The organism is Wujia chipingensis (assembly GCF_014337155.1).
Classification (GTDB): Bacteria; Bacillota; Clostridia; order Lachnospirales; family Lachnospiraceae; genus Coprococcus_C; species Coprococcus_C hominis.
In genome coordinates this window covers 2778163-2893505 of sequence record NZ_CP060632.1, presented here as the reverse complement: position 1 = coordinate 2893505, position 115343 = coordinate 2778163, and the positions used below count along the sequence as shown (strand labels likewise).

The window sequence follows — 115343 nt, the reverse complement described above, 5'->3', positions numbered from 1 at the left end:
GAAAGTTGTTAATAAAGTTAAAAAAGGGGGCAAAAAACTAAGCCTCCTTTCATCAGTATATATACTCAGAAATAGGAGTTTTTGTATTCTATTAATAATTGTAGCAACAGTTGATTTTTTTTCATTTTCCATATAATATAGTTGTATTATGTGAATGCAGTATAGCTATGAAGTGGTTCAAGAAAGAGGAAGGAGTGAGCACAGTGTGTACTTTAGTTGAAAACTACGCCAAGGAATATGCTGAGGAATATGCCAAGGAATATGCCAAGGCTCAGATGGTTAATGCAGCCAAGCTTTTAATCAAAAAGGATTTCTCGGACGAAGAGATTTCAACAATCACTCAACTTTCGATAGAGGAAATTAAAGCTTTGCATAATAGTTGATTCGATTGTTATTAAAATACATTTCATTTAAGGCAGGGACGTTATAAAACGTTCCTTTTTTAATGGCCTGACAGAATCAGATTGACAATATTGGCAAAAAGATTTATTATATAGACAAAATGACAATGGCGATAAGTATATTAAACTATGAAACGAGGAGTTATGGGGTTTAAATGGAGGAAATAGAGATGGAAAAAAATATCACACTGGAAGATGCAGTAAAAAGAATTAAGAAGCTGGAAAAAGAGAATGCAGAGCTTAAGGAAGAACTGGAATATTATAAAAATCGGAAAATGAGTGGCCGGCAGAAACATAATGCAAAATGGATGGCAATATACAATGATTTTGTTGTTGGATATGAGAATGGTATGACAATGGTGGAGATTGCAAAACGAAATCACGTCAGTGAACGGACGATTTACAGGTATAAAGCGTATTATGAAAAAATGAGGGAAGAGAAGAAAGACGAAGAATAAAACAAGTGACAAATTCCGCCGAAGAGGTTATAATAAAACGAGCTGGCGTCCTACGCCAAATAGATTACGGAGGAAAGAAAAATGACAAATTGGAAAAATCTTGATACTTTGGATTCTTACAAGGCACTCAAAGCTTGTAAGGGCAGTGTAGATCTCACAACTGTTATGGCTGGTGAGAGCGGTGCAGACCGTGCGAAGAATTACAGCGTACCGATGGCAGAGAAGCTTACTTATAACTTCGCTGCAAAGGAAGTGGATGACACAGTTTTGGAGAAGCTTGCAGCCCTTGCCAAGGAAGCTGAACTTGTTGACAAGTTCCAGGAGCTTTACAATGGTGCCGTTATCAATACAGGAGAGAACCGTCTGGTTCTTCATCAGATGACACGCGGTCAGCTTGGCGAGCCAGTCAAGGCAGATGGCGTGGATAAGAGAACATTTTACGTAGAGCAGCAGAACCGTATTGCAGAGTTTGCAAATAAGGTACACAATGGCGAGATCACAAATGCAGCTGGCGAGAAGTTCACAACGGTTGTACAGATCGGTATCGGTGGTAGTGACCTTGGTCCTCGTGCAATGTATCTTGCACTTGAGAACTGGGCAAAGAAGAACGGCACATTCAAGATGGATGCGAAGTTCATCAGCAACGTAGATCCGGATGATGCGGCAGCAGTTCTTGCATCTACCGATGTAGCACATGCAATCTTCGTACTTGTATCAAAGTCTGGTACAACATTGGAGACGCTTACAAATGAGTCCTTCGTGAAGGACGCGCTTGCAAAGGCAGGTCTGGATGCTTCTAAGCATATGATTGCAGTTACAAGTGAGACATCTCCACTTGCAAAGAGCGATGATTACCTTGCAGCTTTCTTTATGGATGATTATATCGGTGGTCGTTATTCTTCTACATCAGCCGTTGGTGGTGCTGTACTTTCACTGGCATTTGGCCCGGATGTATTTGCACGTTTCTTAAATGGTGCAGCCGCAGAAGATGAGACAGCAAAGAATACAGATATCAGGAAGAACCCGGCTATGCTTGATGCGTTGATTGGCGTTTACGAGCGTAACGTACTTGGTTACCCTGCAACAACTGTTCTTCCATATTCACAGGCATTGAGCCGTTTCCCTGCACACCTGCAGCAGCTTGATATGGAGTCCAATGGTAAGTCTGTGAACCGTTTTGGTGAGCCGGTTGATTACCCAACAGGTCCAGTTCTCTTCGGTGAGCCGGGAACAAACGGACAGCATTCCTTCTATCAGTTATTGCATCAGGGAACTGACATTGTTCCATTGCAGTTTATCGCATTCAAGAACAGCCAGATTGGCACGGATGTAGAGATTCAGGGAAGCACAAGCCAGAAGAAGCTCTGCGCAAATGTTGCTGCACAGATCGTAGCATTTGCATGTGGTAAGAAGGATGAGAACAGCAACAAGAACTTCAAGGGTGGTCGTCCATCTTCTATCATTATCGGTGAGCAGCTTGATCCAGAGACACTTGGTGCACTGCTTGCACATTTCGAGAACAAGGTTATGTTCCAGGGATTCCTGTGGAACATCAACAGCTTCGATCAGGAAGGTGTTCAGCTTGGTAAGGTACTTGCAAAGAAGGTACTTGCACACGAGACAGATGGTGCGTTGAAGGTATTCAGTGATCTGCTTAACATCTAATCGATAATAGATTATAAAGGACATGAGACTTTTATTGTATTCCTACAATAAAAGTCTCTTTTGTCTACCTAAATCAAATTAAAGAAACACAGGGGAATAAGAATGGAAGTGAAAGAGAAAAATCCAAATAGAATAATCAAATTATGCGTTATTATAGGACTCCTATTGATTACCTTGGTAATGGGTGTGTATATGATAAATGTGGCATATCACAAAATCGACAATCAAAACGGTGTGGATGCGTATTTTATATTACATTGTATTGCATATGGATTGTTGTTTGTATTGTTGGCGTTTGTCAGCATTCAGGCGATGTTTGGCACAAAGTGGAAGACTTCTTTTGAGAAACTTTTTCTGCCAATGATTATTGTACTTGGATTTTTGTATTTGCTTATTATTCCGATTATGGTAGTTCCAGATGAGTATGTACACATATATACAGCATATGACATGTCGGATGTTATGATGGGAACGCACGATGCGGAAACTGTCATGATGCGGCAGGCGGATAACGAACATATGTATAATGCACGTGGTATTACGAAGGAAGATTACAATAGTCAATATGAGGGGCTGTTTCAGCGACCGGAAAAAACGAATCTGATAAAGACAGCACATGTTTCGACGCAGTCTCCGCGTTATCTGTATATTTTATCCGGACTTGGAATTACAATTGGACGGTTGTTAGGGGCGAGCACAACTATGTTGTATTTGCTTGGACGATTGATGAATCTGCTTGCTTTTATAGCGGCAGCTTATTATGCGATAAAGCGGATTCCGTTTGGTAAAGGAATCGTTATGGTATGGGCGCTTTTGCCAATTACATTGCAACAGGTATGTTCTTTTTCCTATGATTCGCAGTTGTTTGCTTTATGTATTCTTGTAATAGCGACAACAATGTCAGCAGTTTACGGACAGGAAACAAATCGGAGATCGAAGCTTGTAAATAATATTGTTATGGTATTGAGCAGCTTATTATTGCTACCATGTAAAGGCTTTTCTCTGTTGCCATTGGTTGTATTGCCGTTGATGTTGATCCCTCGAATTCTGCAACAGCACAAAGATAAGGTGGATGCGGTCAAACAGAAAATTAAACCTTGGATGAAGGTGCTTATGATTGTCATTGCAGGTATATTTGTAGTGGCTTGTGTGATGGTTCTGGTTCTCGTGGTTCGGCGCTGGCTACAACCAGAAAATATTAACAGTACTTATATTGCATGGTCCGATTCCAAAGGGTATACAATGGGGTATTTCTTAAAAAATCCGATCCAATTTTTTGAAATATTACTCAATACGCTTTGGTATGAATCAGGAAAGCATATCCAGCAGATGTTGGGAAACTATCTTGGATGGCTTGATATTGAAGTTCCACTGGTGTTTGTAATAGGATTTTTATTGTTGCTGTTATATGTTTCTATACGGAAAGAAAACGAAGAACAGTTGATAACAGTGGGAGACCGGATTTGGATGCTTTTGGTGTTTGTCGGCGTCAGTGGGCTGGCAGTTGCAGCGATGCTTTTATATTGGACGCCATATCAATTTGTTGTGGTAGCAGGTGTACAGGGAAGATATTTCCTTCCGGCACTTGTGGTTGGTTTGCTTGCAGTTCGGACAAAACGGACATGTGTATCAAGAAATGCAGATCAATATGCTGCAATGTGGACGGTGTTTTTACAGATGTATGTGATAACAGCAATATTCCGGGCAGTGAACAACGTATAGTTCAATCTATGAGAGAAGAAGTAGGAGTATAAAAATATGGGTCAGATAAAAAGAGTTCTTTCTTTTTCAAAAAGAATGATGCGCTGTCTGGGTAAAGAAGGATGGCATGTATTTTGTTATAAGTTAAATCATCGTCTACACAAGAAAAATGAATATGACATGTGGATGCTGCAAAATGAACAGCAATATAAAGAGCCGGAACAGGAGTTGGAATATAAACCGCTCATCTCGGTTGTTGTGCCAGTATATAATGTGGAACCACAGATGTTAACGGCATGCATTCAATCTGTGCAGAATCAGACATATGATAATTGGGAGTTGTGCCTTGTAGATGATTGTTCAACCGATGCGCGTGTCAGAGAGACTTTGCGGCAATTTGAAGGAGTGGAGCGCATTAAAATAAAATACCGCAGTGAGAATGGACATATATCCAGAACCACAAACGATGGAATTGCAATGGCAGAGGGCGAATTTGTTGCGCTTTTGGATTGTGATGATCTGTATGCAGAAAATGCACTGTATGAAATTGCGAAAAAGCTAAATGAAGATCATACACTGGATTTTATTTACAGCGATGAGGACAAATTATCTGAGGATGGGACAAAAAGAAGGAATCCGTTTTTTAAGCCGGATTGGTCTCCAGATACATTTATGTCTTTGATGTATACCTGCCATTTGGCGGTGTATCGAAAATCCTTGCTGGACGAAATGGGCGGTTTGCGTGTAGGCTTGGAAGGTTCGCAGGACTATGATCTTGTTTTGCGGGTGATGGAGAAGACGAATCGTATAGGGCATGTGCCAAAAATCCTTTATCATTGGCGGGAACGTGAAGAGTCTACGGCAAATGATATATCGGCAAAGCCATATATTATTGAAACGACAAAGAAGGCGAAGCTCGAAGCCCTGGAGCGAAGAGGCGTTAAAGGGCATCTGGAATATATCAAAGATATAGTGATGTTCCGCGTGGTTTATGAAGTTGTGGGAAATCCGAAAGTAAGCATTATTATTCCGTCTAAGGATAATTATGACATTTTAAAGCAATGTCTGACGTCCATCCGAAAGGAAACGAAATATCAAAATTATGAAATCATTGTTGTGGACAATGGCAGTGCAGAAGAAACACATGCGAAATATACACAAATGTGTAAAGAATTGGATTGCAAATATCATTACGCGCCAATGGAGTTTAATTTTTCAAAGATGTGCAACATTGGGGCACATCTGGCAGATGGACAGTTCCTTCTGTTTTTAAATGACGATATTCGTGTTGAGGGAGCGGAATGGCTGGAACGGATGCTGGGACATGCACAGCAGCCACATACAGGTGCGGTTGGATGTAAATTAATTTACCCAAATACGAATTTGATACAGCATGTAGGTGTTGTCAGTTTTATGGTTGGACCAGGACATGCATTTCAACGGATTAACGACGATTTGAATTGTTATTGGGGACGAAATAAGCTGGAATATAATTACAGTGCGGTGACCGGTGCGTGTCTTATGATTGACCGGAATAAATATGATCAGGTGGGTGGTTTTTCGGAACAGTTACCGGTGGCATATAACGATATTGACTTATGTTTTAATTTAGTAGAAGCAGGATATTATAATGTTGTCCGAACAGATGTCCGTTTATACCATTATGAATCTGTCAGCCGTGGCTATGACGCTGTATCCCCAGAAAAAGCCGCCAGACAGCAACGGGAAATGAAAAAATTGTATGATCGTCATCCGGAATTTAAGGGGTATGATCCGTGTTATAACCCAAATCTGATTGGAAACAGTGATAACTTCTCGTTACGGCTGTTGAAAGTAAAGGAAATCGAAACGCCTGAGGAAACGCAACAGGTGCTTGTTGAAAAAGGAAGTCTGCAATACAAGGTGGAAGAGTTTACAGATGAAGCAGTCGTAAAAATCAGTGGTTGGGCCTTGAATCGAAAAACATTGCGTGCGGGAACGCTCAATATTGTTTTAACTGGACAGGACAAGCAACAGTACATTGTAAAATCAGAGCGACTGTACAGACCAGATGTCCGGGATGCGTTTGGTAAGCGAAGGTTAGCATTTGCTGGTTTTGAGGCTGCATTTATAAAGCAGAATCTACCTAAACAGCATTATGAGGTATCTCTTGTGCTGGATGGAGATGCCCGTATGGTTGGGAGTATTGTAGTTGCATAAAAGTTATGGAAAATACACTTGCATTTTAAACCGGGTTAGTATATACTAACTTATAGTTAGGTCTGGCTAACCTAGCACGTGTAAATCATTTCGGAACTCCTGCTTCTGAACGAGGAGAGACCGTCAGAAGCAAGAGACTCCGTTAAAATGCAAATTGAAAGGAGTACATAACAATGGATTATTTAGAAATTGAAAAGGTTATTGGCCGTGAGATCTTGGATTCCAGAGGAAATCCAACGGTAGAGGCAGAGGTTTATCTGGCAGATGGAACCATCGGAAGAGGTACTGCACCAAGTGGTGCATCCACTGGAGAGTTCGAGGCACTGGAGCTTCGTGATGGCGATAAGAGCCGTTACCTTGGCAAGGGTGTCACAAAGGCAGTTGAAAATATCAATACAATTATCAATGATGCAATCGAGGGTATGGATGCATCAGATATCTATGCAGTGGATCAGGCTATGATTCAGGCAGATGGAACAAAGGACAAGTCTAAGCTTGGTGCGAATGCGATTCTTGCAGTATCTATCGCATGCTGCCGTGCAGCAGCAACATCCCTTGATATTCCACTGTATCGTTTCCTTGGTGGCGTATCTGGAAATCGTATGCCAGTTCCAATGATGAACATCGTAAACGGTGGATGTCATGCACTTTCTTCTGGACTTGATGTACAGGAGTTCATGATCATGCCGGTTGGCGCTCCATCGTTCAAAGAGTGTCTGCGTTGGTGTGCAGAAGTTTTCCATGCATTGGCTGCAATTTTGAAAGAGCGTGGACTTGCAACATCCGTTGGTGATGAGGGTGGATTTGCCCCTGCTTTGAAGTCTGATGAGGAAGCAATCGAGACAATTCTCGAAGCTGTAAAGAGAGCAGGTTATGAGCCGGGCAAGGATTTCAAGATTGCTATGGATGCAGCTTCTTCTGAGTGGAAGAGCGAAAAAGGAAAGGGCTACTACAAGCTTCCGAAGGCGGGTACAGAGTATACAGCTGAGCAGTTGATCGAGCACTGGGAAGCACTTTGCGAGAAATATCCAATCATCTCAATCGAGGATGGTCTGGATGAAGAGGACTGGGAAGGCTGGCAGAAGCTGACTGCAAGACTTGGTGGCAAGGTTCAGCTTGTTGGCGATGACCTGTTCGTAACAAATACAGAGAGACTGGCAAAGGGAATTGAGCTTGGCGCAGGAAATGCAATCCTGATCAAGTTGAATCAGATTGGATCTGTTTCTGAGACATTGGAAGCAATCAAGATGGCGCACAAGGCTGGATACACAGCAATCAGCTCACACAGATCTGGTGAGACGGCTGATACAACGATTGCAGACCTTGCAGTTGCACTTAATACATGCCAGATCAAGACAGGTGCACCTTCTCGTTCTGAGCGTGTTGCAAAGTACAACCAGCTGCTCCGTATTGAGGAAGAGCTTGGCGCAAGCGCTGTATATCCAGGAATGAAAGCATTTAATGTAAAGCAATAATAGAAATCTGCCGATATATAGAATAGAAGAAAGAAAAAAAGTCGTCGGACTGGGACCTGGATTCCCGGCTCGGCGGCTTTTCCGTTTTAAGAATTAAGATAATTAAAATACAACAACTAACAGCATCTTGAACTGTTCTGCACCATAGACGGCATGTGGATGCTTGGCTGGCATTACGATGGATTCACCTTCGTGCAGGATATATTCAACACCATCGATTGTGATTCTGCCGACACCATCTAAGCAGGTAACAAATGCATCGCCGCCGGACTCGTGTGTGCTGATCGCCTCGTCCTTGTCAAAGGCAAATAATGTGATAGATACGGCGTCATTCTGGGCGAGTGTCTTGCTGACAACCTGTCCCTCCTGATAAGTAACCTGATCCTTCAATACATGTACTTCTGATTTGGAAATATTCTTAATAAGATTCATAAAAATGTATTCCTTTCTTTTTTAAAATCCATATTTGGACATATAAAGTATATCATAAACTCTATTATACCCCGTATATTTAATATGAAAACAGTAAAAAACTTTATAAATTGAGGGAAAAATGTTGTCAAAAGCTGGAAAACTGTGTAATATAGAGAACATGTTGTTAAAATAAAATAAAGGAGAGTAGGAAACATGTGGGAAGCAATTAATAGCTTTTTGACAAAAGTAGATGATTTCGTCTGGGGTCCGCCGCTTATGATTTTGATCATTGCAGGTGGAATCCTTCTTACCATCCGTATGGGTGTGCTGCAGGTCCGTAAACTGCCGCTTGCCCTGAAATGGATGGTGAAAAATGAGGAAGAGGGTGAAGGAGAAGTAACTTCGTTCGGTGCACTCTGTACGGCACTTTCAGCGACGATCGGAACCGGAAATATCGTCGGCGTAGCAACAGCGATCGGAGCCGGTGGTCCGGGTGCTCTGTTCTGGATGGTGCTTGCTGCATTCTTCGGAATGGCAACCAAGTATGCAGAAGGACTCCTTGCAGTTAAGTATCGTGTGGTAGATGAAGATAATCATGCCCTTGGTGGACCGTTTTACTATATCGAAAAAGGTATGGGTACAAAGTGGAAATGGCTTGCGAAGATCTTTGCATTCTTCGGTATCTGTGTAGGATTGTTCGGTATCGGAACATTCTCACAGGTGAATGGTATTGCATCGGCTGTCGAGGGATTCTTCGATCCGAATGAATCATGGAGCGTAGAGATTCCTGGAATCGGTACATATTCGTGGACGGTAGTTATTGCATCTTTGATCCTGAGTGTCTGCGTGGCACTTGTGTTGATCGGTGGTATCAAGCGTATTGCAAATGTATCCCAGATCGTCGTCCCATTTATGGCAGTGCTTTATGTTCTGCTTTGTCTGGTGCTTCTCATCTGCAATATCAAAGAGATTCCGGATGCGTTTGTAACAATCGTAAAGGGCGCATTCAATCCAAAGGCAGTGACCGGTGGTGTGGTTGGTACGATGATCGTTGCAATGCAGAAGGGTGTTGCAAGAGGTATCTTCTCAAATGAATCCGGTCTTGGTTCTGCACCAATCGCTGCAGCCGCAGCAAAGACAAAGGAGCCGGTACGTCAGGGTCTGGTTTCCATGACGGGTACATTTATTGATACAATCATCATCTGTACGATGACAGGACTTTCTATCGTATTGACAGGTGCTTGGCAGCAGGAAGGCTTAGAGGGTGTACAGGTAACAACCTACGCATTCCAGGAGGGACTTCCGATTTCCGAGCAGGTAGCTGCGTTCCTGTTGATGCTTTGTCTGGTATTCTTCGCATTTACAACGATCCTCGGATGGGATTACTATTCGGAGCGCTGTCTGGAATACCTGTCAGGCAAGAACAAGAAAGCAATCCTTGTATATCGCTGGTTGTATATCTTGGCAGTATTCATCGGACCATACATGACAGTAAAGGCAGTATGGACGATTGCCGATATCTTCAACGGATTGATGGCGATTCCAAACATGATCGCAATCTTCGCTTTGAGTGGTGTGGTTGTGAAGGAGACAAAGGACTTCTTCAAACGCCATGCAGAGCAGAATCAGTTTAAGTAAATAACATGATTTTGAAACAGGTGTGCTGTATTGTTGCGGCATACCTGTTTTTTGTATAATCAAGACTTCACACTTTTTTCACAATTTTTATTAGCACTCGCTATTGACGAGTGCTAATAAGTATGTTATAGTACACCTAGAACATGAGGGAAGACCTAGAGAAGGGAACCCGAGTGGGAAGGAAAGTTGATATTGTAATTGCAATTAAATAGTGAATGGATGCCGTCAAGAAACATAGATTGCAATTACTGAGTGAAGTATAAAAGGAGGTATGGCTTATGTTAATGCCAAGTTTATTTACAAATAGTTTTATGGATGATTTCTTTGATGCACCAAGTTTTGGTGTCTATAAGTATGATGCACCGGCACAGAATCTGATGAGTACTGATGTGTTTGAGAAAGAAGACGGTTACGAGATTGATATGAACCTTCCAGGATTTAAGAAGGAAGATGTAACCGGTGAAGTGAAGGATGGTTACCTGATCATCAAGGCTTCTACAAAGAACTCTAAGGATGAGAAGGATGCCAAGGGCAAATATATCCGTAAGGAACGTTATGAAGGTTCCTGCAACAGATCCTTCTATGTGGGCGATGCGATCACACAGGATGATATCAAGGCAAAATTCGAAGATGGTGTCTTGAAGATCTCTGTTCCAAAGAAGGAAGCAAAGCCACAGGTGGAAGAGAAGAAATTCATTGCCATCGAAGGATAATTTAAAATAGCTAGCCAGACGATTTTTCGTTTCCCCTCTCTTACTGGGCGGTCACAGGATGTGGCCGCCCTTTTAGCGTTCATAAATGTTAATTGTGCATGTGACCGCTAGGCGGATTGGCAGATCCTAGCTGCGGTGGGAGTCCTCCGTTCAGACAGGCATTGCCGTGCGACATTCATATCATTAAATGGAATCCGCTTATCCCGGCAAACAATAAATTCTTCGTGCCCTTTTCCAAGGATCAGAAGAATGTCGTCCGTATCTAACAGGGAGATTCCCTTTCGAATAGCGTCCTTCCGGTCATGTACGATTTCGTAGTTATCGTAAGAAAGCCCGGATGTCATATCATGGTAGATCTGTGCCTGATCTTCATAATGAGGATCGTCGTGCGTCATTATAACGTAATCAGCATGCTTGCAGGCAATCGCGGACATCTTCGCACGTTTATCCCGGTCTCTTTCACCAGTGCATCCAAACACGACATAGATGCTGCCGGAGGTAAGTGCACGTGCGGCAGTCAGAACCTTGCTCATGGCGTCTGGCGTATGTGCGTAGTCTACCATGATCAGATTATTTCCTGTGTGGATACATTCGGTTCTGCCCTTTGGAAGTGTAAGTGCTGCGGCTGCCTGTGCGATGGTGGCACTGTCAAACTGCTCCAGTGTCAGAATCACAACGGAAGCCATCAGATTATAGATATTGTAAGTGCCGATCAGATTGGTCGAGAAGTTCTGGGTAAATGCAGGGCACTGTACCGAGAATTCTGTATGTTCCTTGTCTGCGGCATCCAAAGCTACATTGAAATCTCCGCCGGTAAAGCCGAAGGTTACATTCTCATTTTCTTCAAGCAGAAAATAGTGCTTGTAGGAATCGTCATAGTTGATGATCGCTTTGCCGGATGGCTTTAACATGCGGAATAATTCCTGCTTTGCAAGGGCATAGCGTTCCATCGTCTTGTGGAAATCCAGATGATCCTGTGTCAGGTTTGTGAAGACCGCATAGTCAAACTGCAACGTCTCGACACGGTGATTTGCAAGTCCCTGACTGCTTACTTCCATGACAACATACTCACAGCCGAGCGACAGGCATTGCAGCAGAATCGCGTACAGATCATAGATATCGGGGGTCGTGTTCGCGAGACTGCGGATCTTCTCGCCGACGTAGAAGCCGATTGTGCCAATATAGCCACATTTTCTGCCAAGCTTATTCAACATCTGGTGAAGCAGAAATGCTGATGTAGTTTTTCCGTTTGTACCGGTGATGCCGATCAGCTTGAGTTTGCTGATTTTGTCGTAGTAAGTATCTTTCAGATAATTGACCAGATATGCTCTGGTATCCTCGACGATACAGGTTTCCACCTCGTAGCTTCCTTCCTCGCAGATGATCTTCGCTGCGCCGTTTTCAATTGCCTGTCGGATATAGGCATGTCCGTCGTGGTCGATGCCGCGCAGTGCCACAAAAGTGTCGCCCTTTTCGATTTTTCTTGAGTCTATTTTTACGTTCATTTATCTCCCTGTCTTTCCTGAAAATATGTGTCCGGATTTCCTAAAATCCCCTGTTAACATAACATACCAAATAATTGCATCAAAGTTGCATCAAAAGTGTAACGAAGTTGCAAAATAAATATTTATAGTTTGTATAATTTTGTAAATGATTATATAAATAACGTACGAATCCGCTGGTTTTATGATGCTGTTTGAAATATTTATTATTTACAAAACATATGTTCTATACTAAAATAAAAACAGTATGTGAAATAAGACACGGATTTATCTATGTGGAGTGACGGTATGCGGCAGTATATAGCAATTGATCTGAAATCATTTTATGCGTCGGTGGAGTGCGTGGAGCGGGGATTGAACCCGCTCACAACGAACCTCGTCGTAGCAGATGAGAGCCGGACAGAGAAGACAATCTGTCTGGCTGTTTCGCCATCCCTGAAATCCTATGGCATATCGGGGCGGGCGCGCTTGTTCGAAGTTGTGCAGCGGGTAAAAGAGATCAACCGTCAGCGGCTGGCATTTGCACCGGGGCGGGAATTTAACGGATCGTCGTATGAAAATCTGAAGGTGAAAGCGGATCCAAGGCTGGCGCTGGACTATATTGCGGCGAAGCCGCGGATGGCGCATTACATGGAATACAGTACGCGCATTTACGATATCTACCTGAAATATGTCGCGCCGGAGGATATGCATGTCTATTCGGTGGATGAGGTGTTCATTGATGCGACGACATACCTGAATACCTATCAGATGACAGCAAGACAGCTTGCAGAGACAATGATACGGGATGTCTATGAAACGACAGGAATCACGGCGACGGCGGGGATTGGAACGAATCTGTATCTGGCAAAGATTGCGATGGATATCGAGGCGAAGCATATGCAGCCGGATGAACGTGGCGCGCGGATCGCGGAGCTTGATGAGATGAGCTATCGCAGACTGTTGTGGAACCATGAACCGCTGACGGATTTCTGGCGTGTGGGGGCGGGTTACCAGAAGAAGCTGCATGCACAGGATCTGTATACGATGGGAGATATTGCCCGGTGTTCACTGGGCGGAGAAGATGATTACTATAACGAAGATCTGCTGTATAAGCTTTTCGGGGTGAATGCAGAGCTGCTGATCGACCATGCATGGGGCTATGAACCGTGTACGATCGCAGAGATTAAGGCGTACCGCCCGGAGAGTAATAGCATTAGTTCGGGGCAGGTGTTGCAATGCCCGTATACATGTGAGAAAGCACGTGTGGTTGTACAGGAAATGACAGAGGGACTGGTGCTGGAACTGGTTGAAAAGGGGCTTGTCACAAATCAGATGGTACTTACAGTTGGCTATGATATCGAGAATCTGTCTGGGGGAGCAAATGGATATCACGGTGAGGTGACGCGTGACCGCTATGGGCGGAAGGTGCCGAAGCACGCACACGGGACAGAGAATCTGGACAGTTATACATCGTCAACAAGCAGGATTGAGGCGGCGGTGCTTCGCTTATATGACCGGATTGTGGATGAGAATCTGCTTGTGCGGCGGATGTATGTGGTAGCCAATCATGTGATCCGGAAGGAAGATGTGAAGGAAGAGACTTCTGGATTTGAACAGATGGATTTATTTACCGATTATGCGGCGTTGGAAAAGGAGAAGGAAGCAGAGAAAGAAAAGGAAGCAAAAGAAGCGCAGATTCAGCAGGCATTGCTTGCAATCAAACATAAATACGGTAAAAATGCAGTTCTACGTGGAATGAATTTCCGCGAGGGCGCAACGGCGCGTGACAGGAATAATCAGATCGGAGGACATAAGGCGTGAGACGGGATTACAGTGATATCATCGACCGGGAACGCCCGGTGTCGAAGAAGCATCCGCCGATGGATCGGATGATGCGTGCGGCGCAGTTTGCCCCATTTGCAGCGCTTACGGGACATGATGAAGCGGTGCGGGAGACGGCACGGCTGACAGAGGAAGAGATTGAACTTGATGAGTATGAGGTTGCGGAACTAAACCGGAAGCTGCAGTGGTTAGCGGAGCACAAGGATACGGAAGTAGCGGTCGTACATTTTGTGAAGGATGCGAAAAAAGAGGGCGGTGCCTACGTGAAGGACACCGGAATTCTGAAGAAAATAGATGAACATACGCATACACTTGTGTTAGTATGTGAACAGGAAGAAGTGCAGATAGATATATGGAAAATAATAGAAATTTTAATCTGATTTTAATCTTTCCTACCTTATAGATTAATTTTGGTGCCGTAAGATAAGGACACAATCAAGAACAGCAAAGAACAAATCACAAAACCGCTGTTACAGAAAATGGAGGATATCAGATATGGATCAGTTAGAAAAGGTAGAAAAAATCAGAGAGAAGACAGGTGTCAGCTATGAGGATGCCAAGAGTGCACTCGAAGCATGTAATTATGATCTGCTCGATGCGATCGTGTATTTAGAGAAGCTTGGAAAGATCAAGGCACCGGAGGTTGGCACTTATACGACGACTCCGCAGGAGACATCGAACGAGCTGGCACAGGCACAGGCTGCCTACGAGCAGTCTTGCAAGAAGAAAACATTCGGTGAGCGTATGGATGAGTTCTTCGCGTGGGTAGGCGATATCATCAAGAAGGGCTGCGAGAAGAACTTCATCATTGAGCGTAAGGGTGAGCGTTTTATGCGGATGCCGATCATCATATTCATACTGCTTTTGATCTTCGCATTCTGGATCTGTGTACCACTTTTGATCATCGGACTCTTCTGCGACTGCAGGTACCATTTCGAGGGTGACGCGAAAACAGTTCAGGACATCAACAACGCCTGCGACAAGGCATCCGATGCCTGCACAAATGTAAAGGACGATATCAAGAAGTAAAATCATAGGAGACGATATGAGCAGGATTTTGATTATTGAAGATGAAGCGGGCATCGCCCGTTTCGTCGAACTGGAATTAAAACATGAAGGAAATGAAGTCGAGAAGGCGGCAGACGGCAGAGAGGGCTTGGACAAAGCCCTCTCCGGTTCGTTTGACCTGATCTTACTTGATGTGATGCTGCCGGGATTAAATGGCATGGAAGTGCTGCGCAGACTCCGGCAGGAGAAGGACACGCCGGTCATTATGCTCACGGCACGCGACGCTGTGATGGATAAGGTAGCAGGGCTGGACGCTGGTGCGGATGATTATATCACGAAGCCATTTGCCATCGAGGAGCTGCTGGCGCGTATCCGCGTCGCGCTAAAGAAGCATGCGCGTACAGAGGATGCACCGACACATAAGCTGGAGGTGCTGGGTGTCTGCTTAGACGAAGACCGCCACGAGGTGACTGTGCAGGGCGAAAATGTGGAGCTTACGAACCGTGAATTCGAGTTGCTGCACACGTTGATGCGGAACAAGAATATTGTACTTACCCGGGAGAAGCTTCTAAATGAGGTCTGTGGGTATGATTATGTCGGCGAGACGAATATCATTGATGTGTATGTGCGGTATCTGCGGACGAAGATTGACGATCATTTTGGAATTAAGCTGATCCAGACAGTTCGCGGAGTCGGATATTGCATCAAGGAGTCATAGGAGTGATTGGATGAGAGAAGAACGGACAAATCGGAAGACAACCTCTATTGCCCGGAAGATTCATGTCGGATACTGGTTCCGGCGCTTTTTTGCGTTGCTGGGACTTGATATTGTGATACTCGGAATGTTGTTCGTGGCGGTGCTGGTATGGCGGCTTGATACGACAGATGCAGACTGGATGTCCGGGGCGAAGCCGGTGCATATTACATGGTCGGGTGATTCATATGCCACATGGGCGATGACCACACAGGTCGGTAAGAACACGGACAATTTTCTGGTGCATGAGGTTCTGGATTATGCGGCTATACCGCTCATTGTGGTTGGCGCGGTGGAACTTATGATGCTCATTTCTGCGTGCTTTGGTATACGGAATATCAGACGGAAGCTGCGTCCGTTGAATGATCTTGCTGTGCGTGCGGAAGCACTCTCAAATATGAGCGGTGATGAGGTAAATCTGGAGCATCTGGAACAGGCAATCTCGAATGTCTCCGTTGATGCGAATGATATACGGATATCGACCGGGGATAAGGATTTGCAGAGCATTGAGGTGGCACTGAATAATCTGCTCGCTCGGATGCAGGAGAGTAAGCTGCAGCAGGCGCGGTTCGTGTCGGATGCATCGCATGAGCTGCGGACGCCGATCTCCGTGATTCAGGGCTATGTAAACATGCTCGACCGCTGGGGCAAAGAAGATGAAGCAGTGCTAAATGAGTCGATTGAAGCGCTCAAGAACGAATCTGACCATATGAAGGATCTGATTGAACAGCTTCTATTCTTAGCGCGCGGAGATAGTGGGCGGAATACATTGAAGCCGGTCGAAGTGGACTTAAATGACCTTGTGCAGGAGGTGTACGAGGAATCCATGATGATTGATGAGACGCATCCGTACGAATTTTCAGCCTGCCCAGGCTGTATGGTGCGTGGCGATGTTGCCATGCTGAAACAGTCTATTCGTATTTTCGTACAGAATGCGGCAAAGTATTCGGAAGGGGGCGATACGATTCATTTTACAGTCGGGCGGTCAGAGCAAGGCGTCTATTATCAGGTGCAGGATGAAGGTATCGGCATGCAGGCATCCGAGGTCGTGCATATCTTTGAGCGGTTTTATCGTTCCGATGAGGCACGCAACAGTGAGACGGGCGGATCAGGTCTTGGATTATCCATTGCAAAATGGATCGTAGATGCACATGATGGACAGATTGACGTGTTGACCAGACCGGATTTTGGAACGCGGTTCCGCGTGACATTCCCTTGTAGTAACACTGTGAATATGGTACAATAAAGTTTCAATTTTATTGTTAATAAGGAATTGCGAATATACGGGGAGTGTAAGAATTAAGGATATGAGATCTTCAAAGAAAACGCAGAAAAAAGAACGGGGTTTAAACATTATTATCGTTGGATGCGGAAAAGTTGGAAGTACGCTGGTGGAGAAGCTCAGCAAGGAATCCCATGATATTACCGTCATTGATCAGAAGAATGAGGTGATTCAGCGGATTACGGAAGACTACGATGTTATGGGCTTTACCGGAAATGGTGCGAGCTACAGCATCCAGATTGAGGCGGGTATTCAGGATGCGGATGTTCTGATTGCCGTGACGGAAAGTGATGAGTTAAATCTGCTCAGCTGTACGATCGCGAAAAAGGTCGGTGACTGTGCTACCATCGCACGTGTCCGGAACCCGGATTACAGTATGGAGCTTTCGTATCTTCGAAATCAGCTTGGACTTTCGCTGATCATTAATCCGGAGTTGGAGACTGCACGCGAGATTGCACGTCTGCTGCGTCTGCCGTCGGCCCTTGAGATCAACTCCTTTGCGCGTGGACATGCGGAGCTTGTGAAGTTCAAGATTCCGAAGGGAAATCTGCTGCACGATAAGCCGATTTCGGCGATGCATGAGTTAAACTGTGATATGCTTGTCTGTGGTGTCGAGCGGGATGGGAACCTGATTATCCCGGATGGTTCTTTCATCATGCGTGGCGGTGATGCCGTGACATTTCTTGCGACACCGACAAACAGTATGGATTTCTTCAAGAAGATCGGTGTCGATACACATAAGGTCAAAAACTGCATGATCATTGGAGGAGGAAAAACCTCGTATTATCTTGGAAAACAGCTGATTTCATCCGGTGTGGAGGTCAAGATTCTGGAGTTGGATGAGAAACGGTGTGAGGAGCTGAGCGTATTACTTCCGAAGGCACTGATCTTGCATGGCGATGGCTCGGACGAAGACCTGCTCCGTGAGGAGGGCATCGAGAGTACGGAATCGTTTGTTCCGCTGACCGGACTTGACGAGGAGAATATCCTGCTTACGTTATTTGCGAGAAAATGCTCTGACACAAAGGTGATCACGAAGATCAATCGGAGCACATTCAGTGATGTGCTTGATAGTCTGGACATCGGAAGTATCGTATATCCACGTTATATTACAGCAGAGAAGATTCTGGCGTATATCCGTGCGATGCAGAATTCGGTCGGAAGTAATATTGAGACACTGTATCATATCTTTGATAACCGGGCGGAGGCACTGGAGTTTAAGGTTGAGAAGGATTCTCCGGTAATCGGGAAACCGATCATGGAGTTGAAATTGAAGGATAACCTTCTGCTTGCCTGTCTGAACCGGAATGGTAAGGTCATTATTCCGCGTGGTCAGGATGTCATCTGCGAGGGAGATTACGTGGTCGTTGTTACAACGCACACGGGCTTTACCGATGTCAGCGATATTTTGAAATGGCAGTAAGGGAGATTTTTTTGGAGACAGATTATGAACTACTCAGTTGTTATTTATATATTAGGCTGGATCATGGAAATCGAAGCAGCATTTCTGGCTCTCCCTGGGATCGTGTCTGCGATCTATGGTGAGAAGGGCGGCTTTGCTTTTTTGTGGGTGGCACTTGGCAGTGCGGTTGCAGGTTCAGCAATTATTTTGCGGAAACCGAAGAACATGCGGTTTTATCTGCGGGAAGGTTTCGTGACGGTAGCACTTTCGTGGATTCTGATGTCTGTGATTGGATGTCTGCCGTTTGTGATCAATGGTGATATTCCGCATTTTGCAGATGCGCTTTTTGAGATGATATCAGGATTTACAACAACGGGTGCGACGGTTGTATCGGATGTGGAAGGCCTGACTAAGGGCAGCTTATTCTGGCGAAGCTTCAGCCATTGGATCGGAGGCATGGGCGTTCTTGTATTTCTGCTTGCCATCGTGCCGATGGCGGGAGGCAGCCACATGAACCTGATGAAGGCGGAAAGCCCGGGACCTTCGGTTGGAAAGCTGGTTCCGAAGGTGCGTCAGACAGCCAAATATCTGTATATTATTTATTTTGCCCTGACCATGATAGAGGTGATTTTTCTACTCTTTGGAGGAATGAATCTGTTTGAAGCTCTGACAACGTCGTTTGGAACAGCCGGAACCGGAGGTTTTGCAATCTGGAATGACGGATTCGTCAGTGTCAGCCCGTATAATCAGTGGGTCGTTACGATTTTCATGCTGCTGTTCGGTGTGAATTTCGGATTTTATTTCCTGATTCTCACAGGAAAGCTGCGGGATGCGCTGAAGTTTGAAGAGGTGCGGATTTATTTTATCATCGTGATTGCAGCGGCAGTGTTTATCTTTATTAATCTGCGGCATTTTGCATTGTATGCGCCGGCGGAAGGCATCCGGCAAGCGTTCTTCCAGGTAGCAAGTATTATCACGACAACGGGATTTGCAAGTGCGGATTTCAATCTATGGCCGGAGACTTCGAGGACAATCCTTGTGCTTTTGATGTTTATCGGTGCCTGCGCCGGAAGTACGGGCGGCGGTATCAAAGTCTCGCGGTTTATTATTGCATGCAAGTCATTTATAAAAGAAATTATTTCTTATCTGCATCCGCGTTCCGTGAAGAAGATCAAAATCGAGGGAAAACCACTCGAGCATGAGACGCTGCGGGCGACAAATGTCTATTTTATGACATATATGGTTATTTTCGCGGTATCCGTACTGCTTGTGTCGATTGAGAACAAAGATCTGGTCACGAACTTCGCGGCAGTAGCAGCGACGTTTAACAATATCGGTCCGGGGCTTTCTCTGGTTGGACCGATGGCGAATTTCGGACATTTTACGGATTTTACGAAATATATTCTGATGTTCGATATGCTGGCAGGCAGACTGGAGATTTTCCCGATGATGCTGTTGTTCTGCCCGGCTGTCTGGAAACGGAGAAGAGCCTAGTAATATAAAGATAAAGGCTGATTCAGGAGAAGATGAATCAGAGCCTTGATATTGGATATACAAAAAAGAGGAACCGGTGATGCTGGTTCCTCTTCGTGCGTTATAAGGTATATGGTTAATTACTGAAAGATTGATATAAGAATGGTATTCGTAATGGTAAACCTTATAACGTGTCTATTATACACGAATATAATAGAAAATAACAACTAAATCTTGATATTTTCGTGAGATTTTTTTGTATGTATGATATACTGAGACAACAGATGATATAGAAAACAGCAGGAGAATCAGATATGGGACGTATATATATAAATGCAATCCGTGTAATCAACAATATAAAGACATTCGGATGGCGTAATACATGTGCAAAATTAAAAAAGTACCTGCATCTTGGTTCCAACTATGTGGATTATAATAAATGGATGCATAGTCATCGGCTGACAGATAGTGAAAGACAGGAACAATGTGGACGGCATTTTGAATATCATCCGAAGTTTAGCATTTTGGTGCCATTATATGAGAGCAATTGTGACTTTCTGCGTGCGTTAATTGAGTCGGTGCAGGCACAAACCTATGGAAACTGGGAGTTATGCTTCTCGGATGGAGGAAGAAAAGAAAAATGTTTATACGATTTTTTGCAGGTATATATGCAAAAGGATCAGAGAATTCATTATATAGCTTCACAAGATGGAACGCTTGGAATAGCCGAAAATACGAATCAGGCATATACGCTTGCAATGGGAGATTATATTGTGTTTGGTGATCACGACGATTTGTTTGAGCCGGATGCACTTTATGCCTGCGTTGAGTCGCTAAATGCGAAGCGGGTGCAGGTAATTTATACCGATGAAGATAAGGTGGATGAAACAGGAGATTATTTCTTTGCACCGAATTTTAAACCGGATTTTAATATTGATTTGCTACGTTGTAATAATTATATTTGTCATATGTTTGTAGCAGAGAAGAACTTAGTGGATCAGGTGGGGTTGTTAAATCCAGCGTTTGATGGTGCGCAGGATTATGATTTTATATTCCGTTGCACGGAGCAGGCAGATGGCATTTGTCATATTCCGAAGATTCTGTATCATTGGCGGGCACATGCGGCATCAACAGCGGAAGATCCGACAGCAAAACGTTATGCGTTTGAGGCTGGAAAACGAGCGATAGAAGCGCATTTGGCGCGACAGGGGCTGGCTGCGGAGGTTGTGGATGGAGCAGCTCCGGGGTATTATCAGGTGAGTTATCTGGTTCGGGGAGAACCGCTTGTGTCAATCGTGATTCCAAACAAGGATCATGTGGATGATTTGAAAAAATGTATTGATGCGATTGAACAACGGTCGACTTATCGGAATTATGAGATTATCATAGTAGAAAATAACAGTGTGCAACAAGAGACATTTGCATACTATGAATCACTTGTGGAAAATCCGCATATTCAGGTGTTGTATTGGCAGGAGGAATTTAATTATTCCAAAATCAATAATTTTGGTGTTGCACATACAAAGGGTAAGTATATTTTGTTGTTAAACAATGATACCGAACTGATTTCACCGGATTTTATTACTCAGATGCTTGGGTATTGTCAACGCAAAGATGTAGGAATTGTTGGTGCACGGTTGTATTTTGAGGATGGCACGATTCAACATGCAGGCGTAATTGTTGGGATTGGCGGAATTGCCGGACATGCATTTTCTGCAATGGATGAGCAGGCGGGTATCTATCAGCTTCGGACTTCTGTTGCGTGTGATTATAGTGCGGTTACAGCAGCCTGTCTGATGATTTCCAGAGAGACCTTCGATGCGGTTGGAGGACTGGATCCAGAATTTCAGGTGGCTTTTAATGATGTGGATTTTTGTTTGAAAGTAAGAAAGCTTGGCAAATTGGTTGTGTATGTTCCACAGGCAAAGCTGTATCATTATGAATCAAAATCCAGAGGTAAAGAAGATACTGTGAAAAAACAGAAGCGATTCCACAGCGAGATGCAGTTGTTTCAGTCAAGATGGGTGGATATTCTGGCAACCGGAGATCCGTACTACAACATGAATCTGGTGTTAGATGCGTTTGATTTCTCTGTGCGGAAATAAGAAAAAGGGGAGGCAGTAGCGATGAAGTTTCGACTTTCAGACTTGAATGCGGATACAATTAAAAAAGGCTTCGAGCATATTCGTTCGACTGCAATCCCGGAGGCGCTTTCCAAGGCACGTTCGATGGTGACGGGGCTGGATCTGGCGTATGATCGTTTTTTTAAAGAAAATATAGAGGCAGATGAGGAAGCACTTGCAACACAGCGGGAGCGGGTGTTTTCATACTGCCCTTGTATCAGTATTGTAGTTCCGGTGTATATGACACCGGAGCTTTCTTTACGTGCAATGCTGGAATCGGTGCTGCATCAGACCTATGGGAACTGGGAACTGTGTCTGGTCGATGGCAGTCAGGCGAAGGGAGAACCGCCGGTTCTTGATGCGCGCGTATCAGAGGACGGCGAATTGTCGGTGCTGGAGAAGGTGTATAGTTTGGAGACGGAGCGCATTATCTGGCAATATATGGAGAATGAACCGCGAATCCAGTACATAAAAATGGAAGAAAATCTTGGAATTTCCGGGAACAGTAACCGGGCATTGCAGGCGGCAAAAGGAGCGTATGTTGCATTGCTGGATCATGACGATGTCCTGACGGAGGATGCCCTGTACTGGGTGGTGGATGCTTTGCAGAGAGAACGCTATGATGTGGTTTATTCCGATGAAGACCGGATGGCAGAAAATGGAAGTCATTATCTGGAACCGCGATTCAAACCGGAATTCGATATCGACCTGCTGCGAGCATATAATTATATTTCCCATTTGTTTGTGGCACGGAGAGAGCTTATGCTGGCGGACGGAGGCTTTCATAGTCAGTATGATGGTGCGCAGGGCTACGATATGATCTTGCGTTGCTGTGAAGACCGCCGGGAGATCTGTCATATTCCGCGTGTGTTGTATCACAAACGCATTCATGATGGAACTTCTTCGGAGCGGGAGGCAAAGCATGCACAGGAGAATCTGGCGGGCAAAGAGGCATTGGAGGCACATGTGTCGCGGGAGCATTTGCTGGCGCGTGTCATGATGACTGATCAGCGAAGCGTATATGCGGTAAAATATGATACGCCGGGCAATCCGCTCGTGTCGATGATCATAACCGGGCATACGAATCGTTCGTTGATGGAACAGATGCTGGAGCCATTTTACGAGAAAACACGGTACAGTAATTTTGAGATTATCATTGTAGATGAAGACCGAACAGATGAGGAATTGCAGAAATATTACCAGCAGATGCAGAGCCGCAGACGAAATATTGCTGTGGTGGAGGCAGAGCCTGGGAAAAGCAGCACGGAATGCCGAAATCTTGGAACCTTGTATGCGAATGGCAGTTTCCTTTTATTTTTGGATGCGAATATGGAGATTGGCGATACGATAGCACTCGGTGAAATGCTAGGTATCGCTATGCGTGAAGACGTCGGAATTGTAGCCGGGACGGTCTATGATGACCGGGATCGGCTGTATTGCGCGGGCTTGGAATTCGCAGGGGCATATGAGTCTCCGGTTCAGAAATGGCAGGCGGAAACAGAACGTGCGATTGATCTGAAGGAAATAAAAAATTTATACCGCTATCCGTATCGCGGATTACCACAATTTGATGCATGGAAAGAATGGCGGAAGATCCGGCAGGATGAGACCGGTGCGATGCGGTACTATGGAATGAACCGCGAATATGTGATTGTGCCGGCACATTGTATGCTTGTGAAAAGATCAGTGTTTGTACAGTTGGGTGGATTCTCGGATAAATTCCGGACAGAGCTTTCCGCACTTGACTTCTGTCTGCGTGTACGCGAGCATGGATATCGGATTGTAAATGCTGCTCATGCAAAATGGCAGCTTCACGATCTGCCTGATTCTGTCAGACAGGTGCGCGAGGCTGCCATCGTAGATGCGCAGATGGAACGTACAGAGCGGGATTTGTTTGAAATCCTGTGGTCACAGGTATTATCCCTCCGTTAAATCCCCCTTGGTTAATGTCTTTAATTGTTTGTCGCTGACAGAGTCAAGCTCGACGATACGGCTTGCCTGTCTGGCGATGGAACGCTCCAGATAGTTTCGTACTTCTCTTGCATTTGCAAAGTTTTCATCGTGGGATTTTGCCCAGATATTCAGTAACTCTTTGACATATGCTTTTCCCTGTGCGTTTGGTTCGTATTCCTGTTTTTTGCACATGGATAAGAAGATATCATAAAGCTCGTCGCCGCTATAGTCCTCGAAATTGATGTATTTGTTAAATCTCGAACGGAGTCCCGGATTGGAGTCTACAAACTCCTGCATCAGTTCCGTATAACCGGCAACGATCACGATCAGATTATCGCGGTTATCCTCCATCATTTTAAGCAGGGTATCTACCGCTTCCTGCCCGAAGTCTTTTCCGTCTTTGCCTGCGGTAAGTGTGTAAGCTTCATCGATGAAGAGTACGCCGCCTAAGGCACTTTCCACAACTTCCTTTGTCTTGATGGCAGTCTGTCCGACATAGCCTTCGACTAAGTTGGAACGGTCAACCTCGACCAACTGACCACCCGGCAGGATACCGAGACATTTGTAGATTTTGGCGAGCAGACGGGCAACGGTTGTTTTACCAGTTCCCGGATTCCCGGAAAATACCATGTGCAATGACATTTCCGGCTGCTTCATGCCGCGCTCTTCCCGCAGCTTCTTCACCTTCAACAGGTTGATCAGTGATTTAATATCTTTCTTTACTTCAGAAAGTCCGGTCAGTTCGTTTAATTCATTTAGCAGATCATCTAATTTGATATCTTCCTCTGGAACTTCCTGCTTGTTGATAGTGCCTTTCATAGCAGCCATAGCCGCCTGCGAGGTCGATGCATTTTTGGCAGGGGTGTTGGCATCGGAGGCTGCCTTGTTCGGGGTGGAAGGTTTCGGGGGATTCTTCAGTGCCGGATTCTCGCCGGGCTCAAACAGTTTCAGTTTGCGCAGGTATTCCTCGATCATACCGGTATAAGCCGTCAGCGCGGAGACTTCTGTGTCGGTTGTCCGGTTGTTGCAGGAAATGTATGCCTGACCGAGTTCGACATACAGGTTGTACAGATTCCTTGACTTTGAAAAACCTTTCGTCGTGCAGGCAGAAAGCCCAGACTGGTCAGCTTCCACAAAATAAGTCAGGGAACGTGGAATCGTTGTGACAAATTCGGGGGTTGCTGTGCGATCCTGCTTGAAGCGCATCAGAGATTCCAATGTGAAATATTGTCCGAGATATTCGTGTAAAAAGCGTGTCTCCGGGTACAGGCTGCCGTCGGAGCTGTCTGTCAGATACACCAGAAACTGCAGCAGATCAAAACGGATCATGTCATGCATGGAGATATCGGTTTTTGGACCAAAACCCTGTTGGCAGATGATCTCACCGTACATGTAGCAATCCGTGATTTCTTTCTTCAAATCGTTTAACATATTTTCTCCTTGCCCCTGTAAAACTGTTTCAGTATCTACGAATCGTGATGGGATTTGTGATATGTCTGCATCCGCTTCCAATAATATATCAGCATGTATTGAAACTAAGAAGTACTAGATGTTCTGATACACATATAGTTATCGTACGCAACCGCCGCCAATTCGCCGTCCATGGCTCACTGGCGGCTTGTTTGAACGTCGTGTTCAAACATTGCTGATACTCACAGAACATCAAGAACTTCTAAGTCCCAAACATATTTAAATTATTTGAAGCGGATGCAGACATATATACACAAATCCTCATACGATTCGCAAATGTCTGGAACCCAATTTACAGGTGTTCGTTCAATTTACCTTGGGTAAATGATACCGCAAAAACACTTTCACGTAAAGCGAAATATATTGAACAAGGTAGGGAAATATGGTACGATAAAAACCAATTAGGTTTTGAGAAACCAATAAGGAAAAACAGAATATGCCTGTCCGTTTGAACTGACTTGTTATGTTTATTCGCGAGTCATGTGTGGAACCGGTATAAATGGAACATAGGATATGTTTGCAGGCATGGAAGTACTTAGTGTTCTTTCTGTAATCAGGGATGTTTGAACACGATGTTCAAACAAGCCGTCGTTGAGCCATGGACGGCGAATCGACGGCGGTCCCGTATGGTAAGAACATGTATATTAGAACACTTAGTACTTTCTGCTTGCAATACATTCTATGTGCATTTATACCAGTTCCATACATGAACGTGGGATTCCATAGATGCAAATTCAGACGGACAGACGTAGAAGGAGCGTATTATGCGGTTTCGACCATGCATTGACATACATAATGGCGCAGTCAAGCAGATTGTCGGCGGCAGCCTGAAGGATGAGGCTGATTTTGCCAAGGATAACTTCGTTTCGGAGCTGAAGGCAGATTTCTATGCTGATCTGTATCGCCGAAGCGGTCTGGTCGGCGGACATATTATCCTGCTGAATCCGGCTGGCAGTACATACTATGAGGCAGATCTGGAACAGGCGAAGCTTGCACTTGCTGCATATCCACAGGGCCTGCAGATTGGTGGCGGCATCAACGCAGACAATGCAGAGCAGTTTCTGGATATGGGCGCGCGGCAGGTAATCGTGACATCCTATGTATTTAAGGATGGAAGAATCAATTACGAGAATCTGAAACGGCTGTCGAGTCTGATCGGTGCAGAGCATCTGGTGCTCGATTTGTCCTGTCGGAAAAAGGATGGCAGGTATTATATCGTGACCGACCGCTGGCAGAAATTTACAGAGGAAGTTGTTACACCAGAGACGCTGGACAAGCTGGCAGAATATTGTAGCGAATATCTGATTCATGCAGTGGATGTCGAGGGTAAAGCGGCAGGCATTGAGACGGAGCTTGCAACCATGCTTGGCACATGGGGCAAACAGCCGATGACTTATGCAGGCGGAGTTGGAAGCTTTGATGATTTAGAGAGCTTGAAGCAATGTGGACAGGATCGCATTGATGTGACGGTGGGAAGTGCACTGGATATATTTGGCGGTGCATTACCATACGATGAGGTTGTGAAATTTTGTTCGTAGTACCCATGTGGGACTACAATAAAACGATAAAAAGAGGGACAAAAACGATAGGAGGGTTTATGAGAAAATTCAGGAAGACAGCCGCAGTTGTTGCGGCGGCAGCACTTGCACTTTCGTTATGTGCATGTGGCGGAAAGACAGACAAGGCGACGACAGAACAGATATCTGGTGGCGGTGCAACCGTAACAGATGCAACAGCGTCAACCATCGAGGATGATGGCGACTGGACAACGACGGAACAGGAAGTTGTGGAGGATGACCGTTTCACGACGGTGGAAGGCGCAGATGCGATCGGCGTGACATTTGATGATGGTACAGATGGTTTTACGAGTTACATAAATAATGGTAACTTTACAATGTCCGCAGAAAATGGCGAACTCGTTTGTGACATTACAAAGAGTGGACCGCTTGAGCATAGCTGCCAGATTTATTACGATGGATTTACGATGGCAAAGGGCTGTGTCTATACGATGAGTTTTGATGTCAGAAGTGATATTGAACGTGTGATCCAGTGGCGTGTACAGATCAATGGTGGAGACTACCATGCCTATGCGAGTGATTTCATCACAGTTGGACCAGAGACACAGACGATTACAAAGGAGTTTACGATGGAAGAAAATTCCGATCCGGCTCCAAGATTTGTTGTCAATATGGGAACTCAGGAAGGACAGACTGAGGTTACAGAGGCACACAAGATTTACTTCGATAATATTTCCCTGTTTGTAACAGACGGTTCCAATGCGGAGAAGATTGTCGGTGCACCACAGCCGATTCAGGTAAAGGTAAATCAGATTGGTTACAAGCCGGATGATACAAAGACGGTGATTGTGACATCCAAGGACGATGAGAAATTCAAGATCGTAGATGCGAAGACAGATGAGACAATGTTTGTTGGTGCATACGGAGAGCTTTCGTATGACAAGTCTGCGGAATCAAACGTAAGACATGGTGATTTCACGGAGTTTAAGACACCTGGTACATACAAGATTATTTCCAGTCCATCTGGCGCGTCATATGAGTTCTCCATCGGGGATGATCTGTATGATGATGTGTATAAGGATGTTGTACTGATGTTATACAAGCAGCGATGCGGAACAGAGGTGACAAAGGATATCGCTGGAGATTTCGCACATGAGGCATGTCATATGCAGGAAGCGACTGTTTACGGAGATACATCTGGAACAAAGATTGATGTATCTGGTGGATGGCATGATGCCGGTGATTACGGACGATATGTTGTGTCTGGTGCTAAGACGGTACAGGATCTCTTCCTTGCTTACGAGGATTATGGTCAGACTGCCGATGATCTTGGAATCCCGGAGAGCGGAAACAAGACACCGGATCTTCTCGATGAAGCAAAGTATGAGCTTGACTGGATGCTCAAGATGCAGGATGCAGCAAGCGGTGGCGTCTACCATAAGGTAACTGCACTTGTATTCCCAGAGACGGTACTTGCGGTTGATGAGACGGATGATATGGTGCTTGCGCCGATTTCCTATGCAGCAACGGCTGATTTCGCGGCTGTTATGGCAAAGGCATCTGTACTCTATGCAGAATACGATGCAGATTTTGCAAAGAGCTGTCTGGATGCAGCAACGAACGCGTATGCATTTTTGGAGACAAATCCGGATATGAAGGGATATGAGAATCCGGAAGACCTTGTAACAGGTGCATACGATGATACACATCTTGCAGACGAGACACTTTGGGCTTCTGCAGAGATGTATATTGCAACAAAGGATGCAAAATATTTAACTGCGACAAAGACAGCACTTGACAGCAACTATCTGACAGGTTTTGGCTGGGCAGATATCGGAAGCTATGCGCTGTATGATCTTGCAAAGACCGAGGGCGTGGATGCAGATGTGGCAAAGACAGCGAAGGAAAAGCTGCTTGCAGATGCGGATGAGACACTTTCGAAAGCAGAGTCAGAGGGCTTCTTTACAGGTATGGGTGTGACATATCCTTGGGGAAGTAATATGACAATCACCAACAAGGGTATGGAGCTTCTGGCTGCTGCAAACCTGACAGGGGATGCCAAGTATACAGAATATGCGCAGAAGATGCGTGATTATATCTTCGGTGTGAACCCAACCGGATACTGCTATGTGACCGGATATGGTTCCCTTACACCAAATGCAACACACCACAGACCATCACAGGTATTGAAAGAGACGATGCCGGGTATGCTGGTTGGCGGTGCCAATAACAATCTGAACGATCCATATGCAAATGCCGTTCTCTACGGAATTGCACCGGGACGTGCATATGTAGATAATGAGCAGTGCTATTCATGTAATGAGGTAACGATTTACTGGAATTCTCCACTGATCTATCTGCTTACAGGTTTAAATTAAAAGAAAAGGATTAGGGTAGTACATTGATTCGTTTTATAAAGAAGATTCTTGCCAATGAGAAAATGCGATATCTGATTGCGGGAGGCTGTACGACAGCTGTCAACCTGGTAACATTCTTCCTGTTGCGGGTTATTACACCAATTTCAAGAAATACATGCAATGCCATAGCGATCGCTATGGCTATTGCTTTTGCATACTTTGCAAATAAATTTTTTGTATTTCAGAGTAAGAGGAAGGGATTTTATGCAACTCTGGTAGAGGCGGTGCAGTTTGTAGGCGCCCGTCTGGTGTCCATGGTTGTGGAAATTCTTGGACTGGCGATTTTGTGTGATACATTTCGAATCCATGAACTGGCATCCAAGCTGCTTGTACAGGTCATTGTACTGGTATTGAACTATGTGTTCAGCAAGCTGATTGTGTTCAAGGAAAAGAAACCATTTCACGAAAATATGCAGGATAACTGGTGCTATTATCTGTCGTTTGCAATCGTTGCAGTCGTCATGCTGGTTGTCTGTATCGCAGAAAAGATTGCACCGTTTGGAGAGAATTCCCTGACGCTGGTAGACAGTGTGCATCAGTATCTGCCGTTTTTCTCAGAACTCAGAGACAAGCTTCTGCATGAGAGAAGTCTTCTTTATACATGGAATGTAGCACTTGGCTCGAATTTCGTATCGCTTGCGGCGTATTATCTGATGAGCCCGTTTAATCTGCTGTTGTTACTATTTGGCAAGGAACAGATTGCGGCGGTTACCTGCTTCCTGATGTGCTTAAAGATTGCACTCACAGCCGTTGCAATGGTACATTTCCTAAGCTATAAGGATGGCGAGAAGAAACGCAATTTCCTGATCGTGGCGATCTCGGTTGCCTATGCATTCAGTAATTATGTGATCGGTTACAACTGGAACACGATGTGGCTGGATTGTATTATGATCTTCCCGCTTATCATGCTGGGCTTCCAGCGGATGCTTGAGGAGAGAGATCCAAAGCTGTATGTGCTGTCCCTGTTCTATGCGCTCTATTGTAATTATTATATTGGATATATCATTTGCCTGTTTCTTGTGCTGTGGTTCTTTGTCTATGAGCATAAGACAGTGAAGCGATTCTTCATAAATGGATTCCGGTTTGCAGTGTATTCCCTGTTATCCGGTGGTATGGCAGCATTTATCCTGCTTCCTGCATATCATGGAATCATGGCGACGGCAGCGGGGGATATGGCAATCCCAAAAGGAACATGGTATGGAAATATCTTTGTGATGCTGCGGCAGCTGCTTGTATTTACAAAGCCGATTACGAATCAGATCTTTGATGGCGGTGTGAATCTGTACTGTGGCATGCTGGCGGTTCTGACGATGTTCCTGTATCTGTTTGTGAAGGAACATCCGTGGAAGAAGTTCCGCAAATATGTGCTGTTGGTGCTGCTTGTGATCAGCTTCAATCATGGGACGTTAAACTATATCTGGCATGGCATGCATGACCAGTATGGAATCCCGAATCGGTTTTCATTTGTGTTTATTTTTGTGTTGCTCGTTATGGCATATGATGCAGTGCAGTCGATTACAGAAATCGATATTTATTTTGTGATTTCGTCAATTTTACTGGCAGGTGCGTTTGCATTTGCCTGTAAACAGCAGGCAGGCGCGACAATTGGAAAATATACATTGCCGGCGAGTCTTGTGCTGCTGGTGATCTACGGCGTGACCTGTTGTCTGCGGACGTCGAAGAAGATCACGCATGCGACTTACATTTCGGTGATTGGAAGTGTCTGTCTGGTCGAGCTTGTGGCAAATGCAGCATATGGATTTTCGGAAAATGGGTATTGTCATTACAAGAAATATTACAAGACGAGTCCGGCAGTGACAGAAGCGAATGTGCGCGTGCGGGAGATGGCAGAGGAAGAACAGGCAGGCTTTTATCGTTCGGAACTGATGAATTACACGGTGCTGGATGAGGCAAGCTGGCATAACATGCCGAGCGTCAGCACATTCAATTCAACGGTTATGGGACCGGTTGTCACCACGATGGGCAAGCTTGGATTTTATACAGGCGCAAATGAATTTTTGTATCGTGGCTATACGCCATTTACAAATGCAATCTTTAATATCCGGTATCTGCTGGAACGACCGGGAGATCTGAATAATTTTGATTATAATTATAAAGAAACGGTGGATAATGTATCCATCTATGAGAATCCATACCCGACCTCTATTGGATTTGCGGTGAGCAACAATGTCAAGGACTGGGATCAGAGCCGTTACTCTGCAATGATCGCGCAGAATACACTGGCATATGACATGACTGGCTATGGCGGATTCTTCCAGGACGAGTATCCGGCGATCAGTGTGACGAGTGATACGGCGAAAGTCAGCTATGAGAATAATCAGGTCAGCTTCACAGCAAATGCATCTGGACCGATGTGTTTTATGTTGAGCTTTACTGCGGATCATGCAGGCGATTATTACGTGAACTGCCGTGGTAATTATGTGACGAAGATCCGGTTTTATAAGAACGGACAGGAAATTGCTTATGACCGTTATCAGATCCAGATTTTCCATCTGGGACAGCTGGAAGCGGGCGATTACATTTCCATTGAATACGAATACAGCAATGTCAGTGGCTCCGAAGTGGCACCATTTTATGTGGCAACCTTCCATCAGAATGTGTTTGAAAATGTATATCGGGAATTGACGAACCATATGCTGGAGGTTGAAACGGTAAAGGATGGCTATGTCTATGGCACGATCGAGATGCCGGAGGATAAGACACTGTTCACAAGCATTCCTTATGATGAAGGCTGGACGGTAAAGGTCGACGGGAAAAAGGTGGATTACTACAAGGTGGCAGGCGCATTTATCGGTGTGGATATCGGTGCCGGTTCGCATACGGTTGAATTTTCCTATATGCCGCAGGGTATGCTTTTTGGCATTGCGATTTCCGTGATCTGCATGGTGTTACTGTTGGTTTCCCTGCAGGTGGAGAAGAAATTGGAGGTGCGGAGAATCGAGAAGGCGAACGCACGCGAAGAGAATGAAAAACCAGGCGAAAAACTTGCAGAAGAGGTCGAGACAGATATTGAAAATCTCGAAAATGTATAGTAAAATGTTGATAAATAGGGGGTGTTATGCACATGGAAAAACTAGCAAAATTAGGGTGGCAGAAACTAATCATCATTGCAGCGGCGCTGGATATCGTGCTCGGAATTATATTTGGTGCGATCTTTAAGGCGGTTCCGGCGGGAATCATCGTTGGCGTGCTGGCTGCGGCTGTCACGGGAGTGATTGTATTTGCGCTTGGTGGCGGCGTTGTGGCAGGCCACACAAAGGGTGACAAATACAAGAAGCTGTTCATGAATCTTCCGATCGGATTTGCACAGGCAAAGATCATCACAGATTCACTTGGAAACAGCATTGGGTACTGCATTCAGGAAGCAAATGAGCGGTTCGGAAGTTACTTCAATCTGGATGCATCTGATTATCAGGACAAGATTCTTGGTGAGAGTAAGATCGAAGTGTTACAGGATATTAACGCATGGTTTACTGCGTATAATACCTCTGGAACCAAAGAGGGCGACTTCATGGACGTGGAGATCACGATGGAGAAGCTTGGCAAGGTATTTAACACAGTTATGTACAAGTCTGAGGCTGACTATATCAACATGGTTGTTATTGATATTACAGACCAGAAGGAGACGGAGAACAAGCTGTCTGCAGCAATCGAAGATGCGAATGCAGCATATAAGACACAGGCAGAGTTCCTCGCGAACATGAGCCACGAGATTCGTACTCCGATCAACGGAATCCTTGGTATGCTGCAGCTTACGCTGATGGCAGATGATCTGCAGGCAGATTACCGCGATAACCTGCTCACTGCAAAGGGCTGTGCAGATAACCTGCTTCGCCTGATCAACGATATTCTTGATATCAGTAAGCTGGAAGCTGGTAAATATAACCTGAAGGAAGAAATCTTCGATGTGCGTGCAGCCATTGAGGAGACGGTAGCTGCACAGGTACCGACAGCGACAAACAAGGGACTTGCCCTTGACTGCACATTTGGTAACAATATTCCAAAGCTTGTAAAGGGCGATGGACAGAGAATCCAGCAGATTTTGAATTGTTTGCTTTCCAATGCATTAAAATTCACATCTGAGGGAAGTGTAAGAGTAAAGATTGCCGCAATTGATGCAGAAAAAGAGAATATCAACCTGCGTATCGCGGTTGCTGATACTGGTATCGGTATCTCGGAGAAGAACATGGATAAGCTGTTTATCCGGTTCTCACAGGTCGATGGTTCCGATACAAGAAAGTATGGCGGTTCCGGACTTGGTCTGGTTATCTCCAAGCAGATTGCAGAGCTGATGGGTGGTAACATCAGTGTGCAGAGTAAGGAAGGCATCGGTTCGACGTTCATTGCAGAGATTCCTCTGAAGGTTGTAAAGGCAGCCGAGGTGGAAGCAGCCAAGAACATGGAAGAAAAAGAAGATGCCGCAGTATTCTCGATCAATGCACACAGCAAGGCGCGTATCCTTGTTGCAGAGGATGAGCCGGTCAACCAGCAGGTTATCGGTAAGCTGCTCGGTATGGCAGGATTCTCTTATGATATTGCAGAGAATGGTGAGAAAGCAATTGAGCTGTTCAAGCAGAAGGAATACGATGCAGCGCTGTTCGATGTACAGATGCCGGTTATGGATGGTATCGCAGCAACACAGCAGATTCGTGAGATTGAGCAGAAGGAGCATAAGAAGCGCCTTCCGATCATTGCAGTTACAGCGAGAGCCATGTTTGGTGATAAGGAACGAATCTTAGAGAACAAGCTCGATGATTATATTGCGAAACCATATAATCTGAACACGGTAGTTGAGACACTCAACCGATATATTGATAAAAAAGAGGATTAACATTTAATTCACGAAAAATTAAACGATTTTTCATATATGTTGGTTGACTGGATATCTTTTTAGTGATACAATTTCGGTGGTTTTGGGTGGATAACTGCCCTGAATTAATAAAAAGCAAAGGAAGGAAATTTTAAGATGGCAAACATTGATTTAACTAAGTATGGAATTACCGGAACAACAGAAATCGTTCACAATCCTTCATATGAAGTTTTGTTTGAGGAAGAGACAAAGGCTTCAAACGAGGGTTATGAGGTTGGACAGAACACAGAATTAGATACAGTTAACGTTATGACAGGTGTATTTACAGGACGTTCTCCTAAAGATAAGTACATCGTTATGGATGAGAATTCTAAGGACACAGTATGGTGGACAACAGATGCTTACAAGAACGACAACCATCCTATGACAGAAGAGACATGGGCAGTTGTTAAGGATCTTGCTAAGAAGGAGCTTTGCAACAAGAAGCTTTATGTTGTAGATGCATTCTGTGGTGCAAACAAGGATACACGTATGGCAGTTCGTTTCATCGTTGAGGTTGCTTGGCAGGCTCACTTTGTAACAAACATGTTCATCAAGCCTTCAGAGGAAGAGCTGAAGGATTTCGAGCCGGATTTCGTTGTTTACAACGCATCTAAGGCTAAGGTTGAGAATTATGCAGAACTTGGTCTTAACTCTGAGACATGTGTAGCATTCAACATCACATCTAAGGAGCAGGTTATCATCAATACATGGTACGGCGGAGAGATGAAGAAGGGTATGTTCTCTATGATGAACTACTACCTCCCACTTAAGGGTATCGCTTCAATGCACTGTTCTGCTAACTGCGATATGGAAGGTAAGCATACAGCTGTATTCTTCGGCCTTTCAGGTACAGGTAAGACAACACTTTCTACAGATCCTAAGAGACTTTTGATCGGTGATGATGAGCACGGTTGGGATGACAACGGTGTCTTCAACTTCGAGGGTGGATGTTATGCAAAGGTTATCGGACTTGATAAGGAGTCTGAGCCAGATATCTACAACGCAATCAGACGTGACGCTCTTCTTGAGAACGTGACAGTTGATGCAGCAGGTAAGATTGATTTCGACGATAAGAGCGTAACAGAGAATACTCGTGTTTCTTATCCAATTAATCATATTGAGAAGATTGCATCTAAGGTAAATGGCGTTTCCGCAGGTCCTGCTGCAGAGAACGTAATCTTCCTTTCAGCAGATGCATTTGGAGTACTTCCTCCAGTATCTATTCTGACACCAGAGCAGACAAAGTACTACTTCCTTTCAGGATTTACTGCGAAACTTGCTGGTACAGAGCGTGGTATCACAGAGCCTACACCTACATTCTCAGCTTGCTTCGGACAGGCATTCCTTGAGTTGCATCCTACAAAGTATGCAGAAGAGCTTGTTAAGAAGATGGAGAAGAGCGGAGCTAAGGCTTATCTCGTAAATACAGGATGGAACGGAACAGGCAAGCGTATCACAATCAAGGATACTCGTGGAATCATCGATGCAATCCTTTCAGGTGATATCAAGACAGCTCCTACAAAGAAGATTCCTATGTTCAACTTTGAGGTTCCAACAGAGCTTCCTGGTGTAGATCCAGCAATCCTTGATCCAAGAGACACATATGCTGATCCTACTGAGTGGGAGACAAAGGCTAAGGATCTTGCTGAGAGATTCCAGAAGAACTTCCAGAAGTACACAACAAACGATGCTGGTAAGGCATTGGTTGCTGCTGGTCCTAAGGCTGAGTAATTTAATAAGCGAATAAATAAGGGTAACTCGCGTCGGCTGACGCGGGTTATTTTTTTTATATAAATTATGGCTTTATAATCCCCCCATTCAGCGTTCAAAATACCAATTATGTCAATATATGAACTGATTTTGCATCAATACATTTTTCCGTGAAAATAGATGATATAATGGGTAATCATTAAAATATTTGATGATAAAAAATCAGGGAGGTGCGATATGAAAAGAGTATCAAGAAAAATTGTAGCGATGTTGTCTATGCTTGTATTGTGTCTGAGTGTATTGTTTGTTCCAGATATGGGAAACACAAAAGCGGCAGAAAGTATTAGCTTATCTGGAAAGGCGCATGTACAGACGTTCGCAGATCAGAATGGAAAGCTTGTTAGTCAGGGAGGAATTCAGACACTTGTGTTAGGAACACGAGGGATGGCAAAACGAGTGGAAAGTGTGACTGTGAATCTCAAGAACAATACGGGATATGCAGGTACATTGCAGTATCGTGTTCATCGGCAGACTTATGGGTGGACAGCGTGGTTAAATGCTGGACAGGCTGCAGGTACACATGGGGAAGGCAAACGGTTGGAAGCAATCGAAATGCGACTGACAGGAGAACTTGCAAAATATTATGACGTTCGTTATCGTGCACATATCCAGACATATGGAGATAATCAGGGCTGGGTATATAATGGAGCACTTGCAGGTACAACAGGGGAGGCAAAAAGACTCGAAGAAATCTGCGTACAGATAGTGCCGAAGAAATCGATTTCTGAAGAGCCGTCTATCGCGTATAGAGTACATAGACAAACGTATGGCTGGGAGAAAAATTGGGCAACAGATGGTACGGTTAGCGGAACTGTTGGACAAGCAAAAAGACTGGAAGGTATTTCTATTACAGTAAATGACAATCAATATAGTGGCGGGGTAACATATCGTACCCATGTACAGAGTTATGGCTGGCGTGATTGGGTAAGTAATGGAGAGATGTCTGGAACACAGGGCGAAGCAAAGCGTCTGGAAGCAATTGAGATAAAATTGACTGGTGAATTATCACAGTATTATGATGTGTATTATCGAGTACACGCACAGTCTTATGGCTGGCTTGGCTGGGCAAAGAATGGTGAAAGCGCAGGAACGGCAGGGTTTGCAAAGAGACTGGAAGCAATTCAAATTGTTGTATTGAAAAAAGGTGCTCTTGAATATGGTTCGGGGAATTACAATAGTAGTTTGTATAAAATGATGTATGAAGGTACATATAAAGGGGTAAAGGTTGCAGAAGATAGTTCATTCCTTTCATACACGCAGCCATATGTTGATAAATCCGAAGTCTCTTATTTTAACCCATTAAAGGTTGGCGAAGCAGTGACATTAAAATGGTTTTATGGAGGAACGATTACAATTAAATTCGCAGGCGTTGATTATAAAAAGTGTACATATACATTAGAAGTTGCTGCTAGCGAAGGATCAAAAGTTTTCTTTGGAGAGGAACATTTTGGCGTGCATGAGGATTTCGGAGTGTCGTGCACATTAAACGGAAAGAAGTATACGAATATTTTATATTGTGGTGGAGAACCGAATCAATATGCAAGTGTTAAACAATTTGGAGATACCAAGTGCACTATGGTAATTGGATTTCCACAAAAAATCTATGATGAAAATACAGGCAAAAGCGTGTCTATAACAGATCCAGCGGTAAAAGATCTTTCCATTATTGAGAGAAATTATTTAGCGAATGATAAGATTATATACTTGAAAATCAAATAAATAATTGATAATAGGAGGAATGGTTTAGAATTCCTCCTATTATTTCAATTAAATATATCGGAAAACGAAACATTTGACAAACGATAATATATATGATATAGTCAAATAAATTCGAAAGGGGGTATTCCTATGAACAGGGCAAAGCGGAAATATATGAAATTATTGAAGGACTATTTTCCGTATGGAAGAGCGTGCAGGAAGAAGTTTCTGGTATCGGTAGCGGATGATATAGAGAATTTTGTTCGGGAACATGAACGATGCACCTATGAAATGCTGGTAGAGGAGTTTGGAAAACCACAGGAAGTGATTCTGAATTACCAGAAGGAAATTGAGATATCAGATATACGGAATGTACGAAAATTAGCAGCAAAGTATGTAATTGCAACTGCTTGTTCCTGCTTTTTGCTGTTTGGCGTGTATGCATTTGCTGGATTGGGTGCAAAGTCAAAAAATGCAGAAGTTACAACCGAAGATGTAGCTTCTCAATCAGTAGAAATCTATGATCCAATCAGAGCGTATTTGGATAGATATGGCGGCTCTCTATATAATGAATATGGAGATGCGGTGATTACAGCAATCAGACCTACAGGTGGTAATACCGATGGATTCAAATCGTATGTTATTAAAGAAGTTCCGCCATCTGGGGAAACAGAATAGTGCTGTTTAGGACGAATATATGGAAAATAAAAATATGTTTTACCGCGGCTATGTGGAATTGCTCGTGTTGAAATTCCTTTCGGAGAAGGATTGTTACGGTTATGAAATTGTAAAAAGTATAAAGCGTGCTTCGAAAGATAAGATTTCGTTGTCGGTGGGTACTCTGTATCCGACGTTATATAAGCTGATTGATCAGCAGTACATTAGTGATTATAAGAAGCAGACCGGTGAGCGGATGGTAAAGGTGTATTATCATCTGGAGGATGCGGGAAGGGAACGACTGCAAGCGTTGGTTTCCGAGTACCGGGAGTTCTCACAGGTTATGAATGAAATCTTGAGCCTGAAATAGAGTAAGTTGAAACAAAAAAGCAACTCTTTAAATTAAAGAGCTGCTTTTTACTATATATGAAATTATAAATTATCCTTTACATACTGTTTGACAAGCTTCTCAATCAGATAGAACTGGGATGGACCTGCATCAAGCACAACCTTGTGGAAAGCCTGCTCGTCGAACTTGTTGTCAAGGGCGGATTCTGCATAGTCACGAAGCTCCTGGAAGGACTGCCAGCCCATGACATACATCTGGTAGTTGACTGGTTCGGCGATAACGTAATCCATGATGCTTTCGGCTCCATCAGAATTGAAACCATTGTCGGAGAGGTACTTCTGTGTTGCTTCCAGATCCCAGCCCTCATAGTTGACACCGATTTCGACACGGGCACTGACAAGCAGGTTCAACTCAGAGTTGATCCGTTCGAAATCTGCATAACTGTCATCCGGATAATCTTTGTACATATCGTAGCTCATCATCTCAACATAGGTAGCCCAGCCCTCGGTGTAGCCGTTAAAGTTAAGCAACGCGCGGATTGGTTCCGGGTTCGTGCTCAAGTAGTAGGTGAACTGATACATATGTCCGGGGATTCCTTCGTGCGCAAGGGTGGACCACAGATCACCGGCGCCGTCACTGCCCATATTCAGGTAGATGGAGTTTTCGTCGTAGGCATCAATTGGTGTTGTCACATAGAATGCCGGACTGACGATATCTTCTAGGGATTCATGGACATTTTCAACGGTGTAATGCACGTCAGGCATGGCAGGGAAGCGGTCGGCAAAAGCATCCTTAAAGTAGTTGATCGTCTCCAGCGGATCGTTATCCGCATATAAGCCGTCACTGGAATCGTTAAAGTACTGCTCGTAAGCGGAATAGTTGGCAAGCGCGGTTGTCTGGTATTCATACATGACATCATCGATGGCGTTGTCCAGCCAGTCGATGACTTCCTCCGGCGTTTTGTCAGTGCCAACCTTATCCTTTAACAGATATGCGTAATATTCTTTTCCGTGTTCAAACCCGGCAAGGCCCAGATCGTTTTGTCCATCATCCTTGTGTGCATTAAAGAAGTTAATTACATTCTTGTAGCAAGGGATGACGGAATTGATAACCGTATCGTGATTCTGGGTAATGTAGTCCTGAATCTGTTCTTCACTCAAGCCCTCGACACCGCGAACCTTATCTTCAAAGGTTGCAATCAGAAGATTCTCTTCCGGAGTTGCAATGAATTCTTCACACTGGCGAACAACCTCGCTGGCGGAATGCTCGTTCATGAAAAGCCCTTTGTCAATCTTTGTCTGTTCAAAGTCCAGATATTTTCCATAATAATCGGATAACTGTCCAAGCAATGCCAGATAGTCCTGAACGTCCCCTTCGTTGTAGAATTTGTATTCCGACATGTTGATCGGCATGTTTGTCTGCAAGCCGCTTGTGTAGGCAAATGGTTCGTACAGATATGTGTAATCATAGGATTCCAGATTCAGATCCAGATAATCCTTGATAACATCATAGGTGTATTTCTGCGATCCGGTCAGGAGATCGTAGTCAAAGCTTTGCAGTTCTGTGATTTCATCTTCGGTTTCTTTTTTGTCACTTGCAATGGCGTCCTCGGAGATTTCCGCATCGCCAAAGGTTGCAGTTGGAACATCCAGATCGTAGTGGGCTGGATTGGCAACGGTATAGTGAAGCGTGACGGTATCGCTTGTGACGCTCTCCTTAAAGTTATCCATCAGGTAAGTATGAAACCGTTCCTGCTCGGCTTTTGCTTCTTCTCCAGTTGGATCAGGCAATGCATAGGCACAATCTTCCAGGGAGGAGGCATCGATCGGAGATGCTTCCGGCTCTGTATTTCCTGCGGCAATCGCGTCCTCCACAGAATTCTCTAAGGACGAAGATGCTGCCTTCCAGCTGCTGTTGCTGTCACCACATGCGGTCAGCATGACGGACATCGCACAGACAAGTGCGAGCGCAGTCGCCTTCTTGTAAAATTTTTTCCACATATAAATCTATAACCTCCGTTTTCCTGTATCTTATAGTATAGTATCTGCTTTAATTGGATAGACATACAAAATAATCATACTCGAAATAATCAAAATCTGCAATCATCCGATGCATATTTCACATAAAATGCACAGAAATACATCTGTCGAACGGACAGGAAAAATGGCTACATAAAGTATACGAAAGCAGGTTTCATGTAAGTATATTTATGTTAAGGTAAGAACGGGGAAAAATGTTTACAATTAAAGGAGAGATGGGAATTATGACAATCAAGGAAGCTGCAAAAAAACTGCATGTGGAAGCACATGTACTTCGATATTGGGAGGATGAATTAAAACTCGACATTAAGCGGAATGCGCAGGGACATCGGTATTATGATGATCGCGATATCCGGTTGTTTGAGAGCGTGAAAGCGATGAAGGAAGAGGGACTGATGCTCAAGGATATCCGAAATGCGATCATTCGTGCAAAACGTGCAAAATCTGAAGAGGATGCTTTGGATTCGACAGAAGAAAAAAATGAGGGGAATGCGCAGACCATCGATTGCGCAAAAACAGCACAGGAAGAAACAGACAACGAGGATAAACCATGCAAACCGGAAGCGAACATCAAGCGCACATCGTCGGTGGAGCTTCGCCCCGTACATACCCGGATGGATGAGGATAAGGATTCGATGTTAGAACGCATGCAGAAGATGGTGGGGGATGAGGATAAGGTTGTCGACTTCAAGCAGGCACAACTGCAAAGCGTGATGAACCGTGTGATCGCAACTGCCCTGCGCGAGAACAAGGATATTATCACGACATCCATTAAGGAGGAAGTGACCGCGGATGTGATGCGGCAGTTTGATGCAGTTATGCGGGAGAAAGAGGAACGCGAGGAAGCACGGTACCGGAGACTGGACACGGTGCTGCGGGAAATCCAGCAGGCAAATGCAGAGGTAGCAGCAACGAAAACGAAAAAGGGAATCTTCAAAAAACACCGGTAAGATCAAAAACTTTCTGTGTCCGCTGGTTGCAAAAAGATGGCAACTCTTGTATAATTCCTTTTAGTTATGTGTAAATATAGCTAAGATATAGGAATTATATCGGAAATGGACAGGAATTATGAAGTTAGAGATTTTATACGAGGATGCATATCTGCTTGCCTGCGTGAAGCCGTATGGTGTGTTGTCACAGGGCGACAAGGGCAACGATGAAGATATGATTACGAAAATCAAGCATTACCTGTATGACCAAGAGGAATCGGAGCAGGCGGAAGAGCCGTATGTAGCTGCGATTCACCGGCTGGATCGTCCCGTAGGGGGTGTGATGGTATTTGCAAAAACTCCAGAGGTAGCAGCGAAGCTTTCGGACATGCAGCAGGATGGTGAGATCGCGAAATATTATCAGGCGGTCATAACCGGAGAGCTTCCGGATTTTGAAGGCGAGATGGTAGACTATCTTCTGCGGGATGGAAAAACGAACACAACGAAAGTCGTGAAAAAAGGCGAAAAGGGTGCCAAGCGCGCAGAGCTATATTATGAGGTGCTTGATGTCATGGATACGGACGATGGAACGCTCAGTTATGTGTTGATTGAGCTTGTCACAGGCAGACATCATCAGATCCGGGCACAGTTTGCGAGCCGGGGCTGTGGTATCTGGGGTGATACGAAATATAACCCGAAATTCGCGAAGACAAAACGTAAATATAAACAGATCGGTTTATTCTCCTCACGGATGGAATTTACACATCCCATCACCGGGGAAGAAATCGTGATCAAGAAGGAACCGGAGGGCGAGGCCTTCGAGGTGCTTGATTTAGATGAGTTTGAATAAAGTGGAAATAGAAAGGAAAAGAGAAATGGCAAAGGACAAGAAATTAGTAGAGCATATTACAGCGATGGATGAGGATTTTGCACAGTGGTATACGGACGTTGTCCGTAAAGCAGAGCTGTGTGATTACACAAGCGTAAAGGGATGTATGGTTTTCAAACCGGCAGGCTACGCGATCTGGGAACTGATCCAGAAGAATCTCGATGAGCGTTTCAAGGCAACCGGCGTAGAGAATGTATACCTTCCAATGTTTATTCCGGAGAGCCTGCTTGAGAAGGAGAAGGATCATGTCGAAGGATTCGCACCGGAGGTTGCATGGGTAACACATGGCGGATTGAATGAACTGCAGGAGCGCCTGTGCGTCAGACCAACATCCGAGACATTATTCTGTGATTTTTATTCTAAGGAGATCGAGAGCTACCGTGATCTTCCAAAGGTATATAACCAGTGGTGCTCCGTTGTGCGTTGGGAGAAGGAGACAAGACCATTCCTTCGCTCGAGAGAGTTCCTGTGGCAGGAAGGCCATACCGCACATGCAACAGCAGAAGAGGCAGAGGCAAGAACGATCCAGATGCTGAATGTGTATGCGGATTTCTGCGAGGACGTGCTTGCAATTCCGGTTATCAAGGGACGTAAGACAGACAAAGAGAAATTCGCAGGTGCTGAGGCAACTTATACGATCGAGTCGCTGATGCACGATGGTAAGGCACTGCAGTCCGGAACGAGCCACAACTTTGGGGATGGATTTGCAAGAGCATTTGGCGTTCAGTATACAGATAAGGATAATAAGCTTCAGTATGTACATCAGACATCTTGGGGTATGACAACGAGAATGATCGGCGCTATCATCATGGTGCATGGTGATGACAGCGGACTGGTACTTCCTCCGAAGGTTGCTCCGACACAGATCATGATCGTTCCGATCATGCAGAAAAAAGAGGGCGTACTCGAGAAGGCAGAAGAGCTTCGCAGCGTGCTCGCATCCAACTTCCGTGTGAAAGTTGATGATTCCGATAAGAGTCCTGGATTCAAGTTCGCCGAGCAGGAAGTAAAGGGTATCCCACTTCGTGTTGAGGTTGGACCGAAGGATATCGAGGCAGGACAGGCAGTTGTTGTCCGCCGTGATACAAGAGAGAAGACCATCGTACCATTCGACAAGCTGTCAGAGACCTGTGAGGCATTGCTTGCACAGATGCATGATGATATGTATGCAAAGGCAAAGGCACATCGTGATGCGAATACACATGTCGCTACAAACTGGGATGAGTTCACAGATATTCTGGAGAAGAAGCAGGGATTCATCAAGGCTATGTGGTGTGGCGAGGAAGCCTGCGAGACAGCCATCAAGGACGAGACAGGTGCAACAACGAGATGTATCCCGTTTGCACAGGAGAAGCTTGGTGATGTATGTGTACATTGTGGCAAGCCTGCGAAACACATGGTTTATTTTGGAAAGGCATACTAAAAATAGAAATCAGAACATTTACCCTGCTGACATCAGCGGGGTAGTTGTTTATTTGGGTGAAATACATGAAAATAGAAATTCCGACAGGGGCGGCATATATTTTACAACAATTAAATAAGCATGGGTATGAGGCATATATTGTTGGCGGTTGCGTGCGGGACAGCCTGCTCGGCAAGCAGCCGAATGACTGGGATATCACGACCTCGGCGAAACCGGAGGAGGTCAAGGCAATTTTCCACCGCACGATCGATACGGGAATCCAGCATGGAACGGTGACGGTCTTAGTGGATCGCGAGATTTTGGACGATGGAAGTGGATCGCTTGCCAGTCATACCGATTATGCATTTGAGGTGACGACATACCGGGTGGATGGTGTTTATACCGACCACCGTCGTCCGGAATCCGTGTGCTTCACAGCGAGCCTGGAAGAGGATCTGAAACGACGGGATTTTACGATCAATGCAATGGCATATAACCCGGAGCAGGGTGTGATCGACATTTTCAGTGGACAGGAGGACCTGGAGAAAGGAATCATCCGCTGCGTGGGTGAGGCATCAGAACGGTTTGACGAGGATGCACTTCGTATCCTGCGTGCAGTCCGGTTTGCGGCACAGCTTGATTTTGTAATTGAGAATCAGACGCGGGAAGCGATGCGCGATCAGGCAAAGTTCCTGAAGGATATCAGTGCAGAACGGATCTGTACTGAGCTTACGAAGATGATCGTTTCGAAGCATCCGGAACGGCTGGAGGAAGCGTACGAGCTGGGACTCACCAATATATTTCTGCCGGAGTTCGACCGGATGATGCAGACGCCACAGAATAACCCGTATCATCTGTATGATGTCGGTCGTCATACGCTGCAGGTGATGCGGGCAGTATCAGCAACACCTGTCCTGCGTTATGCGGCGTTGCTCCATGATGTTGGAAAACCAGAATGTAAGACGACAGACGAAACAGGAGTCGATCATTTCTATGGACATCAGGAACTCTCTGCGAAGATGGCGCGCACGATTCTGCGTCGGTTAAAGCTTGATAACGATACGATCGATCAGGTTTGCAGACTGGTGAGAAATCACGATTATGGACTCTCCGGGGACGGACCGGGGATGAAGAGCTTCCGCCGGTTTGTGGCACAGCTTGGCGCGGAGCATTTCGCAGATTTTCTGGAGATCCGAAAGGGCGATATGGCAGGTCAGAGTGCGTATCATCTCGAACAGCGCAGACAGGTGATCGCGCATATGGAAGCGATGTATGCAGAGATCATAGAACAGAAGCAATGTTTGAAACTGTCGGAACTTGAAATCAGTGGAAAAGATCTCATCGCGATCGGTGTAAAACCGGGGCCGGATATGGGACGCATTTTGAAGGCACTGCTGGACCGGGTACTTGAAGAACCGGAATTGAATACAAGAGAACAATTATTGGCGATTGTAAAGGAATCGTATCTATAGATGCGGACGATCAATCGGAATGAATCCGCCCTTCCCGGCATACAATTAACAAGACTGATGTTGGGAGGGGATTTTTTGTGGCTGAAAAAATGTCGGAAGTATTCGAGATGTACGATGTGAGATTGGATCACATAGGACGGGGACGGGGAGCGATGCTGCTGCAGACGGACAAGGGGGTGCGCCAGATCCGGGCAACGACAGCCGGAGAAAAACGGCTGCAGGCAGAGTATGATTTTAAAGAGCATATGTATCTGGCAGGCTTTCCACATATTGACCGGCTTGTGAAAAATGTGGAGGATGAACTGATTACATACGATCGTTATGGGAATCCGTTTGTGATGCGGATGTTTTTTGACGGTCGTGAGATGGGTGTCAGCAACAAAAATGAAATCATGCTTGCGGTTGATAATCTGGTTGCCCTGCATCGGGCTGGACGTACGGTCTGGCAGGAAGTTGATCGCGATATGCAGATCCGGGAGAAGAATGATGTCAAGCGTCGGAATCGGGAAATGAAGCGAGTACATAATTATATTGCGAAACAGAGTCCGAAACGGGAATTTGAATCTTTGTTTATGCAGGCATTTCCGTACTTTTATGAGCAGGGGCTGAACTGTGAACAGGCAGAGGCGGGGACGGCGGGCGAATCTGAACATATGGGATATTGTCATGGCACTTACAATCATCATAGTGTCCTTGTATGTGGGACAGCCGATGCGCGCTATATCGCAACGATTAATTTTGAAAAATATCATATCGGGAACCAGTTGCAGGATCTGTATTATTTCATTCGGAAAACCGTGGAAAAAAATGGATATGCGTTTGCACTGCTCACTGCGATCTTAGAACGGTACCAGCAGGGAATCCCATTGCAACAGATGGACGTTGCGTATATTTGTGGACTCTACCGGTATCCTGAAAAATTCTATAAGCTCTCAAATCAATATATGAATGGTTCGAAGACACGCATTTCTCCGAAAATGGTCGAGAAGTTGAACCGGATCATGGAAGAGGAAGAGAAGAAGCAGACGTTGCTTGAAAAATTATCTTCCTATAATATCTCGAAAAAATGAATATATAATCTTCACATTTGCAAAATAATCTTGTATAATACAGAGGTTAAGGTGGTTTTATGGATAAGCGGAAGATACAATATGGAATCGTTGTGTTGATGCTTGCGTTCGTGTTCGTGGGCTGTGGGCAAAAAAAGAAGAATGATGTCAAGGTCTATGAGAACACGGAGGAAGTCACGGCAGATCATGAAGAGGCTTCCATGACGGCAATCATAACGAGCATGGACATGGAAAATAATCAGATGCATTTTGTATCGGTGCTGGATGGTACAGATATAACATTGCAGTATCATGGCGGTGTGCGCGTGACAGATACGAAGGGCGCGGATATCGGCATTGACAATGTTGCCTGTGGAAATGTCGTGGATATCGTGTATTATATGGATACAGAGAAGCTGGTCAGTATCGCGAAGAATGCGAAGGTGAAGACATATACACAGATTAAGAAGTTCCTGTACCGGCAGGATGACCATACCGCTGTCTATAATGGAAATCGTTTCCCGGTATCGGATTATGCACAGGTATTTGATGGGGATCAGGCGCTTTCTCTCGTGGATGTAAACAAAGAGGATGAGGTGACGCTGTCCTTGTGGAATGGCAATCTGGTGTCCGTGATCATTACGAAGGGGCACGGGTATGTCCGGCTGTTAAATCAGGGGACATATGTTGGCGGATTTGTAGAGATTGGAAAAGATGTGATTGTTCCAGTTACTGCAGATATGCTGGTAGCAGTCGGGGAAGGCGATTATACACTTCGTATCAGTAAAAATGGATATTCCGGAGAGAAGAGTATCCGTGTGACAAAGGATCGCGAGTTAAATGTAGATATCTCAGATATTGCAATTCCATCCGGAACGGTAACGTTTGCTGTGACGCCGGAGGATGCGAATGAAGTCATCAAGGTTGATGGAGAGGTGATCGCGAACCGGACGTATACCGGATTGTACGGCGATCATGAATTAAGCATTACAGCGGATGGCTATGACAGCTTCCGTGGAAGTTTTAAAATCACAGAGACGATGAAAACCTTGCGCGTAACCTTGCAGCAGGAAACGACCGAAGAGACAACGGAAGATACGACTGAGGCAACGACGCAGGAGGGACAGACAACTGCATCCGGGCAGACTACGACGCAGACGACTGCAACGACACAGGGATCACAGACGACCACTGCGACGACGCAGAGTGGGCAGACGACGGAGTCCGCGGAGCAGGGCAATAAAATTACGATTAAAAAACCGGAGGGTGTGGGCGTATATTTCGACGGCGATTATGTCGGAATCGCACCGGTGTCGATCAGGAAGACAGCGGGAACACATACGATCACGCTATACAAAGCCGGTTATTTGATAAAAAGTTATACAATACAAGCCGAAGATAACGGCAAAGACGATGAATATAGCTACGCGGATCTGATATCCGTGCTGGACTAAATAGTAGGAGGAACATCATGGACATGGATTACAAAAAGGTTTATGAAGAATGGCTGACAAACCCGTTTTTTGATGAAGCAACAAGACAGGAGCTGGCAGCAATCAAGGATGACGAGAAAGAAATCAAAGAGCGTTTCTATACGGATCTTGAATTCGGAACAGCTGGATTGCGCGGTATTATTGGCGCCGGTACGAATCGCATGAATAATTATATTGTTGCGAAGGCGACACAGGGACTTGCAAATTATATCAAACAGCGTAAGAAGCAGGCAAAGGGTGTTGCGATTGCCTATGATTCCAGACATTGTTCACCAGAGTTTGCAGATGTAGCAGCCTTGTGTCTGGCAGCAAACGGTATCAAGGCATATGTGTTTGAGTCTCTTCGTCCAACACCAGAGCTTTCTTTTGCAGTCCGTTACCTTGGTTGTGTGGCAGGTATTAACGTAACAGCCAGCCACAACCCACCAGAGTACAACGGATACAAGGTATATTGGGAGGATGGTGCACAGATTACACCTCCACATGATGCGGGTATCATGCGTGAGGTAAAGGCAATCTCTGTACAGGATGCCATTACAATGCCAAAGCAGGAAGCAATCCATGAAGGTTTGTATGAAGTCATCGGCAAGGAAATCGATGATGCATATATGGCAGAGCTGAAGAAGCTTGTACTGCATCAGGAGTGCATCGACAAATACGGAAAAGAATTAAAGATTGTATATACACCATTGCATGGAACGGGAAATATCCCAGCCAGAAGAATTCTGCGTGAACTTGGCTTTGAGAATGTATATGTTGTTCCAGAGCAGGAATTGCCAGATGGCGATTTCCCAACTGTAAGCTATCCAAACCCGGAGGCAGCAGAAGCATTCGAGCTTGCACTTGCACTTGCAAAGCAGCATGACGCAGATCTCGTTCTCGCAACGGATCCAGATGCAGACCGTCTCGGTGTGTATGTAAAGGATAAGGATGGCGAGTATCACTGCTTGACCGGAAATATGTCGGGAAGTCTGCTTGCGGAATATGAGCTCAGCCAGATCAAGGCGACAAAGGGACTGCCGAAGGATGGCGCACTGATCAAGTCTATCGTTACAACAAACCTTGTAAATGAGATGGCGAAGAGCTACGGCGTGAAGCTCGTAGAGGTTCTGACAGGATTCAAGTTCATTGGACAGAAGATGTTGGAGTTTGAGACAAAACATAATGGCACATATCTCTTCGGATTTGAGGAGAGCTACGGATGTCTGATCGGTACACATGCCAGAGATAAGGATGCGATCGTAGCAACGATGGCACTCTGTGAGGCAGCTGCATATTACCGTTCACAGGGCAAGACTTTGTGGGATGCCATGATCGATATTTATGAGAAGTATGGTTATCATGTAGATGCGATCCATACACTGACATTAAAGGGTATCGAAGGTCTGGAGAAGATCAAGAGTATCATGGATCAGTTAAAGTCTCATACACCAAAGGAGATTGCAGGCTTAGAAGTGCTCTGGGCACGTAATTACGACAACGATACAGCGACAAACATGAAGAATAAGGCGGTTGTTCCAACCGGACTTCCGAAGTCAAACGTTGTATATTACGAGCTCGAAGGTGGCGCTTGGCTTTGCGTCCGTCCATCCGGTACAGAGCCAAAGATCAAATTCTACTATGGCGTTATCGGTAAGGATTTCGATGATGCACAGAAGAAGTCAGAGGAATTTGGCGAAGCAGTCAACAAGATGATTGAATACATGATGTAAGAGTATGAAAGCGATTTCGGGAACCCGAAGGGTGAAGAAATCGCTTTTGTTATAGTGAAAGAAAATGAAGGGAAGATGACATGCTGCAACTGAAGAACATAGTAAAGGACTATGGAGAGGGCGATTCAAAGGTACAGGCATTAAAGGGAGTCAGTATTAATTTTCGGGCAAATGAATTTGTTTCGATTCTTGGACATTCCGGTTGTGGAAAGACAACACTCTTGAATATCGTGGGAGGGCTCGATCAGTACACCGATGGCGATTTGATAATCAAGGGAAAAACAACAAAGAAATACAAGGATAAGGACTGGGATACCTATCGGAACCATAGCGTTGGTTTTGTATTCCAGAGCTATAATCTGATCATGCACCAGACGGTGCTGCAGAATGTCGAGCTGGCATTGACCTTGTCGGGTGTCTCGAAGAGCGAGCGCAGACGCCGGGCGAAGGAAGTGCTCGAGAAGGTTGGACTCGGTAGCCAGATCCATAAAAAGCCAAATCAGATGTCCGGTGGACAGATGCAGCGTGTGGCAATCGCGCGTGCACTGATCAATGATCCGGAGATTCTGCTTGCGGATGAACCGACCGGTGCACTGGATACAGAGACAAGCGTGCAGATTATGGATCTTCTGAAGGAGATTGCAAAAGACCGTCTCGTTATTATGGTTACCCATAACCCGGAGCTTGCAGAGCAGTACAGTACACGAATTGTTAAGCTGTTGGATGGTGAGATTACAGATGATAGCATGCCGTATTCCGATGAGGAAGCAGCGAAGGAAACGTATGAGGAATTAAGCAAGAAGGACTTAAAGCATAAGCGGATGTCGTATTTTACAGCGCTGAATCTGTCCTTCAACAACTTGCTTACAAAGAAGGGACGAACCCTGCTTACCGCATTTGCAGGCAGTATCGGTATTATCGGAATCGCGCTGATCTTATCGTTGTCCGATGGATTCCGGAATTATATCAAGAGCGTGGAGGAAGATACTCTTTCTACCTACCCGCTGGAGATCACGGATGAGTCCATTGACATGTCCGCAATGATGGGAATTATGCTCGGCACCGAGATGAAGAGTGAAGAAGAGCATGATATGGACAAGGTGTATTCAAACAACTTTGTCGGTAATTATATGAAGAATATGCTTGGTGAAGTCAAGGTTAACGACATGGTATCCTTCAAGGATTATATCGAGGAAGGTGACGGTCAGAAGATGAAGGACTACACCAGCGATATCATGTACACCTATGGCATTACGATTAACGCTTACAAAAGTGATGTAGAGAAAGAAGTCTATCAGGTCAATCCAAGTACCGTCTTTGACAGTATCGGATTTGGTTCGATGTCAGAGATGGATAACCTGGGTATGACAGGGACGCAGAGTACGACGAATGTCTGGTCCGAGATGATCAGCAATCAGGAGCTGCTCGAGAACCAGTATGATGTTGTAGCCGGACGCTGGCCGGAGAATTACGATGAAGTCGTGATGGTCGTGACGAAGGATAACGAGATCAGCGATTATGAGTTGTATTCGCTTGGCATCCGGGATGTCAGCGAGATGCAGGAGATGATGCGAGCGGCATTGAAGGGTGAGACGAAGACGTATCCAAACACCTCGTACACCTATGATGACCTGCTGAGCCTCACCTATAAGGTAATTCCATCTTCCGATTTTTACGAATACGATGATTCAGAGAAATGTTATGTGGATAAGAGCGATGATGCTGATTACCTGAAAGATAAGATCAAAAATGGTCTGGATATCAAGGTGGTTGGTATCGTCCGCCCGAATGAGGATGCAACAGTACATTCGATCACAACAACGATTGGTTATACGCATGCACTGGTGGAGAAGTTGATGGATCTGTCGAGAGACAGCGAAGTTGGCAAGGCGCAGCTGGATGATCCAGATAAGAATGTATTTACCGGCTATGAATTTGGTGCAGATCTGAACGAGGAGGCGCAGAAGGAAGCTGAGCAGCAGGCGCAGGATGCAATGAGCGAGATGGGAATCGCAGACATGACAGAGGATCAGCTGTATGAATATATGGCGAGCCTTCCGGCAGATCAGTTGAAGCAGTTTATGCAGACGATGACGGAACAGACGCAGAGTGTGTCAAACAGCATGTCGCTGTCCGATCTGAAATCCGCTGAGAATGCGACCTATGATGACAACCTTGTCACACTTGGTATCGCTTATGAGAATGATCCGAAGGTCATCCGCATCTATCCGATCGATTTTGAGTCGAAGGAAAAGATCATCGACGTGATCGAAGAATATAACGATATGGTGAAAGCAAATGGCGAAGAGGAGAAGGAAATCTCTTACACAGATATGGTAGGAACGATGATGTCTTCCATCAGTACGATTATCAATGCGATTTCGTATGTGCTGATGGCGTTCGTGGCAATCTCGCTCGTGGTAAGCTCAATCATGATTGGTATCATCACATATATTTCCGTATTGGAGCGGACGAAGGAGATTGGTGTGCTGCGAAGCATCGGTGCATCGAAGAAGGATATCTCGCGTGTATTTAACGCGGAGACGATTATCATTGGATTCGTGGCAGGTTTGATCGGTATTGGAGTTACCGTGCTCCTGAACATCCCAATCAATGCAGTCATTCACCATTTTGCAGGACTGACTGGCGTTGCGAAGCTTCCGGTTACAGGTGGTGCGCTCTTGGTTGCAATCAGCGTTGTGCTGACGATGATCGGTGGACTGATTCCGTCGCGTGTAGCATCAAAGAAGGATCCAGTGGAAGCATTGCGGAGTGAGTAAATAGTTATTCGAAAAGACGTGTTACAGGAGGATTTCGAATATGAGAACATTTGAAGATATAAAGATTGCGGTTGCAGGAACCGGCTACGTCGGATTGTCACTTGCAACCCTGTTGTCCCAGAAGCATACGGTGACAGCGGTGGATATCGTGCCTGAGAAGGTGGAGAAGATCAATCATAAGATTTCTCCGATTCAGGACGATTATATTGAGAAGTATCTGGCAGAGAAGGAGTTGCATCTGACAGCAACCTTAGATGGAGGGACAGCATACCGCGATGCGGATTTTGTCATCATTGCTGCGCCGACAAACTACGACAGTCAGAAGAACTTCTTCGATACCACAGCGGTGGAAGCCGTGATTGAACTTGTGCTGAAGGTGAATCCGGAAGCATTTATGGTAATCAAATCGACGATCCCGGTTGGTTATACGGAGTCAGTAAGAAAGAAATATCAGACAAGCCGGATTCTGTTTTCTCCGGAATTTCTGCGGGAGTCCAAGGCGCTGTATGACAATTTGTATCCAAGCCGTATTATTATTGGTACAGATAAGTCGGATGCAGAAGTAGATGCGGCGGCGCATACTTTTGCACGGTTGTTGCAGGAGGGCGCAGAAAAGGAAAATATTGATACGCTGTTTATGGGATTTACGGAAGCAGAAGCGGTCAAGCTTTTTGCAAACACCTATCTCGCCCTACGTGTATCCTATTTCAATGAGTTAGATACTTATGCAGAGATGAAAGGGCTGGATACCCAGGCAATTATTGATGGTGTGTGCCTGGATCCGAGAATCGGAACACAGTATAACAATCCGAGCTTCGGTTATGGTGGGTACTGCCTGCCAAAGGATACGAAGCAGCTGCTTGCGAATTATGACAGTGTGCCACAGAATATGATGACGGCGATTGTGGAGAGTAACCGGACGCGGAAAGATTTTATTGCGGGTCGTGTGCTTGAAAAAGCCGGTTATTACAGCTATGGCGCGAACAATGAATGGAATGCTGAAAGTGAGAAAAAAGTTACGATTGGTGTCTATCGACTCACGATGAAATCAAATTCGGATAATTTCCGTCAGAGTTCGATTCAAGGCGTGATGAAACGTGTGAAGGCGAAGGGGGCAAGTGTAATCGTATATGAGCCGACACTGCCAGATGGAACGACATTTTTTGGCTCCAAGATCGTAAATGATCTGGTAGAGTTTAAGAAACAGAGTGATGCAATTCTTGCAAACCGTTACAGCGCAGAGCTGGACGATGTGCAGGAAAAGGTATATACAAGAGATATATTTCGAAGAGATTAAAGGTTAAGAGGAGGGTAAACATGAAAAAGTATGATTATTTAGTGGTAGGTGCCGGACTTTACGGTGCGGTGTTTGCACAGCAGGCAAAGGAAAAAGGGAAAAAGGTGCTTGTGATTGACAAGCGTCCACATATTGCCGGAAATGTGTACACAGAGGATGTAGAGGGTATCCATGTACACAAATATGGTGCGCATATCTTCCACACGAACAACAAAGAGGTATGGGATTATATTACGAAGTTTGCAGAGTTCAACCGGTTCACGAATTCACCGGTTGCAAATTACAAAGGCGAGCTTTACAGCCTGCCGTTTAACATGTACACATTTAATAAAATGTGGGGTGTGGTAACGCCAGAAGAGGCAGCGGAAAAGATCGAAGAGCAGAAAAAGGCAGCTGGTATCACGGAGCCTAAGAATCTGGAAGAGCAGGCAATCAGTCTGGTTGGAACAGATATCTATGAGAAGCTGGTAAAAGGCTATACGGAAAAACAGTGGGGACGCCCATGTACAGAGCTTCCTGCGTTTATCATCAAGCGTCTGCCAGTCCGTCTGACATTTGACAACAATTATTTCAATGCGCTGTATCAGGGTATTCCGATGGGCGGCTACACGAAGATGGTGGAGAACCTTCTGGCTGGTATTGAAGTAAAGGTTTCTACCGATTATTTTGCAAACAAAGCAGAGTATGATGCGATGGCAGAGAAGGTTGTCTATACAGGTGCCATTGATGCTTATTTTGATTATAAGCTTGGCGCGCTTGAATATCGTTCCGTGCGGTTTGAGACAGAACTTTTAGACAAGCCAAACTTCCAAGGAAATGCGGCAGTGAACTACACAGATGCTGAGACACCTTGGACACGTATCATCGAGCATAAATGGTTCGAGTTTGGCAAGGATGATGCAGGCAATGATCTGCCAAAGACCGTTGTTTCACGCGAATACTCTTCTGAGTGGAAGGTGGGCGATGAGCCATATTATCCGGTAAATGATGAGAAAAATGGCGCGCTGTATCAGCAGTACAAGGAGCTTGGCGAGCAGGAGGAGCATGTGATCTTCGGCGGACGTCTTGGCGAGTACAAGTATTATGATATGGATGCAGTAATCGCATCTGCACTTGCAATGAGTGAGAAAGAGCTGGGCAAATAACAGCAATACGATAACAATCAAAAAGAGCAGTTGGAAACAGATATGTGTTCCAGCTGCTCTTTTGGCTTCTGTGAATTTGTTTTGCGAAAGCTCAAAAGTGTTATCGTAACAGTTCCAGAATTGTATTTACCATCAGGTCGTTCTGCATCGGATTCATGATTGAGAATCGTACAAAATGCGAATCCAGGCCGTGAAAATTCTCGCAGTTCCGAAGGACAATGCCCTTCAGATTGCAATGTGCCAGCAGGGATTTTGCGGTGACATCCTCTTTTAGAATCTGCATCAGCACGAAGTTTGCACTCGGTTTGAACAACCGCAGATTCTTGTTTGTATTCATTGCTGAGTAGATCAGGTTGCGCTCGGTAAAGATGCGGGAGTGCGATTCGTGGATGTAGGCGGTATCCTCCAGCATAGCAGTACAGGCAGCTGCGGTCAGACAGGAAATGCTGTTTGGTGTGGCGGTCATATTGATGATTGTCATGTTTGTTTCGTTGTTCATGATCGCATAAGCAAGTCGCAGTCCTGGTACAGAGAAGAATTTGGATACGCTGCGCAAAATAATCAGGTTGTCATAGGTATTTACCAGAGAGATCGCAGTGTTACGCTCATAGTTCTCTGTAAATTCAATGTACATTTCGTCGAGTAAAAGTGCGATGTCAAGCTCCTTGCATGCGGCTGCAAGTTTCTCGATATCTGCTTTTGATATAAGCTGGGAGGTTGGATTGTTTGGATTTCCGAGGATCACAATATCGTATGTATCCGATAAGTGTGCAATAAAATCATCCATATCCAGATGGTAATCCTGATTGATGTCCAGCTCATAGAAGTCTGTTTCGCAACCATACACGGATAATACATGTTCATAATCCGTGGCTGATGGGATCGGCAGTAAAGCCTTCTTTGGTGCAAGAAGTGCAACAAAGAGACGCAGCAGATCAGAGCTGCCGCTGCCAAGCACCAAATGCTCTGGCGCACAGCAGGCATAAGAAGCGATGGCGTTCCGTAAAGGCTCGTAGTATGTGTCAGGATAGCGACCGACCGCGCTGATATTTTGCATGATCGCGCGTGTCACGCTGTCCGGGACACCGAGTGGATTGCAATTTAAGTCATATCGCACAGTCTCATACTGTTCGATGCGAAGTGGTCCGTTGCTCATAGTTTCCTCCTAATAATTAGAAAACAAACCATTTATATCCCTGTCTTGAAAAAAGAAAGGGGGTTTGTTATAATGTGATATGTGTTAAAAGGGGATAGTGGGTGAACTATACCCTCATATCGATAATTATACCTATTAAATAGACGAATGACAAGTAGGTTTTCATTACGAAGCCGAGAAATAAAGGAGATACCATGAAGGCGATAGTAGAACATTACGCAAAGGGCGAATTTCAGGTAGACCGGCCTGAGGTAGCGATATCAGAAAAGTTTTTAAAACTGAATATAGAATCGGGAACTTTGTACGAAGGTGTCTTCACGGTGAACAGCACGAATGACCACGTCATCAAAGCGATGGTGTATGATAGCCGCTATATGCTGCGGTTCAACCAGCATACATTTATTGCGAAGAATTTTGATGTCGGATTCACATTCGATGCAACCTGTTTGGAAGCAGGTAAAAATTACAAAGGACATATCAGTGTCATTACGGACGGCGGAGAATTTAAGATTCTGTATGATATTGACATCACGACACCATATGTAAAATACGGAGATCAGAAGATCGATGATCTTTTCAAATTTGCGACACTCGCTGAGAGCAACTGGGCAGAGGCGGCGCGTGTATTTGTGCGCGATGATTTTAAGCGTACATTTATCAACCGCGATCCGGTGATCAAGCAGATCTACAACAGTCTGATGGAAAGCCAGTCGGTCAATCAGGCTTTGGAGGAGTTCCTCGTCTATGTACACAAGAAACGTGCGCTGACATTGTCAGTATCCAAGGCGAAGATCAATCTGGAGTTCCCGGAGGAGCTTTCCAAGATTTCGATTAACATCAGCAAAAACACATGGGGCTACAGCAGTTCAACGGTACGCTCCACCGAGGATTTCATTATTCCAGCGAGAAAGGTGATTACAAGTGCCGATTTTTATGGCAATCTGTATGCTTTGGATGTACTGATTTCACCGGAGAATATTCCGGACGGCGTGACATCCGGCAGAATCATTATCGAGAATGTCTACCAGACAATCGAGATTGAGATTAACCTGTCCAAGCCGACAGAAAAAGAGATAAAAGTGTCCAAACCGGGCAGCAAAACACATCTGATTAAGTCGAATCAGGTGCGCTTGATTACGACATATATGGATTACCGCATGGGCAGAATCCAGCTTCGGGAATACATTAGCACGACCTTATTTGCATTTAACAATCTGGCACGCTATGTACCAGAGGAAGATCTGTACCGTCTGGGAACAATGCATATGAACATTATGCAGGGAGAGACAGAGAAGGTAGAACAAGAATTCCTGCGTATCGAGGCGGATGTCGATAACTCTGGAATGAACAACAAGCAGAGTTGTTATTATGCATATCTGAAGGCGATGGTTGGCAAGGACCGCCGTGCGACCGAACAGGCAAAGGAACTGATTCGCAGAAGCTACCACACAGAGGATGACAAGATCTTCTATTTCTGGTTGCTGCTGTTTGTGGATGATACTTATAATAACGATCAGACCGCTTTGTATCGGGAAGTTAAAAACCTGTATGAGCAGGGATACAACAGCCCGCTTATGTACATGGAGCTTTGCGAAGTCTTAAACAACAACCCGTTGCTGCTGAAGCATATTACAGATCTTGAGGTTACAACGATCCGATGGGGATTGCGCCACCAGTATCTGTCGGACGAAGTAATCGAGGCGTTTATCCAGCTTGCGGCATCATTCCGTCAGTTTGATGCGAAGATTTTCGAGATCATGGATAGCATTTACTCCAAGAAAAAGAGTGACGAGGTGCTGTCAAGTATCTGCTCGATGCTGATCAGCGCAGGAAAACTGGATAACAAGTACCATCGGTTCTACCGGGATGCAGTGGAACGCAACCTGAAATTTATCGGGCTGAATGAGTGCTTTGTCAAGAGTATGAATTTCTCCAGATATGATTTGATACCGCAGTCGGTATTGATGTATCTGAATTATAAGAATACACTTTCCGAAAAAGAGCTTGCGTACTTGTATGCGAACGTAATTTACAACAAGTCCCAGCACATGAAGGTGTACCACGAATATGCGACAACGATGCAGGATTTCATGGAGAATATGATTATCAGCGGCAAGGTCAGCGATGATCTGACTGTGCTTTATGATGAGTTCTTGGAGCCAGAGACGGTCAGTCCGCTTTATGCGAGCAAGCTGATCAACATTATCTTCCGTCGGAAGCTTGTTTGCTTTAACAAGGGCGTGCGTGCCGTGATCGTGACGCATCAGGAGTTAGAGGAAGTACAGCGCGTACCGATCGTAAACGGCGAAGCATATGTGGAGATTCTGTCGAACACGGCTTCCATTATCTTCGAGGATAGCGCGGGAAACCGGTATGCGGGATCTATTCCGTATCGACTGGAACGTATTGTAGATGAAAATGCATATATGGATATCTGCTGTAAATACAGTCCGCGGGATTACCGGGTGCTGCTGCATAACTATGAGCAGCTTGGTGATTTCACATTCAAGAAGGCAATCGAGGTCAATGCCGCACGAGATATTGTTAACTGTGATGAGATCTCCTATGATTACAAGCAGCAGGCATATCTGAATATTATTGAATATTACCATGAGAATCTGGATAACGAGGTGCTTACAAAGTATCTCGAAAAATTGGATATCGAATACTTAAATCACGCAAATGCACGTGTGATGATCGCTTACATGGTCGATATGAACATGTTCGACAAGGCATTTCAGGCGGTGAAGCTGTATGGCTTCGATGAGATCGACAGTGAAGAGTTGTATCGTCTGGCGGATTATGGTGTGGAGGACAGCAATGGCTTCTTAAATGAGGATCTGCTTTCCATCTGTATCCATCTGTACAAATCCGGTAAGGTCAATGAGCGGATTTTGGTATATATCATCAACCATTATAAGGGTGACTTGGAAGAATTGGCAGGTATTTTTAAGACGGTGCGTAACCGTGTCAGAGATATTTCCCTGCTGGCAGAAAATACATTGGCACAGATGATGTTCGCGATGGGAAATGTCGAGTACATCTACGATATCTTTACCGCGTATTATGCAGGCAGAAACCGTGGACTGGTCGTAAAGGCGTTCCTGCGGTTTGCATGCTATAACTATCTAATCAAAGATGCACAGATTCCAAGTGGTGTCTTTGACTGTCTGTATCAGGAGATTCAGAAGGGCAATATCGAGGATGAGATTTCCCGTATGTCCATGCTGCATCACTTCTCGAAGCTGGATCGTTATACGGGCGAGCAGAAGACGTGGATCAAGGATGCGGTTGGCAAGTTTATGGATGCAGGCAAGCTGCTTCCGTTCTACAAGAGCTTCCAGTCCTTTATCAAGCTGCCACAGGATGTCATGCTCAAGACCTATCTGATCTACAAGAGCGAGCCGGGCAAACAGGTAACAGTGAAGTACGCATTTGATACTGGTTCCAGACAGAATCTGATCTACAAGACAGAGCTTCTGGATGAGATGATTCCGGGCATGTATGTGAAGGAATATGTCGTGTTCCACGGCGAGCGCCTTGTCTATGAAATCTCGGATGATAAGCAGGGTACTTCTTATGTGGTAGAGAGTGAATCGCTGAAGTCCAAAGCGTTTAACCGCAAAGACCGGAACCGCTTTGAGATTATCAACAGCATGCTTGTCAATCAGGAAATGCGGGAAGATAATGAGCTGTTAGAGACATTGGATGTTTACCTGAATACGGTACATCTGTTTGAAGAGAATTTGAGTATATTGTAATATCGCGGGGAAACCTGTGGATTGCAATGCATAGAAATAGATATAAGTACGAAAGGAAAAAGACATGTCAGAGGCGTATTATATAGGCATGGATCTGTGTTCGGATTCCACGCAGATTAGTTTTTATAACGACATCTCGCGCGAGCCGGAGACAGTCAACCAATTAAATAACAAAGAAACATATATGATGCCAAACATCCTTTTCTTCGGCTTAGAGACCGGAGAGTGGTATGTTGGCTCCGAAGCTTCCGAGGCACGTTTCAAGGAGCAGGGTATCGTGTTGGATGAGCTGTTTCAGAATGCGCGCAGTGAGGAGACTGTTGAGGTGCATAATACGCGTTACAGTTATCGCAAGCTGTTTTTAATGATGCTTAAAATGCATGTCGATTCTTTCCTGTATCGTTATGAGGGCGCGACGGTAAAGAAGCTTGTCATTACGATTCCAGAATATAACAAGGATCTGTTCCGTGTACTTTCAACGTTTTACAAGGAGCTTGGTGTCGAGAAGGAGCAGGTGGAGATCACGAGCCATCTTGACAGTGGTCTGTATTACATTTTTAATCAGGATGAAAGCCTGCGCACAAACAGTGTGGGATTGTTTGATTACAATACGGATGGCCTGCATTATTACAGAATTGATATCTCGCATGGACACGAACTGAACACGATCAGTGTCACACATGAGGACTATTCTGAGAATTTCAATCTGGCAGCCTTCGGCGGTGACAATATCCTGATGGATATTACATTTGCAAAGATTGTGGCAAATGAGACAAAGAAAACATACATTTCGGCCATTTATCTGACCGGACTCGGATTCTCCGAGAAATGGCTGAACAAATCACGCGAGCTTCTGACGCAGGGCAGACGTGTATTTGCCGGACAGAATATCTATACCAAGGGTGCCTGCTACAAGGCAGTCGGCGGTGAATATGGCGAATTTTATAAGAAGTATTTTGTAGAGACAAAGGAGAATGTGATCTTTGATGTCGGAATCTCTTCGGAGGACGAGGAGGATCGGTTTATTCCGATCGCCTTGGGCGGCAGACAGTGGTACAACATCCACGGAAAGATCAGTATTATATTGGATGATACAGAGTCCCTGACTTTGGTATACCGGAACCGGAAGACCGGAGAAGAAGAGCGGGAAGTCGTGAAGCTGCACGGAATCCCGAAACGTCCGAACAAGACGTCTAAGTTCTCCGTGGAGGTGGAATTTGAGAATCCACATCATGGCGCATTTATCATTAAGGATGTTGGATTTGGAAAATTATTCCCGACCACGAACAAGATTTATCGTAAGGAGTTTGATGTTTAATGTCAAAAATTATCTTATGTACAAGAAAAGAAGCATCGCATCCGTTCATCTTTCTGAATACGAAGGTGGAGATCAACACCTACGAGGAGCTGTGCTTTTATATCTACAATAATACCGTGCTGATCTCGAAGTCTTCTCTGTCTGAGAAGCTGTTTGACTGGATTCGGGATGAGCTGGATATGCCGGAGCTTGCAGCGAAGCTGGTAGCACTTTCGAACAAGGCGACATTTGCACAGGATCTGCTGGTTGAAATTTTAAATGCCGGGGATTACTATACACCGGACGAGATTGCAACTTATGTGGAAGCATGGCAGAAATATCGTCGGCTGACATCAAGTCAGCGTAAGAAATTAAAGGCAGACAGCTATCTTGGCTACCGCAGATACATCAAGGCGGCATCGATTTACGATGAGATTCTGGACAACCAGCAGGATATCACAGACAAGGTATTTCTTGGAAATGTCTATCACAACCGAGGTGTGGCAGCAGCCAACAACATGGATGTGGAAGATGCAAAAAGCTATTTCATGAAAGCGTATGAATTAAATGGCAACGAGGAGAGTCTGCGCAGTTACCTGATCGTATTTTCGGCAGGGAACGATGCGACGACACTGAAGCAGGAAATGCGGAAGTTTGACCTCGATGAAGATAATTTTGAGAATTTGATGATTGAGATCGGAGATTCGAATGAGGATGTCCGGGAGATGACAATCTTCTCTATGTTACAACGTGCGGTATACAACCGTATGAATAAGGACATGATCGATTACGACAAGCGAATGGATATTATACTTGGACAATTGAAGGATGAATTCAGAGAGCAGGCGATTTGATGGGAATGTTTCAGAAGATCAAGGCATACTTGAATGAAGATGATGCCGAATATGACGCCTTGATTGAAGAACAGGAACGCATGCGGGAAGAACGCAGAAAGCGCAGGAATCAGTCGAGGGCAGAACGAAATAAGGAAAAGGCGAAGCGGGCCGCGGAAAAAGCGGTGCTGAAAGAACGTGTTGATCCGGAGATCCGGCGGGAAGTCAAAGAGACGGTATCGTCGAATCGAGAGCGAAAGACCGTTGGCGATTTCTGTGAACAGTTAGTCGATACGAAATATCACATGGAGGATATGAAGCAGGAGTACAAACTCGTGACGGATTATCTCGTTGATATTCAGCGAATCGAGGAACTGCCAGTGAATCTTGCAGAAGATATCATAGATACGGCGAAGGAGATTGAACGTCTTGACGGCAACCGTAGTAAATATCAGCAGTCAGAGAATCTGCTTACAACAGAGCAGTATCGTACGATGCAGCGGCTGGAGGATGACATTCCGGATACGATCAAAAACTTAAATGATATGGAGATGCGGGATTCTATGCTGAAAAACGACATGGGATATCTCGAGGGAGAAAAAGAAGATCTGAAATATGCACGTGTGGAGGATACCGACAATGCATACCGGATTCGAAGCGTTTTGATCGTGGTGCTGGTGTTATTCCTTTTGATTAGCATTACCTTGTTTGCGGTGGCGCTGCTTGCGAAGAAGGATGTGACATTGCCAGCGGCAATCGAAGGAACGATTGCGGTGATCTGCTTTGCCGTGTGTTATATCCAGTATGCAAATATCAACCGGCGCGTACAGGAAAACGACGCAAAGCTTCAAAGGGCAATCTCGTTACTGAATAAAGTCAAAGCAAAATATGTCAATAATACAAATACATTAGATTATATCTATGAAAAATACGACGTCAATTCCGGGAAGGAACTGATGTACCGCTGGGATCTGTACAACCAGATGCAGCGCGATGCAAAGAAATATTCACAGGCAAGCGAGAGCTATTATCTTGCGTGTGACAGGCTGGTAAAACAGCTTTCTGATGTTGGCGTGACCGATCCGATGGTCTGGAAGAATCAGACAAATGCACTGATCGACCGGCGGGAGATGGTTGAGATTAAGCATGGCTTGAATGTACGGCGGCAGAAGATCCGCGAGAAGATGGCAAGCTGTGAGAAGATCCGGCAGAATGCCACGGCGGCGTTAAAAGCAAGTATTGCAGCGAATCCGGGCATTGAAAGCTATATCCGGGAGTTGCTTGCGACCTACAATCTGGAATTGTAATTCCGGATTGCAGATACAAAACAAGAGAAGTTTGATTGTGTATTTTTATACACGACATCATTCATATATGGAGGAAGAAAGACATGGCTAAGGAATTAGAGAAGAACTACAACCCGGCGGAGATTGAACCGCGTCTGTATGAAAAATGGGTTGCAAACAAATATTTTCACGCGGAGGTAGACCGGAGCAAAAAACCGTTCACCATCGTGATGCCGCCACCAAACATTACCGGACAGTTGCATATGGGACATGCACTCGATAATACGATGCAGGATATCCTGATCCGTTTCAAGCGTATGCAGGGTTACAATGCACTGTGGCAGCCGGGAACCGACCATGCGGCCATCGCGACAGAGGTGAAGGTTATCGAGGCTTTGAAGAAGGAAGGCATCGACAAGGAAGACCTTGGACGTGAGAAGTTCTTAGAGCGTGTCTGGGACTGGCGTAGAGAGTACGGCGGCAAGATCGTCAACCAGTTGAAGAAGATGGGTTCATCCGCAGACTGGGATCGTGAGCGTTTCACGATGGATGAAGGAAATAACAAGGCAGTTACAGAGGTATTCTGTAAGCTGTATGAAAAAGGATATATGTACCGAGGTTCCCGTATCGTAAACTGGTGTCCGGTTTGTCAGACATCCATTTCCGATGCAGAGGTTGTACATGAGGAGCAGGATGGCTTCTTCTGGCACATCAATTATCCGGTTGTTGGCGAGGAAGGAAGATTCGTAGAGATCGCAACCACACGTCCGGAGACATTGCTCGGTGATACAGCCGTTGCAGTAAATCCAGAGGACGAGCGATACAAGGATATCGTTGGCAAGATGCTGAAGCTGCCACTCACGGACCGTGAGATTCCGGTGATTGCCGATGAGTATGTAGATAAAGATTTTGGAACCGGCTGTGTAAAGATCACACCGGCACACGATCCGAACGATTTCGAGGTTGGAAAGCGTCATAATCTCGAAGAGATCAATATTATGAATGATGATGCTACGATCAACAAGCTTGGCGGCAAGTATGCAGGCATGGATCGTTATGAGGCAAGAAAGGCAATGGTTGCTGATCTTGATGCACTCGGACTTCTCGTGAAGGTTGTACCACACAAGCATATGGTTGGTACGCATGACCGTTGTAAGACAACGGTAGAGCCACTTGTAAAGCCACAGTGGTTCGTCAAGATGAGCGAGATGGCAAAGCCGGCGAAGGAAGCAGTTGTAAGCGGCAAGCTGAAGCTGATTCCGGAGCGTATGGACAAGACCTATTACAACTGGCTGGATAATATCCGTGACTGGTGTGTATCCAGACAGCTCTGGTGGGGACATCGTATCCCGGCATATTACTGTCAGGACTGTGGGGAGACGATCGTATCGAAGGAGACCGTGTGCACTTGTCCAAAATGTGGAAGCAACAATGTAAAGCAGGACGAGGATACACTGGATACATGGTTCTCCTCTGCACTCTGGCCATTCTCTACACTTGGCTGGCCGGACAAGACGGAAGATCTGGACTACTTCTTCCCGACCGATGTACTTGTAACTGGATACGATATTATCTTCTTCTGGGTAATCCGTATGGTATTCTCATCGATCGAGCAGACAGGCAAGCTTCCGTTCCACACGGTACTCTTCCACGGTCTGGTCAGAGACGATCAGGGACGTAAGATGAGTAAGTCCCTTGGAAATGGTATCGATCCATTGGAGGTTATCGACAAGTATGGTGCCGATGCGCTCCGATTCACACTGATTACCGGAAATGCACCGGGTAACGACATGCGTTTCTACTGGGAGAGAGTTGAAGCAAGCCGTAACTTTGCAAATAAGATTTGGAACGCATCCAGATTTATCATGATGAATATTGAGAAGGCAGATATCACAGGTATTGATGCTGCCATGACCGCTGATGTCGATGCAGCGATGAAGCAGTATGGCTTCACACTTGCGGACAAGTGGATTTTGTCGAAGATGAATGATCTCGTTCAGGAGGTCACAGACAATATGGAAAAATTTGAGCTTGGTATCGCAGTATCAAAGCTGTACGATTTCCTGTGGGAGGAGTTCTGTGACTGGTATATCGAGATGGTAAAACCAAGACTCTGGGACGACGCAGACGAGACAAAGGCAGCTGCACTCTGGACATTGAAGACGGTTCTTACAACCGGTCTGAAGCTGTTGCATCCATATATGCCATTTGTAACAGAGGAGATCTTCTGTACACTGACCGACGAGGAATCTATCATGATCTCCAAGTGGCCGGAATATGACAAGGCATTTGATTTCAAGGCAGATGAGGCTGCTGTGGATAAGATCAAGGAAGCCGTACGTGGCATTCGTAACGTGCGTACGGAGATGAACGTTGCACCGAGCAGAAAGGCAAGTGTCTATGTTGTATCGCCGAAGGAAGACATTCGTGCAATCTTTACGGCAAGTAAGAATTTCTTCGCTATGCTTGGCTATGCAAACGAGGTACATGTACAGGCAGATAAGAGTGGAATCGCAGATGATGCGGTATCGGTTGTGATCCATGATGCAGCGATCTACATTCCATTTGCAGAGCTTGTGGATATCGAGAAGGAGATCGAGCGTCTGACGAAGGAACAGACAAAGTTAGAGGCAGAGATCAAGCGTGCATCCGGTATGCTTGCAAATCCAAAGTTTGTAGATAAGGCACCTGCAGCAAAGGTTGAGGAAGAACGTGCAAAGCTGCAGAAGTATACAGAGACATTGGAGCAGGTAAAGGAAAGACTTGCGAATATCGCAAAATAGTCACTGGGAGAGGCTGTTTGAAACGGCAACAGGTGAGAATCGATGAATAACGAAAAGATCTTAAAAAAGAAAATACAACAATATCTGCTGATGCCATTGGCACTGACTGTGCTTCTGGTTGGCATGGTGATCGTGCTGTATGTACATGACAAAAAGAGCGGTGCGATTGCCGCTGCGGCAGTTTTTATCTTCGTTGTATGTGAGATTGCAGTTTTTATTGTGATGAAAGCAGCGATCATGCCGGTCGTCTTCCGGTTTGCGCTGGAACAGGGACAGATTCAGAAGGAGCTTTTGAAAGAGCTGGATATTCCGTATGCGCTGCTGGATACGGATGGTAAGATTCTGTGGGGCAATGCAAAGTTTATCGAAGAGATTGGCGTTGGATCCAAGAAGCGGATTCGGAAAAACATTTCGGCATTCTTCCCGGCGGTGGATGCGGAGGCGTTATCGTCCGAGGAAATGCAGATGGATCTGGAATATAACGACCGTGTCTATCGGGCATTGTTGCGCCGTATCGATTTTTCCGAGGCGTTAGTGGATTCGGATGAGGATGCGATGGTCGATCATCAGGCAGATGCCATGATTACTTTGTATTTGTATGATGAAACAGAGCTTCGGATCTACAAGAAGGAAAATGAAGACCAGAAGCTTGTCGCAGGACTGTTGTATATTGATAATTACGATGAGGTTATGGAGAATACAGAGGAGGTTCGTCATTCGCTGGTGGAAGCACTGGTTGACCGACGAATCAACATGTATCTTTCCACGATCGACGCGATTGGAAAGAAGCTGGAGAAGGATAAATATTTCTTCGTATTCCGGCAGCAGTATCTGCCACAGCTTCGTGAGACAAAGTTTGCGATTCTGGACGAGGTAAAGAGTATCAATGTCGGAAACGAGATTCCAGTTACGTTAAGTATCGGTGTCGGTGCTGGAACAGACAGCTTTGCGCAGGCGTATGAGCGGGCGCGTACCGCAATCGGACTGGCACTTGGACGAGGCGGCGATCAGGCAGTTGTTAAATATGGTGATAAGACGACGTATTTTGGTGGAAAGAGTGCAGGAACTGAGAAGTCCGCAACCGTTAAGGCGCGTGTTAAGGCACAGGCGTTCCAGGAGCTTCTGACAAGTAAAGACAGTGTTATTATCATGGCACACAAACGACCGGATGCGGATGCGTTTGGTTCGGCAGTGGGCGTGTATCGTCTGGTTAAGACGTTAAATAAAAAGGCATATATCGTAGTGAATGAGGTGACCTCAGCCATCCGCCCGATCATCAGCGGATTTATGGGGAACAGCGTTTACGGCGATGATATGATCATCAACAGTGAACAAGCAATCAGCCGGGTAACTCCGAACACGCTGGTTGTCGTAACGGATGTGAATAAACCAAGCATGACCGAGTGTGAGGAGCTGCTCAGTCTGGCAAAGTCTATCGTGGTATTTGATCACCATAGACAATCGGACGAGGTGATCGAGAATGCAACACTTTCGTATATCGAGCCATATGCAAGCTCTGCATGTGAGATGATTGCGGAGATCCTGCAGTATATCGAGGGCAAGGTAAAGCTTCGTCCAATCGAGGCGGATGCCATGTATGCTGGTATCGTGATTGATACAGATAATTTTCTGACCAAGACGGGTGTGCGTACATTTGATGCAGCATCGTATCTGCGCCGGAGTGGTGCGGATGTTGTTCGTGTCAGAAAGATGTTCCGAAGTGATATGTACACGTATCGCCAGTTGGCAGAGGGCGTCATCAATTCGGAGATTTATATGGAGCATTTTGCGATTTCCACGGTTGATCCGAAGGAATCCGATGCACCGACGGTGGTTGCGGCGAAGGTTGCGAACGACCTGCTCAACATCGAAGGAATCCGTGCATCATTTGTTACGACAGAGAAGGATGGCACGGTTTATATGAGTGCACGGTCGGTCGACGATGTGAACGTACAGATTATTATGGAAAAAATGGGTGGCGGTGGACATGCAAATATCGCTGGAGCCCAGTTTACAAATAGTACAAATGAATTGGTATTGATCCAGTTAAAGACCCTTCTGGATGAGATGTATCGGGAAGGCGATATTTAGGAATTAAGGAGGAACCAGACATGAAAGTTATTTTATTGCAGGACGTAAAAAGCCTTGGAAAAAAAGATCAGATTGTAGAAGTATCCGATGGATATGCAAGAAATATGCTGCTTCCAAAGAAGCTTGGTATGGAAGCAACCTCAAAGAACCTGAATGATTTGAAGCTGAAGAAGGCACATGAGGATAAGGTTGCCGCAGAGGTGCTGGCAGACGCACAGGCACTTGCCGCACAGATTGAGAAGGAGAGCATCACGCTTTCCATCAAGATGGGTGAAAACGGAAGAACCTTTGGTTCCATTTCTTCCAAGGAAATTGCAGAGGCAATCAAGTCGCAGCTTGGACATGACATCGACAAAAAGAAGATTGTTATGAAGGATGCCATCAAGGCACCGGGCACACGTACGGTTGGAATCAAGCTGCATACAAAGGTAACCGCAGATCTTACCGTGAAGATTGAGGAAGCTTAATTTTATGGATGAAAATACGATAAGACGTGTACAACCGCATAATGAAAAGGCGGAGCAGGGAATCGTGGGAACAATGCTTGTAAACCGGGATGCGATTTCTGATCTGGTGGATATGCTGACAGGAGAAGATTTCTACAATAAACAGTACGGAATTCTCTTCGATAATATGGTCGAACTGTATTCAGAGGGAGCAAGTGTAGATCCGATCACGCTGGTAGAACGGCTGCGGATGAAGGATATCCCGGAAGAAGTGGCAAACACAGTGACGCTGGCACAGTTAGTGCAGTCAGCGCCGTTATATGCTCCGGTGAAGGACTATGCGAAGATTGTCAAGGATAAGGCGGCACTCCGACAGCTGATCAAGCTTTGTGAGAATACCGAGAAGGATGGATACCAGTCACAGGAACCGGTTGAAGTCATTATGGAGCGCGCAGAACAGAGTATCTTCAAGCTCGTGCAGAACCGAAACGGCTCCGAGGATACAGTGCCGATCCGCGAGATTGTGATGAATGTCATTCGTGAGATGGAGGAAGCGGCAAGAAACGATGGTAAGGTTACTGGTGTTCCGACGGGATTCCGGGATTTGGACAATATGCTGACTGGTATGCATGCCGGAGAACTTTTGCTTGTAGCAGCCAGACCTGCGATGGGTAAGACGGCATTTGTCTTAAATATTGCGCATCATCTGGCGGTTATGAAACATATTCCGGTTGGATTCTTCTCATTGGAGATGAGTAAGGAACAGCTGGCAAGCCGTATTCTGGCGGTAGATGCAATGGTTGATTCCAAGAGTATGAAGGTCGGCGATCTGTCGGATGATGACTGGGATAAGGTCATCGAAAGTACAGAGGCAGTTGCTAATTCGCCGTTATACATAGAGGAAAATTCATCGGTTACAATCTCAGAGCTTCGTTCAATCGCAAGAAAATGGAAGCAGAATTATGGAGTGCAGGTTATCATGATCGACTACCTGCAGTTGATGAGCCCAAGCCGTGCCGTGGAGAGCCGGCAGCAGTTTATCGCGGAGGTTTCCCGTGCATTGAAGAACTTGGCGAAGGAACTGAAGATTCCAATTATTGCATTGTCGCAGCTTTCCCGTGCGGTAGATGCAAGACCGGACCACAAGCCAGTGCTTTCGGATTTGCGAGAGTCTGGATCTATCGAACAGGATGCCGATGTGGTTATGTTTATTTATCGAGACGAATATTACAATCCGGAGACAACGACAAAACCGCAGACCGCGGAGATCATCATTGCCAAGCAGCGTAGTGGTGAGACGGGCAGCGTCGATCTTCGTTGGATTGGAAAATATACGAAGTTTGCAGATCCGGAGAAGCATTATAAAGGGTAATCTGTGGCGAGAAGCAGGGAGGCAAAAAACAGATGGGGAATCGATATAAGAGAATGGTAACACTTGGCATGATCAGTTTCACGGCGCTTCTGGCGTGGGGATACTGCATGCTTGCATATCGTTCACAGGCAGTCTATGTTGCGATAATCTCGCTTGTATTGGTGGGAAGTATCTATGCGTTGCTTCTGTCCTTTGTCGACATCAAAGTGGCGAAAGAACAGGCAATGCAGGAATATGTGACAAAGACCTTGCAGGAATATACGAAAAAAGAGGATACGGAGATTCTCAACGATATGGAACGTCTGGCAAAGGCGTCCTATGTCCAGCAGAGAAAGACAAACACCTATCTGTCTGCGCAGGCAGAGCAGTTGGATGAGGCGTTGAAAAAGACGATCAAGATTCTGATTAATTATGATCGGAAGAAGGAAGAGGAAGCAGCACAGCAGGCGGAGCAGATGCAGAAGGAACTGGAAATGCAGGCAGCATTGCAGGCACAGAAGGAGCCGGATCATACTGCACTGGTGCTGGAGGAGTTTGGCAAGCTGGCAGGCGATGTACAGGCAGTGGTTGCCCAGTTACAGCAGGTGACAGCCCAGCTTACTGCATTGCGTGAGGCAGTGGATGCGATCGAGATGCCGAAATATGTGGAGGCAGCACCATCAGTAGAGGCAGCATCGACAGCCGTTACCGCGGATGTGCAAAAACGAGTGCCGGAAGATGAGCAACCGGAAGTGGTAACGAATGTTGAGAATACGACTGAGACGGATGTACCAGAGTCACAGATCCCCGGTGGAATTGAGAATGATACAGCTGATGAGGCAGAACTAAAAATCGCAGATGATTCTCTGACTCAGACAGATGATACACCAGCAGAGGTAGAGGCAGCATCAACAGAAGAACCAGAAACGGTTGCAGAAGAGGCTGCACCAACAGAAGAACCAGAGCCTGCATTTAATACGGAGGACTTCTTCTCGCAGTTTGGCGGCAGTGCCGATAAGGAATTAAAGGAAGAGGCAGAATTCAAGGAAGAAGCAGCCAATACAGGTATGTTAGATCAGAGTATGATCGATGCTCTGCTTGGCAATCTGCAGGCAGATAAACCGGCAGAGGATGTGAAGAATGCAGATGTGATCCCGTTTCCACAACAGGGACAGACAGATCTGTCCACAGAGGAAGCACATGCGGAGGAAGTTGCAGAGGCAGTGCACGAAGTAGAGCAGGATATCACAGATACAACGATGAATATGGATGCAGAACCAGCACCGACAATGCCAGTGGACGACAATCCAAACCGGACACTGTCGCCAGAGGAGATTGCGGCGTTATTTGCATCTATGCAGTAAAGAATAGAGAATGAATCATTGCAAAAGTATCAGGGGTGGGTACTTTTGCAATTCCTTTATAGGAGGAAGTTACATGGAGAGAACAAAAGCAATCGTCAAATTCTTTTCACAGGAACCAATTGAGAATGTGATGGTGATGATGAAATACATGCCGGAACGCGTGATTTTTCTCGGACACAAAGATAATATGATTACGAAGCAGATCCGGGATATCGAGCAGTTTCGTGACCACAAATATCCGGATATGGAGTTGGAATTTATTGAGGTACCAAAGGATGATCTCGATAACATTATAGGAACTCTGGCGGGCATTATCCGGGAATATCCGGGGATTCGGTTTGCTCTGACCGGTGGTAGTGAGATGCTTCTGATCGCGCTTGGGTGTATTTCCGCAAGAATGGAAGTCAGCAAGCTGCGTATCGATCCATTTACCGGAAAGGAAATTGATGTCCGTGGTTCGAAGGTGATCACGTCCGATTATCATTTTAATATCAGTATCGCGGAGGATATCATGCTGCATGGCGGTCTGCTCACGAAGGAGACGGGAAGTATCTCCGAGTGGAAATTTACCGATCAGTTCCGGGAGGATATCCGGATTATGTGGGATCTGTGCCGTAGATACCGTGGAGATTGGAACAAACATTGTGGAGTCATTGACGAACTTCGCAAGAACACACCGAACCAGCGGGAAGGTTGGAGTGAGTTATACATCAATCAGCTTGGCGATGCCATCCGTCTGCTGCGGGATCTGTATGAGATTGGCATGCTCAAGGATTACGAAGAACACGGGAAAAAAGTGATGTTCCGGTTTAAGAATAATCAGATCAAGAAGATTATTGCAAAGGCAGGAAATATGCTGGAACTGCATGTCTATGAGGTAGCGACGCGGGAAGGTTACCTGTTCTCGGATGCGGTGATTGGTGCGCATATTGACTGGGATGGTGAGGTGCATGACACGATGAATCCCGGCTATGATACGATGAACGAGATTGATGTGATCCTGATGAAGCAGGTGTGTCCGATTTTTATCTCCTGCAAGAGTGGCAAGGCAGGTGGCAGTGCGCTGCATGAGTTAGAGACCGTATCACGAAAGTTTGGTGGCAAATATGCCAGAAAGGCACTTGTCTTAGCACGTGCCTGTGATAACACGACTGGCACGATGTTCTTCAAGCAGCGAGCAAGGGATATGCATATCTGGATCATCGATGATGTATTTCGGATGAGTGATGAGCAGCTGCTCAATAAATTGAAGAGGATATAAAGATAATAAAAGGGGCGTTTTATAACGCCCCTTTTTGCATTCTGCATAATACACTAATCTATATTAAAATTACATCTTCAACAGATTATCATTATCAAAATAATCAATCTTCATAGAGCGGCGGACATCTTCAAGTGTCTTGCCTGCCGTCTCTCTGGCTTTCTTGCTGCCAGCCTTCAGGATATCATAAACATCCGGAAGCTTCTGCTCCCACATCTTACGACGCTCACGGATTGGAGCAAGCTCTGCCTGAAGTACATTGTTCAGGAACTTCTTCACCTTCACATCGCCAAGACCACCACGTGTGTAATGCTCCTTCAGCTCGTCCATACCAGAATATTCTGGAAGGAATTCTGCGAAATAATCAGGCTTGCTGAATGCATCGAGGTAGATAAATACCGGGTTACCTTCAACTTGTCCCGGATCTTCGACACGCAGATGGTTCGGATCGGTGAACATCGACATAACCTTCTTCTTGATATCCTCTGGCTCCTCTGCAAGATAGATGCAGTTGCCAAGAGACTTACTCATCTTTGCCTTACCGTCGATGCCAGGCAGACGCAGACATGCGCTGTTTTCCGGAAGCACGATCTTTGGATCCGTCAGTGTCTCGCCATATACGGTATTGAACTTGTGTACGATTTCCTTACACTGCTCGATCATTGGCATCTGATCCTCGCCAACCGGTACGTGGGTTGCACGGAATGCTGTGATATCGGCTGCCTGACTGATTGGGTAGCAGAAGAAACCAACCGGGATGCTTGCCTCGAAGTTACGCATCTGAATCTCAGCCTTTACAGTCGGGTTACGCTGTACACGGGAAACGGTAACAAGGTTCATATAATAGAATGTAAGCTCCGTCAGTTCCGGAATCATAGACTGGATGAAGATCGTTGCCTTCTCCGGATCAAGTCCGCATGCGAGGTAATCGAGTGCAACCTGCATGATGTTCTGACGTACCTTCTCCGGGTGCTCTGCATTATCTGTGAGTGCCTGTGCGTCCGCGATCATGATATAGATCTCATCATAGACACCAGAATTCTGAAGTTTCACACGCTCTTTCAAAGAGCCTACATAATGTCCAACATGCAAACGTCCTGTCGGACGATCGCCAGTTAAAATAATCTGTTTCATAGTAGAAGTCCTCTCTTATAAAATATCACACTCTATAGAATACTCATTTTGCGTTGGAAGGTCAAGCAAAATTGCGAAAAAGGAGCAGGAATCTTACTTGTCTGCCACATATAAAACAGGTATAATAAAAAAAGAATGTGTACGGATAAACAAATGATGCGAATGACAGGGGGTAGCAATGGCAACCATCAGTTTATGTATGATCGTGAAAAATGAAGAGCAGGTTCTGGCGCGGTGTCTGGACAGTGTCGCTGACCTGATGGACGAGATCATCATTGTGGATACAGGTTCCACCGACCGCACGAAGGAGGTCGCGGCACGCTATACCGATCAGATCTATGATTTTACGTGGATTGGCGATTTCTCGGCGGCGCGGAATTTCTCATTCTCCAAGGCGACGATGGAATACATCTATGCGCCGGATGCGGACGAGGTGCTTGATGCGGAGAACCGGGCGCGTTTCCTTGATCTGAAGAACTGTCTGCTTCCGGAGATTGAGATCGTGCAGATGTGGTACGTCACAGAAGCGTTCAATACAGTTATGAATGTGAAACGGGAGCTTCGCCCGAAGCTCTTTAAGCGTCTTCGGACGTTTACGTGGATTGACCCGGTGCATGAGACGGTGCGGTTAGATCCGGTTGTGTTCGACAGCGAGATCGAGATCTTACACAAGCCATTGTCTGTCCATGGCAGCCGGGATTTTGAGATCTGTGAGCGGATCTATGCAAGGGATGGTGCGTTGTCGCCAAAGCTTCGAAAGATGTATGCGAAGGAACTGCTAAAATGTGGTGAGCTGCCGGATTTTGAGCGGGCAGAGGATTTCTTCACGATGGAATGGGAGAAAGATCCGATGGCGGAAGCGGGCAGAGAGGCAGCCTGCGTGCTGGCACATCTGGCAAGACTGCAGGGGAACGGCGCGGAGCTTATGAAATACGCACTCCGGGATATGCTTGATACGCCGTGTGCGGAGATCTGCTATGAGCTTGGCTGTTATTATAAAGATAGCATGGATTATGATGAGGCGATCGTCTGGTATCAGAATGCCGTTTCCGAGACGGAATGCATCCTGGATGTAGAGGCCGGCGGAAAGAAGAGTCTGGAGGGGTTGGTTGCCTGCTACGAGGCTTTGCTTGCGCAGGCGGAAAAAGCAGAATTACAGACATCATCGGAACAGCAAAAGCAGTCCATAGAAATATATGAACAGCAGCTTGCGGTGTACCGGGAGGCACTGGCAGACTGGCAGCTACCGGAAGAATGACAGGGGTGAAATTATGTCAGATGGAATGATTATTTTGATTGTGATAGCTGTATTTGTGGTTTTATCGTTGATAGCAACGATTGCGAATATAAAGGCGAAACCACCGAAACCAATCGAAAAAGGAAACTTGAATAGACCGTCTCATTACATGTACAAGACAGAGACAACATTGGATGATAAGATTGCGCATTTGTTTATACCGGAACCATTGCGTGTAGATCCGCCTCCGATGGTGGTGGATGTGGCTATGGATCTGGTTGAACAGCAGGAGCGGGAAGAACTGGCAGAAGAACGGAGACAAAAACAGATTACAGAATCCATTTTGGCACAGAACAAACGTGATTACCGTCAGGATGTGAAGTCTGGAAGAATCTGGATCTGTCCAAAATGCAGGAAGAAAAATGAAAAATACGTCACAACCTGTACCTGTGGAACGCCGAAGCCAGCAAAATAAGAAAAGATAAAAAAGCGAGTATGCCAAATGCATACCCGCTTTTTCTGTGCGATCGTCTGTATAATACATAATACATTATGCCTGAATGATCGTATTGATGATTCCGACAGTATCTGCAAAGATCTGCTTCATCTGCGCCAGATGGTTGCGCCCCATCTCGGTAATATGATAATAGACACGCTTGGACTTCGGCGTTTTCTGTACCGTTTCCATCGTAACATCGCCCTGCTCCTTCAACCGTCCGAGTACGGGATACATAGACGCTTCCATAAGGGAGAACTGTCCATTGCTGCGCTTTTTAATTTCCTGTGCCAACTGGTAGCCGTACATCGGTTCCTCGCATAACAGCGAGAGAAGGATGATTTCTACAGAGGCTCGTTTGAGGTTTGTAATAATCGTCTGCATATTCGTCCTGCCTTATTCCTGAATTGCCCGCGATTCAACGACCACAGGTTCGTGGATTACAACGGTGTAACGTGATTTGATCAGGTCTATGAGAACATCTTGATTCTTCTCACATGTCTCTCGTCGTTAGAAAATGGTGTATCCACGAATTTGTCCACGATCATAAGTGCAAGACCAGGTCCGATTGTACGTGCGCCCATGCAGAGTACATTGGCGTTGTTGTGCTCGCGGGTTGCCTGTGCAGAGAAACAGTCACTGCAGAGTGCGGCGCGGACACCTTCGACCTTATTTGCAACCATGCTCATACCGATACCGGTACCGCAGATGAGAATACCCAGATCCTGCTTGCCGGCGGCGATTGCCTCTGCAACAGCCTTTCCATAGATTGGGTAGTCGCAGGATGCTGTGCTGTCACAGCCGTAATCTGTCACTTCAAATCCGCGATCCTTCAAATGCTTGATAACCTCCAGCTTGAGTTCATATCCGCCGTGGTCACTTCCAATTGCGATTGTCATATCTTAAATCCTCCTGTAATTAAATGTCAACATTGTAATTATTATATATCACATATAGTTTTATATAGTTCATCCTATATACAATGTATTGAACCTAAGAAGTTCTAAATGTTCTAATTTACATAATATATCTGTACGCCACCACCGCCAATTCGCCATCCATGGCTCAGTGGCGGTTTGTTTGAACATCGTGTTCAAACATGGCTGTAATGGAATAGAACATTAAGAACTTCTAAGGCTCAAACATATCGTATATATAGATGAATCTATATAAAACCATATGTGGATATAGAATATTTACACGGTAATGACTCTGTGACCAGCTGCCTTCAGCAGCCGGTTCATAATGGCACCACCGAGTTCGTTCTGGTCAAATGCTTCGCTGTACATATATTCCATCTGTTCGCTGTCACATTCACGCAGGGCGGCATAAAGCCGTGCGGAAATCGTCTGTCCCTTGCTACCCTCGCCGACGATCAGTACATGCGAATAGTTCTTATATAAGGATGCATGCTCCTTGGTTGTGAGAATCGCAACCTTGTAGCCCTGTGCTTCCTTTTCATTTACAAGTGCCTTGATTTTCTCCGCTACGCGCAATGTTTCCGCTTCGGTCGCGTTGTAGGAGACCTTGACACCGGAATGCAGACTTGCCCGGTTTGCCGATTCGTCTGCGACAGCTTCCACGATACTGAGTGTTCCGTGTGGCGCATAGTGTGTATATTTCATGCCGGGTGCTTTCGGACGAAGATTCGGGTCCGGCTCGATAATAGCTGGATCGATCGTCACGTCGCCGACGATCTCGGAGAGCATCGTCTTCGTGATAAAGCCCGGTCGAAGAATCGTTGGGATCGTGCCTGTCATATCGACGATCGTCGATTCAATTCCGATTCCGACGGCACCACCATCTAATATCATCTCGATGCGGCCGTCCATGTCCTCCCATACATGCTGTGCGGTCGTCGGTGATGGCCTGCCGGAAGTGTTTGCAGATGGGGCTGCGATGGAGACACCGCTTGTGCGGATCAGCTCCTGTGCGATTGGGTGGGATGGCATCCGGATCGCAACGGTCGGCAGTCCGCCGGTCGTTCCGTCTGGAACGATGGCGAGCTTCGGAAAGATGATCGTCAGTGGACCAGGCCAGAAAGCTTCCATCAGCATGTGCGCTTTCTTCACCATGTCCGGGTGTGTCCGGTTCATCGTCTCGAGATCTGCCAGCTTCTCTACCGCATCGGTATCTGCGATGTGGACGATCAGCGGATTGTCGCTTGGCCGTCCCTTGGCAGCGTAGATCTTTGCGGCTGCATCTGCATTTAATGCGTCAGCACCTAATCCATAGACTGTCTCGGTCGGAAATGCGACCAAGCCGCCGTCCTGCAGGATTTTCGATGCCTCTGCAATTGCTTCTTTGTTATTTCCATTTAATAGTTTCGTTTCCATGCCGCTATTTTACATCAATCGTTAGGGAATGACAACCTTTTCGCGAAAAATACAATTCTGAAATACTGTTTAATTCGGTGTATAAATGATTGAAAAATAAGGAAAAATCTTATATAATAAGCTTTGTGTATATCTGATTGTATTGGAAGGGTTTTAATGAATAACAAAGAAAGAAGCCAGGTCTTAAAGATGCTGTATCTCATCACGCAGATTGGGTTTACGATGGTGGTTACGATCTTTATAAGCATGGGCATCGCATATCTGATAAAGCGTATATTTGGGAAGGATTTTATGGTATGGTTTATCGTGATCGGTGTGCTGGCGGGTTTTCGCTCCGTGTATATTCTTATACGGAAATTCCTGAATAATTCGGATAATAAACACAAGTAAGTGGAGGCAAAAAGACAGGCATAGCATGGCAGAGGTTCACAGAATATTGAAGGAAATGTATATCGGCATGGCTGTCTGTATGATCGTCTTTCTGGCGATCGGTGCATTTTTTATGCGTCCATATTATATCTTTGCTCTTGCACTGCTCGTCGGCAATCTCGGCGGGGCACTGCGCATTTATCATATCTATGATGTGCTCGATCAGGCACTCGATATGGGCGAGGCAGGTGCGAAGAAAAAGGTGATCGTGAACAGTCTGCTGCGTATGGTTGTGACACTTGCTTTGCTGGTAGGTTCTATATATCTTGGAATTACAGCATTTGCAGGCGTGGCACTTGGCATGATCGAACCGAAGATCTGCGCCTATCTGCAACCACAGATGCGGAAATGGTTGATTCGCCTTGGGCTTGAAGAACCTGAGGAAGAACATAAAGACAAAAATTAAAAAAGGAGGAAAAGCGTATGAGGAGTGGGTTTGCCACTGGAATACAAGTAATCAGTAACAGCTCCGAAGATGTAGATTTCTATATCCACGAACTGTATCCGATTCATTTCTTTGGCACGACGGTATATATTACCACCACCCATGTCTGCACCTTCATTGTACTGCTGGTGATTGCGATCTTAGCAATCTGTGCCAGAAGAAGTGTGCTGAAGACGCGGGATAACCCAAGTAAATTCGCCACTGGAGTCGAGCTTGCCATCGAATCACTGATCAAGTTCGTCAACAGCACGATGGGAAAAGAAGCTGGTAAGCATTATATCAATTACATCGGGACCTTGTTCATATTTGTACTTTTTTCGAACATATCCGGCTTGTTTATGCTTCGGCCGCCGACCGCGGATTACGGAACGACGCTCTGTATCGCACTTGTATCATTTGTCATGATACAGTACGCATCCATTCGTTACCAGAAATGGGGTGCATTCAAGAGTCTGTTCGATCCGATATTCCTGTTCTTCCCGATCAACGTGATCAGTGAGTTTGCCACACCGGTATCACTGTCGCTGCGTTTGTTCGGTAATATTCTGGCAGGAACCGTTATGATGGCACTTTACTATGGCATGCTGCCGATATTTGTAAAGATTGGTATTCCATCGGCACTGCATGTGTACTTCGATTTGTTCTCAGGTGTGATCCAGGCGTATGTATTCTGTATGCTGACGATGACATTTGTTGCAAATAAGCGAAATGTAGAAGGGTAATAAGATTTAATATTTAGAAAAACGGAGGAATTATTTCATGAATGGTATTACAGGTGAAACAATAGTTAACGCTGCATCCGCAATCGGTGCAGGTATTGCAGTTTGTTCCGGTATCGGTCCTGGTATCGGTCAGGGTATCGCTGCCGGTTACGGTGCTTCCGCAGTTGGACGTAACCCGGGTGCAAAGGGTGACATCATGTCAACGATGCTTCTTGGACAGGCGGTAGCCGAGACAACCGGTCTGTACGGTCTGGTTGTATCACTTCTTCTGATGTTCGTTAAGCCTTTCAAGTAAGAACAAAATTAGGAGGAGTAAAATATGACAGGAATTGCAAATATCGCGCTTCTGTCAGAGGAGACGGGCCGTATCTTCGGTCTGGATGCGCAGCTTCTGTTCGATATTCTGATACAGGGACTTGCGGTATTTCTGCTCTTCATCTTTCTGACTTATGTGCTGATCAACCCGGTGCGCAAGGTGCTCGAGGACAGACAGAACAAGATTAAGGATGACCTTTCCCATGCGGCGACAGACCGCGCGGAGGCAGAGAAGCTTCGTGCAGAGTATGATGAGAAGATCAAAAATGCGAACAGCGAAGCGGGTGAGATCCTTTCTTCCGCAAGAAAACGTGCGGTGAAGAACGAGGAAAACATCATTGCCGAGGCGAAGGAAGAGGCAGGACGCATTATCGACAGAGCAAACAGCGAAGCCGAGCTTGAAAAAGAACGTGTGAAGGATGAGGTGAAACAGGAGATCATCGGCGTAGCAACCGCGATGGCAGGAAAGTTCGTTGCATCCTCTCTCGATGAGAGCACACAGGCTTCTCTGATTGATGAGACGCTGAAAGAGATGGGTGATGATACATGGCGAGACAAGTAGAAACAACCTATGGAGATGCACTTTTGGAACTTGCCTTGGAAGAAGGCAGTCTGAATATGCTCTACGAAGAAGCGCAGGCTCTTGTGACAGTGTTACAGGAAAACGAAGAATTGCTCCGCATTCTCAAGCATCCACAGATTGACAAGGACGAGAAGCGGAAGATAGTGGATAACATTTTCAAAGGACGCGTATCAAAGGATATGGTCGGATTGTTCGGCATCATGGTTGAGAAAGATCATGGCAGCAAGATTGTAGATGTGCTTCACTATTTTATCAGACAGGTAAAACGAGTAAAAAATATAGGAGTTGCAAGTGTGACAAGTGCGGTTGCACTTACCGGTGCACAGAAGGCATCAATCGAGAAGCGTCTGCTTGAGACGACAGATTTCGCTTCGATGGAAGTAACCTATACGGTAGATGCATCCATCATCGGCGGGCTTGTGATCCGAATTGATGACAGAGTGGTTGACAGCAGTATCAAAACCAAGATTGAGACGATGTCAAAGGCACTCGCACAATCATAAGAAGGAGGTGTTCGTGTTCCATGAATTTAAAACCGGAAGAGATTAGTTCCGTAATCAAAGAACAGATTAAGAACTATGAGACAAAACTGGAAACATCCGACGTTGGAACAGTTATCCAGGTAGCGGACGGAATTGCACGTATTCACGGTCTTGAGAATGCGATGCAGGGCGAACTTCTGGAATTCCCAGGTGAAGTATACGGCATGGTTATGAACCTGGAAGAAGACAATGTAGGTTCGGTTCTTCTCGGTGATCATAAAAATATCAACGAGGGAGATATAGTGAAGACAACAGGACGCGTGGTGGAAGTGCCTGTTGGCGATGCGATGCTTGGTCGTGTCGTAAATGCGCTCGGTCAGCCAATCGATGGCAAAGGACCAATCGCAACCACGAAGTCAAGACAGATTGAGAGAGTCGCATCGGGCGTTATCTCCCGTAAGTCGGTTGACACACCGCTTCAGACAGGTATCAAGGCGATTGACGCCATGGTTCCGATCGGAAGAGGACAGCGTGAGCTGATCATCGGCGACAGACAGACCGGTAAGACAGCAATCGCGATCGATACGATCATCAATCAGAAGGGGCAGGGCGTAAACTGTGTCTACGTTGCAATCGGTCAGAAGGCATCGACCGTAGCAAATATCGTAAAGACATTGACAGAGTACGGCGCAATGGCATACACAACAGTCGTTGCAAGTACCGCCAGCGACTTAGCTCCATTACAGTACATTGCACCATACGCCGGATGTGCGATCGGTGAGGAATGGATGGAAGAAGGAAAGGATGTATTGGTTGTATACGACGATCTGTCGAAGCATGCAACTGCTTACCGTACACTCTCCTTGCTTCTCCGTAGACCACCAGGCCGTGAGGCTTATCCGGGTGATGTATTCTATCTGCATTCCAGACTTCTGGAACGTGCAGCAAAGTTGTCGGATGAACTCGGTGGAGGATCGCTTACAGCTCTTCCAATCATCGAGACACAGGCAGGCGATGTATCTGCGTATATCCCGACAAATGTTATTTCCATCACAGACGGACAGATCTATCTGGAGACAGAGATGTTCAACTCCGGTTTCCGTCCAGCCGTAAATGCAGGCCTTTCTGTATCACGTGTTGGTGGTGCCGCACAGATCGGTGCCATGAAGAAGCTTGCTTCCCCAATTCGTGTGGAGTTAGCACAGTACCGCGAGCTTGCCGCATTCTCCCAGTTCGGTTCCGAGCTTGATGAAGATACGAGAAACCAGCTTGCACAGGGTGAAAGAATCAAGGAGATTTTGAAGCAGCCTCAGTATAAGCCAATGCCGGTTGAAAAACAGGTTGTTATCATCTACGCTGCAACAAGAAAGTATCTGCTTGATATCGAAGTAGATCGGATTCTGGAATTTGAGAGTGGATTGTTCGAATACATTTCCACGAAATATCCGGACATCTTCGAGAAGATCCGCGAGGAGAAGAAGCTGTCCGACGAATTAGAGGACGCTTTGAAGAAGGCAATTACGGAATTCAAGGAAACATTCTAATAAATAGAGCGAGGAGGTTGATCTTTCTTGGCATCCATGAGAGACATTAAGCGGCGCAAAGAAAGCGTCCAGAGCACGCAGCAGATCACCAAGGCGATGAAGCTTGTCTCTACAGTTAAGCTTCAGAAAGCACGCGGGAGAGCTGAGAGCAACAAACCATATTTTAATATGCTCTATGATACGATATGTTCCATCCTTGCAATGACGAAAGAACCAAACCATAAATTCCTGAAGGAAAACGGCAGTGACAAGAAGGCAGTTATCGCGATCACATCGAACCGTGGACTTGCCGGTGGTTACAACAACAATGTTGTAAAGGAGATTGTTGCAGCCGGATTTTCGAAGGAGGATACCTATATCTATGGTATCGGAAAAAAAGGTATTGAGGGCTTGACCAGAAAAGGTTACAGCATATATCAGGATGAATCAGAGATCATCAATGCACCATTGTTTGACGATGCGACCGAGCTTACGAAGCAACTTTTGACGCAGTATTCCAAGGGCGAGATTGGTGAGGTGTATATCGCATATACGAATTTCAAGAATACCGTGACACAGGAAGCAAAGCTTATGAAGCTGCTTCCGATCCGGGAGGAAGATTTCACACCGGAGCAGCCAATCAGTGACAATAAGCTGCTGATGAACTTCGAGCCGTCGGAGGAGGAAGTCTTAGACCAGATCGTGCCGAAATATATGTCCAACATTATTTATGGTGCGCTGTTAGAGGCGGTAGCCAGTGAGAATGGTGCGAGAATGCAGGCGATGGATTCCGCGACAAGCAATGCGGATGATATGATCGGAAGCCTGTCACTCAAGTACAATAGAGCAAGACAGAGTGCAATCACGCAGGAGCTTACGGAGATTATTGCCGGAGCTGATGCAATAAGTTAAAGGAGATTAAGGAAATGGCAGATACAAATGTAGGTAAGGTTACCCAGATTGTCGGTGCCGTTATCGATGCGAAGTTTACCGAAGGTAAACTGCCTGAGATTCATGATGCGATAACGATTGCCACAAAGAGCGGTGACACACTGTACGCCGAAGTATCCCAGCACTTAGGGGATGACACCGTTCGTTGTATCGCGATGGGACCGACAGATGGTCTCGTACGTGGTATGGAAGCGGTTGGTACCGGCGCGCCGATTACTGTACCTGTCGGTGAAGCAACACTGGGACGTATGTTCAACGTGTTGGGACAGCCGATTGACAATAAACCGGCTCCAAAGGTAGATACTTACCTTCCAATCCATAGAAAAGCACCAGAGTTTTCAGAGCAGTCAACCGAGACAGAGATTCTGGAAACCGGTATTAAGGTCGTTGACTTGCTTTGCCCTTATCAGAAGGGTGGTAAGATCGGTCTGTTCGGTGGTGCCGGTGTTGGTAAGACAGTATTGATTCAGGAGCTTATCACAAATATCGCGACAGAGCACGGTGGATATTCTGTATTTACCGGTGTTGGTGAGCGAACAAGAGAAGGAAATGACCTGTATTACGAGATGATCGAATCCGGCGTTATCGAGAAGACAACGATGGTATTTGGTCAGATGAATGAACCGCCAGGAGCAAGAATGCGTGTTGGTCTGACGGGCCTCACGATGGCAGAGTATTTCCGTGATCAGGTTGGAAAGGATGTATTGTTATTCATCGACAATATCTTCCGTTTTACACAGGCTGGTTCGGAGGTATCCGCACTGCTTGGACGTGTGCCTTCTGCCGTTGGTTATCAGCCAACCCTGCAGACAGAGATGGGTGCATTGCAGGAGCGTATCACTTCGACAAAGAATGGTTCTATCACATCGGTACAGGCTGTCTATGTGCCGGCCGATGACCTGACAGACCCTGCACCTGCAACTACATTCGCACATTTGGATGCGACAACGGTACTTTCCCGTTCCATCGTAGAGCTTGGTATCTACCCTGCGGTAGATCCTCTGGAGTCTACATCCAGAATCCTCGACCCAAGAGTGGTTGGCGAAGAGCATTACAAGGTGGCACGTGGTGTACAGGAGATTCTGCAGAAGTACAAGGAATTGCAGGATATCATCGCAATCCTTGGTATGGATGAGCTTTCCGAGGAGGATAAGATCGTCGTTGCCAGAGCAAGAAAGGTACAGAAGTTCCTATCACAGCCATTCCATGTAGCAGAGCAGTTTACGGGACTTCCTGGCAAATACGTTCCACTGTCTGATACGATTCAGAGCTTCAAGGAGATTCTCGAAGGTAAGCATGATGACATTCCGGAGAGCTATTTCTTAAATGCCGGAAGTATCGACGACGTACTTGCGAAGTGCAAGAAGTAGAAATAAATTAGGTGGTATACATGGCAGAAAATAAAATGATGGTTCGTGTGATCGCACCGGAACGGGTATTCTACGAAGGGGAAGCTTCTTTCCTTGAGTTTAATACGATTGAGGGCATCATCGGACTGTACCCAAAACATATACCTATGACTGTGGTTGTTGCACCGGGTGTCCTGAAAATCCGGGAAGATGGTGGTGACAAGGAAGCGGCTTTGCATTCCGGTTTCGCGGAGATTCTGGGCGATTCTGTCACAATTCTGGCAGAGTCGGTCGAATGGCCGGATGAAATCGACATTCATCGTGCCGAGGAAGCAAAGATTCGCGCGGAACGCCGCATCCATGACAACTCACAGGATATCGACCGGGCGGAACTTGCACTGAAGCGTGCGATGCTTCGTCTGGAGATGACAAAGAAAGTGTAATTTATAAAATCCTTGGATAGCAATCATTCATGGAGGATATAGAAAAACAAAAACGCATCGGATATAGAGAATCCTTGCAGTATATAACAACTTCTAATCTGCAATCGTATCATATACCGCAAGGATTTCTATATCGCAGATGCGTTTTTTATTTTATCCACATATAAAAAGAATGATTGCTACTACAGGATTTCTTTATACACTTCTGATATCGTCTTTGTACTTTGAGGAGACAGGCGGATTGGGGCAAAAATGTTCAAACAGGAAGAAATGCTCCAACCGGAAATTTATGAGAGGCAGGAAAATAGGAGCAAGAGTGGCGAAATAGGGGAGATGCTCCAATCGGAAAGGGTTGAGAATCAAGCGGATTGGGGGTAAAATAGTGAAACAAGAGAAAAACTCCAATTAAAGTGTGCGGAGCATTGCAAGTATGGGAGGAAGACGATATGAGCGAAAAAACGGATGAAGGTCAAAACAGGAATGAATTGGAAGTAAAGCTCAAATCCAAACAACGAACGTACAAGATATTGACAAAGCTTTGCTGGGTTTTCCTGCCTATGCTGGCAGCACCGTTTATTCCTGCATTCTGCGGGGCGGAAGATTCGACGTGGACCTACCGGCTGACTGGAATTGCGGTTGTTTCCATTATGATTGGATTTGCCATAGCGTTAATTGCTGCAAATATAGAGAAACAGATGAAGGAGCTGATTGGACAGTGTGCCGTGTGGGGCGTGTTGGAAGAACAGATGCAGGTACTGGAATATATGCCGACCGGGCATACAAATGAAGATTTCCTGAAAAACTGCAGACTCCTGCCGGAATATAATGAAGTGACCGGCTCTGATTACTTCCATGCGATCTACAGAGGTGCAGAGATCACGTACTGCGATCTTTGCCTGAGGTGGCGAAGCGACAACATGGATCCGGACAGACCGGGATCATCTTCTGCAGTGACGCGATTCCAGGGACCATTTGTGACCATAGTCCTTCCACATAATATAGACGGTGTCGTCCATGTCATTGAGCGGAAAGGCGGGAAGAAACCGGCAGAAGCAATCCGGCTTGGAAATACAGATTTTGACCGGAGATTTACGACTTTGGCAACCGACGAACAGCTTGCAGGAAGCATATTGCCACCGGATGCAATCCTCAGAATACTGCAACTTCCGAAAGATACCTATCTGGAATTCGCAGGAAATCAGCTCGTTGCTGCAATATACAATGATGAGGACCTGTTCGAAATGAAAGATATCAATGTAAACGATGGCTTGGACGAATACAGGGAGAAATGCCGCAAAGAACTCGCAGAACTGCTGCAGATACTCGATAAACTCATATATGTAGCCAGCAGGTAGGAGAAAAAAGACCAGTATGAAAGGCAGATGTTACACAGATAATTGCGATGTGAACGGGATAATATAAGAGTTGCGGATTTATAATTCTGATATGAGGTATCGTATGACAAGATAAAAACGCATCTATATTTAGAATAGAGCTTCATGTAAGATGCGATATGTTTGAGCCTTAGAATTACTTAATGTTCTTTCTTCTTGTAAGCAATACCTGAACACGATGTTCAGGTAAGCAGCCACTGAGCCATGGATGGCGAATTGGCTGCGGTTGCGTATTTTGAGAATATGTTTGTTAAGAACATTTAGTAATTCTTAGGTTCAATACATTGCATCTACATGTACTCTATTCTAAATATACAGATGCGTTTTGATTTTTCGTCCGTTGAGCATCAACTAAACTTATCCATAAACTTCCCGAACTTCTCAATCTTACTCATCGTATCATTCCGGGCAGCTGCGGAACCGGTCTTTCCTTCCGAAGCTGTCTCACCTGCATTCTGCGGGCTGCTGACACCTGCGGAACCGCCGGTCTCCAATACCGGAGCAAGCCAGATTTTTCCGGAACCACGATATACATTGACCAGACCTTCCCCGGATACAGCAGAACCAACCAAAGATTTGGAAGATTTTTCAACCGTAAAATCCAAAGAGGATGACCAGGCAATTGCCATATTTCCATCGATCTTCATCATATCGTTGTCGAGTACAACCTCGATAATCTCATTTCTTGGAACGATACTTTCCAAAGCACAGATACCTGTACCATTCAAGCTTAAGTTGAACAGACCTTCTCTGCCAAATACAGCAGAAGAGAGGTTACTTCTTGCAACAACCTTCTGTGTAACGGTATTGTCACAGGCGAGGAACAATCCGTCATCTAGGACAACACTGCCTCCCCATTCCTGTAGATTCGTGAGCAGGATGTGACGGTAGGTTGGCTCTAACATAACCTGACCATAGCCGGTGTAGATAGGCTTGGCAACCGTCTCTTTGGTAACGGCGGCTTTAGCCATACCACTTAAGAAACCGCCAACACCTTTGACGCCGCTTTCCATCTGAATCTGACCTGCCGTCCACTGCATGGCACCGGCTTGAACGGTGTAACCATTTCCGTTCAGATTAAGCAGAAGCTGACGCTTGTTCACATTCATGCGGGACATGTAGTACTGCAGTTTCGAGGTAGATGGGCTGACACTCATATCCTGCACATATTCCAGTACCTGCATGCCGCCAAGAGCAGAGGTAACCTGTACATTTGTGTTATTTAATAAGCTTTGACTTACCATATATGTACCCTCCCCCCTTATGCGGTTGGTGCCATCAGAATCGAGCCGGTACCACGGTATACATTGACCAGACCTTCGCCGGAAACAGCCGAACCGATCAGCGATTTTGAAGATTTTTCAACCGTGAAATTCAAAGAGCCGGACCATGCGATTGCCATATTTCCATCGATCTTAACCTCGTCATCCTGCAGATTGAACATGATAAGCTCCTGCTGTGGAACCGGACTTTCCAATACAGCGATACCCTGTCCGGAAAGGCTCAGGTTAAATAAGCCCTCTCCGCCGAGCGCAGCAGAGGAAAGTGTCTTACGGCTGACAACCTTATGCTGCAATGTGCTGTCACAGGCAAGGAATAAACCATCATCGAGTACGATCTGCCCCCACTGTGCCACATCGACAAGCAGGATGTGCTTGTAGGTTGGCTCTAACATAACATAACCCTGACCGGTGTATTCTGGTTTGGACATTGTCTCACCGGTTACAGCTGCTCCGAGTGCTTTGCCGAGGAAATTACCGGCACTTACACCGGACTGCATGGATACATTTCCGAGCATCCACTGCATGGCACCTGCCTGTAATTTGCAGGATGTGTTGTTCAGCTCGACCAAAACCTGACGGCGGCGTACATTCATCTCAGCAGAAAAATATGCAGTTTCTGCGTTGTATGGAGAAACTGACAGATCCTTTTGGTGTTCAAAAACACGGTACTGTCCGAGCTGGTTGATACACTGCATGTTGGCGTTGTTGAAAAGATTGTTGATACTAAACATAAATACCTCCCCTTATCCGGCCATATAAATTTGCGGTTTGCATAAGACCGGTTATTCTTATGATTGTTCGGAATCTGTTGTTGCCTTGGACAGTGAAAATGTAAATTCACTTCCGACACCCTCGGTGCTGACAACATTGATATTCTCATTATGTGCCTTGATGATTTCTTTGGTAATCGCAAGTCCGAGTCCGGTTCCCTGTTTGTCTTTGCCACGGGAGCGGTCCGCCTTGTAAAAACGAACCCATACACGGTTCAGGGAATCCTTCGGAATACCACATCCCTCATCCTTCACAGATACAAAAATTTTATCATGTTTTTCCGACAATGTCACGTAAATTGATTTACCATTTGGCGTAAATTTGATTGCATTATCAAGCAGATTGTAGATGACCTGCTCGATCTTTGTCTTGTCTGCATGAACAATCGAATGTTCGGTGTGATTATTTAACCGGATCGCAATCTGCTTCTCGATACAGCGCCCCTCAAAGGAGTTAATCGCAGATAGGACAAGCTCGACAATATCGAAATCCTTGCATACGAGCCAGATACCGTAGGAATCGTAGTTATTTAACTCCAGAAGACTGGAGGTAAGTTTTGTCAGCCGGTTTGTCTGCTGCACGACGATATCTAGGTAATGACTCTGCTTCTCCGGCGGGATCGTTCCATCCTGAATCGCCTCAATATAGCCTTTGATCGAGGTGAGCGGAGAGCGGAAATCGTGTGAGATATTGGAGATAAATGCCTTTCGGTACTCGTCCAGTTTTGCCAGTTCTGAAGCCATGTATTCAAGTGTGGATGCAAGCTGACCAATCTCGTCGTTGGAATGAATATCCATTGGCGTGTCGAAGTTACCAGTGGAATATTGCTCTGCTACGGAGTTGATTTTCCGGATTGGACGCATGACTTTACCCGAGATGATACCAAGTAGGGCAAAGGAAATGATAATCATAAACAGATACGGTGCATAAATCAGTTTTACGATTTTTTCCTGAATATTCTGCAGCTGTTCCACCGTAGAATGAATCAATAGCATACCGTTTGGCTGGTTGTTAATATGGATTGGAATGGCAACAGAAATAACGTTGCTTTTGAACGTATTGTAAAATTTGCCATTAAAAGACTGCGCGGTGTAGATATCAAAATCCGGGTCAACGAGGAATATATTTTTGGGGTTATCTGGATGTCCGTCTGCATTCGCAAATCCATAGATGATGCCTTTTTCATCGGTAACCCAGATGCTGGCATTCAGTTTGTCACTGTAATAGCGTAGACTTTCTTGCAATTCATCTTTGGTGTAAACGCCCTGCACATATCCTGCGACTGTCTGATCCGCGATTAAAAATGCTTCATTTGTCAGTACTTCTGTTCGGTCATCGACAAGCATGCTTCGTGTGACGTTGGAGGCATAGAGGACGATAAATCCAAAACAAACCGTAAAAATAACCAAAAAACTTATGAATATTTTATCAAACAGAGAGTGGCGTAATGTCATGTTACTTTACCTCGAATTTATAACCTTTGCCCCATACCGTAGAGATTGACCAGTTGTGATTTTCGTTCAGTTTTTCACGCAGACGCTTGATATGGACGTCTACCGTTCGCGAGTCTCCGGCATATTCGTAGTCCCAGAGACGGTCAAGCAGCTGATCACGTGTAAATACCTGGTTTGGACGTTTGGCAAGAAAATACAAAAGCTCCAGCTCCTTCGGCGGCATCTCCACCGATTCACCATCCAAAGTTACAGTGTAGTTGGTCATATTGATAAGTAAGCCGTCATATTCGACGAATTCACCCTGATGATCGGTAACTTCAGCGATGCTTACAGGTGCAGCAGTGGTTACAGCCTGGGTCATAACGGTACGACGCAAAACCGCTTTGACTCTTGCAACCAGTTCGTTGGAATCAAACGGTTTGATCATATAGTCATCGGCGCCGAGCTTTAAGCCGAGCACCTTGTCGAACACTTCCCCCTTCGCGGAAAGCATGATGATCGGTGTCTGGCGTGTCTTGCGGATTTCCGTGCAGACCTCATAGCCATCAATATCCGGGAGCATGATATCCAATAAGATCAAGTCAGGATTGAAGGTGGCTGCGAGTGCAAGTGCGTCCTTGCCTGTGTATGCGATTTCAGTTGCAAAGCATTCCTTTAGTAAATACAAAGAGATAAGCTCTGCGATATTTTCGTCGTCATCGACGATCAGGATTCGTTGTTTCTCCATGTTCCCCTCCAATAAAAGTGTGTTGTATGGTTGTAACTCGTCTACAATTCGACGATGGTAACGCCATATTCGCCCTCACCAAATTCGCCGGAGCGATAGGACTGCACCAGTGGATGTTTCTTTAAATACTGCCAGATGCCTTTGCGCAGGGCACCGGTTCCCTTTCCGTGGATGATCGTGACACGGGAAATGTGTGCCAGAACTGCATCATCCAGATATTTGTCAATCTCAAAGCATGCTTCATCGACTGTTTTCCCCATGACGTTCAGTTCTGGAGAGAATGTCATAGATTTGCTGACGGATGTATGATCTCCGCCTGCATGTTTGCCGCTGTATTTTTGTTTTGTTCCATTTACTGATACGGTACTTTCCGGGATAATCAGCAGGTCGGAAATCGGCAACATAGAATTTAAAATACCCATCTGTACGCCTGCAATGCCTTTGTTGTCTGGCAGTTTTGTGATTGTACCGCGTGTTCCCATGCTGAGTACCTGCACGGTATCCCCGATATGGAAATCAGATGCTTTATGGTTTGAGGTCTGTTTCTTTGTCTCGGATGCACCGGATTTCTCGTAATCTTTGATTTTGCTTCGAAGCTTGCTGCGCTGTTCTTCCATCGTGCGCATGTCGGCCTTGTGTGGATTATTGCGCCATTTGTTGTAATCGCGGATTGTCTGATCCGCCACATCCTTGGCGTCATCGATTATGTCTCTGGCTTCTTCCCTTGCTTTTTTCAGAATCTCGGCTTTCTTCGTATCGAGATTTTCTTCCTTCTTCTGCAAGGATTCCTTCAGAGATTCAATTTCCTGTTTATATGCCTCGATTGCCTTTTCGTCCTCCTGCATGGATCGCTTGCTTGCTTCGAGATCCGCGAGCAGGGTTTCCATGTCGATCGCATCGCTGTCAATCTGATCCTTTGCGGAGTTGATGATATAATCTGGCAGACCAAGCTTGCTTGCGATGGCAAATGCGTTGGATTTACCCGGAATACCGATTGTCAGACGGTAGGTTGGACGCAGAGTTGCCACATCAAATTCGCACGATGCATTTTCTACTCCATCGGTGGAAAGGGCGTATGTTTTCAATTCGCTGTAATGTGTCGTCGCCATGCAGCGGGCACCCATACTTTTCAGATAATTTAAGATGGAAACTGCCAGTGCCGCACCCTCGACCGGATCGGTTCCGCCGCCCGGCTCATCGAATAGGCATAGTGTGTTCGGGGTTGCATGCTGCACGATATAGACAATGTTGCTCATGTGAGAGGAGAACGTTGACAGATTCTGTTCGATGCTCTGCTCGTCACCGATATCTGCGAAGATATCGTCGAAGACAGCCAGGCGGGATTCCTCCATCGCCGGGATGTGCAGACCTGCCTGCCCCATGAGAGAAAACAGTCCGAGTGTCTTTAGGGAAACCGTTTTACCACCGGTATTCGGACCTGTGATAATGAGCAGGTTGTATGTCTCACCAAGCCGGATATCGACTGGCACAACCGTGTGCTTCTCCAGCAATGGATGACGTCCCTGTCGGATATCAATGATACCGTCGGTGTTAAAGATCGGTCTTGTGCTGTTTGTTGCGCGGGCGAATTTCGCCTTTGCAAATATAAAATCCAGATCGGTCAGTAATTCCAGATCGTAGGCGATGTCAGAGACATAAGTAGCTGCCTGCGCACTCAGGCTCTCCAGTATTTTCTCGATTTCTAATAATTCCTCGTTCGCAAGCTCCTTGATCTGGTTGTTCAGATTGACGACTGCCATTGGTTCGATGAAAAGCGTGGAGCCGGTCGAGGACTGATCGTGAATCATACCCGGGAATTTCGAACGGTATTCCTGCTTGACCGGAATACAGTATCTGCCGTTTCGCATGGTAATCAGAGAATCCTGCAACTGGTCACGGTTTGCGTCACTTTTGATGATCTTATCTAACTGCTGGTGCAGCTTGTCGTTGGTGAGACGGATTTCCCGGCGGATGTTCTTCAAACCGGAGCTTGCATCGTCCGCGTATTCATTTTCCGATAAGATACAACGGTTGATCTCGGATGCGATGTGCTCTAATGGCAACAGCATGTTAAAGCGTTCGGTCAGAGAATCGAAGGTTGTCTGTGAAACAGGCTCCTGATTCCGGCTGGCGAGTGCTTCGGTCAGATCGGAACCGTCACCGTACTGTTTGGCTGCTTTTGCAACCTGTAAGACGGCTGCGATGTCCAGAAGCTCCTTAGAAGTAAGGGTACCCTGTACCTCCAGCCGTTTGATGGATGCACCGATATCGCATAACCCGGAAAAGCTGATATTTCCATGATGGTTCAGACGGTTCAGTGCATCGTTTGTCTCTTCCTGTAATTTTCGGATCTGTTCGATGTCACGCTGGGGTTTCATGCGGTCCACCCGGCGTTTTGCCATAGGGGAGGTCGCATATTCTGTCACCATAGATAGTATTTTATTAAACTCTAGTATGCGTAAGCTTCGTTTGTTCATGGTTTATTCCTTTTATAAAAGTATGTTAGGCTTGATTAAATGCTTTCTTTGCATTGATATGAAGAACCAAGCCGATAATGGCACCGACAAATGCAACGATACCACCGATCAAAAGCAGATAGAAACCAGCACCATATTGAACCATAGAACCATAATCGGAAAGTTCGCTTTTTGCGCTCATAGTTTCATAAATTGCGAAAATTCCCTGAATCAGGGTCAGGATAATATTCAATGTATTTACCCGCAGCATAGACAATGCAATGATCACGATTGCAGTTATCAAAAAGATGACGCCATCTTCGCCGTCCTTAAATAACGACATTGATTCACTGTATCCAAAAAGGGAAACAGACAGGAACGGAAGAAAGACGGAGATCAGACAGAGCAGGCTTCCGCCCATCACTGCAAAATGTCCGGCATTGAATTTCCGCTTGTACTTAGCACCTGCTGGGGCATAGGCAGCAGAATTTGCATATGGCATCTGGTTGTAATTTGCCTGAGGCTGCTGATACTGTGCCTGATTATAGTTTGCTTGAGGCTGCTGGTATTGTGCCTGATTGAAATTTGCCTGAGGCTGCTGGTATGGTTGCTGATTATAGTTTGCCTGAGGCTGCTGATACTGTGCCTGATTGAAGTTTGTCTCAGGCTGTTGATATTGCATTTGGTTGAAATCTGCCGGCTGGGAGATCGCTGCTCCGCAGGTAGGACAGATCGTTGTGCCGTCTGTAAGTGTTGCTCCACATGTTGGACAATTCATAGAATCACGCTCCTTAAAAAATAGTATAAAATTAAGATAGCATATATTTAGAAGACTTACAAGAAATCGACCTGACTTTAGTACATATATTTACTAAAATTAAAGACAGATTGACGATTCAAAACAAGGACTTAGAGTTTATTGCTCAGTCCAAGTATATAGTCGGAGGAAACATGATACAATTTGCACAGGGATAGAAGATGGCGGATTGGCAATTCGTTGGCACCGCGCTCATAGCGGGCATACATTGTCTGGGATGTGCCAAGATAGTTAGCGACATATTCCTGCGTGTAGTCATGATCCTCTCTTAAATTTTTGATTCGTTCAATATATTTTTTATTATCCATAATTTCACCTTGTTTACACAATAGCATAGTAAAGAAATGTACTATCCTAATTAGTAAATATTTTTACTAATTATTGTGCGTGGGGAGAGAAGAAATTATGTATATGGAGAGCAGAAGAGGAGGAAAAAAGATGAGAAGAACAAAGAGATTTGCAGGCTTTGCGCTGGCGGCATGTATGGGCGTCAGCTTGCTGGTAAACGTTCCGGTGGGGACGGTGTCGGCGGAAGAACCGACAGAAATGGTAGTTGCAGATATAGCTGAGACGAGTGAAGCAGATTTTGAGTGGGATGGAACGAAGATTACAAAATATAAGGCAAACGGTGCAGATGTCGTAATGCCAAGCAGATGTACCGAGATTGGGGATAGGGCATTTCAAAGCAAGACAGAATTGAAAACGGTAGAGATCCCGGATGGTGTAAAGAAAATAGGCGAGTGTGCGTTCGCGGATTGTAGATTATTAAAAAGTATTGTAATACCAGACAGTGTGACAACAATAGGTGATGAGGCATTTTATTATTGCGCTTTATTGGAGTATGCTGTTATACCAGATGGAGTAACAACGATTGGAAAGCGTGACGAAAATAGAGAATAGTGCTTTTTGGGGGTGCGTGAATCTTAAAACTATCCGGGGATATGCTGGTTCGTACGCAGAGTCTTATGCCAAGGAATATGGCTATATATTTGAAGATGTAGAGGGGAAAATTACTACTTCCTACCGCACTCACGTCCAGTCCTTTGGCTGGCAGAATCCGGTAACGAATGGTGCGATGAGCGGAACAAGCGGAGAAGCAAAGCGGCTGGAAGCAATCCAGATCAAGCTTTATGGCGAGATGGCAAACCGCTTTGATGTATATTATCGTGTACATGCACAGTCTTACGGCTGGCTTGGCTGGGCAAAGAACGGAGAAGAGGCAGGAACTGCCGGATATGCGAAGCGTCTCGAAGGCATCCAGATTGTTTTGGTACCGAAGGGAAGCGCGGCACCGGCGAACAACTATAAGAATATTCAGTCTGTGAATACAAAGGCTTATATCAAGAAGTAATAATTATGTAATTGAAGAATAAGAATAACAAAGGCGGAAGGTGTACTTTAATAGCGAAGTACGCCTTTCGTTTTTAACGTTATTAAACACATAAATAAAAATATTTTTGCCCGTAAACTCGCATAATTACTCACTTTTTCTAAATGTTCCAAACTTACGCTTTACATTTTCAGAAGTTGTATGCTATGGTTTATGATCGGAGGCGGGAGCATGGGAAACTGGTTTGAGAATATGGAGCCAACGAACATACAGGAAGAACGTGCGAAGACGAAGAAGGCGGAGGAATCCTCCCTTGCGAAAAGTATATATAAGTGATATAAATAGGAAAGAGTGAAGCGCAGGATGGAGGAAGAAAGAGCATGAATTATATCAAAGAATTGCGTGATGGAGAGATGGTATCGGAAATCTATCTCTGTAAGAATAAAGTGGTAGCAAAGACAAAGGCTGGAAAGACATATTACTCTTTGCAGCTTCAGGATAAGACCGGAACGGTCGATGCAAAGATCTGGGAGCTTTCGAATGCGATTGCGCATTTCGAGCCGATGGACTATATTCGTGTTGACGCACAGGTAACGAGCTTTAACGGAGCATTGCAGTTAAATGTCAAGCGTGTGCGCGTGGCGGATGAAGGCGAATACAATGTGACAGATTATATGCCATGTTCAACGAAAGATATTGATACGATGTATCAGGAATTACTGGGACTGATTCAGGGTGTAAAAAATCAGTATTTACATAAACTATTGGAAATGTTCTTTGTCGAAGACAAGGCATTTGCGGAGAAGTTCAAGAAGCATTCCGCAGCGAAGTCCATTCATCATGGATTTATAGGCGGTCTGCTGGAACATTCTTTATCGGTTGCAAAATTATGTGAATATATCGCAGCGAATTATCCGGTTGTCAATCATGATTTACTTGTGACGGCAGCGATTTGTCACGACATCGGTAAGGTCGATGAGATTTCCGATTTCCCACAGAACGATTACACCGACGAGGGACAGTTAGTCGGACATATTGTGATGGGTACGATGATGATTGCGGATAAGGTGCGTGAGATTCCAGGATTTCCACCGAAGCTTGCAAATGAGCTGAAGCACTGCATCCTGGCACATCACGGGGAACTGGAATATGGTTCACCGAAGAAACCAGCATTGATCGAGGCGATGGCACTCGCACATGCCGATAATATGGATGCGAAGTTGCAGACATTTACCGAGATTATCCGGGAGAATGAAGACAAGACGGAATGGCTTGGATTTAACCGTATGTTTGAAAGTAATGTGAGATTGACAGGTGAGAAGAATGAGTAGTGAAGTAAGAAAAGCAATGACGATATTATATAAAGTGCATAACGGATTGTATGTGAATCTGACAAATCGTTGTCCGTGTGCGTGCACGTTCTGCGAACGACAGACCCGTGATCATGTGTCAGAGGTAAATGATGCGCCTTTGTGGCTGGAACATGAGCCGAGTGTGGAAGAAGTGATTGCAGAGTTTGAGAAAACGGATGTTACGCCGTATGAAGAAATTGTATTCTGTGGATTTGGTGAGCCGACGGAACGGCTGGATGCACTGCTTGAGATCGCAAAATATCTGAAAGCACATTATGATAAGCCGATCCGTATCAATACAAACGGTCTTGGAGATCTGATCTGGAACGAAGATATCACACCGAAGTTTGCAGGTCTGATCGACACAATCTCTATCAGTCTGAACACACCGGATGCCAAACGGTATCAGGAGATTGTGCGGAGTAAATTCGGGGACGGTTCCTTTGAGGCGATGCTGAAGTTCGCAAAGGATGCGAAAAGGTATGTGCCGAAGGTGGTATTAAGTACCGTGGAGACGACGATCACGAGAGAAGAAGAGGCAAAATGTCAGGCAATCTGTGACGAACTGGGCGTTACCTATCGGATTCGCCCATTTCATTAATAAATTCGCGGACAGATTGTTAACAATCCATGGTAAATGACCGATAATATAAACAGAGATGGGGGTTCCATCTCCAAAAGCACAAGGAAGTGCGTATGATTCTAAGGAAGGAGCAAAAGAACATGGGAATGACAGTAAATGCAATGGCAGGTATGCAGGCTGCAAGTGAAACCGTTTCTGATTATAGTGTAACTGCAAAGGCTGCGGAGACATCCGAGAAGAAGGCTTCTGCAGAGACAGAGAAAGATGCGGTTTACGAGAAGAGCGCGCAGGAAAGTGCCAAGGCACCATATTCCATCAACAAGATGAGCAAGGAAGACCGCGCAGCTTTGGTAAAGCAGCTCAAAGCGGATCAGGAAAGCAGACAGAACAGTCTAACAAATCTTGTATCCCAGATGCTTGGTAAGCAGGCTGGTATGTATGGAATTGCAAACGGAGACGATTCCATCTGGAAGATCTTTGCAAACGGAAATTTCACTGTGGATGCAGCAACGAAAGCACAGGCACAGGAAGATATCTCCGACGATGGATATTGGGGCGTGAAGCAGACCTCGCAGAGATTGTTTGATTTTGCAAGTGCTCTCGCCGGTGACGATGAGGACAAGATGCGCGAAATGCAGAAAGCAATGGAAAAAGGCTTTAAACAGGCAACTGCTGCATGGGGCAAAGATCTGCCGGATATCAGCAACAAGACATTGGATGCGGCAAATAAGCTGTTTGATGAATATTATAAGTCAAAACAAAGCGAATAAATACATAAAAGGTTTGCTATTTCTAACAATTCAGTGTTACAATAAAAGGGTCTTTGACAAGATCCTTTTATTTTTTTGACGGAGAGAGAAAATGCTACGATTCTGGTATGTGATTATTATCTCTTTGCCATATATTATTTACTATCTGGCGAAGGGAAGTTATATAGAGAAAAATACGGAACGCTATTCCGAGGCAGACCGTTATCGCGTGGCACTTCATGTGATTCATGTCATGAAACGAAATGGCAGGATTCGGACGAGTGTGACTGGCGTGGAGAATCTGCCGGCGGAGGGCGGATATGTGTTATATGCCAATCATCAGGGTAAATACGATGCGCTTGGAATTATGGACGCCCATAAGAAACCTTGTACGGTTATGATGGATGCGAAGCGTTCGAAGATGATTATTGTCGATCAGTTTATTACATTGATCGACGGCTGCCGGATTGATAAGACAGATATCAAAAGTCAGGTAGAGGCGGTCCGGAAAGTGACAAAAGAAGTAAAAAAAGGCAGACGGTACATTGTATTTCCAGAGGGCGGGTATTTTCATAACCGGAATGCGATCAAGGAATTCATGCCGGGGGCATTCAAATGTGCAGTGCGTGCAAATTGTCCGATTGTTCCCGTGTTATTGGTAGATTCCTATAAACCATTTGAGATCAATTCTCTGCGGCGTGTAAAGACACAGGTACATTTCCTGCCAGCGATTTATCCGGAAGAGTATGAGGGGATTACAACGGATCAGATTGCAAAGCTGGTGCGAAACCGCATTGTGGATGCAATGCAGCAAAAAGCGTGTGCATAAGAACATTCGGGGAAAAGAGGAGGTACGACTGATGGATATCAATCAGGTATTGATGGATTATGACAATATGTTTGGAACACATTCTCTGGAAGATATAGAGGAGTTTCTGACGACCAATATTGAAGTGGCGATGGATGAGCGGGATTATGCATCGGCACTTTCTCTGCTGAATGAAATGATGGGGTTATGCAGGGATACAAATCAGAATGCAAAGGGACTTCGGTATTGTGCGGATATTGAAGATATACTCGTAAAGATGGGCATGGAAGGCACGGTAGAATATGCAACGAGCCTGTTAAATGTGGCAAATGCGTATCGTACCTTTGGCTATTATATGAAAGCACAGAATTTGTTTGAACGTGTGGAGGTACTTTACCGGGAGAAGCTTTCTGCGGGAGATTACCGGTTCGCGACACTCTATAATAACTGGGCGTTTGTCTACCAGGGAAGTGGCGAGCTGAAGAAGGCAGAAGAGACATTCCGACGGGCACTTGCGGTCGTAGATCTACAGCAGAATGCATGGATGGAGCAGGCAACGACCCGGTGCAATCTGGCACAGGTGTTGCTGCAGCTCGCAGGCGGTGCCGCCATGGGCGCAAATGGACAGCGGGTAGATGGCACAACGGCATCCACCATGTATGAGGAAGCACTGCAATGTCTGGAGCGTGCGCTCCGTATCTTTGAATGGGATGGAAAACGCGATTTCCATTACAGTACGGCACTTGCGATGATGGGCGATGCACTTTGCATGCGTGAAGCGTATGTGCAGGGAGCGGATTATTATATGCAGGCGATGCAGGAAATGGAAAAGCACGTCGGAAAATCGAATGCATATCTGGAAATCGAAGAGCGTTATAAGCAGGCGAAATATTATGCCGAGGAAATGAAGAAGGAAGAGGAAGAAGAACAGACGGCAGTTTTGACTGCGGATATGAAAACAAATCCTTCTGTAAAATATCTGACGAATATTGTGCATATGGGAGAAGTGCAGGCGGAAACAGTGCCGCAGGAAATCGGGACCAAGGAAGCGGCACAGGGACAGTCCGATTATGTGGATACATTATCGGAGGATACGGTTCAGCCAAATGCAGAGAATAACTGGCTGCATATCTGCAAGCGTTTTTATGAATTGCATGGTGCGAAGATGATCCATGAGGAATTTCCGAATTACGAGGCACGGATTGCCGTCGGACTTGTCGGAGAGGGTTCGGAATGCTTTGGCTATGACGATGCCATTTCGCGCGATCATGATTTTGCATTGGGATTCTGTCTGTGGCTTTCAGAGGAGGATTACCGGAGTATCGGAGGTATGCTGCAGAAATCGTATGAGCAGCTTCTGGTTGATTTTGGCGATGAATTCTTACGTGAAAATGGAATTGAAGCACCGACAAACTCGGTCAACAAGGTGCTGTCACATAGAAGAGGTGTTTCCTCTGTGCGCGAGTTCTATGAGAATCTGCTTGGCGTGAAGGTACAGAAAACCGCAGAGGGTGGTTATATTCTCCCGGATAGCTGGCGGCAGATCTCAGAAGAGAAGCTGGCGGCGGCGACCAATGGAATGGTGTTCCGCGATGATGCCGGTGCATTTACAAAGATACGGGAGAGTCTGCTTGAGTATTATCCAACAAAGGTATGGATGATGCGTCTGGCAGAGAAACTGCATGGATTTGCGCAGACAGCGCAGACGAATTATGCACGTATGATGGCAAGACAGGATTATGTGACCGCGAATCTCTGCGTGGCAAAGGGCATGCAGTACACGATGGAGATCATTTATCTGCTGAATCAGAAGTATGCACCTTATTATAAATGGATGCGGAAAGGCATGCAGAGCCTGTCGCTCATTGACAGCGTGGCTCCGATCCTTGACCGGATCGCAGTGATTCCGAATCAGGCAGCTGCGTGGGAAGGACGTACGTATAGCGCGTATGAGACGAATTATAAAGACGAGATTGTGTCCTGCTTTGAGGATATTGCAGAATATCTGTTGATGGAGCTTAAAATGCAGGGCGTAGTGAAAGGGACAGATACATTCCTTGATGTATATGCGCAGGATCTGGTACAGCGTGTGGATCGCGGTGATTTCGGTGCCGTGGAGGATGCCGAGATGGAAGCAAACTACCGCGAGTATGTAAACGATTTGAAGCAGGCGGCAAAAGAAAAGACAACAGAAAAATCAAAATATGACCTCGAAGAAGAGATGGGACTGGCACGTGAATGGAGCAATGAAACGCCATTTGACCGCGAGGAAACGATTGCGGCAATCATAGATGCGGAGTGGAAGTTGTTTGGAAGTACCATCTATCCGGACGACTGGAATACATTCTTCATCATGCGGAAGAGCCGGTATCTGGCTTGGACGAATGATCTGCTTGCAAGCTATCTGCAGGATTGTAAGGCAGGAAATTCTTTGCAGGTAGAGCGGAGTGAGAAACGGATTGGCATCGAAGAGGATCTGGTGCAGATCCAGTTAGACTGGCTGCAGAAATTCATCGAGAATTATCCGAAGATGGCAGGTTATGTACGTTTTATCTATACAAATGATGCACAGGAGACAATCGAATCGGCACTGCGCAGAGACATTGCTGCCTATGGAGACCGGACGTTTATCCTGTTTGGCAAATTTGTGACCGATATCGCACAGGCAGGCGGCAACCTGACATACGACATCATGAATTATATGGCATGCCTGTATGGATATGGTGGAGTTGAAGACGCAGAACGTCAATTATAATTCCAATATAGGACTATCAAGTATAATGAAATAGAAAAGAACTCGTAAACAAACATGCTTGCGTGTGCATGTGATTGTTACGAGTTCTTTTTATGCAGAAAATAGTTTAATATAGTTTTTCTGTCTCACAGATCGTGCCGCCGCCGACTACAATATCACTATCATATAAAACAACGGCCTGTCCTTTCGTGATCGCACGCTGCGGTTCGTCGAAGATGACTTCGATCTTTCCGTCCGGCAGCGGATTCACAGTTGCAGGAGCTTCCGTGTGACGATAGCGGACCTTCGCAGTGACACGGGCCGGGGCATCTATATGGCTGATTGAGATGAGATTCACATCATTTGCGACAAGGCGCTTCGAGAAGAGGTCTTCGTTTCGCCCGAGGACAACCTGATTTTTCTCGATGTCGACATCCATGACATACATCGGCTCTTTCAGTGCCAGCCCAAGTCCCTTGCGCTGTCCGATCGTGTAGCGGATGATTCCTTTGTGGCGTCCTAAGACATTGCCGTGGACATCAACGAAATCGCCCTCCGGGTAAGTCTTGCACGCATGCTGTTCGATGAACTTCGCATAATTTCCATCCGGCACAAAGCAGATATCTTGACTGTCGTGCTTTTTCGCATTGACAAAACCATGTGCTTCCGCGATGGCACGCGTCTCGCTTTTCGGCATGCCGCCGAGTGGAAACTGTGTGTGCGCAAGCTGATCCTGTGTCAGGGAATAGAGCACATAGCTCTGATCCTTGCTTGCGTCGACTGCTTTCTTCAAGAGATAGCGCCCGGTTGTTTCATCCTGTACAATCTGCGCATAATGTCCGGTGACAACGTAATCCATTCCAAGCTCCTGTGCCCGTTGGTACAGATATTCGAATTTCAAATAGCGGTTACAGTCGATGCAGGGATTCGGTGTGATGCCACATTCGTAGCAATGCACGAACTTGTCCATGACCTGTTCCCTGAAATGTTCCTTGAAGTTCATGACGTAGTGATCCATGCCCATTGAATGTGCCACAGCACGGGCATCCTCCACGTCGTCTAAGGAACAGCAGGTGTGTTCCTTGTTGATGACGATGTCATCGTTTTGATATAATTTCATGGTGGCACCGATGCATTCGTAGCCCTGCTCCTTCATCAGAAAGGCCGCCACGCTGCTGTCGACACCGCCGCTCATAGCGATCAATGCTTTCTTATTCATAGTTCCTCCGAAAAATTCCTTGGACTTTTTTGTTTTATAATAGTATAGTATAAATATTGAAAATATAAATAGTCATTGCACATCCGCGCAATTTTTCTATATCATAATATAGTATGAACAGAATTGCAATATATGTGTCCGGTATAAAATGCAGACCGGCATATGCATCTGAGGGTGTGAGGTGGTTATGATTTGAATAGATATTGGAGGCAGGTCATGGGTACAATTGTAAATAAGACGATTCAGGAGGCAACCGCGCGCCTGAAGGGAAATTATGAAGCACAGAAGATTTTTGATATGTCACTTGGCGATTGCGTGCCAGACCGGGATGCGATCATTTCGATTATAGAAGGACTGCGTACGGTTACATTTCCGGGATTTTTCGGCTCTGAAAATATGGCGTATGTGTCAAAGGATAATTTCGCCGGTAGCACGCTGGCAATCCTCTATGAACGGCTGTTTAAGCAGGTACGTGTCGCGTTAAAGTTCGATAACAAGGAGCTTGCCGATGCAGAGATCCGTGCGAAAGCGGAGGAGTATACATCAACATTTATCGCGAAGATCCCGGACATTCAGGCGATGATCTTAAAGGATGTGGATGCGGAGTTTAACGGTGATCCGGCGGCGAAGGACCACCAGGATATCATCCTTTCCTATCCGGGGATTTTCACGATTTTTGTATATCGGTATGCACATGTCCTGTATGAGTTAAATGTACCTTATATTCCGCGTATCATGACGGAATATGCACACGGACTGACCGGAATCGACATTAATCCGGGTGCGACGATCGGCGAATATTTCTGTATCGATCATGGTACGGGAATCGTCATCGGCGAGACGACGACGATCGGCGATCATGTGAAGATCTATCAGGGCGTAACGCTTGGAGCACTCTCCACACGGAAGGGACAGCTGCTTTCCGGTGTGAAGCGTCATCCGACGATCGAGAATAATGTTGTGATTTATGCGAATACTACTATCTTAGGTGGCGAGACTGTGATCGGTGAGAATTCTGTTGTAGCCGGAAACTCTTTTGTCACGACATCCATCCCGGCGAATACGAAGGTCGCTTCGATGCAGCCGGAGCTGGAAATAAAAGAACAGAAGTAGGGATTCGATTTATGCAAACCAAAGATCATCTTGCCTTAGGGCGTTATCTTGCACGTGTATTTGAGATAGAAGAACCGGTAAAAAAATACGCATTTGTAATTGGAAATATCATGCCGGATGTTAACAAATGTTCATACATCCATGGATATTTTCAGTTGCTGCGCGCGCATAGACAACAAAAAGATGCGGGACCTTTGTCGTTGAATGACCATCGGCGTATGCTGATCGGTGGGCATACAGCGGAAGGGTCTCGTTTTTTTGTCAACCGGGTGTACCGCGTGCTGCGGAAACGGGAGAAACTGTCGGTGCGTGATTATTACCAGATGGGAAAGGCGACACATTATCTGGCAGACCGCTTCACGTATCCGCACACAATGCGCTATACCAGTGGATTTTTTGCGCATATCCGATACGAAAAGCAGTTGCATATTTATATGCGGGATATGCTTGCAGTCCTGCCGAATATGCGGGATGCGGTAGATAAATGCTTTTCCCGGACAAGCTTCAACAGTTTGTACCGCTCGTATCGGAAGGAACCGGAGGGAAATGGAACGGTTTTGCACGATTGTTTTCATATTCTGGCAGTATGTATTGCCTATTTGGAAAATATCCTATATAATAAATAAGAAAAGATATGCAAAAAATGTAAACATTCTGATATGCATACACAAGAGAATGAAAAGCAAGAGGGAAGGAGCGTGTATGAGTGGACAAGTCAGAATTCGAGTCACGTTATTTTGACCTGGTATCCAAAGCACCGGGCAAAACTTTTTTATTTTATGGCAATTTAAAAGAAGACATGATACGCTGGTCTGCATCGGCAGTGGAATATTTCGGATTACCGGGGGAGATATTCGGAGATTCCACGCGGGAGTGGATCAGCCGGATTCATCCGGAGGATGTGGAACCATATACAGATAGTCTTATGGAGCTTCTCCATGGCGTAACGCCGTATCACAACTGTGAGTACCGTATCAAGAACGCACAGGGAGAATATGTGTGGGTCAATTGCCGTGGATACATGACTTACGATGCGGATGGAAAAGCAGAGTGGTTTGGTGGTCTTGTCACGAATATGGGATATCAGACAAAGATCGATGCAGTCACGAATCTGTGGACCGTTCATCAGTTCCGGAGTGAGTTAAACCGTCTGCTGGATGACCGCGCGCGGGGTGGAATTCTCATGATCGGGCTGGAGAACTTCAAGCGGATCAATGCAGAATACAGCTATGCTTATGGTGATAAGGTGCTCGCCTTGATCGGAGAGAAGCTGCGTGAGGGTGTGCTCCACAACTGTCATGTATTTCGGATGGACGGAGCGAATTTTGCGATTGTCATGCAGGATGCAGGTGTGGAGCGTATTGTAGAATACAAGAAGTTCGTAGACAGCTTTATGCGGAATCTGGTCGTGTCCGGGCAGGTGGTACACCTGCGGTTTAAGGCAGCGGCAGCGTTCTTCCCTGAAGATGGGGAGTTCTTAGACCAGATTCAAAGTAACCTGTTTTACGCCCTTGATCATGCAAAGCTGACGAATACCGATGATGTTGTATTCTACAGCAAGGAATTATTTGCACAGAAGAAATATATGACACGTCTGAAGGAGGCAATCCGGGAGTGCGTGGAGGAAGACTGTAAGGGTTTCCGTATTGTAATGCAGCCGATCGTGGAGACGAAGAGCGAGGTCTGTGATGCAGCGGAAGTATTACTCCGCTTTATTCATCCGGAATTCGGTGTGATTGGACCGATGGATTTTATTCCGATTCTGGAGAATTCCAAGGAGATCATCCGGGTTGGAAAATGGGTGATCGACCAATCATTACAGACGCTTGCCAGGTGGCGGGAACAGATCGGGCATTTGCCACTGAAACGTCTGCAGATCAATGTGTCTTATGTACAGTTCAAAGATCCGGAGCTCTTAGGTTATGTTGTGGAACGGCTCGATCATTATCAGCTTCCGCATGATGCGGTCATGCTGGAACTGACGGAGAGCTGCCGGGTGGAGCAAACGTCATTTCTATCGGACGTCCTGCAGACATTCAAGGATGCGGGTATCAGCATTGCGCTTGACGACTTCGGAACCGGCTATGCATCGCTGACCGTACTCAAAGACATTCCTGCCGACATGGTGAAGCTTGACCACACGATGACGCGGAGTATCACCGAGAAACCGAAGGACAAAGCGCTGATCGAATTCATCGTTACATACTGCAAGAAGGTTGGTATCGCTGTCTGTGCGGAAGGTGTCGAGAAAGTGGAAGCACTCTCCATCGTACGAAACGCAGGTGTCGAATGTATCCAGGGCTACTACTACGATAAGCCGCTCGAACTTGATACGTTCTACCGGAAATATGTGAAATAAACGATACGGAAATTGTGAAAGATAATTATATAAAGAGATGCACCACAAATATATTTCTATGCAGACGCGCTCTCGCTCGGTTCAGCACGTAGCGGTACTAAATTCGCGCTTCGCACTCATTAAGTGCCGACGTGCTTCAACGGTCTGCTTTAGAAAGATATTTGTGGTGCATCTTAATTTATGTTGAGGATTTCACAATTTCCTTCATGTACATCCTTAGACGTGAGGAATTTGCTTAACCCATACAGTAAATACAGAAGCACGCTGTATAATACTGATAAATTCGTATCGGAGCCGGAGAATATACATATGTTTGGAACTTAGAAGTACTTGATGTTCTGTGAGTTACCAGCAATGTTTGAACACGATGTTCAAACAAGCCGCCACTGAGCCACGGATGGCGAATTGGCGGCGGTTGCGTACGGTATTATGATTTGAATCAGAACATTTAGTACTTCTTAGTTTCAATACATCGTATATACTCTGGCTCCGATATGAAGTATCAAGAATTATACAGCGTGCTTCGTTTAACTTAAGTACATGCAAATTCCGTCAACTAAGGCGAGATTTCACATAGTTGAAATCCTGGTTGTACTTGTTATCAATCTTCTCGTCCCCGAACATGCAGTCCGTGAACATATCATTCGTGTTCGTGCCCGGCGATACAACAAAGCCGTCTCCAAAATCCGCTTTCCCAAGGAACACACTCTCGTAGAACATGTGATCCATATTCGTTACCTGTGCAGTCAGGAACCGCTCCGGGAATTTCAGTCCATCCGGGATACGGCACTCAGAGAACATATACTCCATGTTCATGACATGCGATGTATCAAAGATCTTACCGAAATCAAATGCCTCGGATACAGAACTCTGGTAAAACATGTATCGCATATCCTCGACTTCCTTCGTGTGGAAATGGTCACCGAGCGAGAAGCCCTTCGGCATAACACAGCCTGCAAACATCAGGTTCATGTCCTTGATGCCACGCGTGTTGAACAGTCCGCCGATCTGGAAGCCTTCCGGGAGCGTTACCCAGGAGAACATACCACAGCAGCTACTTGCATTGATCGGAACCTCCAGACGTCCACCCTTGAATTCACGGTAGTTAAATTTCAGAATCTTTTTTCCATTCCAGTTCTTGGTAGGCATAAAACAGATCGGATTGTAGAGAACCCAGTGCTTGTCGCCCGTACCTTCCTGAAACCATTTATAATTTGGTACACCAATCCGGTTCTGGAACCACATACGCTCGGAGTCATCGTTGACATCGATAAAGTAGGAATTTTCTTCATATACAAAGTGGTCACGACCGAATACTTTCTGGCGTTCGATTTCTTCTTTTCCAGCTATCATTAAAATTACCCCCTGTTGCTAATCAATTCGTACAAAAAATGCATGATAATTTGCATATTTTGCACAACAGTCTACTTTGATTATAGCGGATACAGGGGGTAGTTGCAACGGCAAAATCAATTATTGTGCAGATTCTGTCACGGTTTCGGTCTGTTCGATGCCGGTTTCATCTATTTTGTAGGAACCGCCCTGCTCTAACAGAGCGTCTGCGTCAACTCCAAGGTCTTTTTCGGCTTTCGCAAACCATACAGGCGTCTCATCCGGATTCGCCTCGTCAGTTGGGATATTCATCGTGTTGAAAATATATTTTCCCTCTGCATTGAAGATATACTCTGCCCAGCCGTAGCTTTCCACGGTTCCGCCTGCGATGAGCACATGCTTATTTCCTTCGGAATCGGTGTAATCCTTCCGGAAATAGTCTGTGTCGCTGCACTGATCGGTGATGTCTGTTTTCTCATCATTCAGATTTAGATACAGGCGTCCGTTCTCGGCAGTCGTGTAAGAAAGATCTCCTGTTTTTTCGATGGTAAATGTAACCGAGTTGTCGTCCTCGGAGATCTCCACATTCGAGCCATCTGCCATAACAATGATTGTGTGCACAAGAGATTTCCCGGTCGCCGCGTAACATATGCCGTTCGATGCGGCAAACATCATGACCAGACATGCAGCAGTGTAGCACATGCGCCGAACCACACGGGTTGTCCGGCTGCGCCGGATGGATGCCGGGTTTAAGTTGATTTCTGCGTCGGTCGTCAGGCAGTCAAATGCCTGCTTATATTTTTCATGATTCGTCATAGTTCCAATCCTCCTTGATTTCTTCTCGAAGAGCGGCGCGTCCACGGTTTAAGCGAACCTTGACGTTGCTCTCGCTTACATGCAGTATTTCTGCGATTTCCTTGATCGTGTAATCTTCATAATAGAAGAGATGAATGACGGTGCGCTGTTTCTCCGGGAGCCGCAGCACTGCCTCGAACAGGGTACTGCTTTCAGTATCTGGGAAATCCAGCTCCTCCATATAGCTTTCTAAGGATTGCCGGTGTTTCCGCCAGAAGGCGCGAACGATATTCCTGGATTTGTTGATTGCAACCCGCATCAGCCATGCACGGATATGGGTTTCGTCTTCAAATTCTTTCTTCAGAATATGATATTGCAGGAAGGTGTCCTGCACGACATCTTCTGCGTCTTCGCGGTTCTGACAGATACTGAATGCAATCCGGTATAAATGATTCTGATAGCGTTCCATCAGTATCCGTATTGGTATCTTCATAGTCACATCCTCCGTCTGTTTCAAAAGGCCTTTCACAGATTATACACGTGGGCGGACGAAAAGGTTACAAAAACTTGACATTTTTAAATAATCGTGGTTTAATCTGTTACTGTAATACTTTATTACACTAAATCATTAACCTATTAGAGCAATAAATGAGTAAAGAAAATGGATATGCAGCGAAGACATGCATATCGTCGAGGAGGAAGAGAATCATGAGAAAATTAAAGAAATTACTTGCAGTTGCATCTGTTGCTGCAATGACACTTTCCCTTTGCGCCTGTGGCGGCAAGAAGGATGATACTTATACGGTAGGTATCTGTCAGCTGGTACAGCATGAAGCACTCGATGCTGCAACAAAGGGATTTAAGGATGCATTAGTCGAAGAATTTGGTGAGGATGGAATCAAGTTTGATGAGCAGAACGCACAGGGTGATGCAAATACATGTGCGACGATCATCAATGGTTTTGTGAGCAGCGATGTAGATCTGATCCTTGCAAATGCAACGCCTGCATTACAGGCAGCCGCAGCCGGTACAGACACGATTCCGATTCTTGGTACATCTGTAACAGAATATGGTGTTGCACTCGAGCTTTCTGATTTCAATGGTACCGTTGGTAGAAATATTTCTGGTACATCGGATCTTGCACCACTGGAGAGTCAGGCAGATATGATCAAGGAGCTGTTCCCAGATGCAAAGACAGTCGGACTTCTGTACTGTTCAGCAGAGGCAAACTCCCAGTATCAGGTAGATACAGTCAAGGCAGCTCTGGAGAAGCTTGGATATACATGTGAGTATTATTCCTTCTCCGATTCCAATGACCTTTCAACAGTCACAACATCTGCAGCCAATGCAAGTGATGTGATCTACGTTCCAACAGATAACACAGTCGCAGCTAATACAGAGATCATCAAGAATATCTGTATGCCAGCAAAGACTCCTGTAGTTGCCGGCGAGGAAGGTATCTGTAAGGGTTGTGGTGTTGCAACACTTTCTATCAGCTACTATGATCTGGGTGTCGCAACTGGTAAGATGGCAGCCAAGATCCTGAAGGGTGAGTCTAAGGTAGAAGAGATGCCAATCGAGTATGCACCACAGTTTACAAAGAAGTACAACAAGGATATCTGTGACGAACTCGGTATCAGCGTACCAGATGATTACGAAGCAATCACAAACGAGTAATCGAAAAGAATAGCGAAAACAAGCGTATTTACTTGATTTTTGTTGTATTATTATAGTATAGTAGTCGGGTAGAGTTTTTCTACCCGACTTTTGTTAATGAAGAAATAAAGGAGAGAAAGAAATGGATGTAAGTGCTTTATTCAATGCCATGCCAGGCGCGATTGCCCAGGGTCTGATCTGGGGTATTATGGCGATTGGCGTGTACATTACGTTCCGGATTCTGGACATCGCCGATTTGTCCGTCGATGGAACGATGTGTACCGGCGCAGCCGTATGTATTATGTTGATGCAGAAAGGGTATCATGTAGCAGCCGCGATGGCGATCGCGACACTCGCAGGTATGCTTGTTGGTCTGGTAACTGGATTGTTCCATACAACGATGGGAATCCCGGCGATCTTAGCAGGTATTCTGACACAGCTTGGTCTGTGGGGAGTGAACCTGAAGATCATGGGGAAGGCAAATCAGCCGATCAATGTGGACAAATATGATTTGGCAGTTTCTCTCCGATACATAAAGAGAGTGGCATTCTATAAGAATTCCATCTTTGTCGTATTTCTATTTATGATTGTTGTCATCGGAATTTTGTACTGGTTCTTCGGTACAGAGCTTGGTAGTTCGCTTCGTGCAACGGGTTGTAATGAGAATATGGCGCGTGCGCAGGGTATTAACACGAACTTCAACAAGGTACTCGGATTGATGATCTCGAATGGTCTGGTTGCATTTGCAAGTGCATGTCTTGGACAGTATCAGGGATTTGCAGATATCAATATGGGTAAAGGTGCGATCGTAATCGGTCTGGCATCGGTTATCATCGGTGAGGCAATATTCAGCCGTATCTTCAAGAACTTCGCATTGAAGCTTCTGTCGGTTGGTATCGGTGGAGTGATTTATTTCATCGTATTGCAGATCGTTATCTGGCTCGGCGTCGATACGGATTTGTTGAAGCTGTTCCAGGCTTTGATCGTAGCAGTATTCCTTGCAGTGCCTTATTGGAAGGGAAAACATTTCAACAAGGGTAAGAAGCTTGCGGCAACCGCAGAGAAGAAGGAGGCGTAAATACTATGTTAGAGCTGAAGAATATTTATAAGACCTTCAATGCGGGAACGGTCAATGAGAAAATGGCATTAAGAGGACTGAATCTGACGCTGGAGGATGGCGATTTCGTAACCGTCATCGGTGGAAACGGGGCCGGTAAGTCTACGATGTTAAATGCAATCGCCGGTGTATGGCCGGTCGATCAGGGACAGATCCTGATTGGGGATGCCGATGTAACAAAGCTTCCGGAATATAAGCGTGCCAAATATCTCGGCCGTGTGTTCCAGGATCCAATGACCGGAACAGCAGCGACAATGGAGATTCAGGAGAATCTGGCACTGGCACTCCGCCGGGGAGACAGCCGTACTTTGAAAGCCGGAATCACGAAGAAGGAGCATGCAAAGTATCGTGAGATGCTGGCTACACTGGGACTTGGTTTGGAAGACCGTATGACATCGAAGGTAGGACTTCTGTCCGGTGGTCAGAGACAGGCACTCACACTGCTGATGGCAACCCTGAAGAAGCCGAAGCTCCTGCTCCTCGATGAGCATACAGCCGCTCTTGATCCGAAGACTGCGGCGAAGGTATTGCAGACGACCGATATGATCGTCAACCGCGATAATCTGACCACGTTGATGATCACACATAATATGAAGGATGCAATCGCACACGGAAACCGGCTGATCATGATGATGGATGGCAATATCATTCTCGATATCCGTGGTGAAGAGAAGAAGAAGCTGACCGTTGCAGATCTGCTTCGCAAGTTTGAAGAGGCAAGTGGCGAAGAATTCGCGAATGATAAGGCGATTCTTGGTTAATCTATGAATCAGTAGATATGAACGAAGAACAGGTATTGATTGCGCGTTTGCAGGACTTGGCGAAGCGTGCGTACAGACAAAATATTTATACATACTCCGGATTCCTGGCACCCGCGGAGCTTGCGGTGGTCTATGAGAAGCAGGCGGATTTCTCCTTTGTTGGGATGACCTGCTTCGGCGGAACGCCGGAGTGCGAACGGCAGATGGTGCAGTTTGGCTCGGAAGAATTGTTTGGGTATGCGGGCGTGTTCCCCATCTCGATTATTCTGGTAGAACCATTACTGGACAAATTCGCTGAAGATCTGAGTCATCGCGATTTTCTCGGCGCGCTTATGAATCTGGGGATTGAACGGTCTGTTCTCGGTGACATTCTGGTAAAGGATGGAAAGCGGGCATATATTTTCTGTCAGGAGAATATCGCTGCATATATTATGGAGCAACTGACAAAGATAAAACATACGAACGTGAAAACCTCTCTCGTGGAGGGTGAGATCGAGGATCTGAAGCCTGTACTTGAGGATATACACGTGATCGTCAGTGCACCGAGGTTTGATGCCATCGTTGCAGCCGTCACGAAATGCTCCCGCAACGAGACGCTGGATATGTTCCGGGCGAAGAAAGTCACACGGAACGGCAGAATTGAGGAACGCAACAGTCTGGTCTTAAAAGATGGCGATAGTTTCTCGGTCCGCGGGTACGGAAAGTTCCGGTATTGCGGTGCCGGAAGTGAGACGCGAAAGGGCAGAGTGAATATTTATTTAAAGAAATATATTTAGGGGTTTCCGAATGGGAAAAGTCGTGATAAAATATGTGACAGTGAGGCTTTTGCCATGAAAAAGGGAGACAATGAGGCGAGAAGGATATGATCAGTAAGTACATTACAGAGAATGGAAAATTCAGACAGATTGATGAGTTTATGCCTGGTACATGGATCAATCTGACAGCGCCGACGCAGGACGAGAGTCTCGAGATTGCAAGAAGATATAATGTGGATCTCGCAGATATCCGGGCTGCACTGGACGATGAGGAGTCATCCCGTGTGGATGTCAACGATGATTATGTTTTGATATTATTCGATATTCCTTCGGTTGAGATCCGGCACAACCAGGAGGCATATACAACCATCCCGCTGGGGGTTGTATGGACGGACGATGCAATTATCACGGTGTGTTCGGCGGAGACACCGGTGCTCAAGCATTTTATTGTCAATAATATACGGGATTTTACCACGAAGAAGCAGGTGCGTTTTACCTATCAGATTATGTACCGGACGAGCATGTTATATCAGTCGTATCTTCGGATTATTGACCGGCGCAGACTTGAGATGGAGGAACGTATGGGAGGCGCAACGGAGGATGCCGATATCGTCAACCTGCATGAGATGGAATCCAACCTGGTGTATTTTGATACATCATTGCGTGCGAACCGGATGGTCGTGGACCGTCTGACACGGTATAGCGGAATCCGGAAATTCCCGGAGGATCAGGAATTGCTGGATGATGTGATTGTCGAGAATCTGCAGGCGATAGAGATGACGCAGATCTACCGGGATATCTTAAAGGGTACACGGGAATTGATGTCAACATTCATTGATAACCGTCTGAACAACATCATGAAGCTGTTGGCTGCGATTACGATCGTCATGTCCATACCGACGATTATATCGGGATTATATGGTATGAATGTAAATGGCAACGGTATGCCGTTTTCAAAGGAACCATGGGGATTTATGATTATATGTGTGCTTACACTTGTCATCTGTATTGTAGTGACAATTGTGCTGCGAAAGAAGAAGATGTTGTGATAGCTCCAGGTTGCAGGCAGACACAGAACTATGCAGGATGGCATGGGGATATAAGGGTTGAGATAGATTGAAAAATTTGAGATTTAAATTCGTTGTTGCAACGAGTCCGTTGTTCGTTGCCACGCATATTCCGCGTGCGAATTATATGATAAAACACAAAGAAAAATACACCGAACAGCAGCGGTATGATTTTGCGATGAAGATCGAGAATCATATGCGCAGACGCGCCCGTACCAAGACGGATGTTTTTGGCAGGGAGAATCTGCCACAGGATGGCGGCTACATCATGTATGCCAACCATCAGGGGAAATACGATGCACTTGGTATCATGCTGGCACATCCGAAGCCATGTGCGATGTTGTGGGAAGAGAAATCCGCAGACCGTCTGGTTGCAAGACAGGTATGTGGTCTGGTGGAGGGAACCACGATATCGTTCGAGGATCCGAAGCAGCAGATCGGGGCGTTGAAGACGATTTCCGAGCGTGTGAAGGATGGAAAACCATATTTGATTTTCCCAGAGGGCGGTTATACGGATAATAAAAATGAGTTACAGGAATTTAAGTCCGGGTGTTTCTCGTGTTCGTTAAAATCCAAGACACCAATGGTTCCGGTTGTGATCTACGATTCGTGGAGGTCGATGGATACGAATACTTTTGAGAAGGTTCGGACACAGGTACATTTCCTGCCGCCGATTCCATATGAAGAATATGGAAAATTGCGGAAGCATGATGTATGCGAATTGGTAAAGAAGAGAATTCAGGAGAAGCTTGACGAATTAAAAGAAGCAGATCCGAGGAGATGAAAAACGTGAAGACAGGTATTGTATTAGAGGGCGGTGCGTTCCGCGGGCTTTTTACCGCAGGAGCATTGGACTGCCTGATGGATAATCAGATAGTATTTGATTATGTGGTAGGAGTATCTGCCGGCGCTGGAAACGCGGTTAATTATCTGGCAGGGCAAAAAGGTCGTACCAAATGGACGATTACCGCAAGCGGTGAAAATGCATATTATGGTGTCAAGCAGATGCGTAAAAGCAAGAAGATGCTTGATTTAGATCGTATGGTGATGGAGTTTTCGCATAAGCAGTATCCATTTGACTTTGAGAAGTTCGTTGCGTCACCATCGGAGGTAGAACTCGTAGTGACAAACTGCGAGACTGGAAAAGCCGAATATATCGCAAAGACAGAGGATGAGAAGCGCATGCTGACGGCAGTCAAGGCATCGTGTTCAGTTCCTGTGCTGTGCAATCCGGTTGAATTAGATGGATTCCATTATATGGATGGAAGTCTGGCTGATTCGATTCCGGTGAAGCGAGCATTTGAGGTTGGATGTGACCGGGTTGTCTGTATTTTGACAAGAAAGCCAGAGGAAGCACCGACAAACTATGGAAAGATTCGTGTGCTGATGCGTACCTATAAGAAGAAATATCCGGCATTTTATGATACGTTGATGCGCAGACGTGAGATGTATGCGAAGCAGTTAGACCGGATCGACCGATACGAGAAGGAAGGAAAGCTTCTCGTGTTCCGTCCGGAGTTAGACAGCATCAGCAAGTTTGAGCAGGATAAAGAAAAGCAGGAAGCATTCTATCAGAATGGATATGATCTGATGGCAGCTAACCTGCAGAAGATGCAGGATTTCCTGCAGGGAAAATAATCAGTGTTTTTGGCTGTATTTGTACCATAGATACATATACGCAACAAGCGGACTGT

Annotated in this window: 96 protein-coding genes (1 of these 96 running past the window's edge); 75 read left to right on the top strand and 21 right to left on the bottom strand. The window is 45.7% G+C overall.

All coding sequences use genetic code 11. From position 1 onward, the window contains the following. The first annotated feature begins 167 nt into the window (after nucleotides 1-167). The 6 genes from H9Q76_RS13480 to eno all read left to right on the top strand — a co-directional run bounded on the left by H9Q76_RS13480 (nucleotide 168) and on the right by eno (nucleotide 7899). Nucleotides 168-383: a hypothetical protein gene (locus H9Q76_RS13480; RefSeq protein WP_195541101.1), complete on the top strand. Its 216-nt coding sequence runs from the start codon at nucleotides 168-170 to the stop codon at nucleotides 381-383. A 188-nt stretch (nucleotides 384-571) separates the two neighbouring features. Then, entirely contained in the window at nucleotides 572-859 is a 288-nt protein-coding gene (locus H9Q76_RS13475) for a helix-turn-helix domain-containing protein (RefSeq protein WP_195541100.1), read from the top strand. A gap of 81 nt (nucleotides 860-940) precedes the next feature. Continuing rightward, nucleotides 941-2524 carry a glucose-6-phosphate isomerase gene (locus H9Q76_RS13470; RefSeq protein WP_021984482.1) on the top strand — a complete coding sequence of 528 codons (1584 nt, stop codon included), beginning with the start codon at nucleotides 941-943 and terminating at the stop codon, nucleotides 2522-2524. Between the two features lie 102 nt (nucleotides 2525-2626). After that, entirely contained in the window at nucleotides 2627-4246 is a 1620-nt protein-coding gene (locus H9Q76_RS13465; RefSeq protein WP_249321302.1) for a DUF2142 domain-containing protein, read from the top strand. Between the two features lie 36 nt (nucleotides 4247-4282). After that, nucleotides 4283-6424, top strand: a complete 2142-nt coding sequence (locus H9Q76_RS13460; protein ID WP_118545298.1) for a glycosyltransferase family 2 protein — start codon at nucleotides 4283-4285, stop codon at nucleotides 6422-6424. A gap of 173 nt (nucleotides 6425-6597) precedes the next feature. Beyond that, nucleotides 6598-7899: a phosphopyruvate hydratase gene (gene eno / locus H9Q76_RS13455; protein WP_021984485.1), complete on the top strand. Its 1302-nt coding sequence runs from the start codon at nucleotides 6598-6600 to the stop codon at nucleotides 7897-7899. A gap of 102 nt (nucleotides 7900-8001) precedes the next feature. On the opposite strand, the gene H9Q76_RS13450 is transcribed toward eno, so the two are convergent. Next, nucleotides 8002-8331 (bottom strand): cupin domain-containing protein, encoded by a 330-nt coding sequence (locus H9Q76_RS13450; RefSeq protein WP_021984486.1) that lies wholly within the window; start codon nucleotides 8329-8331, stop codon nucleotides 8002-8004. 195 nt (nucleotides 8332-8526) lie between these two features. Between H9Q76_RS13450 and H9Q76_RS13445 the strand changes: the two genes are divergently transcribed. After that, the gene (locus H9Q76_RS13445; protein ID WP_021984487.1) at nucleotides 8527-9951 is read left to right on the top strand and encodes an alanine/glycine:cation symporter family protein; all 1425 of its coding nucleotides are present in this window, start codon (nucleotides 8527-8529) and stop codon (nucleotides 9949-9951) included. A gap of 278 nt (nucleotides 9952-10229) precedes the next feature. Further along, complete coding sequence (locus H9Q76_RS13440) at nucleotides 10230-10664, top strand: Hsp20/alpha crystallin family protein (protein WP_021984488.1); 435 nt, start codon at nucleotides 10230-10232, stop codon at nucleotides 10662-10664. Between the two features lie 107 nt (nucleotides 10665-10771). Here H9Q76_RS13440 and H9Q76_RS13435 read toward each other — a convergent pair whose 3' ends face one another. Further along, a complete protein-coding gene (locus H9Q76_RS13435; RefSeq protein ID WP_021984489.1) occupies nucleotides 10772-12169 on the bottom strand; it encodes a UDP-N-acetylmuramoyl-L-alanyl-D-glutamate--2,6-diaminopimelate ligase in 1398 nt (465 codons plus the stop codon). 285 nt (nucleotides 12170-12454) lie between these two features. Here H9Q76_RS13435 and H9Q76_RS13430 point away from each other — a divergent pair, with 285 nt between their 5' ends. The 9 genes from H9Q76_RS13430 to H9Q76_RS13390 all read left to right on the top strand — a co-directional run bounded on the left by H9Q76_RS13430 (nucleotide 12455) and on the right by H9Q76_RS13390 (nucleotide 23964). Continuing rightward, nucleotides 12455-13969: a Y-family DNA polymerase gene (locus H9Q76_RS13430; protein ID WP_021984490.1), complete on the top strand. Its 1515-nt coding sequence runs from the start codon at nucleotides 12455-12457 to the stop codon at nucleotides 13967-13969. Beyond that, entirely contained in the window at nucleotides 13966-14370 is a 405-nt protein-coding gene (locus tag H9Q76_RS13425) for a hypothetical protein (protein ID WP_021984491.1), read from the top strand. The genes H9Q76_RS13430 and H9Q76_RS13425 overlap by 4 nt, the downstream gene beginning before the upstream one ends. A 115-nt stretch (nucleotides 14371-14485) precedes the next feature. Then, nucleotides 14486-15019, top strand: a complete 534-nt coding sequence (locus tag H9Q76_RS13420) for a DUF4342 domain-containing protein (protein WP_118545302.1) — start codon at nucleotides 14486-14488, stop codon at nucleotides 15017-15019. Between the two features lie 16 nt (nucleotides 15020-15035). Continuing rightward, a complete protein-coding gene (locus H9Q76_RS13415; RefSeq protein ID WP_021984493.1) occupies nucleotides 15036-15716 on the top strand; it encodes a response regulator transcription factor in 681 nt (226 codons plus the stop codon). Nucleotides 15717-15726: 10 nt separating this feature from the next. Further along, nucleotides 15727-16998: a sensor histidine kinase gene (locus tag H9Q76_RS13410; protein WP_021984494.1), complete on the top strand. Its 1272-nt coding sequence runs from the start codon at nucleotides 15727-15729 to the stop codon at nucleotides 16996-16998. A 61-nt stretch (nucleotides 16999-17059) separates the two neighbouring features. Further along, complete coding sequence (gene trkA, locus H9Q76_RS13405) at nucleotides 17060-18457, top strand: Trk system potassium transporter TrkA (RefSeq protein WP_021984495.1); 1398 nt, start codon at nucleotides 17060-17062, stop codon at nucleotides 18455-18457. Between the two features lie 24 nt (nucleotides 18458-18481). Beyond that, the gene (locus H9Q76_RS13400; RefSeq protein ID WP_021984496.1) at nucleotides 18482-19930 is read left to right on the top strand and encodes a TrkH family potassium uptake protein; all 1449 of its coding nucleotides are present in this window, start codon (nucleotides 18482-18484) and stop codon (nucleotides 19928-19930) included. 293 nt (nucleotides 19931-20223) lie between these two features. Further along, nucleotides 20224-22014: a glycosyltransferase family 2 protein gene (locus H9Q76_RS13395; RefSeq protein ID WP_249321301.1), complete on the top strand. Its 1791-nt coding sequence runs from the start codon at nucleotides 20224-20226 to the stop codon at nucleotides 22012-22014. A 21-nt stretch (nucleotides 22015-22035) separates the two neighbouring features. Beyond that, nucleotides 22036-23964 carry a glycosyltransferase family 2 protein gene (locus tag H9Q76_RS13390; protein WP_249321300.1) on the top strand — a complete coding sequence of 643 codons (1929 nt, stop codon included), beginning with the start codon at nucleotides 22036-22038 and terminating at the stop codon, nucleotides 23962-23964. Here H9Q76_RS13390 and H9Q76_RS13385 read toward each other — a convergent pair. Next, entirely contained in the window at nucleotides 23950-25416 is a 1467-nt protein-coding gene (locus H9Q76_RS13385; protein ID WP_118545306.1) for an AAA family ATPase, read from the bottom strand. The two genes, H9Q76_RS13390 and H9Q76_RS13385, sit on opposite strands and share 15 nt — an antisense overlap. 803 nt (nucleotides 25417-26219) lie before the next feature. Here H9Q76_RS13385 and hisA point away from each other — a divergent pair. From hisA to H9Q76_RS13345, 8 genes are all read left to right on the top strand, one after another. Beyond that, the gene (hisA, locus tag H9Q76_RS13380; RefSeq protein ID WP_118671131.1) at nucleotides 26220-26993 is read left to right on the top strand and encodes a phosphoribosylformimino-5-aminoimidazole carboxamide ribotide isomerase; all 774 of its coding nucleotides are present in this window, start codon (nucleotides 26220-26222) and stop codon (nucleotides 26991-26993) included. 59 nt (nucleotides 26994-27052) lie between these two features. Further along, on the top strand, nucleotides 27053-29350 hold the full coding sequence (locus H9Q76_RS13375; RefSeq protein ID WP_249321299.1) for a glycoside hydrolase family 9 protein: 2298 nt from the start codon (nucleotides 27053-27055) through the stop codon (nucleotides 29348-29350). Nucleotides 29351-29373: 23 nt separating this feature from the next. Then, nucleotides 29374-32442 carry a GtrA family protein gene (locus H9Q76_RS13370; RefSeq protein WP_249321298.1) on the top strand — a complete coding sequence of 1023 codons (3069 nt, stop codon included), beginning with the start codon at nucleotides 29374-29376 and terminating at the stop codon, nucleotides 32440-32442. A gap of 32 nt (nucleotides 32443-32474) precedes the next feature. Then, on the top strand, nucleotides 32475-34241 hold the full coding sequence (locus H9Q76_RS13365) for an ATP-binding protein (RefSeq protein ID WP_021984503.1): 1767 nt from the start codon (nucleotides 32475-32477) through the stop codon (nucleotides 34239-34241). Nucleotides 34242-34376: 135 nt separating this feature from the next. After that, the gene (gene pckA, locus H9Q76_RS13360; RefSeq protein WP_249321297.1) at nucleotides 34377-35993 is read left to right on the top strand and encodes a phosphoenolpyruvate carboxykinase (ATP); all 1617 of its coding nucleotides are present in this window, start codon (nucleotides 34377-34379) and stop codon (nucleotides 35991-35993) included. A gap of 216 nt (nucleotides 35994-36209) precedes the next feature. Further along, nucleotides 36210-37751, top strand: a complete 1542-nt coding sequence (locus H9Q76_RS13355; RefSeq protein WP_117780415.1) for a hypothetical protein — start codon at nucleotides 36210-36212, stop codon at nucleotides 37749-37751. Nucleotides 37752-37880: 129 nt separating this feature from the next. Next, complete coding sequence (locus tag H9Q76_RS13350; protein ID WP_117780414.1) at nucleotides 37881-38408, top strand: DUF6120 family protein; 528 nt, start codon at nucleotides 37881-37883, stop codon at nucleotides 38406-38408. Nucleotides 38409-38427: 19 nt separating this feature from the next. Beyond that, nucleotides 38428-38757, top strand: a complete 330-nt coding sequence (locus H9Q76_RS13345; RefSeq protein WP_242995346.1) for a PadR family transcriptional regulator — start codon at nucleotides 38428-38430, stop codon at nucleotides 38755-38757. Between the two features lie 62 nt (nucleotides 38758-38819). Here the strand turns inward: H9Q76_RS13345 and H9Q76_RS13340 are convergent, their stop codons facing one another. After that, entirely contained in the window at nucleotides 38820-40736 is a 1917-nt protein-coding gene (locus H9Q76_RS13340) for a DUF885 domain-containing protein (RefSeq protein WP_117780413.1), read from the bottom strand. Between the two features lie 233 nt (nucleotides 40737-40969). On the opposite strand from H9Q76_RS13340, the gene H9Q76_RS13335 reads away from it, so the two are divergent. From H9Q76_RS13335 to glf, 10 genes are all read left to right on the top strand, one after another. Next, complete coding sequence (locus tag H9Q76_RS13335; protein WP_117780412.1) at nucleotides 40970-41725, top strand: helix-turn-helix domain-containing protein; 756 nt, start codon at nucleotides 40970-40972, stop codon at nucleotides 41723-41725. Between the two features lie 118 nt (nucleotides 41726-41843). Then, nucleotides 41844-42554 (top strand): RluA family pseudouridine synthase, encoded by a 711-nt coding sequence (locus tag H9Q76_RS13330; protein WP_117780411.1) that lies wholly within the window; start codon nucleotides 41844-41846, stop codon nucleotides 42552-42554. 25 nt (nucleotides 42555-42579) lie between these two features. After that, entirely contained in the window at nucleotides 42580-44016 is a 1437-nt protein-coding gene (gene proS, locus H9Q76_RS13325) for a proline--tRNA ligase (RefSeq protein WP_117780410.1), read from the top strand. Between the two features lie 65 nt (nucleotides 44017-44081). Then, on the top strand, nucleotides 44082-45467 hold the full coding sequence (locus tag H9Q76_RS13320) for a CCA tRNA nucleotidyltransferase (RefSeq protein WP_118374601.1): 1386 nt from the start codon (nucleotides 44082-44084) through the stop codon (nucleotides 45465-45467). A gap of 77 nt (nucleotides 45468-45544) precedes the next feature. After that, nucleotides 45545-46537 (top strand): protein kinase family protein, encoded by a 993-nt coding sequence (locus H9Q76_RS13315; protein ID WP_021984514.1) that lies wholly within the window; start codon nucleotides 45545-45547, stop codon nucleotides 46535-46537. Nucleotides 46538-46596: 59 nt separating this feature from the next. After that, on the top strand, nucleotides 46597-47970 hold the full coding sequence (locus H9Q76_RS13310; protein WP_118374602.1) for a PEGA domain-containing protein: 1374 nt from the start codon (nucleotides 46597-46599) through the stop codon (nucleotides 47968-47970). A 23-nt stretch (nucleotides 47971-47993) separates the two neighbouring features. Continuing rightward, the gene (locus tag H9Q76_RS13305; protein WP_118374607.1) at nucleotides 47994-49721 is read left to right on the top strand and encodes a phospho-sugar mutase; all 1728 of its coding nucleotides are present in this window, start codon (nucleotides 47994-47996) and stop codon (nucleotides 49719-49721) included. An 80-nt stretch (nucleotides 49722-49801) separates the two neighbouring features. Beyond that, on the top strand, nucleotides 49802-52501 hold the full coding sequence (locus tag H9Q76_RS13300) for an ABC transporter ATP-binding protein/permease (RefSeq protein ID WP_118374603.1): 2700 nt from the start codon (nucleotides 49802-49804) through the stop codon (nucleotides 52499-52501). A 40-nt stretch (nucleotides 52502-52541) separates the two neighbouring features. Beyond that, nucleotides 52542-53798 carry a nucleotide sugar dehydrogenase gene (locus H9Q76_RS13295; protein ID WP_021984518.1) on the top strand — a complete coding sequence of 419 codons (1257 nt, stop codon included), beginning with the start codon at nucleotides 52542-52544 and terminating at the stop codon, nucleotides 53796-53798. 20 nt (nucleotides 53799-53818) lie between these two features. Further along, nucleotides 53819-54943: a UDP-galactopyranose mutase gene (gene glf, locus H9Q76_RS13290; protein ID WP_117780405.1), complete on the top strand. Its 1125-nt coding sequence runs from the start codon at nucleotides 53819-53821 to the stop codon at nucleotides 54941-54943. A 100-nt stretch (nucleotides 54944-55043) separates the two neighbouring features. Here glf and H9Q76_RS13285 read toward each other — a convergent pair whose 3' ends face one another. Beyond that, entirely contained in the window at nucleotides 55044-56099 is a 1056-nt protein-coding gene (locus H9Q76_RS13285; RefSeq protein WP_249321296.1) for a pyridoxal phosphate-dependent aminotransferase, read from the bottom strand. A gap of 194 nt (nucleotides 56100-56293) precedes the next feature. On the opposite strand from H9Q76_RS13285, the gene H9Q76_RS13280 reads away from it, so the two are divergent. The 10 genes from H9Q76_RS13280 to H9Q76_RS13235 all read left to right on the top strand — a co-directional run bounded on the left by H9Q76_RS13280 (nucleotide 56294) and on the right by H9Q76_RS13235 (nucleotide 72572). Then, nucleotides 56294-59860 (top strand): DUF5717 family protein, encoded by a 3567-nt coding sequence (locus H9Q76_RS13280; protein ID WP_021984521.1) that lies wholly within the window; start codon nucleotides 56294-56296, stop codon nucleotides 59858-59860. A 64-nt stretch (nucleotides 59861-59924) separates the two neighbouring features. Then, nucleotides 59925-61178, top strand: a complete 1254-nt coding sequence (locus tag H9Q76_RS13275) for a DUF5716 family protein (protein WP_021984522.1) — start codon at nucleotides 59925-59927, stop codon at nucleotides 61176-61178. Beyond that, the gene (locus H9Q76_RS13270) at nucleotides 61178-62011 is read left to right on the top strand and encodes a hypothetical protein (RefSeq protein ID WP_021984523.1); all 834 of its coding nucleotides are present in this window, start codon (nucleotides 61178-61180) and stop codon (nucleotides 62009-62011) included. The genes H9Q76_RS13275 and H9Q76_RS13270 overlap by 1 nt, the downstream gene beginning before the upstream one ends. After that, a complete protein-coding gene (locus tag H9Q76_RS13265) occupies nucleotides 62011-63297 on the top strand; it encodes a hypothetical protein (protein ID WP_021984524.1) in 1287 nt (428 codons plus the stop codon). The genes H9Q76_RS13270 and H9Q76_RS13265 overlap by 1 nt, the downstream gene beginning before the upstream one ends. Nucleotides 63298-63380: 83 nt before the next feature. Next, nucleotides 63381-66059: a valine--tRNA ligase gene (locus tag H9Q76_RS13260; RefSeq protein ID WP_249321295.1), complete on the top strand. Its 2679-nt coding sequence runs from the start codon at nucleotides 63381-63383 to the stop codon at nucleotides 66057-66059. A gap of 42 nt (nucleotides 66060-66101) precedes the next feature. Further along, on the top strand, nucleotides 66102-68150 hold the full coding sequence (locus H9Q76_RS13255; RefSeq protein ID WP_249321294.1) for a DHH family phosphoesterase: 2049 nt from the start codon (nucleotides 66102-66104) through the stop codon (nucleotides 68148-68150). A gap of 20 nt (nucleotides 68151-68170) precedes the next feature. Further along, complete coding sequence (gene rplI / locus H9Q76_RS13250) at nucleotides 68171-68617, top strand: 50S ribosomal protein L9 (protein WP_021984527.1); 447 nt, start codon at nucleotides 68171-68173, stop codon at nucleotides 68615-68617. 4 nt (nucleotides 68618-68621) lie between these two features. Further along, on the top strand, nucleotides 68622-69968 hold the full coding sequence (dnaB, locus tag H9Q76_RS13245) for a replicative DNA helicase (protein ID WP_021984528.1): 1347 nt from the start codon (nucleotides 68622-68624) through the stop codon (nucleotides 69966-69968). Between the two features lie 32 nt (nucleotides 69969-70000). Then, nucleotides 70001-71311: a hypothetical protein gene (locus H9Q76_RS13240; protein WP_249321293.1), complete on the top strand. Its 1311-nt coding sequence runs from the start codon at nucleotides 70001-70003 to the stop codon at nucleotides 71309-71311. Nucleotides 71312-71384: 73 nt separating this feature from the next. Beyond that, on the top strand, nucleotides 71385-72572 hold the full coding sequence (locus H9Q76_RS13235; protein WP_181985547.1) for a PDDEXK family nuclease: 1188 nt from the start codon (nucleotides 71385-71387) through the stop codon (nucleotides 72570-72572). Between the two features lie 69 nt (nucleotides 72573-72641). On the opposite strand, the gene trpS is transcribed toward H9Q76_RS13235, so the two are convergent. After that, nucleotides 72642-73706: a tryptophan--tRNA ligase gene (trpS, locus tag H9Q76_RS13230; RefSeq protein WP_117780400.1), complete on the bottom strand. Its 1065-nt coding sequence runs from the start codon at nucleotides 73704-73706 to the stop codon at nucleotides 72642-72644. A gap of 178 nt (nucleotides 73707-73884) precedes the next feature. Between trpS and H9Q76_RS13225 the strand changes: the two genes are divergently transcribed. Together H9Q76_RS13225 and H9Q76_RS13220 are read left to right on the top strand one after the other, a co-directional pair. Further along, nucleotides 73885-74964 (top strand): glycosyltransferase family 2 protein, encoded by a 1080-nt coding sequence (locus tag H9Q76_RS13225; protein ID WP_118545336.1) that lies wholly within the window; start codon nucleotides 73885-73887, stop codon nucleotides 74962-74964. Nucleotides 74965-74977: 13 nt separating this feature from the next. Next, the gene (locus H9Q76_RS13220; RefSeq protein ID WP_021984533.1) at nucleotides 74978-75418 is read left to right on the top strand and encodes a zinc finger Ran-binding domain-containing protein; all 441 of its coding nucleotides are present in this window, start codon (nucleotides 74978-74980) and stop codon (nucleotides 75416-75418) included. A gap of 75 nt (nucleotides 75419-75493) precedes the next feature. Here H9Q76_RS13220 and H9Q76_RS13215 read toward each other — a convergent pair whose 3' ends face one another. The 3 genes from H9Q76_RS13215 to H9Q76_RS13205 all read right to left on the bottom strand — a co-directional run bounded on the left by H9Q76_RS13215 (nucleotide 75494) and on the right by H9Q76_RS13205 (nucleotide 77775). After that, complete coding sequence (locus tag H9Q76_RS13215) at nucleotides 75494-75823, bottom strand: PadR family transcriptional regulator (RefSeq protein ID WP_021984534.1); 330 nt, start codon at nucleotides 75821-75823, stop codon at nucleotides 75494-75496. An 86-nt stretch (nucleotides 75824-75909) separates the two neighbouring features. Continuing rightward, entirely contained in the window at nucleotides 75910-76338 is a 429-nt protein-coding gene (gene rpiB, locus H9Q76_RS13210) for a ribose 5-phosphate isomerase B (RefSeq protein ID WP_021984535.1), read from the bottom strand. A 297-nt stretch (nucleotides 76339-76635) separates the two neighbouring features. Further along, the gene (locus H9Q76_RS13205) at nucleotides 76636-77775 is read right to left on the bottom strand and encodes an L-threonylcarbamoyladenylate synthase (RefSeq protein ID WP_021984536.1); all 1140 of its coding nucleotides are present in this window, start codon (nucleotides 77773-77775) and stop codon (nucleotides 76636-76638) included. Between the two features lie 156 nt (nucleotides 77776-77931). Here H9Q76_RS13205 and H9Q76_RS13200 point away from each other — a divergent pair, with 156 nt between their 5' ends. The 11 genes from H9Q76_RS13200 (at nucleotide 77932) to H9Q76_RS13150 (ending at nucleotide 86372) form a co-directional block, all read left to right on the top strand. Beyond that, a complete protein-coding gene (locus H9Q76_RS13200) occupies nucleotides 77932-78165 on the top strand; it encodes an AtpZ/AtpI family protein (RefSeq protein ID WP_021984537.1) in 234 nt (77 codons plus the stop codon). 25 nt (nucleotides 78166-78190) lie between these two features. After that, a complete protein-coding gene (locus H9Q76_RS13195; protein ID WP_118374317.1) occupies nucleotides 78191-78610 on the top strand; it encodes a hypothetical protein in 420 nt (139 codons plus the stop codon). A gap of 17 nt (nucleotides 78611-78627) precedes the next feature. Beyond that, the gene (gene atpB, locus H9Q76_RS13190) at nucleotides 78628-79371 is read left to right on the top strand and encodes a F0F1 ATP synthase subunit A (RefSeq protein ID WP_021984539.1); all 744 of its coding nucleotides are present in this window, start codon (nucleotides 78628-78630) and stop codon (nucleotides 79369-79371) included. Between the two features lie 37 nt (nucleotides 79372-79408). Further along, nucleotides 79409-79666: an ATP synthase F0 subunit C gene (gene atpE / locus H9Q76_RS13185; RefSeq protein WP_021984540.1), complete on the top strand. Its 258-nt coding sequence runs from the start codon at nucleotides 79409-79411 to the stop codon at nucleotides 79664-79666. Between the two features lie 24 nt (nucleotides 79667-79690). Further along, nucleotides 79691-80248, top strand: coding sequence for a F0F1 ATP synthase subunit B (atpF, locus tag H9Q76_RS13180; RefSeq protein WP_021984541.1), 558 nt, complete (start codon nucleotides 79691-79693; stop codon nucleotides 80246-80248). Further along, nucleotides 80233-80772, top strand: a complete 540-nt coding sequence (gene atpH, locus H9Q76_RS13175) for an ATP synthase F1 subunit delta (protein ID WP_021984542.1) — start codon at nucleotides 80233-80235, stop codon at nucleotides 80770-80772. Before atpF ends, atpH begins: the two co-directional genes overlap by 16 nt. Nucleotides 80773-80792: 20 nt before the next feature. After that, nucleotides 80793-82295, top strand: a complete 1503-nt coding sequence (gene atpA, locus H9Q76_RS13170) for a F0F1 ATP synthase subunit alpha (protein ID WP_021984543.1) — start codon at nucleotides 80793-80795, stop codon at nucleotides 82293-82295. Between the two features lie 27 nt (nucleotides 82296-82322). Next, on the top strand, nucleotides 82323-83186 hold the full coding sequence (atpG, locus tag H9Q76_RS13165; RefSeq protein ID WP_021984544.1) for an ATP synthase F1 subunit gamma: 864 nt from the start codon (nucleotides 82323-82325) through the stop codon (nucleotides 83184-83186). A gap of 14 nt (nucleotides 83187-83200) precedes the next feature. Then, entirely contained in the window at nucleotides 83201-84595 is a 1395-nt protein-coding gene (gene atpD, locus H9Q76_RS13160) for a F0F1 ATP synthase subunit beta (RefSeq protein ID WP_021984545.1), read from the top strand. Nucleotides 84596-84615: 20 nt separating this feature from the next. Continuing rightward, complete coding sequence (gene atpC, locus H9Q76_RS13155; protein ID WP_021984546.1) at nucleotides 84616-85017, top strand: ATP synthase F1 subunit epsilon; 402 nt, start codon at nucleotides 84616-84618, stop codon at nucleotides 85015-85017. A gap of 446 nt (nucleotides 85018-85463) precedes the next feature. Next, nucleotides 85464-86372, top strand: a complete 909-nt coding sequence (locus tag H9Q76_RS13150) for a DUF3137 domain-containing protein (RefSeq protein WP_118734659.1) — start codon at nucleotides 85464-85466, stop codon at nucleotides 86370-86372. Nucleotides 86373-86758: 386 nt separating this feature from the next. On the opposite strand, the gene H9Q76_RS13145 is transcribed toward H9Q76_RS13150, so the two are convergent. The 7 genes from H9Q76_RS13145 to H9Q76_RS13115 form a co-directional block, all read right to left on the bottom strand. Beyond that, nucleotides 86759-87655, bottom strand: a complete 897-nt coding sequence (locus H9Q76_RS13145) for an AIM24 family protein (protein ID WP_117780394.1) — start codon at nucleotides 87653-87655, stop codon at nucleotides 86759-86761. Nucleotides 87656-87672: 17 nt separating this feature from the next. Next, nucleotides 87673-88425 (bottom strand): AIM24 family protein, encoded by a 753-nt coding sequence (locus tag H9Q76_RS13140; protein ID WP_021984549.1) that lies wholly within the window; start codon nucleotides 88423-88425, stop codon nucleotides 87673-87675. Nucleotides 88426-88482: 57 nt separating this feature from the next. Next, nucleotides 88483-89919, bottom strand: coding sequence for a HAMP domain-containing sensor histidine kinase (locus H9Q76_RS13135; RefSeq protein WP_021984550.1), 1437 nt, complete (start codon nucleotides 89917-89919; stop codon nucleotides 88483-88485). A 1-nt stretch (nucleotide 89920) separates the two neighbouring features. After that, a complete protein-coding gene (locus H9Q76_RS13130) occupies nucleotides 89921-90646 on the bottom strand; it encodes a response regulator transcription factor (RefSeq protein WP_021984551.1) in 726 nt (241 codons plus the stop codon). A 41-nt stretch (nucleotides 90647-90687) separates the two neighbouring features. After that, a complete protein-coding gene (locus H9Q76_RS13125; RefSeq protein WP_249321292.1) occupies nucleotides 90688-93123 on the bottom strand; it encodes an endonuclease MutS2 in 2436 nt (811 codons plus the stop codon). 25 nt (nucleotides 93124-93148) lie between these two features. After that, nucleotides 93149-93880, bottom strand: a complete 732-nt coding sequence (locus H9Q76_RS13120; protein WP_249321291.1) for a zinc ribbon domain-containing protein — start codon at nucleotides 93878-93880, stop codon at nucleotides 93149-93151. Nucleotides 93881-94011: 131 nt separating this feature from the next. Then, on the bottom strand, nucleotides 94012-94227 hold the full coding sequence (locus tag H9Q76_RS13115; protein ID WP_249321290.1) for a helix-turn-helix domain-containing protein: 216 nt from the start codon (nucleotides 94225-94227) through the stop codon (nucleotides 94012-94014). A 130-nt stretch (nucleotides 94228-94357) separates the two neighbouring features. On the opposite strand from H9Q76_RS13115, the gene H9Q76_RS13110 reads away from it, so the two are divergent. From H9Q76_RS13110 to H9Q76_RS13080, 7 genes are all read left to right on the top strand, one after another. After that, entirely contained in the window at nucleotides 94358-94819 is a 462-nt protein-coding gene (locus H9Q76_RS13110) for a leucine-rich repeat domain-containing protein (RefSeq protein ID WP_118374310.1), read from the top strand. Nucleotides 94820-94835: 16 nt separating this feature from the next. Continuing rightward, entirely contained in the window at nucleotides 94836-95270 is a 435-nt protein-coding gene (locus H9Q76_RS13105; RefSeq protein WP_243023061.1) for a hypothetical protein, read from the top strand. A gap of 359 nt (nucleotides 95271-95629) precedes the next feature. Next, entirely contained in the window at nucleotides 95630-96580 is a 951-nt protein-coding gene (locus tag H9Q76_RS13100) for a 3'-5' exoribonuclease YhaM family protein (protein ID WP_118671598.1), read from the top strand. Further along, on the top strand, nucleotides 96573-97202 hold the full coding sequence (locus H9Q76_RS13095) for a TIGR04100 family radical SAM protein (protein WP_242995339.1): 630 nt from the start codon (nucleotides 96573-96575) through the stop codon (nucleotides 97200-97202). Before H9Q76_RS13100 ends, H9Q76_RS13095 begins: the two co-directional genes overlap by 8 nt. Before the next feature lie 122 nt (nucleotides 97203-97324). Then, complete coding sequence (locus tag H9Q76_RS13090; RefSeq protein ID WP_021984560.1) at nucleotides 97325-97954, top strand: hypothetical protein; 630 nt, start codon at nucleotides 97325-97327, stop codon at nucleotides 97952-97954. A gap of 91 nt (nucleotides 97955-98045) precedes the next feature. Next, complete coding sequence (locus tag H9Q76_RS13085; RefSeq protein WP_117780388.1) at nucleotides 98046-98762, top strand: lysophospholipid acyltransferase family protein; 717 nt, start codon at nucleotides 98046-98048, stop codon at nucleotides 98760-98762. A 31-nt stretch (nucleotides 98763-98793) separates the two neighbouring features. Then, a complete protein-coding gene (locus tag H9Q76_RS13080) occupies nucleotides 98794-101496 on the top strand; it encodes a DUF4125 family protein (RefSeq protein ID WP_181985549.1) in 2703 nt (900 codons plus the stop codon). A 106-nt stretch (nucleotides 101497-101602) separates the two neighbouring features. On the opposite strand, the gene mnmA is transcribed toward H9Q76_RS13080, so the two are convergent. Then, nucleotides 101603-102694, bottom strand: a complete 1092-nt coding sequence (mnmA, locus tag H9Q76_RS13075) for a tRNA 2-thiouridine(34) synthase MnmA (protein WP_117780386.1) — start codon at nucleotides 102692-102694, stop codon at nucleotides 101603-101605. 216 nt (nucleotides 102695-102910) lie between these two features. On the opposite strand from mnmA, the gene H9Q76_RS13070 reads away from it, so the two are divergent. The 3 genes from H9Q76_RS13070 (at nucleotide 102911) to H9Q76_RS13060 (ending at nucleotide 106166) form a co-directional block, all read left to right on the top strand. Further along, a complete protein-coding gene (locus tag H9Q76_RS13070; RefSeq protein WP_117780385.1) occupies nucleotides 102911-103807 on the top strand; it encodes a serine O-acetyltransferase in 897 nt (298 codons plus the stop codon). An 11-nt stretch (nucleotides 103808-103818) separates the two neighbouring features. Further along, the gene (locus H9Q76_RS13065) at nucleotides 103819-104433 is read left to right on the top strand and encodes a zinc dependent phospholipase C family protein (protein WP_117780384.1); all 615 of its coding nucleotides are present in this window, start codon (nucleotides 103819-103821) and stop codon (nucleotides 104431-104433) included. An 80-nt stretch (nucleotides 104434-104513) separates the two neighbouring features. After that, complete coding sequence (locus H9Q76_RS13060) at nucleotides 104514-106166, top strand: GGDEF and EAL domain-containing protein (protein WP_249321289.1); 1653 nt, start codon at nucleotides 104514-104516, stop codon at nucleotides 106164-106166. Between the two features lie 552 nt (nucleotides 106167-106718). Here the strand turns inward: H9Q76_RS13060 and H9Q76_RS13055 are convergent. The 3 genes from H9Q76_RS13055 to H9Q76_RS13045 all read right to left on the bottom strand — a co-directional run bounded on the left by H9Q76_RS13055 (nucleotide 106719) and on the right by H9Q76_RS13045 (nucleotide 108786). Further along, nucleotides 106719-107519: a BspA family leucine-rich repeat surface protein gene (locus H9Q76_RS13055; protein ID WP_117780382.1), complete on the bottom strand. Its 801-nt coding sequence runs from the start codon at nucleotides 107517-107519 to the stop codon at nucleotides 106719-106721. 120 nt (nucleotides 107520-107639) lie between these two features. Then, nucleotides 107640-108314, bottom strand: coding sequence for a hypothetical protein (locus H9Q76_RS13050; protein WP_021984568.1), 675 nt, complete (start codon nucleotides 108312-108314; stop codon nucleotides 107640-107642). Continuing rightward, a complete protein-coding gene (locus H9Q76_RS13045; protein WP_021984569.1) occupies nucleotides 108301-108786 on the bottom strand; it encodes an RNA polymerase sigma factor in 486 nt (161 codons plus the stop codon). Before H9Q76_RS13045 ends, H9Q76_RS13050 begins: the two co-directional genes overlap by 14 nt. 215 nt (nucleotides 108787-109001) lie before the next feature. Here H9Q76_RS13045 and H9Q76_RS13040 point away from each other — a divergent pair, with 215 nt between their 5' ends. From H9Q76_RS13040 to H9Q76_RS13010, 7 genes are all read left to right on the top strand, one after another. Beyond that, the gene (locus tag H9Q76_RS13040) at nucleotides 109002-109970 is read left to right on the top strand and encodes an ABC transporter substrate-binding protein (RefSeq protein WP_117780381.1); all 969 of its coding nucleotides are present in this window, start codon (nucleotides 109002-109004) and stop codon (nucleotides 109968-109970) included. 121 nt (nucleotides 109971-110091) lie between these two features. Beyond that, on the top strand, nucleotides 110092-111027 hold the full coding sequence (locus tag H9Q76_RS13035) for an ABC transporter permease (RefSeq protein ID WP_021984571.1): 936 nt from the start codon (nucleotides 110092-110094) through the stop codon (nucleotides 111025-111027). Nucleotides 111028-111032: 5 nt separating this feature from the next. Further along, the gene (locus H9Q76_RS13030) at nucleotides 111033-111827 is read left to right on the top strand and encodes an ABC transporter ATP-binding protein (RefSeq protein WP_249321288.1); all 795 of its coding nucleotides are present in this window, start codon (nucleotides 111033-111035) and stop codon (nucleotides 111825-111827) included. Between the two features lie 17 nt (nucleotides 111828-111844). Continuing rightward, nucleotides 111845-112603 (top strand): YlmH/Sll1252 family protein, encoded by a 759-nt coding sequence (locus tag H9Q76_RS13025; RefSeq protein WP_249321287.1) that lies wholly within the window; start codon nucleotides 111845-111847, stop codon nucleotides 112601-112603. Nucleotides 112604-112689: 86 nt separating this feature from the next. Next, a complete protein-coding gene (locus H9Q76_RS13020; RefSeq protein ID WP_021984574.1) occupies nucleotides 112690-113631 on the top strand; it encodes a magnesium transporter CorA family protein in 942 nt (313 codons plus the stop codon). Nucleotides 113632-113698: 67 nt separating this feature from the next. Continuing rightward, nucleotides 113699-114433 (top strand): lysophospholipid acyltransferase family protein, encoded by a 735-nt coding sequence (locus H9Q76_RS13015; RefSeq protein ID WP_243100418.1) that lies wholly within the window; start codon nucleotides 113699-113701, stop codon nucleotides 114431-114433. Between the two features lie 5 nt (nucleotides 114434-114438). Next, nucleotides 114439-115287 (top strand): patatin-like phospholipase family protein, encoded by an 849-nt coding sequence (locus H9Q76_RS13010; protein ID WP_021984576.1) that lies wholly within the window; start codon nucleotides 114439-114441, stop codon nucleotides 115285-115287. Here the strand turns inward: H9Q76_RS13010 and H9Q76_RS13005 are convergent, their stop codons facing one another. Beyond that, nucleotides 115288-115343, bottom strand: partial view of an asparaginase domain-containing protein gene (locus tag H9Q76_RS13005; protein ID WP_249321286.1) — the 3' portion only. Its footprint extends 874 nt past the window's final position; the window shows 56 of its 930 coding nt (coding positions 875-930); its start codon lies off the right edge, out of view; the stop codon is at nucleotides 115288-115290.

Coding starts and splice junctions, on each gene's coding strand:
- H9Q76_RS13480 (WP_195541101.1), top strand. CDS start 168: ATGAAGTGGTTCAAGAAAGAGGAAGGAGTGAGCACAGTGTGTACTTTA.
- H9Q76_RS13475 (WP_195541100.1), top strand. CDS start 572: ATGGAAAAAAATATCACACTGGAAGATGCAGTAAAAAGAATTAAGAAG.
- H9Q76_RS13470 (WP_021984482.1), top strand. CDS start 941: ATGACAAATTGGAAAAATCTTGATACTTTGGATTCTTACAAGGCACTC.
- H9Q76_RS13465 (WP_249321302.1), top strand. CDS start 2,627: ATGGAAGTGAAAGAGAAAAATCCAAATAGAATAATCAAATTATGCGTT.
- H9Q76_RS13460 (WP_118545298.1), top strand. CDS start 4,283: ATGGGTCAGATAAAAAGAGTTCTTTCTTTTTCAAAAAGAATGATGCGC.
- eno (WP_021984485.1), top strand. CDS start 6,598: ATGGATTATTTAGAAATTGAAAAGGTTATTGGCCGTGAGATCTTGGAT.
- H9Q76_RS13450 (WP_021984486.1), bottom strand. CDS start 8,331: ATGAATCTTATTAAGAATATTTCCAAATCAGAAGTACATGTATTGAAG.
- H9Q76_RS13445 (WP_021984487.1), top strand. CDS start 8,527: ATGTGGGAAGCAATTAATAGCTTTTTGACAAAAGTAGATGATTTCGTC.
- H9Q76_RS13440 (WP_021984488.1), top strand. CDS start 10,230: ATGTTAATGCCAAGTTTATTTACAAATAGTTTTATGGATGATTTCTTT.
- H9Q76_RS13435 (WP_021984489.1), bottom strand. CDS start 12,169: ATGAACGTAAAAATAGACTCAAGAAAAATCGAAAAGGGCGACACTTTT.
- H9Q76_RS13430 (WP_021984490.1), top strand. CDS start 12,455: ATGCGGCAGTATATAGCAATTGATCTGAAATCATTTTATGCGTCGGTG.
- H9Q76_RS13420 (WP_118545302.1), top strand. CDS start 14,486: ATGGATCAGTTAGAAAAGGTAGAAAAAATCAGAGAGAAGACAGGTGTC.
- H9Q76_RS13415 (WP_021984493.1), top strand. CDS start 15,036: ATGAGCAGGATTTTGATTATTGAAGATGAAGCGGGCATCGCCCGTTTC.
- H9Q76_RS13410 (WP_021984494.1), top strand. CDS start 15,727: ATGAGAGAAGAACGGACAAATCGGAAGACAACCTCTATTGCCCGGAAG.
- trkA (WP_021984495.1), top strand. CDS start 17,060: ATGAGATCTTCAAAGAAAACGCAGAAAAAAGAACGGGGTTTAAACATT.
- H9Q76_RS13400 (WP_021984496.1), top strand. CDS start 18,482: ATGAACTACTCAGTTGTTATTTATATATTAGGCTGGATCATGGAAATC.
- H9Q76_RS13395 (WP_249321301.1), top strand. CDS start 20,224: ATGGGACGTATATATATAAATGCAATCCGTGTAATCAACAATATAAAG.
- H9Q76_RS13390 (WP_249321300.1), top strand. CDS start 22,036: ATGAAGTTTCGACTTTCAGACTTGAATGCGGATACAATTAAAAAAGGC.
- H9Q76_RS13385 (WP_118545306.1), bottom strand. CDS start 25,416: ATGTTAAACGATTTGAAGAAAGAAATCACGGATTGCTACATGTACGGT.
- hisA (WP_118671131.1), top strand. CDS start 26,220: ATGCGGTTTCGACCATGCATTGACATACATAATGGCGCAGTCAAGCAG.
- H9Q76_RS13375 (WP_249321299.1), top strand. CDS start 27,053: ATGAGAAAATTCAGGAAGACAGCCGCAGTTGTTGCGGCGGCAGCACTT.
- H9Q76_RS13365 (WP_021984503.1), top strand. CDS start 32,475: ATGGAAAAACTAGCAAAATTAGGGTGGCAGAAACTAATCATCATTGCA.
- pckA (WP_249321297.1), top strand. CDS start 34,377: ATGGCAAACATTGATTTAACTAAGTATGGAATTACCGGAACAACAGAA.
- H9Q76_RS13355 (WP_117780415.1), top strand. CDS start 36,210: ATGAAAAGAGTATCAAGAAAAATTGTAGCGATGTTGTCTATGCTTGTA.
- H9Q76_RS13350 (WP_117780414.1), top strand. CDS start 37,881: ATGAACAGGGCAAAGCGGAAATATATGAAATTATTGAAGGACTATTTT.
- H9Q76_RS13345 (WP_242995346.1), top strand. CDS start 38,428: ATGGAAAATAAAAATATGTTTTACCGCGGCTATGTGGAATTGCTCGTG.
- H9Q76_RS13340 (WP_117780413.1), bottom strand. CDS start 40,736: ATGTGGAAAAAATTTTACAAGAAGGCGACTGCGCTCGCACTTGTCTGT.
- H9Q76_RS13335 (WP_117780412.1), top strand. CDS start 40,970: ATGTTTACAATTAAAGGAGAGATGGGAATTATGACAATCAAGGAAGCT.
- H9Q76_RS13330 (WP_117780411.1), top strand. CDS start 41,844: ATGAAGTTAGAGATTTTATACGAGGATGCATATCTGCTTGCCTGCGTG.
- proS (WP_117780410.1), top strand. CDS start 42,580: ATGGCAAAGGACAAGAAATTAGTAGAGCATATTACAGCGATGGATGAG.
- H9Q76_RS13320 (WP_118374601.1), top strand. CDS start 44,082: ATGAAAATAGAAATTCCGACAGGGGCGGCATATATTTTACAACAATTA.
- H9Q76_RS13310 (WP_118374602.1), top strand. CDS start 46,597: ATGGATAAGCGGAAGATACAATATGGAATCGTTGTGTTGATGCTTGCG.
- H9Q76_RS13305 (WP_118374607.1), top strand. CDS start 47,994: ATGGATTACAAAAAGGTTTATGAAGAATGGCTGACAAACCCGTTTTTT.
- H9Q76_RS13300 (WP_118374603.1), top strand. CDS start 49,802: ATGCTGCAACTGAAGAACATAGTAAAGGACTATGGAGAGGGCGATTCA.
- H9Q76_RS13295 (WP_021984518.1), top strand. CDS start 52,542: ATGAGAACATTTGAAGATATAAAGATTGCGGTTGCAGGAACCGGCTAC.
- glf (WP_117780405.1), top strand. CDS start 53,819: ATGAAAAAGTATGATTATTTAGTGGTAGGTGCCGGACTTTACGGTGCG.
- H9Q76_RS13285 (WP_249321296.1), bottom strand. CDS start 56,099: ATGAGCAACGGACCACTTCGCATCGAACAGTATGAGACTGTGCGATAT.
- H9Q76_RS13280 (WP_021984521.1), top strand. CDS start 56,294: ATGAAGGCGATAGTAGAACATTACGCAAAGGGCGAATTTCAGGTAGAC.
- H9Q76_RS13275 (WP_021984522.1), top strand. CDS start 59,925: ATGTCAGAGGCGTATTATATAGGCATGGATCTGTGTTCGGATTCCACG.
- H9Q76_RS13270 (WP_021984523.1), top strand. CDS start 61,178: ATGTCAAAAATTATCTTATGTACAAGAAAAGAAGCATCGCATCCGTTC.
- H9Q76_RS13265 (WP_021984524.1), top strand. CDS start 62,011: ATGGGAATGTTTCAGAAGATCAAGGCATACTTGAATGAAGATGATGCC.
- H9Q76_RS13260 (WP_249321295.1), top strand. CDS start 63,381: ATGGCTAAGGAATTAGAGAAGAACTACAACCCGGCGGAGATTGAACCG.
- H9Q76_RS13255 (WP_249321294.1), top strand. CDS start 66,102: ATGAATAACGAAAAGATCTTAAAAAAGAAAATACAACAATATCTGCTG.
- rplI (WP_021984527.1), top strand. CDS start 68,171: ATGAAAGTTATTTTATTGCAGGACGTAAAAAGCCTTGGAAAAAAAGAT.
- dnaB (WP_021984528.1), top strand. CDS start 68,622: ATGGATGAAAATACGATAAGACGTGTACAACCGCATAATGAAAAGGCG.
- H9Q76_RS13240 (WP_249321293.1), top strand. CDS start 70,001: ATGGGGAATCGATATAAGAGAATGGTAACACTTGGCATGATCAGTTTC.
- H9Q76_RS13235 (WP_181985547.1), top strand. CDS start 71,385: ATGGAGAGAACAAAAGCAATCGTCAAATTCTTTTCACAGGAACCAATT.
- trpS (WP_117780400.1), bottom strand. CDS start 73,706: ATGAAACAGATTATTTTAACTGGCGATCGTCCGACAGGACGTTTGCAT.
- H9Q76_RS13225 (WP_118545336.1), top strand. CDS start 73,885: ATGGCAACCATCAGTTTATGTATGATCGTGAAAAATGAAGAGCAGGTT.
- H9Q76_RS13220 (WP_021984533.1), top strand. CDS start 74,978: ATGTCAGATGGAATGATTATTTTGATTGTGATAGCTGTATTTGTGGTT.
- H9Q76_RS13215 (WP_021984534.1), bottom strand. CDS start 75,823: ATGCAGACGATTATTACAAACCTCAAACGAGCCTCTGTAGAAATCATC.
- rpiB (WP_021984535.1), bottom strand. CDS start 76,338: ATGACAATCGCAATTGGAAGTGACCACGGCGGATATGAACTCAAGCTG.
- H9Q76_RS13205 (WP_021984536.1), bottom strand. CDS start 77,775: ATGGAAACGAAACTATTAAATGGAAATAACAAAGAAGCAATTGCAGAG.
- H9Q76_RS13200 (WP_021984537.1), top strand. CDS start 77,932: ATGAATAACAAAGAAAGAAGCCAGGTCTTAAAGATGCTGTATCTCATC.
- H9Q76_RS13195 (WP_118374317.1), top strand. CDS start 78,191: ATGGCAGAGGTTCACAGAATATTGAAGGAAATGTATATCGGCATGGCT.
- atpB (WP_021984539.1), top strand. CDS start 78,628: ATGAGGAGTGGGTTTGCCACTGGAATACAAGTAATCAGTAACAGCTCC.
- atpE (WP_021984540.1), top strand. CDS start 79,409: ATGAATGGTATTACAGGTGAAACAATAGTTAACGCTGCATCCGCAATC.
- atpF (WP_021984541.1), top strand. CDS start 79,691: ATGACAGGAATTGCAAATATCGCGCTTCTGTCAGAGGAGACGGGCCGT.
- atpH (WP_021984542.1), top strand. CDS start 80,233: ATGGCGAGACAAGTAGAAACAACCTATGGAGATGCACTTTTGGAACTT.
- atpA (WP_021984543.1), top strand. CDS start 80,793: ATGAATTTAAAACCGGAAGAGATTAGTTCCGTAATCAAAGAACAGATT.
- atpD (WP_021984545.1), top strand. CDS start 83,201: ATGGCAGATACAAATGTAGGTAAGGTTACCCAGATTGTCGGTGCCGTT.
- atpC (WP_021984546.1), top strand. CDS start 84,616: ATGGCAGAAAATAAAATGATGGTTCGTGTGATCGCACCGGAACGGGTA.
- H9Q76_RS13150 (WP_118734659.1), top strand. CDS start 85,464: ATGAGCGAAAAAACGGATGAAGGTCAAAACAGGAATGAATTGGAAGTA.
- H9Q76_RS13145 (WP_117780394.1), bottom strand. CDS start 87,655: ATGGTAAGTCAAAGCTTATTAAATAACACAAATGTACAGGTTACCTCT.
- H9Q76_RS13140 (WP_021984549.1), bottom strand. CDS start 88,425: ATGTTTAGTATCAACAATCTTTTCAACAACGCCAACATGCAGTGTATC.
- H9Q76_RS13135 (WP_021984550.1), bottom strand. CDS start 89,919: ATGACATTACGCCACTCTCTGTTTGATAAAATATTCATAAGTTTTTTG.
- H9Q76_RS13130 (WP_021984551.1), bottom strand. CDS start 90,646: ATGGAGAAACAACGAATCCTGATCGTCGATGACGACGAAAATATCGCA.
- H9Q76_RS13125 (WP_249321292.1), bottom strand. CDS start 93,123: ATGAACAAACGAAGCTTACGCATACTAGAGTTTAATAAAATACTATCT.
- H9Q76_RS13120 (WP_249321291.1), bottom strand. CDS start 93,880: ATGAATTGTCCAACATGTGGAGCAACACTTACAGACGGCACAACGATC.
- H9Q76_RS13115 (WP_249321290.1), bottom strand. CDS start 94,227: ATGGATAATAAAAAATATATTGAACGAATCAAAAATTTAAGAGAGGAT.
- H9Q76_RS13110 (WP_118374310.1), top strand. CDS start 94,358: ATGAGAAGAACAAAGAGATTTGCAGGCTTTGCGCTGGCGGCATGTATG.
- H9Q76_RS13100 (WP_118671598.1), top strand. CDS start 95,630: ATGAATTATATCAAAGAATTGCGTGATGGAGAGATGGTATCGGAAATC.
- H9Q76_RS13095 (WP_242995339.1), top strand. CDS start 96,573: ATGAGTAGTGAAGTAAGAAAAGCAATGACGATATTATATAAAGTGCAT.
- H9Q76_RS13090 (WP_021984560.1), top strand. CDS start 97,325: ATGGGAATGACAGTAAATGCAATGGCAGGTATGCAGGCTGCAAGTGAA.
- H9Q76_RS13085 (WP_117780388.1), top strand. CDS start 98,046: ATGCTACGATTCTGGTATGTGATTATTATCTCTTTGCCATATATTATT.
- H9Q76_RS13080 (WP_181985549.1), top strand. CDS start 98,794: ATGGATATCAATCAGGTATTGATGGATTATGACAATATGTTTGGAACA.
- mnmA (WP_117780386.1), bottom strand. CDS start 102,694: ATGAATAAGAAAGCATTGATCGCTATGAGCGGCGGTGTCGACAGCAGC.
- H9Q76_RS13070 (WP_117780385.1), top strand. CDS start 102,911: ATGGGTACAATTGTAAATAAGACGATTCAGGAGGCAACCGCGCGCCTG.
- H9Q76_RS13065 (WP_117780384.1), top strand. CDS start 103,819: ATGCAAACCAAAGATCATCTTGCCTTAGGGCGTTATCTTGCACGTGTA.
- H9Q76_RS13055 (WP_117780382.1), bottom strand. CDS start 107,519: ATGATAGCTGGAAAAGAAGAAATCGAACGCCAGAAAGTATTCGGTCGT.
- H9Q76_RS13050 (WP_021984568.1), bottom strand. CDS start 108,314: ATGACGAATCATGAAAAATATAAGCAGGCATTTGACTGCCTGACGACC.
- H9Q76_RS13045 (WP_021984569.1), bottom strand. CDS start 108,786: ATGAAGATACCAATACGGATACTGATGGAACGCTATCAGAATCATTTA.
- H9Q76_RS13040 (WP_117780381.1), top strand. CDS start 109,002: ATGAGAAAATTAAAGAAATTACTTGCAGTTGCATCTGTTGCTGCAATG.
- H9Q76_RS13035 (WP_021984571.1), top strand. CDS start 110,092: ATGGATGTAAGTGCTTTATTCAATGCCATGCCAGGCGCGATTGCCCAG.
- H9Q76_RS13030 (WP_249321288.1), top strand. CDS start 111,033: ATGTTAGAGCTGAAGAATATTTATAAGACCTTCAATGCGGGAACGGTC.
- H9Q76_RS13025 (WP_249321287.1), top strand. CDS start 111,845: ATGAACGAAGAACAGGTATTGATTGCGCGTTTGCAGGACTTGGCGAAG.
- H9Q76_RS13020 (WP_021984574.1), top strand. CDS start 112,690: ATGATCAGTAAGTACATTACAGAGAATGGAAAATTCAGACAGATTGAT.